Raw genomic sequence first — 115,343 nt, 5'->3', positions numbered from 1 at the left:
TTTCACTCTCCCGGACCATTTTCATTCCCCCGGCCATGAGGGAGGTCAGATATCGTTGATTCAGCGTGACGAATCAAACGTGTCAGCGTTTTGACGAATATCCCAGTCTTTCGATGACCTCGACCACGCGCCCGGGCTGCACGCGCCCTTCCACCTCGAGCCATTCACGGGCGACCTGAACGGTATCCACGCCATCAAGCTCCATCAGCGCCGTGGTCAGCCGATTGACATCATCGGAATCCTTCAGGCCACTGAGGGTAAATGTTAACGCCATGACGTCCTTCTCTCCTGATAGTGATGCAGTGCTTGCACTTGCTGGTAAAGTGATGTTCCTGCCCGGCTATGCACCGTTATATGACAACGCAGTGCAGGCAGGTCAACCCTGCGTCATTGGCACCGTTTGCGCAAATTTTTCTGGAGTCACCATGAGCCACCCGCACCGACAGACCTTTCTGCAGCACCTGTCAGATGAGCAGTCGTTGCCTTCGCAGACCGACATCAATCCTGATCTTCAAAACCAGACGGCCCTTGTTCCGCTGGATGACCGGGTCGTTCTGGAGGTCCGCGGTCCGGACAGCGACCGATTCCTGCAGGGGCAGGCAAGCGCCTCGACCGCGCACGCCACCTCGACCATCGCCCCGCCAGCGGTCTTTTGCACGCCCAAGGGGCGAGTGATCGCCAACGTTCAGATCATTCGAGTAACGTCGGAGTGTTTCTGGATGCTGCTGGATCGCAGCATCGCCGAAGCACTGCATCAGCATCTGAGTAAATACGCCGCGTTCTACAAGGCCGAACTGACCCTGCGCGATGATCTCGGCATTGCCGGTCTGGTCGGACCACAGGTCGGCAAGGTGCTTGACCCTGCCCTTGCAGCGCTGCCACAGGCGATGTGGGGCGTGCGCGTCAGCAGTGATGAGGCGCTGGCCGTGACCCGCCATCCTCACGACACCATGCGCCTGATGGTGATCGCGCCGCACGAAAGACTCGCTACGATCTGCCAGGCAGCATCTTCTGACCTTGTCCTGGCACCCTCCGCCCTGTGGAAACGGCTGGACATTGAAGCCGGTCTTCTATGGCTTGACGAGCAACAGCGCGAGAAGTGGCTGCCGCAGATGTTCAATTGGGAAGCGCTGGCCGGCATCAGCTTCAAGAAGGGCTGCTATACCGGTCAGGAAGTCGTGGCCAGAGCACACTATCGGGGTCAGGTCAAAAAGCGCCTGATGCGATTCACCATCTCCGGCAACGAGGCAGTAACACCCGGCACGGACGTGGTTGATACCGACCGTGACAAGGCGCTGGGAGAAGTGGTCAGCAGTGCGCCGGCTGCGGACGACCATGTCGAGCTTTTGGCCATTGTGACCACTAAAGATGACATACCGTCACTGAGCGTCAACGGCCAGCCGGCGCATCTGATGCCACTGCCCTATGCACTGGAACGACTCGATCCGGAAACCCTGACCGACTGAACCACTCCATGCGGGCAAACAAATGCGCCGGGTCATGACCCGGCGCAACACGTTGCATTGTTACCAGTCCGCCAGCAGCCATCATGTCGTGGAGGCAGTATCCTTCGGGCTGTCCAGCACGGACGTGCAGCTCGGGCAGCGGGTGGCCTGTACCGAGATGGGCGTAATGCAGAAAGGGCAGTTGCGAACGGTAGGCGCTGCTGCCGGTGCGTCCTCTTCCTTGCGCGTGCCCAGTTCGCGAATACGGTGGATATTGCGAATCAGCAGAAAGCAGACCATGGCGACAAGCGTGAACGAAATCATGGCATTGAGAAAAATGCCGTAATTGATGGTCACTGCCCCCGCTGCCTGCGCATCTGCCAGCGTATTGTAGGGCCCTGCCGTCTGCGCCCCGTCCTTGAGCACCACGAACAGATTGGTGAAATTGATGCCGCCGGTGATCAGTCCCAGTACCGGCGTAAAGACATCCTTGACCAGGCTGTTGACGATGGCGGTAAAGGCCGATCCGATAATGATCCCCACCGCCAGATCCACGACGTTGCCCTTGACGGCAAAATCCCGAAACTCTCTGAAAAACCTTGGCATACCACTCTCTCCCGGGCCTGAATACCATTGGGGATGGTCGAGCAGGCGACCACCGCAGCGCTGTTGAAAAGCCTTACCGCTTACCAGCCTTACTATAGCGAACCATCAGGCCCCGAGAGTCCAGGAGGCCTGCTGCCTCCGGCTCCCTTACTGATCAGTGCTCGCGCGTGGCGTCAAAGGAGAGATCGGGCCAGCGCTCTTCCATCAGCTGCAGATTGACCCGGGTTGGCGCCAGATAGGTCAGATGCCCACCGCCATCGATGGCAAGATTGGTACTGACCTTGTTGCGCAGCTCGTCGAGCTTGCGTTCATCACCGTGAATCCAGCGCGCGGTCTGTACGTTGACCGGCTCATAGATGCAGTCCACCTTGTATTCATCCTTGAGACGGTGGGCCACCACATCAAACTGCAGCAGGCCGACCGCGCCCACGATCAGATCGTTGTTGTCCAGCGGCATGAAGACCTGCGTTGCGCCTTCTTCGGAGAGCTGCTGAAGCCCTTTCTGGAGCTGTTTGGTCTTGAGCGGGTCCTTCAGACGTACGCGGCGAAAGAGCTCGGGGGCAAAATGCGGGATGCCGGTAAAGCGCATCTGCTCGCCGCTGGAGAAGGTATCGCCGATCTGGATAGTGCCGTGGTTGTGCAACCCGATGATATCGCCCGGCCAGGCTTCCTCGACATGGGCGCGGTCAGCGGCCATGAAGGTCAGGGCATCGGCAATCTTGACGTCCTTTTTGATGCGCACATGGTGGATTTTCATGTTGCGCTCATACTTGCCCGAGCAGACGCGCAGAAAGGCGATCCGGTCACGGTGACGCGGGTCCATGTTGGCCTGTATCTTGAAGACAAAGCCCGTAAAACTGCCGTCCTCGGACGCGACTTCCCGCACGTTGGTCTCACGCGGACGAGGCGACGGGGCATACTCGACGAAGCCATCGAGCATTTCACGCACGCCGAAGTTGCCCATGGCCGTGCCGAAAAACACCGGTGTCAGCTCGCCGCGGCGATAGGCGTCCAGGTCAAACTCGTGCGAGGCCCCCTGTACCAGCTCAATCTCATCGCGCAGCTCGGCGGCCTGCGCGGCGCCCAGAGCCTCATCCACCTCGGGATTGTTCAGCCCCTCGATCCGGACATCTTCCGGAATACGGTTGCCCTGCCCCTGACGATAGAGATGCACCGTGTCATTGATCAGGTGATAGACCCCACGGAAATGGCGACCCATACCGATCGGCCAGGTCACCGGCGCGCACGCGATATTGAGCACGGTCTCGATTTCGTCCATCACCTCGATCGGATCGCGCGTGTCACGGTCCATCTTGTTGATGAAGGTCAGTATCGGCGTGGTGCGCAGCCGGCAGACTTCCATCAGCTTGATGGTACGGTCCTCGACACCCTTGGAGCCATCTACCACCATCAGCGCCGAGTCCACCGCGGTCAGCGTGCGATAGGTGTCCTCGGAGAAATCCTCGTGGCCCGGCGTGTCGAGCAGATTGACGATGCGCCCCTTGTAGGGGAACTGCATGACCGAGGTGGTAACGGAGATGCCACGCTCCTGCTCCATTTTCATCCAGTCCGAGGTAGTGCTGCGGTCCTGGCGCTTGCTCTTGACAGCACCGGCTACCTGAATGGCGTTGCCAAACAGCAGCAGTTTTTCGGTAATGGTGGTCTTGCCCGCATCAGGGTGGGAAATGATCGCGAAGGTTCGGCGAAGGCTGGCTTCCTGGGCGATCCGGGTATCGGTCATGGGTGCTTCAGTAGTCATTATGTACACAGTCGGGCGTGAACGGATTTGCGCGTATTCTACAGGCACTCCCGAGTGCGGGAATAGAAGACCCGATGGATCGGCCACAACCTCGGTCAAACGGGCCGCAGAAAGCCGACCCCGCGGGATCGGCTGTCGAGTAAACAAAGCGTTCGTGCCCCGATATCAATATCAGGACTGATAGGGGGGTGTCTGTTCCGGCGGTACTTCAGGCGGAGGCTGGGACGGCGGCGGATCCTGCAATGGCGGTTCTTCCAGCGGTGGCTCCTCTACCGGCGGCTCCTGCGGCCGTGGTGGCTCTTCGGGCGGCGAATGCGGCTCCGGATCCGGTGGCTGGACCGGCGGTTCGCTCATGACCATCGGGGGGATACGACAGGCATCAACACGGGATTGCATCATCATGATCATCTCCTCCTTCGAGGCGCAGGGCCGAGCGGGCATGTCAGGATCGTTCCGGGTGCCCGCCCGGCTCTTCTCACGTTAGGCGCGATCGTACCGCAGCGCCAGTGTTTGAATAACCGCCACACGCCTGACCGATTCTTTACTCCACGCCCCCATGGTGATTGCGATATCATGGACACATACGGCTACATTCTTCGCTCTGGACGCTCATGACGCAGCCGCTACTGCTGACCACTCCGGCTCGTAACCTGGTACGACTGACCATCGCCCGCGGTATTACCTGGACCTGCTTTCTGGTCGTGATCCTCTTTGGCATCGAGGTCATGAACTTCAAGCTCCGGATCGTACCGATCATCGCCATTATCGTTGCCATGGGACTTTTCAACGTGGCAACCTGGTGGCGGCTCGGTCAGACGCGTCAGGTCACCGATATCGAGTATCTGATTCATCTGCTTATCGATGTGACGGGCCTGACACTGATCTTTTATTACACCGGCGGCGCGACCAACCCGGCCATTACCTATTATCTGATTCCCGTGGCCATGGCGGCGGCGACCCAGCCATGGCGCCATGCCTGCATTACGGCGGCCTCGGCCTTTCTGGCCTACTCGATGCTCATGGTCTTTTTCGAGCCGGTGCCGGAACTTCGCCATACGATCGGCGACAGCCTTCTGACGCTCAATGTTCTGGGCATGTGGCTCAATTTTGCCCTGTGCGCCGGGCTCATCACCTTCGTGATCTTTCGCATGGCCGATACCCTGCGCCAACGCGATCGCATGCTGTCCCACACGCGCGAAGCTGCCCTGCGCAACGAGCAGATTCTGGCCGTGGCCAGTCAGGCAGCCGGTACCGCGCATGAGCTGGGAACACCGCTGTCCACCATGATCATGCTGATCGAGGAGATGAAATCCGAGCCCGTCACCGACACGCAGCGCGCCGATCTTGATCTGTTGCGCAGCCAGGTCGATACCTGCAAGCGTCACCTGCGCGAGCTAGTGGCCAGCGCCGAACGCCGCCAGAGCGACCCGCCCGCCCGCGTCAATGCCGCCGACTGGCTCGAAACGCTGATTCAGCGCTGGCTGGTGATGCGCCCCGATGTCACTCATACGATCGACATCGAGCATCGCGCGATACCGCTGATGGCCGACCCGACACTGGATCAGGCCATCATGAACCTGCTCAACAACGCCGCCGATGCCAATCCGCAGGATATCGCCATATCCCTGAGTGAAAGTTCCTTCAAGGAAGACACGCGCCGGATCGTCATTTCGATTGTCGATCATGGCCCGGGCATTTCGATGGAAATTGCCCGTCGCATGGGAGAAGGCTTTATCTCCGGCCAGTCCAGAGGACTGGGCATCGGGCTGTTTCTGACTCACTCGACGCTGGACCGTTTCGGTGGCAGCGTCAGTCTCTACAACCAGACCGAAGGGGGCACGCTGACCGAGGTCAGGCTGCCGCATCCGGACGCCAATCCGGCCGTGCCCGCTTCCATGTCACAGGAATGAACGTCATGCACGAAAAGGCCTCCTTTCTGGTCGTTGACGACGACCCCGTCTTTCGCCAAATCATGGAGCGCGCTCTGACGCGCCAGGAATTCGATGTCATGCTGGCGGCCACCATTGAAGAAGCCCGCCAGCTCGCCCAGCACCGGCCGCCCGAGTACGCAACGCTGGATCTGAAGCTCGAGGAAGGCTCGGGACTGCAGTTCTTGCCGACGCTGCTCTCGATCAGCCCGGCCTGTCGAATCGTGATCCTGACCGGCTATTCAAGCATTACCACGGCCGTCGAGGCGATCAAGCTTGGTGCCGTGAACTATCTCTGCAAGCCGGTCGAGGTCAGCGAGGTGTTGCAGGCTCTCGATGCTCAGGAAGGCAATCCGGATGCCGAGATTGCCGAAAATCCGCCCTCGGTCAATCGACTGACCTGGGAGCATATCCAGCGCGTCCTGCAGGAAAACGACGGCAATATCTCTGCCACCGCCCGCAGCCTGGGCATGCACCGGCGCACCCTGCAGCGCAAGCTGCAAAAACGCCCGGTCAAGCGCTGAGTCATGCCCTGCAAGCAACCCATCTTTAACGACAACATCTGACAGGAGTTTGCATGACCCTTGAAGAGCGCCTCGAGCAGGCCACCCGTATCGCCCATGAGGCTGGACGACGTATCAGGGAAGCGCGTGAGGGAGGTAGCCTTCAGCGCAACATCAAGCATGGCAATGAACTGGTGACCGACATCGATGTTGCCGTTGATCGCTATATCAACGAGCAGCTTGAGTCGCTGTTCCCGGGGGAAGCTCGCCTGACGGAAGAGCTCTCGCCCGGGCGTCACAATCTCGGGGAGGACAGGCCGCTATGGGTCGTGGACCCCATTGATGGCACCGTCAACTTTGCCCATGGCCATCATCATGTTGCAGTGTCCATCGCCTGGGCCGATCGAGGACGTGTACAGATGGGTGTCGTTCATGCCCCCTTTCTGAACGAAACCTTCAGCGCGCTTCGTGGTGGCGGTGCCTGGTGCAACGACGATCCAATCTCGGTCAGCGGGACGCGCAAGCTTGATGATTCCCTGATCGGTACCGGCTTCCCCTATGACCGCGACGCCCGCTTCCCGCTGCTCAGACGCCTGCATGCGGTGCTTGAAAACTGCCGCGACATCCGTCGCAACGGCGCCGCTGCACTGGACCTTTGCGCCGTGGCCTGTGGCCGACTGGATGGCTATTATGAAAGCAGCTCCCCCTGGGACTTTGCCGCCGGTGCCATGATTGCACGAGAAGCCGGCGCGCGTATCGGTCATGTCTATGACTGCCCGGAAGGCATCTCTTCAGAGCTCTACGGCGAGAATCTGCTGGCCTGCACTCCGGACATCTATTCGCCGCTGAAGGCGTTGATCGAAAAGGCCGACAGCGGGCAGTATCGCTGACGTTTGATCGTCTTTGACGCGACCGGCCGGCACGGTCAATCCCATGACAGTCCCGGCTGTTTTCGCCCCCCGCCCCGAATCGCCTGGAGAGCCCACCATGCATTTTCTGTTTGAAGCGACGGTCATGCTGGGCGTTGCCGTGCTGGCCGTTCCCCTGTTTGCACGCTTTGGTCTGGGATCGATACTGGGCTATCTGTGTGCGGGGCTGATTCTGGGGCCTTCCATCAGCGGCTTTATTGCCGACCCCGAGTCGGTCCTTCATGTTTCCGAAATCGGCGTGGTCATGCTGCTGTTCGTGATCGGGCTGGAGCTGGAGCCATCCAGGCTCTGGCGCCTGCGCGGGCGTCTTTTCGGGCTGGGGAGCCTTCAGCTTTTGCTGACCGGCCTGCTGCTGACCCCGCTGGGGTTCATGCTGGGTCTGGGGCAGGCCGCCTCGATACTGCTGGGGCTGACGCTGGCGCTCTCCTCCACGGCCTTTGCCCTGCAGCTTCTGACCGAGCATCAGCATCTTGCCAGCCCTCATGGCCAGAGCGCCTTCGCCATCCTGCTGTTTCAGGACCTGGCGGTCATTCCACTGCTGGCGGTCATCCCCATTCTTGCCGGCAACGGCGGCGCTGAAGACGCCAATCTGTGGCTGACGATTGCCAGAACCACCGCGATCGTGGTGGCCACACTGCTGGTCGGTCGCTTTGTCTTTCCGCGCGTGCTGCGCGTCGTCGCCCGCAGCGAGGTGCACGAAGTCTTTACCGCCGCCGCCCTTTTCATGGTGCTGGGCACGGCCTGGGTCATGGAACAGGCCGGTCTTTCCATGGCGCTGGGTGCCTTTCTGGCGGGGGTTCTGCTGGCGGATACGCCCTATCGACATGAGCTTGAAGCCAACATCGAGCCCTTCAAGGGCATTCTGCTGGGGCTTTTTTTCCTATCGGTCGGCATGTCGGTCGACCTGGTGCTGGTGCTGCACAATCTGCTGACAGTGATCGGCATCACGCTGGCCATTCTGGTCGTCAAGATACTGGTGCTTTGCGTGGTCGGCGTCATTGCGCGCCTGCCGCGTCAGAACATTCCAAGGCTGGCAGCCGTGATTGCCCAGGGGGGCGAGTTTGATTTCGTCCTGCTGACCACGGCCGTGGCCGCCGGCGTCTTCGAACAGCGCATCGCCAGTCTCTGTATTGCGGCCGTAACGATCTCGATGGCGTGCACGCCCTTTCTGTATACGCTGGGCACGCGCCTGGGGAATCGACTCAAGCCCACGACCGGCTGGGACAATCAGTTCCCCGATGATGAGCCTCCCGTCATCATCGCCGGGCTGGGACGTTTCGGGCAGATGGTGGCGCGCGTGCTCAAGATGCAGAACGTGCGCTTTACAGCGCTGGACCCCAACATTCGCCAGGTCGAGTTCATTCGCCAGTTTGGCTCGCGCATCTATTATGCCGACGCCACCCGACTGGAGCTGCTGCGCTCGGCGGGTATCGACCGCGCCCGTATGCTGATCATCTGTGTGGATGACGAACAGGCCTCGCTGACCATCGCAAGGCTGGTGCGAGAAAATTATCCCGACCTGAGCATTCATGCCCGTGCCCGTAACCGCCACCATGCCTGGCGCCTGCAGGAGCTGGGTGTGGAAGTCGTCGTACGGGAAACCTTTGCGGCCAGTCTCGAGCTTTCCCAGGAAGTGCTGGTCGGTCTGGGCTATCCCAGCGCCAGTGCCAGCCAGGCGGTCAGAACCTTCCGCGACTTTGACGTTCGTCTGTTCGAAGAGTCCTATCAATACCGCAACGACAACGCCCAGCTGCTGGAAAGCGATCGTGCCGCCATCGAGGAGTTCTACAAGCTGTTTCAGAGCGAGGAGAGAGACCACCATCACCGGGATGCGCCAGGACGCCGGGGGCATGACGATGACGCGCCGGATCAGAGCTGATCGAGCGCCGGCTTAATCCGCTTTTATGTCATTGCTACGCTGGAAAGACATTTCTCATGTCGATACGGGAGCAGCGCGTCATGACGTCATCAACACCACAGGCCACGCTTGAGGCGCTTGGCATTCACGCCACAAACGTCCCAGAGCCACTCGGTGGCGGCGATATCGGACAGGTCTGGCGGGTCACCACGGCCAGTGGCGATGTAGTGGTCAAACACGCCGAGTCCGAGGGTCTTGAAGCAGAGGCCGACGGCCTGAAAGCACTGCGGCAAGCGGACACCGGTCTGATCATTCCGGATATCGTGGGCGAGCTGCCCGGTGCTCTGGTCATGACCTGGTTGCCACCGGCCCGGCCCGATCGGCAGGCGCACGAGGCCTTTGGTCGCGGGCTTCGCGCCCTGCACGCCCATACCAGCGCTGAACATGGCTGGCACCGCGATAATTTTGCCGGCACCACACCACAGCTCAACACCGGTTACAACGACGGGCGCGTTTTTCAGCGCGAGTGTCGCCTGCTACCGATGGCGGAGAAGTGTCTGCAGAAAAAACGCATGGATCGTGCACTGTTTGATCAGATTTCAAGCGTTGCCAACGCGCTGGAAAGCTGGCTGCCGGATGCCCCGGCCAGCCTGGTGCATGGCGATCTCTGGTCCGGTAACGTGCATTTCAGCACACAGGGCCCGACGCTGATCGATCCGGCGATTTATCGCCATTACCCTGACGCAGATCTTGCTCTGCTGGAACTCTTTGGCAGCCCGGCCGATGCCTTTTATGAGGCCTACTGGGACGGGGACGCCCCCGGGGACTGGCCACGCCGACGCGCGCTGTTCCAGCTTTATCCGCTGCTCAACCACCTGTACATGTTTGGCGGCAGCTACCGCCAGGGCGTGCAATCGGCGATCGCTCATCTGCCACAGAGCTGAAACTGCCACCGGCCGCTATTGTTGACCGTGTTCCACGCCAAACTCGAGCTCGAACTGATGCGGTTCATAGCGCGGATCCAGCTCTACGTAGTGAGAGGTCTCCATCGGCGCGGTCGGCACCCAGGGCTCCTGAGCCACTTCAGGGGCCCAGCTGCGGCGGCCTCGCAGGCGCGTGAGAATAAATCCCGCCAGCAACAGCGACACACACCCCAGAAACATCCAGAGCCCATCAGGGCCGAAAAACTGCATGGCCAGTGATGCGCTGAACGGCCCGACGATCGAGCCAATCCCGTACCAGATCAGAAGTTTGGCATTGGCCTGAATGACCTCCTCCGGCTCCAGCCAGTCATTGGTATGGGCAAGACTCAGAGAGTAAAGGGTATGCAGCATGGCCGTGTGCAGACAGGCCACGAGCAGCAGAAACAGATAGTCGACGCGCGCCACCATGGAAATGACGCCTCCTGATATGGCCATGACCAGCGCCATGAACAGGATCACCTTGCGCCGATCAAGCCGGTCGGAAATGCGCCCCAGCGTCCACTGCGCCACCAGCGCTACCAGAGTCGTAATGGACATGAACCGAGCGGTCTGACCGGTCGACAGCCCGATTTCCTGGCCGTAGTACGGCGTCATCGCAAAAAAGGCCTGTACCATCATGCCGGCCGCAAAGGCCCCTGCCAGCCCCACGGGGGCGCGCTTGTAAAGCGTTTTGAGCGGCAGCTTGAGCGCGGTTTCGTGTCCGGAGCGCACCGGCCCGTGAATGCGATCAATGGATAACGGTATAAGAGAGAGTGCAAACAGGATGCCCGTCACGCTGAACAGGACCATCGTTGCCGGATCCGCGACGTTGAGCAGCCATTGTCCGCCCGCCAGCGAAGTGGTGGAGATGACCAGATAGATCGCCAGCACCCGTCCCCGATTGTCGTTGCTGGATTCTCCCGAAACCCATGACTCCATGACCATCAGCAGCCCGGCCGTCGCGGCACCGCCAAACAGACGCCAGAAAAGCCATGCCCACGGATTGACCCACAGCCCGTGCAGCATGGCAGTGACGGCAAGTACTGCGGCGCAGGCGGAAAACACGCGAATATGGCCCACCGAGCGAATCCGTTTTTCAAGCAGATAGCTGCCCACCACAAAGCCGAGAGAAAAGCTCGACATCAATAGCCCGGCCATCTGCGAGGGAAACCCTTCCAGCGACATGCGCACGCCCAGCAGGGTCATGATCAGACCATGGCCCAGCAAAAAGAAGATTTCACAGATGAACAGGACTGGTAATGTCGATGGCAGATTCCGCACTCAATACTCCCGTGGTAATGGATAGGTCGCTACGTTTCAGGCGGGTCGGCATTGTAGTGCCCCCGACAGCGCAGTGTCATACCGACTGGGCCCGACAGGGACGATCCATTAGGATACGGGCACTGCAACAAGGATCGGCATACCATGGCATGGCTCAAGGGCATCATCAGTATCACGCTGCTGGTCAGCAATACGCTGTTCTGGGGCATACCGCTGATTCTTTTCAGTCTTTTAAAGGTGATCCTTCCCTTCCCCTCGATGCAGCGGCGTCTGCTTGGCGGCCTGAACAGGATCGCCAGCCTCTGGATCACCGGCAACAATGTCTGGATACGGCACTGGCTCAAGCCAGAGTGGCGCATCTCGATCCCCGATACGCTGTCGCGACAGCGTCACTGGCTGGTCATTGCCAACCATCGCAGCTGGACGGACGTGTTTGTCATGCTGTACGCCCTGCATGATCACCTGCCGATGCCGCGCTTTTTCATCAAGCGTGAGCTGATCTGGGTGCCCGTGCTCGGGCTGGCCTGGTGGGCGCTCGAGTTTCCCATGATGCGACGCTACAGTGCCGCGCAGTTGAAGCGTCGACCGCATCTGGCCCGTCACGATCTACAAGCCACCCGAAAACTGCTGACCCAAATCGATCGTACGCCTGTTACCATCTACAACTTTGCCGAAGGCACGCGCTTTACCCGCACTAAACATGAACAGCAACAGAGCCCCTATCGCCATCTACTCAAACCGCGGGCCGGCGGCTGCGCCCTGGTCATGACGGCGATGGGGCACGAGCTCTCGGGCATCATCGACGTCACTCTTGATTATCGCCATGGCCGAACCCGCTTTCGGGATCTGCTATGTGGCAAAAGCGCGGTCATCGACCTGAGGGCAGGACGACGGGATATCCCTGACTGGATGCCCGGCGGTGACTACCTCAACGACACGCATTACAGGGAACGCTTTCAGGCATGGATCAACGCACTATGGCAGGAAAAGGATCAGCAGCTTTCATGTACCACCGACTCCTGATCCTGGTAGTGCTTCTTTTGCTGGCCGGCTGCGCGGGGCGTAACGCCGGCGGTGGCGGCGAGGCCGGCTACATCACCGTCCAGCGTGGCGACACCATGAGTGCCATTGCCCGACAGGCCGGCATTCCACTGCTGCGTCTTCAGCGCTTCAATCCGGCGGTCAGGTCCAACGACATGCGCATCGGCCAGCAACTGATGCTTCCCGGTCGTAACGAGCGTGCTCCGGGGGACGGCCAGTATCGCTACGCAGTCAGAAGCGGCGACACACTGGGCCGCATTGCCAGCCATTTCGGCACTTCCAGCAGCCGCATCAGCGCTGCCAACCGTAGTATCGACCCCAACCGTCTACGCATCGGCCAGATGCTGACCGTTCCTGTTGGCAATGCCTCGGCCTCCCGGCCCAGCGGGACTGCCGGCGCCCGGACCACCCCGGCACCTGTCAGCGCCCTGCCGAAGGGGGCCGGCCCCTGGTCATGGCCCCTGCGCGGCGGTCAGGTTCAGCGCGAATTCGGCAAAGACGGCCGCGATGCCCTGCAGCCCATGCTCATTTCTGCCGGCAGCGATCGAACCGCCCGCGCCGTTGCCTCCGGCACTGTTCGCTTCGCCGGCACCATGCGCCAGCTCGGGGGCGTCGTGATCATCCATCACGACCAGAATCTGCAAAGTGTGTATGCCCAGTGTGACCGCCTTGAGGTCAGCAATGGACAGCGGATCAATGCAGGAACGCCTGTGTGCGAAATACGTCGCGACGCCGGCACCGGTCGCCATGACCTGCTGTTTGATACCCGCAACGCCGGACGCCCCTTCAACCCCAGGCAGATTGTGCGATGACACACGATACAAAAACGTCACCGGATCGCCCTGCGACTGTCATGAACGATGACGACACTGGACAACGTCACCCTGATCACCGTTCATCCTTGAAGGTCGCTTTTGTGAGCGAAACCTGGGCACCCGAAATCAACGGCGTCACGCATACGCTGGGCCATCTGTCGCGCCATCTGCATGCGCGTGGCATAGCACTGCAGCTGATTCGCCCGAGACCGCGGACCGCTCATCATGACGATCTCATGAGCGAGGAGCTGCAGGTCGGTGCCATCCCCATTCCGGATTACGACGGCGTCAGCATGGGGCTGCCGGCCCGGCGCAGGGTGGCAGGACTCTGGCGGACCCATCGACCCGATGTCATCTACATCGCCACCGAAGGCCCGCTCGGGTTGACGGCGCTGAATCAGGCGCGCCGCATGTGCATCCCCGTCATCAGCGGTTTTCATACCAACTTTGACCAGTACAGCCGTCACTACATCATGCTGAAGGTGCTGGCACCGCTGGTGAGGCCCTTTCTACGCCGTTTCCATAATCGTTCGACCATGACACTGGTGCCGACCAAAGCCCAGGCGGACAATCTCACCCAATACGGTTATGACAATGTTAAGGTGCTCAGTAGAGGGCTGGACTGCGAGCGTTTCTCGCCCTCTCACCGTGACACGTCGCTGCGAGCGCAATGGGACGCGGATGACCATACCCCCGTTGCACTCTACGTGGGACGGCTGGCAGCTGAAAAAAATGTGCTGCTGTTGATCGATACGCTTGAGGCCATGCGCAGGCACCAGCCTGATCTCAGGGCGGTACTGGTCGGTGATGGTCCGCAGCGTTCTCTACTGGAAGAACGGCTGCCATGGGCACAGTTTGCCGGGTTTCAGCGCGACGAAGCGCTGGCAAGACACTACGCCAGCGCGGATATCTTTCTGTTTCCGTCGCTGTCGGAAACGTTTGGCAATGTGGTCACCGAGGCGATGGCCAGCGGACTGGCCGTCGTGGCCTTTGACTATGCCGCCGCAGGCGAGCTGATTTGTGAGGACAGACACGGTAAGCTTGCCGCCCCCGATCAACCGGCGCAGTTTATCGAGGCGGCAGTGACCCTTTGCCACGATATGGACTCTGCGCGGGAGATGGGGCGTACTGCCTGCGAGCGGGTACATACACTGGGCTGGCCAAAGATTGGCGATGCCTTTATTGACTATCTGCTTCAGGCACAGGAGGTGAACGATGGCAGGTGAACGACTTATTCCAGTGTTCAAAAGGCTCGACACGCTCGAGTGGAAGGCGTGTAACCGGTTGGCTCGCCTCGGTGCCTATCGTCCCCTTCTTTTTGTCCTGCGCTGGGCCAGCCGACTGGGCGATGCACCGGCCTGGATTGCAATGTGCCTGTGCATTCCGCTACTGACACAGTGGTGGTACGGCTGGTTTCTGGGCGTTTGTTTCGGTCTTTCAGCCGCAGTAGGCGGCATTCTCTACCGTCTGCTCAAGAACAGGCTGTGTCGTGAAAGGCCCTACATCTCCTTTGAAATCCCCTGCACCATGCCGCCACTGGATCGCTACAGTTTCCCAAGCGGCCATACACTGCATGCGGTGATGTTTACCACCCTGGCAGCACTTTTTGTGCCTCAGATGCTGATTGTGGTGGCCCCCTTCGCCGTACTGGTCATGCTGTCGCGCATCATTCTTGGGCTGCACTACATCACCGATGTCATCGCCGGCGCCCTGATCGGCTTTGTGCTGGCACACGGCATGGCACTAATCATTGTTGCCCTGCGCGGCATGTTGTTTGGCATGTAACCAATGACACCGCACTGAGAAATGATCTGTAAGCCGGCGCTCGCAAGAGCGCCGGCTTTTTTACAAGTAGAAATTGTCACGGATCCGCACTCAGTGGCGTGATTCATGTCATGACGACCCAGCTCCCCCCTTACTGCCGGAACGGATTCTTCCGCCAGCTCTGCCTTCTTTAACTTTGGTAACGCTCCGGACTAACGTCTTACAGCCAGCTACGCCGTATTACTGAATGCTGTGTCCGACATGATTATAAAAACCGGACGGGGACTATGGCGCACCACATTGCCGAGCATGCAAGGCTTGAAGGCCCGTCGTTTTTCCTGCCCGCCTAGTTCAACGGAGCACGCCCATGAAGAATCCCCCCTGGCTGAAAGCTGGTGCCTTTCTCGTGCTGGGTACTTTATCGCTCAACGCCTATAGCGCCGAATACGAATGGAAGTTTCAGGCTTCTGAAACCTCTGGTGAGCCCAGCTTCAAGATCAAACAGGAGTGGGCCGACAGGATCGAAACCATGACCGATGGTCGCATCGCCATTGAAGTAATGCCGATCAATGCCGTGGTGGGTCCAACCGAAACCCTTCAGGCGGTAAGCGCGGGGATCCTGCAGGGACACATGACAGATCCCAGCTATTTTTCGGGTCAGAACCCGGCTTTTGGCATGCTGGGCAATCTGGTCGGCGCATGGCAAAACCCCTATGACTTTCTTGAATACATGAAATATGCCGGCGGCGAAGAGCTCTATAACGAGCTGGTCGAGCCCTACGGCGTGCATCTGATCTCAGCGGCCACCTTCCCGCTGGAGTCCGTGCCTTCCACGGTAGAGATCAAGACCATCGAGGATTTCAAGGGTCTGAAGATTCGTGCCCCACAAGGGATGGTCTACAACATTTTCGAGCGGATCGGGGCAACACCGGTCAATCTGCCTGGCTCCGAAGTCTATACCGGTCTGGAAAAGGGCGTGATTGATGCGGCCGACTCTACCGTGCTTTCCAACAACGATGCTCAGGGGCTTCATCAGTTCGCTCCTTACCCGCTCTACCCCGGTTTTCACTCCATGCCCATGATCGCCGTGTCGATCAACAAGCAGATCTGGGACGGTCTGCCGGAAGATCTGCAGGTCACGCTCAAGACGGCCTTCGATCGCATGGCCTATGACCTGATCGCACGCCTCAAGGAGCAGGATCTGGAGACGCTGGCGAAACTCGAGCAGGACCCCAACGTACACCCCTTGGATCTGCCGCCGGAAGAGCGCAAAAAGTTTCGTCAGGCCGCCGAGAAGGAGTGGCAGGAATGGGCCGGTCGCAATGAAATGACACAGAAAATCCATGATTCGGCCACCGAATTTCTGCGTTCACGCGATCTGCTTTGATAGCGGCCCGGCGCTACCGGGAATACATCAATAACAACGGTAAAGGGAACCCATCATGTCTATACGTTTTCCATTAAAAGCCTGCCTCCTTGTGGCACTTGGCAGTGCCGCATTTAACGCCCAGGCCGCCGAGTATGAATGGACCTTCCAGACATCGGAGACGTCTGGTGAGCCCCAGTTCGAAATGAAAAAGGCGTGGGCAGACAACGTATCGAAAATGTCGGATGGCCGCATCGCCATCGAGATATTACCGGTTGGCGCCGTGGTACAGGCCAATCAAACGCTGCAGGCAGTGCGTTCCGGCATCCTGCAGGGGCATCTGACCGACCCCAGCTACTTCACCGGCCAGAATCCTGCTTTCGGGATGATGGGTAATCTGGTCGGAGCCTGGAGCGATCCTTACGACTTTCTCGATTACATGAATAATGCTGGTGGCGAGGTACTCTATAACAAGCTGGTCGAACCCTACGGCCTTCACCTGATCGGTGCCGCGGCGACCGGCCTTGAGTCTCTGCCTTCCAGCAAGCCGGTACATTCCATTGCCGACATGAAGGGGCTCAAGCTGAGAGCACCGGAGGGCATGGTCTACAACATTTTTGAAAAGGCAGGTGCCACACCGGTCAACCTGCCGGGCTCGGAGGTCTATACAGGCCTTGAAAAAGGCGTCATCGATGCCGCCGATTACACTGTTTTTGCTACCAATCAGGCTCAGGGCCTGCATGACTTTGCGCCCTATCCGCTTTATCCCGGTTTCCACTCCCTGCCCATGGTCGCGGTCTCGATCAACAATGATATCTGGCAGAGCCTGCCGGCCGATCTGCAGACCATACTGACCACATCAGTGGATGCACTGGCGTATGAAATGGTCGCCGAGCTCAAGACACGCGATCTGGAAGCCGTACGACAGGCCCGCGAGAATCCAGACATCGAGATCATTGATCTGTCTCAAAAAGAGCGGGCGAAATTCCGCGATATCGCCCGCAAGGAGTGGGCCGAGTGGGCTGAACGCAACGACATCACCCGTGAATACTATGACTCGGTCGTGGCCTATCTTCAGGCGCACAATCTGCTGCCCGCCGAAGACAGCAATGCAGCAACAGACACGTCATCCTGATTGAACAGTCCTTGCGCAGGCACGGCCGGATGCACGACATGGCCGTGCCATCCTCCGATCAATTTTCTCTGATGCAGAGGCTGTCTCATGTCTACAGGCCCTCAACGACAGCATGGCGTTGTCGAGGCTGGCGAGGAGGAACTCGCTCGCTCCAACCCTGATCATATTGATCATGCTCCAGACCCGGTGCGCAGCGTTCTCGATCGCGGCGTCGTGTGGTGTGCCCGCGGTGCGGCCTGGCTGGTTTTTGCGGCCATGGCCATCAGTGTGTATGAAGTTCTCATGCGCTATGGCTTCAACTCCCCGACCTCCTGGGTGCATGAAAGCGTGGTGATGCTGGTGGCCGTCAGCTTTGCTCTTGGCGGCCCGGCAGCCCTGGCCAGCAATCGTCATATCCGGGTGCGCGTGCTCTATGACAGTGCCGGGCCACGGCTGCGTTCATGGCTGGATCGTTTCAACGATCTGGTCACTTTCGGGTTCTGTCTCGCAATGAGTTACGCCGCCTTCACCATGTTCTGGGATGCCTCGCACAACCCCATGGGGGACTGGCAGCTGGAGCGCTCGGGTACTTCATGGAATCCGCCATTTCCGGCACTGGTGAAAGGCATCATCATGGTCGCGCTGATGGTCATGTGCGTGCAGTCGCTGGTCCATTTCATTCAGTCTCTTCGGGGCAAATCTGCCGAGGCACGACACAATGACGGGGAGAACGCGTCATGACCATTGCCGACGGTACGATTTTAATGGTCGGGGCAATCTTCGCCCTTTTGATTACCGGCCTGCCGCTGGCCTTCATTACCGGTCTGGTCGCACTGGCCTTTACCTTTGGCTGGTTCGGGCCAATGGCCATGCCGCTGGTCACCAGCCGCATCTATGGCTTTGTAACCGAGTATTCACTGGTGGCAGTGCCGATGTTCGTGTTGATGGCGTCGCTGTTGGACCGCTCCGGTATTGCAAAGGACTTGTTCAATGCCATGCGTGTATTTGCAGGGCGCCTGCCCGGCGGCGTTGCAGTACAGACCGTGATCGTGGCGTTTTTTCTGGCGGCACTTTCGGGAATTATCGGTGGGGAAATTGTCCTGCTGGGCATTCTTGCTCTGCCACAGATGCTACGACTGGGATACGACAAGCATCTGTCCATCGGCGTTGTCTGTGCCGGCGGCTCACTGGGCACCATGATGCCGCCTTCGATCGTACTGATCATCTACGGGCTGATTGCCAGCGTTTCCATTGCCGATCTGTTTACCGCCGCCATTACCCCGGCCGTGATCCTGATGCTGTCCTACATCGGCTATGTACTGGCGCGCTGCCTGAAAAACCCCAGCCTTGGTCCTCCGTTGTCCGAAAAAGACCGCCGCGAGACCTTCGCCACCAGGGGCAAGGCACTACAGGCCATCATCGTACCGGCACTGATTGCGGTGCTTGTTCTGGGCTCGATCTATGACGGTGTTGCCTCGGTCACTGAAGCAGCAGCCATGGGCGTGTTCGGCGTGTTGCTGGCGATCGTGCTGCGCGGTGAGTTCTCGTTCAAGACCATGCACGAAAGTCTTGGTCAGACGCTCATGACCTGCGGCATGATCATCTGGATCGGTATCGGCGCAGCAGCGCTGGTCGGGGTTTATAACCTGATGGGCGGTAACCGCTTCATATCAGGCATGATCATGGGACTCGACGTCTCCCCGATCGTCATCATCCTGGTGATGATGGGCATTTTGCTGGTGCTGGGGATGTTCCTCGACTGGATCGGGGTCGCAATGCTGACCCTGCCAATCTTTGTCCCCATCATTGTTCAGCTGGGTTATAGCCCGATATGGTTCGGCATCCTGTTTGCCGTCAATATGCAGGTGTCGTTCCTTTCCCCACCCTTCGGCCCCGCTGCGTTCTATCTCAAGGGGGTTGCCCCCCCGGAAATCAGCCTCAAGGACATTTTTGTATCGCTGCTGCCCTTTATCGCCCTGCAACTGCTGGTGCTGTTTGCCCTGCTATTCTGGCCCAACCCTGCCATGTGGCTGGTTTAAGACCCTCACATCTCGCTTCTCATCGAAAAGGCCCTGTTAAACAGGGCCTTTCAGGTTTTTGGCTAACCACGATAATAATGGGTGGTGACAAAAGGCATCGACGTGACGCTCATGTCCAGGCGCCGGCCGCGAACCTCGGCCTGCAGGGTCTGACCGGGCTCGCTGAATTCGCGTCGAACATAGCCCATGGCGACCGGAACGCCAATGGACGGCGCAAAGGTGCCGGAGGTGACCCTGCCGATGGGGTCACCACTGGCATTGAAAAGCTCGACGCCTTCGCGCACCGGCGCCCTGCCGTCGGCTTTCAGCCCGACCCTGACGTAATCGGTATCCTGATTGCCCTGCTGAGTCAGGATGACATCAGCCCCCGGGAAGCCGCCTTCACGCGCACCGCCCTGTCGCCGTGCCTTGCCGATCGCCCAGCCAAGAGAGGCTTCAATGGGCGTCGTATCTCCATCCATGTCGTGGCCATACAGGCAAAGACCTGCTTCAAGACGCAGCGAGTCACGTGCGCCCAGACCAATGGGGGCCACCGCCTCCTGCTCCAGCAGCCACTCGGCGATCTCGATGGCACCGTCATCGGGCACCGACAGCTCAAAACCATCTTCCCCGGTATATCCTGAACAGCTGACCCAGAGCTCATGTCCCATAATCTCGAATCGGGCGTGCTGCATGAAGGTCAGTGCTGCCGCCTGTGGACACAGCCTGCGCATGACCTCACGCGCCATGGGCCCCTGAAGCGCCAGTAGCGCCCGATCCTCGAGCACTTCAAGCGCCCCTTCATCCCCCAGCCCGCTTCTCAGCAGTGCTGCATCCGAGGCGCGACACGCCGCGTTGACCACCAGATAAAGATGGTCACCGGCATTGACCGCCATGAAGTCATCATGAATACCGCCCACGTTGCTGGTAAAAAGGCCGTAACGCTGACGTCCGGGCGCAATGCCAACGGCATCGATCGGAGACACGCGCTCCAACGCTTGTGCGGGATGACTTCCCCGGATCAGCATCTGACCCATGTGCGAGACATCGAATAGACCACACTGGTGCCGGGTATGCTCATGCTCGCGCTTGATCCCCATGTCGAACTGCACTGGCATCTCGTAGCCGGCAAAAGGAACGAACTTTGCTCCACGCTGTTGCCAGAGCCTGTAAAGCGGCGTTCGATGCAGGGTTGACATAACTCCTCCAGACCCGATTCATGAATGTAAATTGCTCCACGGGCGTGCCCTCTTGAACAGGACACGCCTGTGGCATCCGCCTATTTCTGACGTTGACCACCACTCTGCTCGGCAAAATGCTCCCGTGTCAGCCTGAACACAACCGGTGACAACAGCGCCAGCGCAATCAGGTTGGGGATCGCCATCAGGGCATTGAAGGTATCCGCCAGCAGCCAGATGAAATCAAGGTGTGCCATTGCCCCGACAGGAATTGCCAGCACAAAAACGATGCGATAAAAGCGCGCGGCGCCGCTGCCAAAGAGATACTGAAAGCACCGTTCACCGTAGTAAGACCAGCCCAGGATGGTGGTAAAGGCAAAAATCGCCAGCGCGATGGCCACGATATAGTCGCCCGGTCCGGGCAGGGCCGTACGAAAGGCGAGCGACGTCAGCGAAGCACCGGAATCCCCCTCGAGCCACTGCCCGGAAGTCACAATGGCCAGCGCCGTGATCGAGCAGACCACGATGGTATCGATAAAGGTCCCCAGCATCGCCACCATGCCCTGCCTGACGGGGCTATTGGTCTGCGCTGCGGCGTGGGCGATCGGTGCACTACCAAGACCGGCTTCATTGGAGAAAACGCCTCGCGCCACGCCGAAACGAATGGCCGCAGCGACGGCGGCACCGGCAAAGCCGCCAGCGGCCGAAATGGGCGTGAAGGCATGACGAACGATCAACCAGAGGGCATCGGGTACAGCGGCATAATTGATGGCCAATACGACCAGACCCGCCAGCAGATAGGCCACGGCCATGAACGGCACCAGACGACCGGCAACGCTTGAGATACGCTGGATGCCGCCAAGAATCACCGCACCTGCCAGTACCATGATGACCAGACCGGTGACCCACGTGGGAATATTGAACGAGGTCGACAGCGCATCGGCGACCGAGTTGGCCTGAACGGTATTGCCGATCCCGAAGGACGCCAGCGTACCGAACAAAGCGAACAGTACCCCCAGCCAGGCAAAGCGCTTGCCGAGGCCGTTCTTGATGTAATACATCGGCCCGCCCACGAAATTGCCGTGGTCATCGCGCTCGCGATACTTTACGGCGCAGACCGCTTCGGCGTATTTGGTGGCCATGCCTACCAGTGCCGTCATCCACATCCAGAATACGGCTCCTGGGCCACCCAGCGCGATGGCGGTGGCCACGCCGGCAATATTGCCCGTACCGATGGTGGCCGACAGCGACGTCATCAGCGCGTTGAACGATGAAATCTCGCCGCTGCTCTTTTCGCCCGGCGTACGCCCCTGCCAGAGCAGGGCAAAGGCGCGGCCGATATTGCGCACCGGCATGCCCTTGAGTCCTATCTGCAGATAAAGCCCGACACCCAGCAGCAGCACCAGCATCAGTGGTCCCCAGACCACGCCGTTAATACCTTCCACCAGTCCCTGTAAAACATCCATGACCGATATCCCCGTATTTGTTATTGACGTCATTATCCAATGAACACCATTCGTTACTGGCGCTTCATGAGAATCTACAGGCTGACTCTCCTGATGTCATGGCAAGGCATATCAGAGGCCGACGTTTTTCACGTCTGCCCCTTTCGGTCAGTAATTGGCAACGTTACGATAAGCAAAAAGTTTCCGATCGGAAACACGCTGACGTGACAAAATTGCCGATCCGCAATCAGCAGTGGACGAGCAGGCCGCCTGAAGCCACCCTATAGGCAGGTCAGCCTCGTTATCCCGGGATGTTTCGCCATCCGTCATCTTGGCATTGAACAGGACATACAACATGAGCCAGATCCCCTCTAACCTTCGCTATTCGGACAGCCACGAATGGGTTCAGGACAATGGCGATGGCACCGTTACCATCGGCATTACCGATCATGCCCAGCAGGCACTGGGCGATGTGGTGTTTGTGGAGCTACCCGAAGTGGGCAGCACCATCACAACCGGTGAGGAGTTCGGTGTGGTCGAATCGGTCAAGGCCGCTTCCGACCTTTATGCGCCGCTGAGCGGCGAGGTGCTCGGCGTCAATACGCTGCTCGAAGACGCTCCTGAAAGCCTCAACGAAAGTCCCTATGACGATGCCTGGCTGATCAAGATTCGCCTGGCCGAACCCGATGAACTCGAATCGCTGATGGATGCCGATGGCTATACCGAGCTTGTCGCCAATGAAGAAAACGACTGATCGCGACGACCGATAGCGTTTACGACTGACACCACGAGGCTGACCTCCTCCCGGCTGTCACAAGCTTTTGATGCATCGTTTGTTCATCCGTCTGCTGCACCCTGCAGAACCCTTCTGATACGTCACCTTACGGATATGCCATGGCCGCTGACTCCCGCTCGCTGAATGAACTCTTCACCCATGATGCGTTTATTGACCGTCACATCGGGGTCGACGCCACGGCACGTCATCACATGCTGGAGGCACTGGGTGCCGACTCGATGGCGGAACTTCTCGATCACGCCATCCCGCCCGATATTCGTTTGAAAAACGAGCTCGAGCTGGCCGAGCCCGTCTCGGAACTCGAGGCGCTGACCCGGCTAAAAGGGATGATGGGCCGGAATCGAGTGATGAGAAACCACATCGGCGCCGGCTATTACGGCACCATCATGCCCGCGGTCATCGCACGCAACGTGCTGGAAAATCCGGGCTGGTATACGGCCTATACGCCTTATCAGCCTGAAATTGCCCAGGGGCGCCTTGAAGGGCTGCTCAACTTTCAACAGATGGTCATGGACATGACCGGCATGGCGCTGGCCAACGCCTCCCTGCTGGATGAAGCCACCGCAGCGGCCGAAGCCATGGCGCTATGCAAACGTGCCAATCGAAAAAACAAGAGCTCGGCCTTTTTCGTCGCGGATCACATTTTCCCTCAGACTCTGGACGTCGTGCAGACCAGAGCAAAATGGCTGGGCCTTGAGGTCATCGTTGACCGCCTCGAGACGCTCGAGCAGTACGATGTCTTCGGCGCGCTGGTGCAGTATCCGGCCGAGGATGGCCGTGTCGCGGATCTCGGCGACCTCATTGAACGTGCCCATGACCGCAACATCATGGTGGCCGTCGCCACGGACCTGCTGGCGCTGGCGCTTTTGAAGCCACCCGGCGAAATGGGTGCCGATATTGCGCTGGGATCGGCTCAGCGCTTTGGCGTCCCCATGGGCTTTGGCGGCCCGCATGCGGCTTTTTTTGCCGTCAACGATGATCTCAAGCGATCCATGCCGGGGCGCGTGATCGGCGTTTCCCGCGATCGTCACGGCAAACCGGCGCTGCGCATGGCCATGCAGACCCGTGAACAGCACATCCGCCGCGAGAAGGCGACCTCCAATATCTGTACGGCTCAGGCATTGCTGGCCAACATCGCCGGATTCTACGCGGTCTATCACGGGCCCGAGGGCATTCGCACCATTGCCACACGCGTGCACCGGATGGCCCGGATTCTGGCCCATGGCCTGAAAGTCGGTCAGATCAACGTCGAAAACGAGCACTTCTTTGATACGCTGACGCTGCGCGTTGATGATGCCGACACCCTGCAACAGCGCGCCGAAGCCGCCGGTCATAATCTGCGCTATCGCGAAGATGGCCGCGTGGGCATCAGCCTGGATGAAACCACCACCCTGCAGGATCTCGAATCGCTTTTCACCGTGATACTGGGCGACCAGCACGGCCATGATATCGCCGCGATCGATGCCGAGCTGCAAAAGACTGACGCGCAACTGCCGCCATCCTGTCAGCGGCAGTCGAGCTTTTTGACGCATCCAACCTTTTCGCGCTATCACAGTGAAACGGAGATGCTGCGTTATCTTAAGCGTCTCGAAAATCGGGACCTGTCGCTTACCCATGCCATGATCCCGTTGGGCTCATGCACCATGAAGCTTAACGCCACCACCGAGATGGTGCCGCTCTCCTGGACGGAGTGCGCCGATATTCATCCCTTTGCCCCCGAATCGCAGGTGCCCGGCTATCTGAAAATGATTGAAGAGCTGGGAGACTATCTCGTTGAGGTGACCGGCTACGACGCCATTTCCATGCAACCCAACTCGGGCGCGCAGGGAGAATATGCCGGCCTTCTGGCCATTCGGCGCTATCAGCAGTCCATCGATGAGGGGCACCGCCACATCTGCCTGATCCCGTCCTCGGCGCATGGCACCAATCCGGCCTCGGCGGCCATGGCCAGCATGAAGGTCGTGGTGGTGGAGTGTGATGCCAACGGCAATATCGATCTCGATGATCTACAGGCAAAGGCCGAAAAGCACAGCGCCGATCTATCGGCCATCATGCTGACCTACCCCTCGACCCACGGCGTTTTCGAGGAAGGCGTCCGCCGGGCCTGTGAGATCGTGCATCAGCATGGTGGTCAGGTCTATATCGACGGTGCCAACATGAACGCTCAGGTCGGGCTGTGTCGACCGGGCGATTACGGTGGCGATGTCTCGCATCTCAATCTGCACAAGACATTCTGCATTCCGCATGGCGGCGGTGGCCCCGGCATGGGGCCGATCGGCGTCAAGGCGCATCTGACAGCGCATCTGCCAAGCCATGTGCACTGTCAGGGAAAGACCCGCTTCGAACCCGGCACCGCCGTGGCCTCGGCCGCCTTTGGCAGCGCGTTGATTCTGCCGATCTCCTGGGCCTACATTGTCATGATGGGCGCCAGAGGTCTGCGTGAAGCCAGCGAAGCGGCTATCCTGAATGCCAACTATGTGGCCCACCGCCTGAGCGAGCACTACAGCGTTCTTTATCGCGGCCGGAAGGGCCATGTGGCGCACGAGTGCATTATTGACATTCGTCCGCTCAAGGCCGCCAGCGGCATCGATGAAGAAGACATCGCCAAGCGTCTGATGGATTACGGCTTTCATGCCCCGACCATGTCCTTTCCGGTGGCAGGCACCCTCATGATCGAGCCAACGGAATCCGAATCTCGTCATGAGCTGGACCGATTCTGCGAAGCCATGATAGCCATACGCCAAGAGATTCGTGCCATCGAACAGGGCGATGTCGCCCGCGATAACAATGTGCTGGTCAACGCACCCCATACTCAGTTTGATCTGTACAGCGACGACTGGCCCTGGCCCTACTCACGCGAGCAGGCCGCTTTCCCAACACAGGACACGAAAACGGCCAAGTTCTGGCCCAGCGTCAACCGGGTCGACAACGTCTATGGCGATCGCAACCTGATCTGCAGCTGCCCAAGCATCGATGACTATCGTGAAGATTAATGGCTCGTGACGATTCAGGCCGACAGAGTAGATGCTCTGTCGGCCTGATCATGTGCGCTGTCGGATTGTTGCCTGCAAGCCCCGTGTCCCGGCAGGTCAGACAGGAGAAAGCTTCAGGTGTTGTGCTCGTCAGACACCATATCAGCGGGCGCTTCATAGCCATAAAGAGCGTTACGGCGCTGCTCACGGAATTCATCCAGCAGCTGGCGATAACGACGAGGCAGTTCAACGCCCCGGCGGGTCAGCACATACAGTGGTTCATAGGCGGGTACCGATAGCGGTACCTCCTGTACCTGACGCTGCCAGGGCGAGGTTTCCAGCACTGGCCGTGGTACGACGGTAAACCCCAGCCCTCTTGCGACGGCATCAAGGACGACCGCCACATCGTTGGTATACCCCTTCTGCGGGAAATGACTGATCGAGCGAAACTCGTCGGGGTAGTTTTCACGCAGCACCTGGCTTGCATTGTGAATACCGTCAAAGTAGTTCAAGAACCCCAGCGCCAGCAGCTCCTGAATGCCGTTGCCGCGAAAATCGGCAGGCACGACCAGGCACAGCGGTTCGTGATGCCAGAGTTCATATTCAAGATCAGGATGGCGCGTGATGTCTGTCACGATCCCCAGATCGTAGCGATCAGCCATGACGTCCTGAACGATTTCGGCATTGAAGGCAAAATTATAGCTGACCGTCAGACCGGTATGGATCTGCTGATATCCCAGTGAAAAGGGATAAAACATCAGCCCGATGCTGGAAGGGCTGGCGATACGGCAGTCACCGCTGCTGAGTGACTCATCATCCAGCGCATGACGAAACTGCTCGTGCTCGGCAAACAGTCGAATGGCGTAGTCATAGGCGCGTCTGCCCGACTCCGTCAGGGTAAAACGGCGGCCGTGACGGCGCAGCAGGGTCTTGTCGAGATAGTGTTCAAGTTTTCGAATATGCTGGCTGACCCCGGGCTGGGTCATTTCCAGCTTGTGCGCCGTATGGGTAAAGCTGCCTGTTTCCACCAGCGTGATAAAGGTCTTGAAATATTGGGCATTGAACATGAGGCGTTGTCAGCTCACTAACGGCCCTGACCGCAGTGTGTGGCCGGGGCAGATAAAATCTTCATTTCTGATCAGACAGATACGGCGTGACCGGCTACCTTATCAGAAAATGCCGTGGCTCGCATGAGCTCCCCGTGCTCTCGTGTTAGCATCCACAAACATGCTTTCTGACACCCCTGGTCACTGGAATACCCCTCATGTCCGATCCCTTTTTGGAACGCGCCGAAAACATCAAGAAAACACTGCTTTTAATGGAGTCCGAGGCCCCCGATGATGATCTTTTTGCGCTGGGCTACATGATTCCACAGATCGAGCTTGTACAGGAGATGGCGCATTACGATCCTGAGGATGTGACAGCCGAGGATTTTGATGCCACCTATCGACAGTGGCTGGAAAGCACCTTCATGGAAGATGCCATGGAAGCAGATGATCGCCGACGCATCGAGGAGCTGTGGCAGAACGCTCTGAGCCGGACGACCTGATGACATTGCCGTCAGGGTTCGCTCTGGCATTAGTTGATCGCAGGAAAAGGATATCGAAGAGGATGACAGAAGCCACTCGCATTTCGACTACCATCTCTCCGGAAGGCAGTCTTGAAGTACTCTCACAGCAGGAAGTCAATCGCCTGCGGGATACGTCTTCCAACGGGATGCACGATGTACTGCGCCGCTGCGCACTGGCCATTCTGAATTACGGCACCATGGTCGATGACAGCTGCAGCGTTCTGGAGACCTATCACGACTTTGATATCGAGGTCATTCAGCAGGATCGGGGGATCCGGTTGAAACTTACCAACGCGCCGGCGCATGCCTTCGTTGATGGCGGCATGATCCGCGGTATCCGCGAGCTGCTCTCTTCGGTACTGCGCGACGTGGTCTACGTCTCCAACGAGATCGAAAAGCACGGCCGTTTTGATCTCGACTCTGCTGAAGGCATTACCAACGCCGTCTTTCATATCCTGCGTAACGCAGGCGTCATGAAACCCTCGCGCGATCCCAATCTGGTGGTCTGCTGGGGCGGGCATTCGATTTCGCGTGAAGAGTACGACTATAGCAAGTCGGTCGGCTATCACCTGGGCCTGCGCGACATGGACATCTGTACCGGCTGCGGCCCGGGCGCCATGAAAGGACCGATGAAAGGCGCCAATGTGGCCCACGCCAAACAGCGTCGTCGCAACAGCCGCTATCTCGGGATCTCGGAACCCGGCATCATTGCTGCCGAATCGCCCAACCCGATCGTCAATGAACTGGTGATCATGCCGGATATTGAAAAGCGGCTCGAGGCCTTTATTCGAGTCGGGCACGGCATCATCATCTTCCCGGGCGGCGTCGGCACCGCAGAGGAGATACTCTACCTGCTGGGCGTACTGCTGCACCCGCGCAATGCTGACATCCCCTTCCCGATCATCTTTACCGGCCCTGCCAGCAGTGCCGACTATTTCCGGCGCATCGATGAGTTCATCGCCTTTACGCTGGGCGCCGAGGCACAAAAGCACTATCGCATCATGATCGACGATCCTGTCGGCGTGGCGCGCGCCATGCGCGATGGCATCGAGGAAGTGACCGCGTTTCGTCGCGAACACCAGGACGCCTTTTATTTCAACTGGCGTCTTGAAATCCCCCGCGACTTTCAGCAGCCCTTTATCCCTGACCACGACTCGATGGCCGGCCTGGCGCTTCACCGCCGCCAGAACGTACATGAGCTGGCGGCCAATCTGCGTCGCGCCTTCTCGGGAATTGTGGCAGGTAACGTCAAGGAGCAGGGCGTACGTGCGATCGAACGCCACGGCCCCTTCCGGCTGAACGCCGAAAGCGAGCTGATGCAGCCCCTTGATGAACTGCTGACCTCTTTCGTGGCTCAGGGGCGCATGAAGCTGCCGGGCAGTGAATACGTACCCTGCTATACCCTCAACGCCTGATACGCGATCAGCGTGCTGGTGGCGTCATTACCGTGCAGGACGCCACCAGCCGTAAACAACGTGCAGCAAAAGTCCGAGAACCATGGCTCTTGGCAGCCACTGATACCAGAACTGCTCCTGACCTGTGAGCAGATGCCACAGGGCCGTGGCCGTTATGCCTGCCGCCAGCCACAGCAGCAGCCTTTTCAGTGACCGGAGGACATCCGCTCTAACGCTGTTTGAGGCGCGCTGCCAGAGAATGGCAGACACGACCACCAGCGCTGCCGCGCCGCCACAGATCAGCACCAGACGCTCGTTATCACGAACGATATAGTAGCCCGGCACCGCCATCAGCATGGTCAGGGCCAGTCCCAGAAGCACCGAGATACGCTCGCCGCTGGCCAGCAATCCCTGCCGGCTCATGACTGATCTGCCAGCCACTGCTCGACCCACGGCAGCGCCGCATCATCGGCCATCGGCGTCTCGGAAGCGTCCACTTCAAGACGTTCTACCACACGATGTGCATCAAGCTCGGTCAAAAGTGCATCCAGTTTTCGACCGGCACCGCAGAAGGTCTCCTCATACTCGCTGTCGCCCATGGCAATCAGCGCATAGAGAAGCCCCTCAAGCGATGGACGCTGCTGCTCCAGCGCGTTGCTCAACCCGGTGAAGTTGCCCGGATAATCGCCACGCCCTGTGGTGGAAATGCAAAAAAGCGCCAAATCAGGCTTTGGCTCGATCAGCCGATCAAGCATCGGCGTTTCATGAATATCGACATCGTATCCCGCCGACTCAAACAGAGGTGCGACCTGCTCGGCCACATCCAGCGCGCCGCCATAAACCGTTGCAACATAGATTCCTACACTGGGCATAAGCTGTAATGACTCTCTTCAAGTTTGGGAAATAATATCATGGTGCCGTTCCTGCACGGCCATATAGAAAAGCCCCGCCATGAGCGGGGCTTTGAGGAGCAGGACAGCAATTATCATGGTCATTTTTTGACCGAAACGGATTACGCCTTGTCGTGCTCTTCCACCAGAGCCTTGAGCTTCTGGCCCGGGCGGAACGTGACCACACGACGCGCCGAGATAGGGATCTCCTCTCCTGTCTTGGGATTGCGACCAGGTCTTTCACGCTTGTCGCGCAGATCAAAATTGCCAAAGCCCGAAAGCTTTACCTGCTCGTTTTCCCTGAGACAGCCACGGATTTCGTCAAAAAACTGCTCGACAAGCATTTTGGCTTCACGCTTTGAGAATCCAAGCGACGTGTGCAGATGCTCTGCCAGTTCAGCCTTGGTCAACGCACTCATTATCCGACATCCTGTAGGAGATCATATCCCGTCACCGCATTCAGTTGCGCAGCAACGCGCCAAAACGTTCCGAGGAAACCGCTACAATATTGTCAATTGCCTGATGGATTTCAAGATCTGTCAGCGTGCGCGAATGATGCTGCCAGGTCAAGCCCAGCGCCACGCTCTTGCGCCCCTCTTCAACACCGGCGCCCTGATACACATCAAAAAGACGCAGATCCGTCAATGCCTCACCTGCCTGCTCATGAACCGCATCCAGCAGCGACTGCACCGGCAACTGCTCATCCACCAGCAGCGCCAGATCGCGACGGACTTCAGGATAGCGTGACAGCGGAGTAAAGGCGGCAAGTCTGCCCTGCTGCAGGGCGGAAAGCTCAAGCTCAAAGACATAGACGTCGGGCTTGATACCGAAACGCTCCCTGACCGCTGGATGCAGTGCACCCACCCAGCCGACACCACGATCTCCCCGCAGAATACGGGCGCACTGCCCCGGATGAAGTGCGACATGTTCACCGGGCTCAAAGCGCCATTCATTTTCAGCGCCTCCCAGTGCCAGAAGGTGTTCGACATCCCCCTTGATATCGAAGAAATCGACACTCTCCCGACGGCTCGCCCAGCCTTCCGGATCACGGGTACCACAGATCATGCCGCCCAGCATGGGCACCTGCGTCAGCGTATCGATATCACCGCTGAATACCAGACCCGTTTCAAACAGGCGAACACGCTGCTGCTGACGATTAAGATTGTGCAACAACGCACGACTCAGCCCCGCCCAAAGACTGGAGCGCATGACGGACATGTCGCTGGAAATGGGGTTGGCAAGCGTGGGCGTTACAGCATCAGGGGCAAATGCCTTCTGGATTTCATCGGAGACGAAGCTATAGGTAATGGCTTCCTGATAGCCGCCGGCCACCAGATGCTCGCGAATGACATCCAGAGAGACCTTCGTGTCATCCTCGCGCTGCGGGGACAGTTCTGCCTGCGGATAGCGTACGGGCAAACGGTTGTACCCGTGAATGCGGGCCAGCTCTTCGACAAGATCCTCTTCCAGACGGATATCAAAGCGCCATGCAGGAACGCTGACATCCCAGTGCCCTTGCCCCTGTGGCGTCAGAGTCATGCCAAGGCGCGAGAGAATATCGCTGATCTCGCCATCCTCCAGCGTCATACCGAGAATTCGGCTCACGCGCTCGGCGCTCAGCGTGATCTGACAGACCTCCGGCAGCGCCTGCTGATCGGTCTTTTCAATGACAGGCCCCGGACGACCACCGGCCAGCTCTATCAAGAGTCCTGTCGCACGTTCAAGCGCACGCACCTGCAGGGTTGAATCGACGCCGCGTTCGAAACGGTGCGAGGCGTCCGTGTGAAGACCATACTGGCGAGCCTTGCCGGCCACGGCAATCGGTGCAAAAAAGGCGGATTCGAGCAGCACATGACGGGTATCAGCATTGACGCCCGAACGCTCTCCCCCCATGACACCGGCAATGGCCAGCGGGCCATGACCGTCAGCAATCAAGAGCGTGTCCTCCTGAAGCTCGACGTCCTGCCCATCCAGCAGCGTCAGCGTCTCATTGGCCCGGGCGTTTCGAATCTCGATGTGTCCCTGAAGCTGATCCAGATCAAAGGCGTGCATCGGCTGGCCCAGTTCGAGCATCACGTAGTTGGTGATGTCCACCACAATATCGATCGAGCGCAGACCACAGCGACGAAGATACTCGGTCAACCACAGCGGAGAAGGCGTACTGACGTCTACATCGCGCACTACGCGCGCACTATAGCGCGGGCAGGCCTCACCATTGTCGAGACGGACCTCGAAACGGTCATCGATCTGTGCAGTGACCGGCAGGATCTCCGGCGCCTTGACCTCGAGGCGATTAAGCACGCCGAGCTCACGGGCAAGCCCCATGACACTCAGACAGTCGCCGCGATTGGGCGTCAGGTCAACGTCAATGCTGTGATCATCAAGACCCAGCCACTGCCTCAGATCCTCACCCACGATCGCATTGTCCGGCAGCACCCAGATACCGGGCGATTTTTCTTCTGCCAGTCCCAGCTCGGATTCAGCGCAAATCATGCCGTGAGAAGCCACGCCTCTGAGCCTGGCTTCCTTGATGGCAAAGTCACTAGGGAGTATGGCGCCTGGCCGGGCCAGCGCCACTTTCTGACCGGCGGCCACGTTGGGCGCGCCACATACGACCTGTTGAAGATGACCACTGCCATCGTCAAGCTGACAAACGCGCAGACGATCCGCATCAGGGTGCTGGCTGGCCTCTTCTACCCGCGCGATCACAACCCCTGAAAACGAGGCCGAGACGGGTTCAATGGCATCAACTTCCAGCCCTGCCATCGTGATCTGATCGGCAATCGCCTGCACATCCTGCGCTGCGTCAACCCATTGACGCAGCCACTGTTCGGAAACTTTCATCTTGCCTCGCTATACCGAAACGGATTACTGGAACTGGCGGAGAAAGCGCAGATCATTGTCAAAGAAAAGACGCAGGTCGTTCACGCCATATCTCAGCATGGCCAGCCGCTCTGCGCCCATACCGAAGGCAAAGCCGCTATAGCGCTGCGAATCGATCCCGACATGGGCAAAGACATTGGGGTGCACCATGCCGCAGCCCAGGACCTCGAGCCAGCCGGTATGGGAACAGACGCGACACCCCTTCCCACCGCAGTTGACGCACTGGATGTCAACTTCAGCCGAGGGTTCGGTAAAAGGAAAATAAGAAGGCCGGAAACGCACATCGAGCTGATCACGCTCGAAAAAGGCTTTCAAAAAAGCCTCGATAGTGCCCTTGAGATCAGCAAAGCTGACGTTCTCGTCGACAAACAGCCCTTCTACCTGATGGAACATAGGGCTATGCGTGAGATCGGAATCATTACGGTAAACACGGCCCGAACAGACCAGACGCACCGGCGGCTCCTGCTGTTCCATGGTCCTGATCTGCACGGGGGAAGTATGCGTGCGCAGAACGTGACGGGCATCAAAATAGAAGGTGTCATGCATGGCGCGCGCCGGGTGGTGAGCCGGGATGTTGAGCGCCTCGAAGTTATGATAGTCGTCCTCGATCTCGGGACCTTCTGCGATATCATAACCGATATGTGCAAAACACTGCTCGATGCGCCGCAGTGTCTGCGTGATGGGGTGAAGCCCGCCTGACGATTCACGTCGCCCCGGCAGCGTGACATCCACCTTCTGTGCCGCAAGCTTTTCGGCCATGGCACGCTCTTCAAGTACCGTGCGCCTGGCTTCAAGAGCAGCCTCAATCTTTTGCCTTGCCTGGTTGATGACCTCTCCGGCAGCAGGCCGCTCTTCTGCCGGCAGTTTTCCCAACCCTTTCAGCAGGGCTGTGACTTCGCCCTTCTTGCCAAGGTAGTGGACACGAATTTCTTCAAGTGCCCTGATATCTTCGGCAGCGTCAATGGCTTCGACTGCCGTCGCTACTACTGTGGAGAGATGCTCCATCCGTCCTGCTCCATGAAAAACGGCAGATTGCAGATACCAGGAAAGCTCTGCACATTGATCCTGTTATCGGGGATCTGACGATAAATTGTTGCCACACAAAAAAACAAGGGAAGAGCAACGGCTCTTCCCTTGTAGCACTTGCGCAGGTGAGATCGGATCACCTGTACCGTCAGGCAGCCCTGGCCTGCTCGACGATCGCGCCGAAGGCCTGCTTCTCGTGAACGGCCAGATCAGCAAGGATCTTGCGGTCGATCTCGATACCGGCCTTTTTCAGACCGTTGATGAAGCGGCTGTAGGACATGCCATGAGTGCGGGCTGCAGCGTTGATACGCGCAATCCACAGGGCACGGAACTGACGCTTGCGCTGGCGACGGTCACGATAGGCATACTGACCTGCCTTGATCACCGCCTGTTTGGCAACACGGAAAGTACGTGAACGAGCACCGTAGTACCCTTTTGCCTGCTTCAGAATCTTCTTGTGACGGCGACGAGCGACGACACCACGCTTTACACGGGCCATTAAAGCCTCCTGACTTCAGTTGTTAAAATCGACTCAGATATAAGGGAGCATGCGCTCGATCAGCTGACGATCGGCATCATGGATCTGCTTCATACCGCGCAGCTGACGCTTACGCTTGGTCGACTTCTTGGTCAGGATGTGGCTGCGAAAGGACTGCTTGTGCTTGAAGCCCTTTGCAGTGCGCTTGAAGCGCTTGGCCGCGCCACTATTGCTCTTGATTTTCGGCATGAGAATAACTCCGCACGATATTTTTTAGAAAACCCGAGGCCAGCATACCGTGCCACCACAGTCATGCTGCGATGGCATCGGCACGCTCGTTTAACTGCCCGCGGATCACTTTTTCCTGGGGGCCAGCATCATGATCATTTGCCGGCCTTCCATCTTCGGGCGCGATTCTACAACAGCAAGCTCGTCCAAGTCATGTTCTACGCGCTCCATGAGCTTGCGGCCGATTTCCTGGTGTGCCATCTCGCGACCACGAAAGCGCAAGGTCACCTTGCCCTTGTCGCCATCTTCAAGGAAACGCGTCAGGTTCTTGAGTTTGACCTGATAGTCACCTTCGTCGGTGGCAGGCCTGAACTTGACTTCCTTGATCTGAATCTGCTTCTGCTTTTTCTTCTGAGCAGATTTCTGCTTTTTCAGTTCAAACTGATGTTTACCGTAATCCATGATCTTGCAAACGATCGGATCGGCGTTGGATATCTGCACGAGATCAAGCCCAGCTTCTTCTGCCTTGGCAAGCGCCTCGTTCATGGGCACAACACCCAGCTGCTCGCCCTCGCTATCGATAAGCCGAACTTCATCCGCACGAATACGGTCATTTATGGGTGCGCGCTTTTCCTGAGGGCGCCCACGTTGGTTATTTCGCTTGATCGTCAAGTCTCCATTGCTGAAAAGAAATGCTGCTATCTACGCTCTGTATCAAGTCTGGCAAGAAAATCGGCAACGCTCATTGTCCCAATATCTTCACCAGTACGCGTTCTGACGGCAACGCTGTCCGACTCCACTTCCTTATCTCCGACTACCAGCAGATAAGGGATCTTCTGAAGTGTATGCTCACGAATTTTAAAACCGATCTTCTCATTCCTCAAGTCCGACTTGACACGAAGGCCGGCTTGTTGCAAACGCTCGGTCAGTGACGAGACATAGGACGATTGAGCATCGGTAATGTTGAGCACAGCCACCTGCTCTGGAGCAAGCCATAGCGGCAGGGCACCAGCATGATGCTCCAGCAGGATACCGATAAAGCGTTCAAAGGAGCCGATGATGGCACGATGAAGCATGACAGGCGTATGCCGGTTGCCATCTTCGCCCACATACTGCGCACCGAGACGCCCAGGCATCATGAAGTCCACCTGCATGGTGCCTACCTGCCATTCACGGCCCAGACAATCACGCATGTGATACTCGATCTTGGGTCCATAGAAAGCGCCTTCACCCGGCAGCTCCTGCCATTGCACGTCACAGGCCGTGAGTGCAGCGCGCAGTGCGCTTTCAGCCTTGTCCCATTCCTCGTCACTGCCGATGCGTTTTTCCGGGCGCAAAGCGATCTTGACGTCAATATCGTTAAAACCGAAGTCCTCGTAGACCCTGAGCGCCTGACGATGAAAATCGGTCACTTCCGGCTCGATCTGCTGTTCAGTACAGAAGACGTGACCATCATCCTGGGTAAAGGCACGCACTCGCATGATGCCGTGCAATGCACCGGAAGGCTCGTTGCGATGGCAGCCACCGAACTCGCCGTAGCGGATCGGCATTTCACGGTAGCTGTGAAGCCCTGAATTGAATACCTGAACATGTCCGGGGCAGTTCATCGGCTTGAGCGCATACTCGCGCTTCTCCGATTCCGTAAAAAACATGTTTTCGGAATAATTGTCCCAGTGGCCGGACTTTTTCCAGAGACTGACATCCATGACCTGTGGGCAGCGGATTTCCTGATAGCCACCGTCATGATAAACCTTGCGCATATACTGCTCGACAGCCTGCCAGATGGCCCAGCCTCTGGGATGCCAGAACACCATGCCCGGCGACTCTTCCTGCTGATGGAAAAGGTTGAGCTGACGAGCCAGCTTGCGGTGATCACGCTTTTCCGCTTCCTCAAGCCGTTTGAGATAAGCGTTGAGCTGCTTCTTGTCTGCCCATGCCGTGCCATAGATACGCGTCAGCATGGTATTGCTGGCATCACCCCGCCAGTAGGCGCCAGCCAGCTTCAAAAGCTTGAAGGATTTCAGATGTCGGGTATTGGGAACGTGAGGTCCCCGACACATGTCCGTATATTCCTTGTGATGATAAAGGCGAATGGTCTCGCCCTCGGGAATACGGGACACAATATCCTGTTTATAGGGCTCATCCCGATTGACAAAGGCTTCCATGGCCTGATCACGGCCAACGTATTCTCTTGAAACGTCGTATCCTTCATCGATGAGTTCGCGCATGCGCTTTTCGATCTTTTCGAGATCATCACTCGAAATGGACTGACCAAAATCGATGTCGTAGTAAAAGCCTTCGTCAATAACCGGACCGATGGCCATTTTGGCATCAGGATAGAGCTGTTTGACGGCATGCCCGATCAGATGCGCGCAGGAGTGGCGAATGATTTCGAGCCCTTCCTGATCCTTGGCAGTCACGATGGCAACTGCGGCGTCATGATCGACAACATCGGCCGTGTCGACCAAAGCTCCATCAATCCTGCCGGCGACAGCCGCTTTTGCCAGACCGGCGCCGATGGACTCGGCAATGGTCATGATGGATACGGGGGATTCATATTGACGCTGGCTACCGTCAGGAAGCGTGACGACGGGCATAGGAGTTCCTTCCTTGTTTCAGTGGTGACCGCTACCAGGAGTCACTTGAGGTATTGCATTGTCAGCAGGGCACAGGAGATGCGCCGTAAAACTGGCAGGCGTAGGGCAAGCTATCAAAACGGCATGTAAACTAGCAAAGAGTAACAAATGTCGTCCAGTCGATACCTCTGAATTGCAATGACCGTCGATGCTGCTGCAGGGCATCGATATAAAAAAAGAGGGCGCCGAAGCGCCCTCTTTTCTTGAGTGACAGTCAGTAAGGATTACTGATTGCTGCCACCGTTCTGGCCGGTACGATCCATCAGCTTGCCGTCGTCACCCAGCGGATGAACTTCGGTACGACGGTTCTGCGCGCGACCTTCGGCAGTATCATTGCTGGCGACCGGACGCTCTTCACCGAAGCCAAGGGCTTCCATGCGATCAGAGGAAACGCCCTGAGAGGCCAGGTAGTCACGTACAGACTCGGCACGACGCTGAGACAGATCCTTGTTATAGGAAGCGCTGCCGACAGAGTCAGTATGGCCCTCCAGACGAACACGAACCTGCTCATTGCTGTTCAGCTTTTCGGCGACTTCATTCAGCGTCTGCTCGGCATTGGACGTCAGCTTGGCAGAGTCGAACTCGAAGTTGACGTCACGCAGTACCAGTGCTGCGGGGCAGCCCAGAGCGTTGACCTGAGTGCCGGCCGGGGTGTTCGGGCACTGGTCCTGGTAGTCCGGCACGCCGTCACCGTCGGAATCCAGCGGGCAGCCGCGCGAATCGACTTCTACGCCAGCCGGAGTACCCGGGCACTGATCGAGGTAATCCGGTACGCCGTCACCATCGGTATCGATCGGGCAGCCCTTGGCATCAACAGCAACACCAGCCGGAGTACCCGGGCACTCGTCGCGGGAATCCGGAACGCCGTCGTTATCGGAATCCATCTCACGGCTATCGCCACCCGAGCAAAGCAGAGCACCTGCTGTTGCACCGGCAGTTGCGCCGACAGCGGCACCGGTTTCTTCATCGTCATTGCTGCTGACACCGTAACCGAGGCCACCACCGATCAGGCCACCGGCCAGACCGCAGACGAAAGGAGAAGAGTACCAGGAATCACCGCTGGAGGAAGCACCAGAAGATTGAGAACCTGAGCTGGCGCAGCCGGCGAGGCCCATTACGAGAGCGGATCCCAGCAGCAAGCCAGTTGTTGATTTATTCATGCAAGACTCCTTCTTTTTTGCAACGCTAGGGCAACGATGTTGTTACTAAGCGGTTCCGAGTATAGGCAACGCCAACGGCACTAGAAAGTTTTTCTTCTATCAACGAGAAAAGCATATCAGTAGCGCTGGAGCCAGCCTGCAACGACCCTGCCTTGACCTCTGGAAACAACGTTACGTTGCCATGATGAAAAACGCGTCACTGGCAATCCATTGTGACGTATTCGAACACTGTTTTCGCACTGAAAGCGCTGAAAGTCAAACCCTGTTTATAATGTTGATTAAATTTCAGGTTGATGGTCACGAACTTCGAGAAAAAGAATCCTCATGACATTAGCCTTGATCAATGCCTGACTACATGACTCGTGCGATCGATCAGATTACGGGCTGCGACAAGGATATTGTCTTCGTGCTCGTTGATCACCTGCAGCCTGTATCGATCTTCCTGCATCCTCTCTCTGGCTGTCAGGGCCGAACGTGCCTGGTGCGTATGCAGATGGGCTACGCTGTCGCTGACATCCGCGATGATGCCAAGCTCCTTGTCCTGCCACCAGCCGCTATCAAGGATGTCGATAATGACACGAGCGCGCAGACAGCCTTCTACCAGATCCATCTGCCCTTCCTGCATGGCTCGCCCAATAACGTTAAGGTTGGAAAGACACTGATATTCCGCCTGCGCCTGCTCCTGTTCCTGACGCAGCCTGCGGCGTTGCAGCTCGCCATACATACGCCAGACAATCGCAAGCAAAATACCAACAATCGCGATCGCCACACATAAAAGCATTATCGCCCAGACTTGTGACACGGCAGGTATCACTCCTTGAAATAAATGCGGTTAAAAGCCCTGAAAAATTAAACCAGCCTGTTCAGTCGTTATAAATAAGCCCTTGAAGAAGGGCTGTATTGTTCAACGGGCGGGGTATTCATCAACAAGCGCCTTGAAAGCGTTAATCAGTTTTTGCTGCTGCTGTCCATGCGAGTAGTTTTTTGCCAGCGAAGCCAGCTCGTTGCCCAACATTTCGCATCTATCGGGATCTTCAAGAATCGCCCTGGCACACTGCGCCCACTTCTGAACGTTTCCGGCATCAAGCACGAGCTCGGGATAACGATCCTCTATAAGCTCTGCGCAGCCAACACCCATGGAGAGCATGACGGGCGTGCCGCATGCCATGGCTTCAAGTGCGACAAGCCCAAACTCTTCGATGTGTGCAGGCAGCATAAAAATATCCAGCGCACCGTAAAATATTTCAACGTCATTAACGGTGGACTGCCAGCTGAACTGTTCAGCAATTCCAAGATCTGCAGCCTTGTGCTGCCAGGGTGAGGCATCATCCTTGCCTACTACCAGAAAATGGCAGCGACCAGGCATCAATTGATTCAATGCCGCTGCGATCTCAACAAAGCCTTCTACATTGCGCTTTTTGAAATTACCTGAAGTCACCAGCCCGATCAGAAAGCTGTCGGGCTCCACACCCAGTGACTGACGCACCTGAGCACGATCAGCGCGAGCACGTTCAAGACAGAACTGCTCGGGGTCATATCCCGGATAACTGATATCGATCCTGTCCGGATCGATGCCATAGCGAACCGTTAGCTCATTTCCCATCATCCTTGAGTTGACGGCTACGCGTCGAAAGCGTTTTCCTTTGAGCACATGATCGTGGATAGCAGCCACTTCATGACGCAATGGGAGTGCCTGGCCATGTATGGCCTGACTTGCCAGATGTACGCAGTTATGCAGATAAACAACATCGGGGGTTTCCACATCACCATGACTTATCAGCAAATCCGGCAAATGGCGGCGTGTCCACCTCTGCACACGGCGATTGAACCAGAAACGGCGCCGGGCCCCCTTGAAAGGCCAGCGCCAGGTTTTCACCAGCCTGGCGCCAGCGCGAGCCACCAGCTCGGCATTACCTCGTTCGGCAATCACCACAACCTGACACCCCATTCGCGTCAGCACTTCAGCCTGTGCAAGAGCGATTCGACTGGCGCCGGTACTTTTTTCTACCTGCCGAATGGCTATGGCAGCCAGGGGGCTTGCATGTTCTGTCATTCAGGAGTCACTCAGACTTCGGTTTCAGCAGACATGTTGCCACTGGCAGCCGGAAGTTTCCAAAGAGCCGAGTATCTATCTGTAGATCATCGCTTGAAACGCTGTGGCCATCAGCCTTGTTCGAAAAAGCTTATGACGTGACTGACTCATCGTAGCCATTGGGGTTTTTCTGCTGCCACCGCCAGGTATCCATCATCATCTTCTCGATACCGAATCGGGCGCTCCATCCCAGCGCCTTCTCGGCATGGGCCGGGTCCGCAAAACAGCGCGCAATATCACCGGCACGGCGAGGCTTGAACTCATAAACCACCTTGCGTTCACTTGCTTTTTCAAAGGCCTGGACAATATCAAGTACGCTATATCCCTTGCCGGTACCCAGATTGAACGTATTCACACCATCGTGGTCCGCCAGATAATCCAGCGCCTTCAAGTGACCATTGGCCAGGTCCGTGACATGGATGTAGTCGCGAACACCAGTACCATCCTTCGTATCATAGTCATTTCCAAATACCGATAGCCTCTCTCGCCGGCCGATCGCTACCTGACTGACAAAAGGCACAAGATTATTGGGGATGCCATTGGGATCTTCGCCGATCATGCCACTGTCATGCGCGCCCACTGGATTGAAATAGCGCAGCACTGAAATGCGCCATTGAGAATCAGACACGGCAAGATCATGGAGAATTTCTTCCACCATCAGCTTGGACCGACCGTAGGGATTCGTGGCCGAGGTCGGAAAGTCCTCTCGAATAGGAACTGATTCCGGGTCGCCGTAAACGGTTGCCGACGAACTGAAGACGATTTTTTTGACGCCAGCACGCGACATGGCCTCGCAGAGCACCAGTGTCCCGTTGACGTTATTGTCGAAATAAGCCAGCGGTTTCTCGACGCTCTCGCCTACCGCCTTGAGCCCTGCAAAGTGGATGACGGAATCGATATCGTGTTGATTGAAAAGATCATCCAGGAGTTCTACATCACGAATATCTCCTTCTACCCAAGGCACCTGTCTGCCGGCCAGCGTACTGACACGTTTCAAGGACTCTTTACTGGCGTTGCAGAAATTATCCAGCACCAGTACATCGTGACCTGCTTCAAGCAGCGCCAGAACCGTATGAGATCCAATATAACCGGCACCTCCGGTAACAAGAATCATGTGCCTCCCCCTGTATCTGAATGGATAAATGACTGAATCAATACAGCTCTGCAGCGTGCGCCAGCCTTGACGGTCGACGAAAGGTGCAAATACAGCCGTTTTCTGTTTCATTATAAACATGAATAAAGTCGAGGATTTATGCCGATTTATCGGTCCTCGGCGCGTTGACTCACCCCAGGATATCGAGAACAGACCATGCCTGATACGACAACGGATACCGACAAGCCATCTTCAGGCAAAACACCAGTCATCGGCCTCTGGCTTGGGCTGCTGTGGATCCTGATGGTACTGATCGTACCGGCCCCGGAGGGCATGTCAGGAAGTGCCTGGCATTGTATTGGCCTGGCCCTTCTCATGGCGACATGGTGGTCGACAGAAGCCATACCGATACCAGCAACTTCTCTACTGCCCATTATTCTGGCGCCCGCCATGGGTATCGGCACACTCAAGGAAGTCACATCAGCCTACGCCGACCCTATTATTTTTCTCTTTCTGGGAGGGTTTCTACTGGGCCTTGCCATGCAGCGCTGGAATCTGCATCGCCGCATCGCGCTGCGCACGCTGATCATTGTGGGTTCCGACCCCAAAAAGCAGATTGGCGGCTTCATGCTGGCAACCGGTTTTATCAGCATGTGGGTTTCCAATACGGCGACTGCCATCATGATGCTGCCCATCGGCACTTCCGTCATCGCTCTGCTTGCCACAAGCAATGAAAGTGAAGTTCGCCGCTACGCCACCACCCTGCTGCTGGCGATTGCCTACTCTGCCAGTATCGGCGGCGTGGCAACCCTGATCGGCACACCGCCCAATGCACTGCTGGCAGGCTATCTTTCCAACAATCAGAACGTCGATATCGGCTTCGCGCAGTGGATGGTTGTCGGGCTGCCGGTCGCGATCGCCATGATGCTTCTTGCCTGGTGGTGGCTGACGAGACAGGGCTTCAATCTCGAGCAGAGCGACGCCGGCGACAAGCTTTTAAAGGAAGAGCTTGGCAAGCTTGGCGACATGAGCGCCGCAGAAAAACGAGTCGGCCTCGCCTTTCTGCTGGCCGCTCTGGCGTGGATTTTGCGCCCACTGCTCAACAATCTTGGCCTTGACTGGCTCAGCGACACCACCATTGCCATGACAGTCGGTGTCGGACTATTCCTGATGCCTGCCGGCAATGATGACAAAGACAAGCTCATGGACTGGGAGAGCTCGGCATCGCTTCCATGGGGTGTACTTCTTCTGTTTGGCGGCGGTCTGGCCCTTGCCGGCATCATCCAGAGTTCGGGTCTGGCCTCATGGATTGCCGAGCAGCTGTCGTTGTTCTCCATTTTCCCGCTGATCGGGCTTATTGCCATCGTCGTTCTGGTGATTATCTTCCTCACCGAAGTGACGTCCAATACGGCGACCGCGGCCGCTTTTTTGCCTCTACTGGGCGCACTGGCGGTTTCTCTGGGGCTTTCGCCGCTGCTGATCACCGTTCCCGCTGCCATCGCTGCAAGCTGCGCCTTCATGATGCCTGTTGCAACGCCCCCCAACGCCATCGTGTTTGCGACCGGGCAGATGAAGATTCAGTCCATGATTCGTGCCGGACTGTTTCTTAACCTTGCGGGCACCGTCATCATCACACTGCTGGTTTATATGCTGGTGTCACTGCTCTGGTGATCATTGCAGTTTCCAAAAAGAAAGCCGTCTGCAATCGCAGACAGCTTTTTTGATTACCCAAAAATCAGGCGGTGAAAAATCTCTTTCATGTAAAAAACAGAAAGCCCTTGATGATCAGTGCGTTGGCGATATCGATCAAAAATCCACCGACGACCGGTACAATAATAAAGGCCAGACGAGACGGCCCGAAGCGCTCGGTAACCGCCTGCATATTGGCGATGGCGGTGGGGGTTGCGCCCATGGCAAACCCACAGTTGCCCGCGACCAGAACCGCCGCATCATAGCCACCCCCCATGACTCGAAAAGTGACCTGCGTCGTATAGAAAAAGACCAGGGCAACCTGCACTGTCAGGATCACCAGCATCGGCAACGCCAGATTGGCCAGATCCCACAACCTGAGGTTCATCAGCGCCAGTGCCAGAAACACGGAAAGCGCCACATTGCCAACCGTATTGTTGGCATCATCGTTGACGTGATAAAGACGAGTGATACGCAGGACATTACCGATAATGACGCAGGAGAACAGGACCCATACAAACGTTGGCAGGCTCAGCGGTGTCCCTTCGAGCACCCCATGCAAGAAGGTACCGGCAACGAGTCCTGCAAAGAGACAGCACAGAACACGAATCATGCTGCCCACATCGGTTCGTTCCTCCCTGCCGGTCAGATCAGCGACATCTTCCTGATCATCGCTTTTAATACTCAACCCCTTTTTCCGAGCGCGCCGAATCAGTAGCGACGCCGTGGGACCACCGATCAGAGAACCAAACACCAGACCAAAGGTGGCCGCTGCCATCGCCAGTGCCATGGCGCTCTCCACGCCATAATTATTGGTAAAGACTTCAGCCCAGGCCGCACCGGTGCCATGCCCGCCGGACATGGTGATCGAACCGCCCAGCAGTCCCATTACGGGCGTCAGGCCAAACAGTGAGGCAATACCAACCCCTACAATGTTTTGCAGTATCAGCAGCCCTACCACCAGCGCGAAAAAGATCAGTAATCTCGAGCCACCGGCGCGAATCAGCCCGAAGTTGGCAGAAAGCCCGACGGATGCGAAAAAGAGCAACATGAAAGGCTCCTGGAGCCCCCCAAAAAACGTGATCTCGATCCCGAAGCCTCGCAGTATCGTGATAACGATGGTGGCAAGCAGCCCGCCTACTACCGGTACCGGTATGTTGAATTCACGTAGAAAACGTACGTGTTTGACACATTGCTGACCGATGACCAGCACCACAATGGCAATAAATAACGTCGTTATGGGACCGAGCGTCATAATCGTTCCTGTTGGTTATTGGGGGACTACACTGCAGCGCCAGAAAGGCGGACCCGAGTATAAGTCATGAACGACGCCTCACCCCAGCCTTGCCGACCCATTCAGACCTTTCCCGATTTTTACGTCGGCACGGGTAACATCATTTCGTTTAAACGTAACGCCATTTCCTGACGATAGGATCGCTCGCCCCTTTTTCATTCGCCGCATTTACTCGCTACACATAAAAAACTCGCCGCTGGCGCGGCGAGTATCCTGTTCAATCAAAAGCGGATGTTTCGCTTTATTTAAAAGGTTTCCCACTCATCAGTGTCGCTGGTTGCCGCCGGCGCCTTGTAGCTTTTGCTTTTGGGCGATGATTCGGTGCTGACCAGAGCTCTGGGGGCTTCGGTGCGGCTTGAGGAGCTCGTCGCTTTCGATGGTTGGTAATCAGCCGGCGTTTCCATCATACGACTGGCCACCGGGACCGGCGCGTAACCACGCGAGCCGCTGCCGGACACCTTGAAAAACGATACCTGTTCACGGAGGACCCGCGCACTGTGTTCCATCGAGCGGCTGGCCGCCGCGGCTTCTTCCACCAGCGCGGCGTTCTGCTGGGTAACGCTGTCCATCTGCGAGATAGCCTGATTGACCTGCTCGATGCCGGTGGACTGCTCGCGGCTGGCCGCAGCAATTTCCGCCACGATATCGGTCATTCTGTTGATGCTTTCGACAATACCTCCCAGCGTCTGACCCGAACGGGTGACCAGCTCGGCGCCGTTGGCGACCTTGGTCACGCTGTCATCAACCAGCGTCTTGATCTCGCGGGCCGCTTCAGCACTGCGACTGGAGAGCGTACGCACTTCACTCGCCACTACGGCAAATCCACGGCCCTGCTCACCGGCACGCGCAGCCTCTACTGCAGCATTAAGCGCCAGCAGATTGGTCTGGAAGGCGATCGAATCGATCAGTCCAACGATCTCGGCGATCTTCTGGCTGGAGGTGCTGATCTCATTCATGGCCACGGTCGTCTGCTCGACCACCTCGCTACCCTCGCGGGCCTGCTGGCGTACGTTGAGTGCCAACTGATTGGCCTGTGCAGCATTGTCAGCGTTTTGTTTAACGGTTGACGTCATCTCTTCCATGGACGCCGCCGTCTCTTCCAGGCTTGCGGCCTGTTCCTGGGTACGGCGCGACAGATCATCGTTACCGGAAGCGATCTGGCTGGAGGCCGAACCCACCGACTCGGCGTTGACGCGCACGTCGTTGACCACATGCGCCAGCTGCTTTTGCATTGCGCCCAGACTGTGCAGCAAAGCGGCAAACTCGTCACGGCCCTTGACTTCGATAGTATTGTTCAGCTCGCCCTCGGCAATACTGCCGGCAGCATCGCTGGCCTGACGGAGAGGCACCATGATGCCGCGAATCAGAGCCCAGGCAATAACGCTCATGAGACCAAGTGCCACGACAATGGTAGCCACAATGATGGCGAAGGATCTCGAGGCATTCGCCATGCCATCCATATAGGACTGCTCGGACTGGCGTGCGTTGATATCAATCAGACTTTGAAGCGACTCCGAAAGGCTTTCGAAATTGTCACGCGTTTGTTGAATAACGGGCGTGAATTCAAAATTCCCCTGGCTCATGCTGCGAGCCACCTGCTCATAAAGTGACCAGTACGTTGTCAGTATCGGGGTCAGCTTGTCGGCAACAGCCCGTTCTTCTGACGAGTTGATGGTGCCGACATAGTCCTGCCAGAGCTGATCCGTCTGATTCTTGTATTGCTGCTGATACGTACTCAAAAGATTTACCGCGTTCTCGGGGTTGCTATCTGCGCGGGCCTTGAAGGAGTCAATCCGCGACCAGTTGATATTGGTTCGAATACTGCCCAGCATCTGCAAGGGCAATACATTGTTCTTGTAGGTTGACTCAAGATTGTTGTTACTGCGGTTCATGCCAAATACGCCGACAATCCCGATAATGATCATGAAAACGCCCATGACCACCATGGTAGTAACCAGCTTGTATCTCACGCTGCGGTTCAGGCCTAGCATACGAACTCCCCTCGGACGGATAACCTTCGATCATTTCCTGAGCCCCGAAGGGCTACGTGACTCCTATAACGGCATGAAATGAACGATCCTGAAGCCACTACCGTGAGTTCTTTTAATAGCGCTCGCCGGGAGGTATCGACTCTACGAAAAAAGCGCTCGCAAACCCTGCTTTTGAAAGGCATGACCATGCGGGACGGCCTTGAACCAATATGCTGTAATATCAGCAATGGATATGATCGGTGCTCTGCTATCGAAATGAGTCAGGGTTCAGATTCATGGCTTCTTCTGATCATGAATAGTATAAAAACGGGAGAACGATATGAGCCGTCTTCACGCCCTGCGTGGCATGACGCTAAGTTTCAATGACGATCCGGGAACCAGTGATCAGCCTCATGACGGGACCGTAGAATTTCAAAAGGATGGTCTGATCATCATTCAGGAGGGACGCATTCTTCACAGCGGCCCTGCTTCCCTGCTTCTGGAAACATTGCCTGAAGGAACGCCCATCGACCACTGGCCCGATCAGCTGATCATGCCAGGTTTTATCGACCCTCACCTGCATTACAGTCAGCTTGATATTACGGCCTCCTATGGCCGCCAGCTGTTGGACTGGCTCAATACCTACACCTTCCCTGAAGAGAGTCGCTTCAGCGAGCGCGCCTACGCCGACGAGATTGCCAACGCTTTTCTGGAGCAGCTGCTGGCCAACGGGGTCACCACGGCACTGGCCTTTTGCACCACGCATCCGGCGTCGGTCGAAGCTCTGTTTACCGCCGCCAGTGATCGCAACATGCGCATGCTGGGCGGCAAGGTGATGATGGATCGAAACGCGCCCGAGGCACTTTGTGATACGCCCGAAACGGGCATTCGCGACAGTCGGCGGCTGATCGAGAAATGGCATGACCACGGCCGGCTCGAGTATGCCATTACGCCGCGCTTTGCCCCCACGTCGACCCCTGAACAGCTGGCTGCCACCGGTCGCTTGTTGAGTGACTACCCGGGTATGGTGATGCAGACGCATCTGTCTGAAAACCGTCAGGAAGTAGACTGGGTGGCCTCGCTTTTCCCGGAAGCGCGCGACTATCTAGATGTCTATTCGCAGTATCATCTGGTGCGTCCGCGCGCCATTTTTGCCCACGGCATCCATATCGATGACGATGTCCGCCAGCGACTGGCAGATGATGGCGGGGCCATCGCCTTTTGTCCGAGCTCGAACCTGTTTCTGGGCAGCGGGCTTTTTGACTGGCGCAGTGCGCGGGAGCAGGAAGTCCGGGTAGGTATCGCCAGCGACATTGGTGCCGGTACCAGCTTCAGCCCCTTTCAGACTCTGCAGGACGCCTACAAGGTCGGACAGCTGTCGCATCAACCACTAACGCCCTGGCAGGCCTTTTATGCCTATACGCTGGGTAACGCCCGCGTACTTGATATCGATCATCATATCGGCAGTCTCGATGCCGGCAAGGAGGCCGACATTACGGTCATCAATCCACGGGCCACGCCCATGCTGGCACGCAAGGACCGACACGATCCCACGCTCATGGAACAGCTTTTCAATCTGATGATTCTGGGTGACGAGCGCTGCATCAGCGCCACCTATATCATGGGTAGAAAAATATACGACGCTCAAAACAGCTGACCCGCCGGCGGCCGAATCGGTCGCCATCTCCCCCTGGCGTCAGGCACACTTGCGCGCCGATCGTGACTTCCGCGGAACACCCATGCATGACAACGAGCTGATCTTTCGACACGGCGACCGTCCGCCGTTCCATACCGCCTTTCTGGTGGCCTTCCAGCACGTGCTGGCCTGCTTTGTGGCCATCATCGCCCCGACCATTATCGTGACCAGCGCGCTGGGTCTGCAAAATGAAGCCCCCTATCTGATCAGTCTGGCGCTGCTGGTATCCGGCATCAGCACGTTGATTCAGACTCAGCGTATAGGTCCGCTGGGCTCTGGGCTTTTGTGTGTGCAGGGCACCAGCTTTTCCTTTGTGGCGGCCCTGATTTCGGCAGGGCTGATTGCCCGCGAACGCGGCGCTTCCGATCATGAAGTGCTGGGGGTACTGTTCGGTATATGCATCGCCGGCAGCCTGATCGAGATGGCCATGGGCAGCGTTCTGCACCATCTCAAACGCGTGATCACACCAACCGTGACCGGCGTTGTGGTCACGCTGATCGGTCTGAGCCTGATCAGCGTCGGCGTCACCGATATCGCCGGGGGCCACGGCGCCGAATCTCCGGGTGACCCGATCAATCTGCTGCTGGCAGTCATCGTGATCGGGGCCGTGCTGGCTTGTCAGCTCAGTCGCCATCCCATGCTGCGCGTCGGCTCGGTGTTTGTCGGGCTTTTGACAGGCTGCGTGGCCGCTGCCCTGATGGGTCGACTCGACTTCAGCAGTGTGGCAAATGCCCCGCTTTTTCAGTTCCCTCAGCCGCTGCGCTATGGACTGGGCTTCGACCTCGCGGCCTTTATTCCGGTGGCCTTCATTTTTGCCATTACCGCGATCGAGACCGTTGGCGATCTGACCGGTTCGTCGCGAGCGTCACATCTGCCCACCAGCGGCCCTGAATATCAGAAGCGCATTCGTGGTGGCGTACTGGGCGACGCCTTTAACTCCCTGCTGGCCGGCATCTTTAATACCTTCCCCAACACCACATTCAGTCAGAACACGGGCATTATTCACTTGACCGGCGTTGCCAGCCGCCATATCGGCCTTTTTGTAGGCGGTATTCTGATCGTTCTCGGGTCGATTCCGGCCATGGGGGCGATATTACAGTCCATTCCACAGCCCGTGCTGGGCGCCGCCACGACCCTGATGTTTGGCCTGATCGCCGTCTCCGGCATTCGGATGCTGGCCGAGCAGCGCATGACGCGCAAGCGGGTCATGATTATCGCGCTCTCTCTGGGCGGCGGACTGGGCGTTGAGCTGGTGCCCGAAGTGCTTGCCGGGCTCCCCCAGCTCTTGCAGAGCGTGCTGTCCTCTTCCATCACCACGGGCGGCCTGCTGGCCATTTTGATGCATTTGATTCTGCCCGAGCGTCAGGCTACCGAAGAAGACGCGGTAGAATCCGCCTCACAGATCGCCGATACCCGGTAGTCCATCAGGCATTCCGGCGCCTGACAGAAGCGCTATCACGATGCACGCTGTATCCCCAGGGGCTTACCAGCAGCACAATGATCTCATTATCACCGCGTGCCATTGTCAGATCGGCCGGCACCTGATCAAGCAGCAGGCAGTTGACGCCCCGGCTCAGAAAATAATCGCGCACGTGATAAATGAGCCGATAGTGCCCGCCGCTGCCCGCCTGCAGCAGCGCCTCATCGAGCGCTCCAGAAGCGTTGGTATGAAGCGTCATGATGGGCTCTTCATCGCCATGCGCCTCCAGTGATACCACCATGCCCTCGACAGCAATGCCCTCATATTGATCGAGGACTCGAGTGGTCAGCGTTGCCATGACTGTCTCCCGAAAACGAAGCGCCCACTGCCCATGCATGATCGTGGCGGTGTCAATGAGAGACCACGCATCCGATCATGTCACCCAGTATCGATGATCATGATACTGCGCGCGCGTCAAAGCCTGCGCTATCTCTTTCGTTCATGGCGGGCTTCATATCTGAGGCATGGACAAGGCATAAAAAAGGCCGCACCCGGAGGTGCGACCTTTATCAACCAACCACAGCATCTGTCAGCTGTGATCGTCATCGGAAGCGTGCGTTGAGCGCCCTGTGGAGGCATGCGCACTATTCTGCGCTTCTTCCTTTTTCTGACCAAAACCCAGCTTGCGACCAGCCCACTCAGACCCCTGCATGATGAACACATAGGTCGCCGGCACAAACAGGCTGGCAAGGATTGTGATGGTGATCATGCCACCAACCACGGGCGTACCGATATGGTGTCGGCTCGCTTCGCTGGCACCACTGGCCATTGCCAGGGGCAGCGTACCGCCGATGAAGGCCAGTGAGGTCATCACGATCGGGCGGAAACGTTGAAGGGCAGCGTGTTTGGCCGCCTCAATGATCGACAGCCCTTCGTGCTTTCTTTGCTGCTGGGCAAATTCCACGATCAGAATCGCGTTCTTTGCCGCCAGCCCCACGACCACCAATAGCCCTATCTGCAAATAGACACTGGTATCAAACTGGCGCATCCAGACCGCTAGTACCGAACCAAGGAAGGCAAAGGGGACTGCGGCAATAACGGCCAGAGGCAATGTCCAGCTCTCATACTGGGCAGCCAGTATCAGGAACACCATGACGATACCGAACACGATGGCGATCGTAGCGGCATTTCCGGCATTTTGCTGCTGATAGGCCTCACCGGTCCACCCCATCGAATAGTCGTTGCCCAGCTCATCCTGAATAATGCGCTGAACAGCATCGATGGCCTGACCATTACTGTATCCGGGCGCGGCACTGATCTGGAATTGCGCTGCCGGATAGACATTGTATCGATCAAGCGTGGTGGGTGCCTGCTGCCTTGTCATGGTCACCAGAGTCGATAGCGGAATACGCTGCCCATCCCCGCCACGGACATAAACCCGGTTCAGATCATCAGGCGATTTCCGGAACTCGTCCTCTGACTGCAGATAGACCTGAAAGTTACGACTCTGCCGCGTGAAGTAATTCACGAAGCCGCTTCCGAACGTACTCGACAGGGTCGTGTTCAGATCATCAAGATTAACCCCCAGACTCTGAGCCTTGTCCCGATCCACCTCAATATGATAGGTGGGCACTGAAGTATCCAGTGTGGTAAAGGCCTGAGCGATCGCCGGATCCTGATTGGCAGCCTGCATGACCTTGAGCGCTGACTGGTAGAGCTGATCCGCATCGACCCCACTTAACGACTGCAGATACCCGGTCAGCCCTCCTGTGGGAGACAAGCCGATAATCGGTGGCAGATTAAAGGCCATGGCCTGCCCATCCGGAATGGCCGCCCCCTTCTGCATGATGGTGCCGATCAGATCGTCCGCAGTAATATCACGCTCTGACCAGGGCTTCATCGAGAGGAACATGGTGCCCTTGGCCGTATTGGCCGCACCAGACACGATGTCAAACCCCGGGATGGACGTTGCATAATCGACGCCCGGAACCTTTTCAAGCTCGGCAGAGAGCTTTTGCATGTACTCATCGGTACGCCCGACCGAGGAGCCGGTAGGCATGTTAACAGACGCAATGACCACACCCTGATCGGTTGCCGGAATCAACCCTTCAGCAAGCTGCGAGTAAAGCCACCACGACAGCACGCAGCATCCGGCAAACATGGCCATGGTCAGGAAGAAATGCCTGATCAGGAATCCGACACAGGCCATGAAGACACTGGTGACCTTATCAAAGCCGCGGTTGAACCAGACAAAGGGTTTCTTGACGATCTGCAACCAGCGCGGGTCATCTTCTGCCTTGTGACGCTTGATGAAAATCGCACTGATGGCCGGTGTGAAGGACAGCGCGACCAGCGCCGAGATACCTACCGAGATGGCAATGGTAATGGCAAACTGGCGATACATCTGACCGGTCATGCCGGAGATGAAGGCAACCGGCACGAACACTGCCGCCATGATAAAGGAGGTCGCCAATACCGGGCCGGTCACCTCTTTCATGGCCTTGAACGCCGCGTTCAGAGGCGTCGTGTCAGGCTCTTCTTCAAGTATTCTCTCGATGTTTTCAATGACCACGATGGCATCGTCCACCACGATCCCGATGGCCAGGATCATACCGAACAGTGACAGCAGGTTGATCGAGAAGTCCAGTAGATACATACCACCGAAGGTACCTACCACTGAGATGGGCACCACCGACATGGCCACCAGCGTCGAGCGCCAGTTCTGCAGGAACAGGAAGACGATGATCGCTACCAGTAGCAGCGCCTCTATAAAGGTATGCGTCACCGACTCGATCGAGGCATCGATAAAGAGCGTCGTGTCATAAGGAATGACATAGTCAAGCCCGGACGGGAAACGCTGCTTCATGTCCGTCAGGGTCTGCTTGACCTCGGCCGCCACATCCAGCGCGTTGGCACCCGGCTGCTGATAGATGGCGATCGGCGCCATGGGTGAGCCATTGACGCGCGCCACGATACCGTAACTGGTCGAGCCCAGCTCGACACGTGCGACATCGCTAAGCTTGAGAGATGAACCATCCGGGTTGGTACGCAGCAGGATGTTGCGGAACTGATCCGCCGACTCCAGACGGCCCTGGGTGGTGACCGTGTAGGTATAGGCACCCGGCTCGCGCTGCGGCTCGCCATTGAGCTTGCCGGCCGACACCACCGTGTTTTGTGCCTGAATGGCGGAGGCAACTTCAGCAGGCGTCAGATCATACTGGGAGAGCTTGTCCGGATTGAGCCAGATACGCATGGCGAAGTCCTGATTACCCAGTACCTGAGCATCGCCCACGCCCGGCAGACGGCGTATCTCGTCCAGAATATTGATGTTGGCGTAGTTATTCAGGAACAAGCGATCGTATTCGTTATTGGGCGAATACAGTGCCGTAAACATCAGAACACTGCTTGAGCGCTGCGCTACCGTGACCCCCTGATTCTGCACTTCGGTGGGCAATTGCGACAGCGCACGCTGCACCCGGTTATTGACATCGATGGTCGCCTGATCAGGATCAGTGCCAATGTTGAAATAGACCTGCATGCTCAGCTGACCGCTATCAGCGCTCGTGGACGTGATGTAAATCATGTCCTGAACGCCGTTGATCTCTTCGGTCAGAACAGAGGCCACCGTATCCGACAGCACCTGCGCACTGGCACCAGGATAGCTGGCGGTCACCGACACCGTCGGCGGCACCACCTGAGGGTACTGCTCGATGGCCAGACCTCTCACCGACATGAAGCCGATCAACGTAATGATGATCGAGACGACGGTAGCGAAGATCGGCCGATTGATGAAGAAGCTCGATATATTCATCGACTCGAATCGCCCTTAGTTGTCACTGCTGCGTTGATCAGCGCTGTTCTGCTCGGTCTCACCGCTGACACTGGTTCCCTGCCCGGGAGCGTTACTGGCGCCACTGGCATCAATGCCGGAAGGATCCTGTGGTTCATCTTCCGCGCTACCATCGAATGGCTGGGCATCAATCTTGTCGCCGGCAGAAATGCCACCGATGTTGCTGACAATAACCTTGTCGCCAGCCTCGAGCCCCTCGGGCACGATGACCCAGCCACGCGACTGCTCACCCATGGTGATGAAGCGACTCTCTGCCTCACCCTTGTCATTGACCAGCATGACCTGAGGCCCCTTCAACCCTTCCGTGACCGCCACTTCAGGCACCGCCAGGACATGGAAACGCATCAGGTTGGCCAGCTGTACACGAACAAACTGCCCTGGCAGAAACAGACCCTGCGGATTTGCAAAGACAGCACGTGCCTGAACGGTACTGGTGGATTCATCAACGCGAGACCCCAGGAAATTCAGGTCACCCTTGAGGGTCGTATCCGTCGTGGCACTGTCATCACCATAGGGAAAATTCAGCTCAACGCCGATATTCGGCGCATTGTCCATCTGACGCTGCCGTCGCAGTGCAAAAGCATCCGACTGGGGCAGCGAAAAACGCACTTCAAGCGGGTCAACCGGATTCACTTCGGCCAGTTCGGTCTGTGCCGCGACATAGTTGCCGACATTGACCAGATTAAGGCTGACCTGACCGCTGACAGGTGATTTCACATCGGTATAGTTCAAATCGATCTGGGCACTGTCGAGCGCCGCCTTCGCCTGAGCCACGGCAGCGTTGCTGGTCTCACGTTCATTCAGAGCCTGATCACGCTGCTGCTGACTGATGGAACCCTGCTGATAAAGGCGCTGGTAGCGTTGGTAGTCACGCTGCGCTTCACTGTAATTGGCGCGAGCACTCTGGAGATCGGCGCGCGCTTGCTCAACTGCTGCCTGATAGGGGCCCTTTTCAATAGTGAAAAGCGTCTGCCCCTTTTCAACGATGTCGCCGGCCTGATAAAGCTGTTTTTCCAGATAACCATCCACACGAGCCACAATATCGACCGCCTGGTCGCTGCGCACCATCGCAGGGTAGTTCTTGTCCAGCTCGAGATCTCTGGGCTCAAGCGTTTGCACCTGTGCCTGTTTGGGCGGTGGCGCCTGCTGCTCTTCACTCTGCTTATCGTCATTACCGCCACAGGCAACAAGTAGCAGGGAAAAGACGCCAATCAGACTCCACCCCTGCACCTGTCTGGCAAACTTATGATTCATCTGGAGGGTATCCATCGTTATTAGGTGATCAACTGACGCTCTTTGACAAGCGTGCAATGAGGGTCAAACCGGGAATGGCGCCAGTTTAGATGCATTCCTGTATGTATGTAAATTAATGACGCCCAATAGCTGTGATAGCGTGGTTCAGGCTTACCCGGGTACATGCGCCAATCGACCACCGGCAAACGCAAAAACGCCCCGCATGGCGGGGCGTTTTTCAGCCTGTTCTGTCGTCACCGATCAGTCGAGCGGGACACGCAGTTCCAGGCTCTTCATACCGGCATCACGCATGCCTTCATGATAGATGACGCGCGAGTGATCGACACGGATCTGCTCGTTGTGCTCCTGCGCCCAGCGAATCGCCATATGCTTGAAGCACTGCTCACGCTCCTTCTCGCTGGAGATTGTGGCCGTCATGGAGCGACCGGCCGGCACGGTGACCCAGCGCAGCGGCAGCGGCGGGTTCCATGTGGCCCGACGCGTCATGCGATAGCCAACGTCCTTGCGCATGCGGTGCGACGGAGTGATGTTCGGATCGTCATAATAGAAGCAGACAGACTCGACAATGGATTCCTTGGCATGCTGCGGACACATCGCCAGCAGCATCTGGCGAAGGCTCTCTTCACTGTTCTTGTCATCACCAAAGGAGCGCATGACCAGAAAGTACTCTTCATCATGCTCGACAACGTTCACCGGCGTCGCGTCGTCGCGCACCAGACCGTTGGTGGCAATCTCCATACGCATGCTTTCACGATAGCCCCGCGGCGAGCTGCCGAAGTGACGACGGAAAACACGGCTGAAGGCGGCATGGTCCTGATAACCGCATTCAAGCGCGACTTCCATGATGGATTTGCGCGTATAGATCAGCAGCATGGCCGCACGATCAAGGCGAATCGCGGCGTGATAGTCGGTGGGCGTCACACCGAAGGACTGCTTGAACTTGCGACGCAGATGTGAACATGAGAGGCCAACCTGCTGGGCGACCAGCGTCATGGGCATCAGAATGTTGGTGTGTTCGTGAAGAATGACTTCAGTCGCGGCAACGTCGAATTCTCTGCTGTCCATCATCATATCCATTCCCTCGGCAATATCGTGTGGTATACGGCATGGCGCATCTGTGCACCGGATTCATCTGGACTGAAGGGGCGGCCTCGAAAACCATCGGGAGCAGGGTCAGGTCCTTCAGTCGGTAACCGTTTTCAGTGAGCAGCGTCATTATCGACAGCGCAGAAAAGAGCGCATAAACAACTGTCTGCATGACGACAATATTTCAGTGCTGACTCGCTGAAAGTTGTACGCAGAATAAGGGAAGGGATGATCAAGTAAAGTATGAAACTGTCAAAGATTATTAAAATCGCGCTTTGACGCTTTAAATAGACAGTTAAATGCTAAACTTTAAAGGATTACGATATATAGCCTATCCAAATTTTAATTACTAAATTAATAATGCCATTATTTTAATAAAGTACCAGAAAGGTCATACCCATGCGCACTCAGGCCTCGTTTTCCCAGCATTTTTCAGCATGAGGCCATGCTGCGCTCCACTTCTTCACAGTCCTGCGAATGACAATAGTGTGAAACAAAAAAGGCATGTCGATGACATACCCATTCCTTGATCACACGTACTTTTGAAAGCTGCAACTCATTGATGGCAATGAAATGTTTCTAAACGTAAGGCCTTATAGAGCTTTGAGAGGCATTGATTCTTACTAATATCGTCATCAACGCAATGAGTCGTAAAGTTATACTACATGGAGGTGCCATCATGATGACGCTCATGATGCCCCTTCGTTACTCCCGCCTGCCGATGACAGGCCCCCTGGCCACAAAAAAGGCGCCCAATGGGCGCCTGAAACAATATGAGCAACTTGACAACTTCAAAACAGGATCAATCGTCACTGGATACCATCGCCGCCCGAAGCCTTGCAACGGCCTGACCGTGCAACTGGCAAACGCGTGATTCACTTACCCCCATGACCGCCCCGATCTCCTTGAGATTCAGCTCCTCCTGATAGTAAAGCGCCATCATCAGCTTTTCCCGCTCGGGCAGCGCCTCGATCGCGGCGCGCAGCTCATGACGCTCAGCCCCGGCAATCCAGACATCATGCGGATCAAGTGATGATTCGACATCTTCCGACAGGCGGGAAGCTTCCGCCTCATCGGAATTGGCATCCTCATAGGTCATCAGAAAACCGTTATTGGTATCGCTGAGCACCTGCTGATACTCGCGCAGCTCGATGCCCAGCTCGGCAGCCACTTCACGCTCGGTCGGCGCGCGGCCATCACGCTGTTCAAGCTTCCAGATGGTCCGGTCGATATCGCGGGCACTGCGCCTGACGCTGCGTGGCAGCCAGTCACGCGAGCGCAGCTCATCAATCATCGCGCCACGGACGCGCTGCGAGGCATAGGTCGAAAACGTTGCCCCCTGCTCGGCATCAAAACGCTTGAAGGCATCCAGCAGGCCCAGCATGCCTGCCTGTATCAGATCATCCAGTTCCACACTGGCCGGTAGACGAACCTGCATCGACAGCGCCTGTCGTCGAACCAGTGGCATATAGTCGTCCAGCAGTTGCTTCTGATCGATCCTGCCTTGAGCCGTATACATGCCCATATCCTGAAATCCGTTTGGTGAGGGGGCACACGATGCGCCCAACCTGTCTTGTGAGCACATTATTGACAGGCTGATGCCAAAACGAATGGGAAAGGAGCCCCAAAAAGTACGGCTTTCTTCAGGGATTGGCGACAGCGTGACTATTACACGCATCTTCAGCGCCGTTGCGAGTCGGGATGCCCCCTCATTATCGACACCCGGGCCGCGACCTACGATCAGAAATAACGTCAGCGATACCGACCGGCATCAGGATCAACCGGCTGACCGCTCTTTATAGAGAACCTCTTTCACACATAACGCTGCACAACTACGGCCTGCCGACGTCATCCACATAGCTCAAATCAAATCAAGACGACGCCAACTGACAGGTCCTGAAGCATCCCCGGATACAGACGACGCCCCAAGCGCAAATTTCTTCATGAATCGCCGCCTGAAATACCCTTGATATATCAATCACTTGGCAATGGTCACGCGAGGCTGACGGCGGCTTTATCAAAAAAAACGGCATCAGCAACTAAAGCACTTCCCCGCCGCGTCGTTAATGGTATTGCAAGCACGGTGAACCAGAAACACAGCGTGCAGGGACGAGTGGCCCGAAGACGTAACCACTTCATCAGGAAGAGAAAAAAGTTTCCTGAAGTCGCTAAAGAAAGCATTACGAAGTACCGATAAAGAAAGCACGCGGCACACACCGCAGGAAGGACAGGCAGCTCAGGGCTTTAACCCCTTCCAGAGGAAGAAAAAGTTTCCTGAAGCGCCTAAAGAAAGCATCACGCAGTACCGATAATGCAAGCAGGCGGCAGATGCCGCGACATACGACTCACAGAGTCGCTTCCTTTTAGAAACACATATAGGAAATCGCAATCATGGCAATGGTCATCAATACAAACGCTCTGTCGCTCAACGCTCAGAACAACCTGAACAAGTCTCAGCAGTCCCTGAACACCGCCATCGAGCGTCTGTCTTCAGGCTCCCGCATCAACAGTGCCAAGGACGATGCCGCAGGGCTGGCCATCTCCAACCGCATGGGCGCTCAGATTGCTGGCCTGAACCAGGCCAACCGCAACGCCAACGACGGTATTTCCATGGCTCAGACCGCCGAAGGTGCCATGGGTCAGGTGACTGATAACCTGCAGCGCATTCGTGAACTGACTGTTCAGGCCGCCAACGGCACCAACGGTGCAGATGATCTGGCATCCATTCAGGATGAAATCGGTCAGCGCCTGGATGAAATCACTCGACTGTCTGATCAAACTGAATTTAACGGTCAGAAACTGCTGGGTGGGGATAAGTTTAGTGATGCTACAGCTCGTAACGGAGCAGACGCTGCAGTTGCAGGCACAAGGAATGTTTCCATTCAGGTTGGCGCCAACGATAAGCAAACCATCGAACTTGGTTTGACCGCGATGGACCTGACTTCTCTGGGCATGGATGGGTTCTCGGTCTCGGCTGATGGCGTCGATTTTTCGAAAGGCGACGGTAATGATGGGCTTCTTCAGCGAATTGATGATGCGCTGCAAACCGTAGACAGTGCGCGCAGCACTCTGGGCGCACAGCAGAACCGTCTGCAGTCGGTCGTTGAAGGTAACTCGACCACCTCGACCAACCTGTCTGCCGCTCAGTCGCAGATCAAGGACGCCGACTACGCAACCGAAGTGTCGAACATGTCCAAGGCGCAGATCCTGCAGCAGGCCGGTACCTCGGTACTGGCGCAGGCCAACCAGACCACTCAGGGCGTCATGTCGCTGCTGCGTTAATGATCCACGCCATCCAAGCCTGTTGTTAAAGGCCAAAGGGAGAGCAAAAGCTCTCCCTTTTTTTTGAATGGTTTTGTGCTGGCTATAGTAACGTGAGACGAAGGGTCAGTGCCTGAAAAGCGCTTTGACCTCTACCCTCACTACGTCAAAGAGCCTTTTTATGTCGCGCAAATCCACCAAAAAAAAAGCATCGTCCAGACAGTTACCGAACTCGGAGCTTTCAGATATTACACTGCATGCCAACGAGCTGCTTGTCGATATCAAACGTTTGTTTGACAAGGGGATGGATGAAACCGCCGACCCCACACTTGAGCTTCTGTTGGCGCTCGACCCCACCAACGCAGAAGCACTTTATTTCCAAGGCAGAAGACAGGCGAAAAAAGGACAAATCGATTACGCCATCAATTCGTTGACGACAGCCTCCTTTCAACTTCCTGATCGCCCCAGTCTGTACTGGCTGCTGGCCATGCTCTATACCCAGAAACAGCAGGATCGGGGCGCCATTAGCGCACTGCACCGCTTTCTCTCCATGAAGCCCGACGACAAGAACGCTATCTGGCATTTGGCGGCGCTGTATAGCACCAATGGTTACTCAGACCATTCAGAGTTTTGGCTAAAACGCGCAATTCGTGCCAACCCCGTAAACCTGGCTACGGATAGCGAGACCAAAAGACTAAACGTTCTGGTTCTCAAGACCGCTCGCGAGACGACCTGGAGCATCGACCGTAAAGAATTTACTCCTATAATGACGGAGGGACATAACAATCTTCCCTCTGTGCTGGACAACCAAAATATTGCACTTTCTTATATTTATGTGGATGAGATTCAAAAGCACCCCGAGGTTTTACGCCGGCTATCCAAAATAGACCTGATTTACAACAATATTACCGATGCCGAGCGTTGCGAGGCAGCACTGGAAAAAGCGGCATGGATATGTAAGCGCCTGCAACGCCCCGTTGTGAATCCACCCTCGGCTGTGCTGGCCGCATCTAGAGAGCAGAACTATGCCAGATTCAAGGATGAAAGCGGCATCATACAACCGCTGAGTGTTAGGATCGATAACATTCAGGGCAACTGCCGGGACATCATTGAACCCCTCATAGCTGAACATGGTTTAAAACTGCCGCTGATTGTCAGGCTGGCCGGCTTTCAGGGCGGAAGGTTCATGCACAAGGTACACGACTTGGCGCGCCATGATTTTTCCGATATTGACCGAGAGCTTGCCAAAAAGCCGCAAACGCTCTATCTGATTCAATATCATGCGGTGGACTATCAAAGCGAGAAAGCGCCGGGAATTGATTTATATCCCAAGTATCGCGCCTTTATAGTTGGCGGGAGTCTCTACCCTGTCCACCTATTTACAGCAAATAGTTTCAACGTTCATAAAAGCAATGCCGATCCGGTCATGGAAGCCCACCCCTGGCTGATAGAGCAGGAACGCGACTATTGCCAGGATCCAGCCGAACACCTAGGCCGGGCCCAGTGGGAGGGACTGGAAGCGATCATGCAAAAAACCGGCCTGGACTATGCAGGTGTGGACTTTGCACCAGCCACATCACCAGAAGATTCAGGCAGGCTCGTCATATTCGAGATAAACCCCGCCATGCGAAACTGGGTGGATGGATTACCCGAAGGCGATCATGTGCAAGCCGCCTGGCACATCATTACCAGAGCCGCGCATCACCTCTTCGCGACCAAGGCCGATGTTCCAGAGTGGGAATTTATTATTCCTGCGGGGCATGGCGAGTCGCTAAAGATACCTGCTGAGGTGATCTGCAAGGAGAAAATAAGAGCCAACGATTCTCGAGCACAGAATCAAGCTTGGTTAACCCATCATCTGGAAGAACCCAAGGACTTCAGTGCCGCGCCCTTTTTTGATCTCAAGCACTATATCGATGAAGAAATACTGACCCACGAGGCAACCTCTAGGGGCATTGAACTGATACGTCGCCCCTCCCGGATGCTTGAATTCACTAAGGGCCGCCAGCAGGTAGTGTTTCATATCAATGCGCCCAGAGTTCCCATCGACGTACACCTGATGGAGCGAGACAAGCTATTGGTCAAGGAACTGCTGCGTCGCAATGGGCTACCCACCCCGGCAGGGGAAGCCTTTATCGACTTTCAGTCGGGCTATGGCTATTTTGCGCAATGCAAACGCCCGCAGGTGGTTAAACCTTCCGACGGGTTTGCTTCCCGTGGCGTCACGATTGATGTCACCACCCCTGCACAATTCCGGAATGCCTGGCAAAAAGCCAAAAAGGTAGGGCGTACCGTTATTATCGAGGACATGATCCAAGGAGAAGAGATACGCCTCTATTTTCATGAAGGAGAGTTCGTTGAAGCACGACTACGTGCTCCAGCTTTCATCATAGGCAATGGCGCAAATACCGTCGCCGAACTGATCGAGGCAAAAAACACTTACCGTGCAAAGAATCCGGTCACTATCAAGGGACTCATCCAGCAAACGCCGGTTCTTGAGAAAGCTGGTCGCTGTTTAGACGATATACCTGCAAAAGGAGAATGGGTGGAACTGGGCGAAGGTAGGATGGTCGCCATGGGCTCTGACAACCTTCCTTTGAAAGTAGATGAAAGCGTCCTCGAGATGGCAACTCGCGCAGCACATCTGCTTCCTTCACGAGCCTGTGGGGTAGACATGTTCGTAGAGGAGCTAGAGCACTCTGACGGAGTCTGGTTTACCGAGATTAACTCATCGACCCCCAACATTTCCGCTTTCCACTTTCCATCCACAGGTTTGGGAACGGCCCTTGCCAAGCGACTGCTAACGCATGCCTTTGAAACATCTGCCCTGCCGGTCACGCCGCAGAAAGGTGCGCTTTTACCTGCCCGGCGCTGTCAGCCCATATCCAAAACAGCTTCTGATTTTTCAACCAGCTATCTCCATATGATCGCCTGCGCTCACAACCTGTTTTGTGTTCGACTTGAAGCGCATTCCGATGCCCTATTGATTGGCGCGCCGGCTCAACTGGGATGGATCGAAGGTGTCAGTACCCATACAGCCCTCGAAAGCGTGGAGATTCTTAAACATACCGAGTGGCTTCAGGAACGTCTGCAAAAGTTCGATATACCTTCCGACGAGCCCAACGCGGGTATGGATATAAAAGTTCTTATGGCAGGCAGCTACCTGCTGGCAGCACATGCCATGAAAACAGGAGGGTGGGAAGATGTCACCGAGTCACTGCATGAGGATATTGCCGATGTCGCAGCGCGTGCCATGCAGGCCATTTACTCGCCGGGCCACGCGCTATTGACACTGAAGCTGGCCAGCTTGGAAAGACCTATCGAGGCGAATGAATGGGCGCTGAAGTTCGTGGATCTACAGCCCGATTTGTCTGTTTTCTATTCCGGGATCGATCGGCCCCGCGACGTCATCTCGGGTCTGCTATCGGTCTGGTGGCCTGATTACGAACATAATGTGACGCAACCGATAGTCCAGCAGCTAAAAATCATGGATCGTGGACAACATCCAGAATTCGACATGACTGATTGGCTGAATGAACAAATCAATCTGCATGTACTTGAAGGCCATTATCAGATGGTTGAACCCGACATCCTTGACATACATTTAGAGGGTCAGCCCAATGCCATAAAGACCCTGCTCAGCAAATTCGACTCAACGCCTTTTATTGAAAGACTATAGAGTCGCTTTCTATATATTGTATATGCGTTAAATACAACAATTGCATGATTTCGGTGATCATATCGCCGGAATCGTGCAACCCAAAATCGATGACACCGGTATTGACGGCGTTCTCTGCGCTTATCTTTTCTGCTGCACCGGGCACTCTACACCCTCCCCTTTTTCGCCACTCGGCAAACGTACCATGCAACATTGGTCACAAGGTCTCAACCTCAGCAGACTTTGGCCGTTAACACGGCTATCCGGCGTTGTTAATCGCTTGGAAGTATCCGGCAGGTCTTCATGGAGGCCTTTGCCATTTAACCGCCAGCCGGACGGAACAACTTTCATGACATGAGGTTTTCCATGCTCTATCGCGCACACTCTCCCGAACGGTTACCGGCCGATTCGGACATTCTGATTAATGAATTCCTGCACGTGGACAGGCGGCCACGCAATACTCACTATCCGCTCCATCTCATCATGGGGCTCTGGTTTCATCAAAAGTTCGGTCGCAATTTTCGCGGCAGAGCTTATTTCTGTACCGGCAGTATCATGCAGGCGCGAGATTTTGGCTCTTACGTGATCGAACTCGAGCCCGTTGGCGATTATGAGCTGTGTTTCAGCCGTCAGGTTGACGACCTATATTTGTTGATGCAGCAGTATGGAGGTAACACTTCTTGCATCGACAACCTGGACTCGATATTCGACACACTGGAAAGCTTCAATTTTCAATATTTCAAAAACGGTGGACTTGAGGAAGCCGCCGCCAGTGACTGTGAAGTGATGCTGTATGCCAAACAGTACAGGTTCAAATCCATCCAGTAGAATATATTAATATCTTATTTCCTGAAATTTATTGGATATCAGCCGTTAAGATAACTTCATGGTCGCGCAGCCCTTGGCATGATGGCGAAATCTCCAGGGGGTTATTCAAGCCTCCGTTTCATTAATTTGATGGAAATATCGACAATGGCATGTTCCGTTTGCGGCTCAGGACAACACAACGCTGCCACGTGCCCGGTGCCGCAACGGTGCTCGGGATGCGGGCGTACCGGTCATAATATTCAGACCTGCCCTGATGTCAGAAGATGCAGCCTCTGCCACAGCTATCAGCATGACCGCCGGACGTGCCCGCAAAAATAGAAACCCTGCTTGCAAGGAAAATCAAGAATGGCGTTTATGTCAGAAGAAGAACTGGATAACGTACGTAACGAGTGCAAGACACTGGTGACCAAAAGAGCCAGTATTTCCGGGGGCGCGGCCATTATTCCCCTGCCCGGGGTTGATGTTGGCTCGGATGTTGCCATCCTCATGGAGATGATTCCTGCCATCAACCGTAAGTTCGGCCTGACGCCGGAACAGATCGCGCAACTCGATGAAGACACCAAAAGGCTGGTCATGCTGGCCATTTCGAATCTGGGCAGTCAACTGGTGGGTAAAACCATTACCAAAGAACTCATTACCGTGGCGCTCAAGAAAATCGGCGTGCGCGTTGCGACCAAAAGTCTCGTCAAGTATGTGCCACTCATCGGGCAGGCGGCGGCAGCGGGCATCAGTTTTGGGGCAATGAAATACCTTGGCAATTCTCATGTCGATGAATGCCATGCGCTATGCCGCGACCTGTTGAAAAAACAGCAGGAAACCGCCACCGATTAGTGCCAGGGCAACCGCATGGGTATGATATGTACATACTCATGCGGCAATCAAAGCAGGACAGGGGTTTCATTTTGTCGTTGAGCCTGAAAATCAAGAGTTTTTTGCTGTCAAAACGCCTGCATGCCTTGTCGGCGATCACCATAGGCCTGGGGTATGTTCTTGGCTATACGCATATCATCGGCAGGCCCGATCTATTTATCGCCGCGCTCGAAAGCAATACGTTTATTATCTATATCCTCGCGGTATTCGCAGTCGCAAGCTTTTTAGGTTTCTTTTGTCTGGCCGTTCCCTCCTACTTTCTTGTTTTAAGCTGTAGCAATAGTCTGACCGACGCTGACACCTCTAAAAATTTCCATCTCAGGGCATCGGTACTGGCCCTGCTGGGGATACTGATATTTATTGCCCTGTTCTCGGGCGCAGTTGTATTTTCTACCCTTCAGCAGAACACCCTTTCCAGCGGCTGGATCTTTGGGGGCCTGTTTTTTTCCCTGTTGGCACTGTATATGGTCACCCTGCGCAAGGAGGTCTGCGCCTCTGCCAGTCGCGGCGCTGGCAGCAACAATATTCAGTCACCGATATTGAGAGCCTTTGTGGTACACGCTCAGGTATTTATCCCACTGTCCCTGAGCTCGTTTTTCAGTTTTTACGTCGCCACCTTTGTGCTCAAGCTCAATCCCTGGGAAGAGACATGGACCAGCTATCTGCTGGTAGTTGTGTACTGCGCTGTCTGTATGGCGTCCACGCTGCTGCCTGGTATCTTTTTCCTGATCGCCAGAGACAGACAGTCCGGCAATGCCGGCGCCGCTGAACAGGGGACACCGAATGCCGGAAAAGACTTTATAAAAACCGGGGCGGCGCTGGTGGCGGGCCTGCTGATATCCAACGCCGTACTGATCGCCTGTACCGATCGACTGCCCCATATGGTGGCCTTTCGGATCGGTCAGATGATCGGCCTGACCGACAATACGGTCCGCCATTACCATGTCTCGGCCGACTATCGGGGAAGCCTGACACACAAGTTATGGGGAGCGTACGACAATGACAGCGAGGGCTTGAATATCGAGGGACGGCTGTTGTTCAATTTTGGTAACATCAGGCTGCTCTGCCCTGCCGATCTCGATCTCACGTGGTCCAATATGGCTCAGATCCGCAAAACGTCTGATCAATGCATCAGCTTTCATCGCGACGATATTACAAAACTGCATGCCGTTACCGAGAAGCGCGAAGGTGCCCATCAAAAGTAATTCGCCCGGAGCTTTAGTACCGTAGGCGCAAACGATGCTCGACCGGACCTGTCACTCCGCTCCCTTCGCGTGCCTTGCCTGAATGGCAAACGATCCATGCCACGCTCGTTTTCCGGCTAAACCTAATCAGACTTTGGCCGTTAAAACGCTTATTCGATCAACCGGCTTTTCGGGAACGGCATGGTTATGGCTTCATCCATATCATCGCGCATGGCCAACAGCCAACTCGACAGAACCCAGCGTTCGCTTAATCAGGCGATCGAGCGGCTGTCCAGTGGTCTGCGGATCAATTCTGCGCGTGATGATGCTGCCGGCCAAGCGATCGCGAATCGATTTCAGGCCAATTTGAGAGCAGATGCGCAGATCAATCGTGGCATTAATGAGGGCATCAGCCTGATCCAGACGGCTGATGGCAGCCTTGAATACATCAATGCCCTGCTGCAGCGCTCGCGACAGCTGGCCGTGCAAGCCTCAACTGGCACCCTGGCAGACTCGGATCGGGCCGCCCTGCAGGGGGAATTCGTACAGCTGCGGGCGGAAATCGACCGCATCGCCAGCGACACTACTGTTTTTGGCAAGACGCCACTGGCTCCGCCACCGCCTCAGCCACAACCGGTCAAGCGAGGCGACACGCTGCCTGCCAGCGAGGTTCTTGAACCACAGTTCAGGCCTTATGCCTCGGGCGTTAAAAGCGTGGCCTATCTCCCTGCCGGCACGCAGAACTTCCGACTGGAGATGGATTCTCTGGCGTTCGATGATGATATTCAGCTGTTTACAACGGACGGACGCCATCTGATCGGCACACCCATTTCAGGAGAGAGCCCTGACCATGTCTGGCAATATCAGGATATTGGCAGTGAGTCGGATGCCAACCGGCTGCTCATGAAAACCTCCGAAGGCTTCCAGTCTGGCGCTCAATACAACGGCAGCGTTCTAGCGGATGGTACAGGGCAATACAACACAACGAGGTTGCCTGTCGAAGTCGCTTACAACGGCATGCAGATTCGCTGGTCGGGCGATGGTGACCGTCAACATCCCGAGACCGCCGACCAGCCCGATACCGGTTTCAACGATGGACGTGTGGACGACAGGAACCATCTCGAGGTGCTGACCGTTGATCATGTCACCGAGGATCTGCTGATTTTTGTCGTTGGAGAAGGTAGGTTCAACGCGGCCGCAACATGGGATCGTATGCCTATTGAGTACAATCCCCCACCGCCGCCGACCGGACCGGTCAGCACGGATACAGATATTGTTCTGAACGCTGATTTTGGCAGTAACCTGCAAAAGATAACCATCACAGCCACTCCTTCGGACAGCACCACTCTGGGACTCGGGGAGACAGGGCTGGACCCGATCGAAAAGGCAAGGGAAGCACTGGGCGACCTGGACCAGGCACTTGAACGGGTCAGTAACTACAGAACGCACTACGGCGCCCTTCAAAATCGGCTGGAAAGCGCTGCCAATACGGTCCTGGAGAAACAGGCCATCACGGCTGGTGCCGTGTCACGCATCATGGATGCTGATTACGCTGTGGAAGCCTCCAACATGAGTCGCGCACAGATCACTCAGCAGGCAGGTACGGCAATACTGGCCCAGGCCAATCAGAGGCTGGATAGCGTCATGGCGCTGCTACGCCAGTAAAAGCGGACCGCTCTGGTGGCATGACAACATGAACAATACGCTGACCGGCAGCGATCCTGTTCATCGAGTTTGCCATTGCCGAACGGGATTGCCGATCAAGGGTTAAATATTATTAAAAATATCTGCTTGCAGCCGTTATCGAATCTTTATAACAACAGCATTAGCGCAGCGCCAACGTTCAACCCGACAGCTTTTAATTGGCGAGCCATCATTTTGCGCTCCAACAATATTTGCAAGATCGGCCTTTCATTAGCCTGAAAATAAAATCTGACAACAGAAAGTTCAATATTTTAAATATTATTTTACCCGGACAGCCATGTCGTCATTCAGGCAGTCTGCGTTGAGCCGATATAACGAATATGCCGGGTGGACCCGTTATGTCGACAGGAGGCATTCAATTCATGCTTGATCCGGGGACGCTCTATTTCTCGAGTGCAGTCAGTCGTGGGGCCTATCTTGCCATTTTTCTGGTGCTCGCTCTCCGCCAGCGTGAGGCAGGCTATCAGTGGCACTGGATCGGCGCGATTCTCGCCTCGCTTCTGGGATCACTGATTCTGTTTGATTCTCCCGTTGACAAGCAGCTATCCACGCAAACGAGCATACAGATCTTCACGCTATACATGGCAAGTCTTGTGCTGTCCTGGAGTGGATTACGTCGCTTCTACAGGCGTGATATTTCCTGGACAGCAATGATTGTATTGATCATGCTGCCATCTCTCCCCTGCCTGCCAGGATCACGATTAAATATACCAACATCGTTACAGGTATCAGTATTTTTTATATGTGCGGCATTTGCCGCCGCACTGGCAATGTTCCAAATCATCAGGTCCGGAGGTGAAAGACTCTGGTCCCAGCTGATCGTGGCGCTGGCTTTTGCAGGTTATTGCATCAGCTTTTTAATTGCTGCCCTTTTGCTGCAATTCAATACGATGCCGGTCTCTTCGGATACTGCCTATCTCTCCATGCTGTTTGATCAGGTTACCAGCATTCTGGTTTACGTCGGCTATATCGCCATGAGTGGCGAGCGCGCCAACCTGAAACTGAGACACCAGGCTGACACCGATCCTCTGACCGGCCTTTTTAATCGCCGAGGCTTTCAGCGCCTGCTCCACGAATCCGGTCGATCCGGCAATAAACGCAGGACGACCAGCATCGTGATTGGCGATCTCGACCATTTCAAAACGGTTAACGATACCCTTGGGCACGAAGCTGGTGATGCCGTGCTGACAACCTTTGCAGGCTGCTTGACGTCCATTTTGCGAAAGAATGATATGGCGGTGCGCTGGGGTGGCGAAGAGTTTTTGATGGTGCTGGCAGACACCGACCTCGCTGAAGCCGGGGTATTTGCCGAGCGATTAAGAGAAATGACCGAAAGCCATGCTTTTCAGGTCTGCGGTGAGCGCCTTTCCATGACCATCAGCATCGGTATTGCTGAAATGGATTCAGCAGGTGAATCCATCGATGACACCATCCAACGGGCCGACAGGGCACTTTATTGCGCCAAGCACGAGGGACGTAATCGGGTCTGTCATGAACGCAGAGCAGGCCTGTAAGGTGCATTCAACGCGATGCAGGCCGGCTCGCTGTCAATGGCTCAGTACCGATTGCCTTCCATGTCTTCATAACCGAATTCTTTCGTCATCGGACGGTGATCAAACAACTCTCCCCACGCACGATCATGTGCAGACGAGCGGAAATTTTTCATGCCGCCTGTCGGGGTAAAGGTGATCTCACCGAAATAGATCGCATCGCGCATCAGATAAAAATCAACGCGGGCAAATCCGAACCCTTCTGACAGCTTGAGGGCCATTTCCATGGCGCGATCCAGCTGGGCCGGCTTTTCGATCGGGCAGTTGGTATTGAAACGCTCGTTGACGACTTCCACGAGATTCCAGTCCTGATCGTAGTAATCGACGTGGAAATCAGTGAAACGATCGTGCGTCACTTCGATAAAGACCCTGGGTTCTTGCCCCTCTGCGCGGAAGCAATAGAACTTGTAGTCCTTGGGAATCTTGCCGTTTTCATCAAGCAGCAGCTTTTCACACATCAGTCGGGGCGTAATGCTGTGATAGTGCAGCTCGCGACTGTCACGGTAAAAATTGCTGGCCAGCCAGTGATCGCTGAGGCGACGCATCGTCTCATGGCTGTAATCAGCCTTGTTGTGCACCACCAGGTTGTAGCCGGAACCATGATTGGCTTTCAGTACAAAACTGTTGGGAAGCCGGTCGTAATCATCCTGGCTCAAGGACTGAGCGACCGGGTACAGCGGCAACAGAGTCTCGCTGCCAATCTTCTGACGCACGTAATCACGCACCAGCAGCTTGTCACTGAGCGGTGAGAAGATGGGCTCTGGATGCAGACGCCGATAGCATATTTTCTCGTTGAAGGTCTCCGGATTGACCAGATTGGGCCTGAAACCAAAATGCTTCTGGAAGCGGTGAGCAATATAAAGGCGATCCGGTATCCAGCGCGTGACGCTTCGACGCATCATTCGTAGCAGGTTCTGACGCTTTTGAGGAAGAAGCTGTTTGTTATCTGTCTTGTAACCCTGCATCTCTGCTTTGGCGTGCTGGCTTGCGGTTGGAAACACGTGTAATTCCGCCATTGCCTTCCCCTGCGAGGTCATTGGAATATTTCATTAAGTAACCCTGACTGCGCAAAAGGTAAAACGAGTAACCAAAAGAAAGTGTGCTGTAACGAGCATAACCTCCAGCTTTCACTTATCTCGTCAGGCTCTGTTAAGACTTGCCATGACAGGGTATCTCGCATTAGCCGGGGGAGCTTAAAGCTTTCAGGTGAGCATCAAATTAAAATACAACACCCTGTCTTTCGGAAAATTGGCACCTTACAGCACCAAAACGATTCAATATGCCGCAATATTGTAGCGAAAATGATATCTGCTCTGCTGTGCCGATGATTTCAAGAAAGCCCTGATTTCTGCTCTTCAAGCCATGTTTTTTATCATTTTTCACATCAGAAAATTTTTATATAAAAGCGATTCGGCACAGTTTGGTCAACAGTACGTAATGTCTTCGGAAATCCCTGCAAGGAGAATTCGTTACGACCGCCACCAGCAAGACTACCTGTTGCAAGCCACGACCCGTGAGGCTGGCAAGTCATGGCAAAGGTGCCCTGAACGCGAAAAGCGCCCTTGGGGGCGCTTTTTTAATATTTTGATAGACGTTGCGAAGGCTCTGCATTGCCCTCGCGTTCCTTTCAGGAGGTGAGCTAGACCTGCATGCTCATGATTTCACGATAGGCACTGAGTACACGGTTACGCACCTGTATGCCCATTTCGGTGGCCACGCTGGCTTTTTGCATGTCGACCATGACATCGTTCAATGCAACATTGCTGTCACCGCGCGAAAATGCGACAGCCTTGGCTTCAGCGACCTGCTTCATGCCATCGATTCGATCGATCGCCCCTTTGAGTTCCCCAGCAAAACTGACACCACCTGTTTGCTGCGCAGCGTTGTGCTGACCGCCTGCCTGCTGCGCTACACCCTGCATCTGCTGAACAAGAGCCTGAAGGCCCGCTGCTGCCACTGACATGTCGGTAACTCCGGGAGATTAAAAGTAACCAAAGGTAAATTTTGTCAAGGAATGTGACGCAGCTTAAAGACAAAGTGTGCCCATCGATTGTTCTAAATAGTGAAAAAAACTACGGCTATTCGATCCTTCAATCTGGTTACTTACCGTAATAATGACGCCACTCCCGGTACAGGGCGCCACCGTTTACGGTGCCCAGCGCATAAAGAGTCTGCCGATGCCCATCGAGCTGAACCCGCGTAACCCCAATAACACTGAGGCGATGTGATGAGTGCTCAAGCAACACAAGGCACCGATCAGAAGTTGTCCGGACTGATGGATCGCCTCAAGGCCAATCCGCGGCTGCCCCTCATTGTGGCGGGTGCTGCCGTCATCGCGATTCTGGTCGTGCTTTTTCTATGGGCACGCTCACCCGACTATCGTGTGCTTTTTTCCAACCTGAGCGACAGCGATGGTGGTGTCATCATCGCTCGGCTGGATCAGATGCAGGTGCCCTATCGCTTCTCGGAGGGCGGCCAGGCCATTCTGATTCCGGCGGAACGTGTCGAGGCGACTCGTATGGCTCTGGCCAGCGAAGGTCTGCCCAAGGGCGGCGGTGTCGGCTTTGAGTTGATGGACGGTCAGTCCTTCGGCATCAGCCAGTTTGCCGAGCACGTGAACTACCAGCGCGCGCTGGAAGGCGAGCTGGCACGCTCCATTGAGTCCATCGAAGCGGTTCAGACGGCGCGCGTCCATCTGGCCATGCCGCAGGAGTCGGTTTTTGTCAGGGATCGTCGCCAGCCATCGGCCTCCGTCATCCTGACCCTTTATCGCAACCGCGCCGTCGGCGAAGGCCAGGTCAATGCCATTACGCATCTGGTCTCGGCCAGCGTTTCAAATCTGCCGGTCAATCAGGTCACCGTGGTGGACCAGAGCGGCAATCTGTTGTCGCAATCCGGTAATGAAGGCAGCCGTAACCTCAATGATGCCCAGCTCAAATACACGGCGCAGGTCGAGGAAAATTACCGAAAGCGTGTCGAAAGCCTGCTATCGACCATCGTCGGGCACAACAATGTACGCGCCCAGGTCACCGCCGACATCGACTTCTCGGTAGGTGAGCACACCCAGGAAACCTACGACCCCAACCAGGATCCCAACCAGGCCAGCGTTCGCAGTATCCAGTCCAGTGAAAGCGATCAGAGCGGCAGCGGTGGTATCGGCGGCGTTCCCGGTGCACTGAGTAATCAGGCCGCGCCGACCGTGCCCTCGCCGGTCGAGAATGCCGCCAACAACAACGCACAGAACCAGAATGGCCAGGGCCAGAATCAGGGACAGGGGCAAAACCAGAACAACGCACAGGACGCCGGCAATCAGGAAACAACGGCGACTCAGGCACCGGCCGGCCCGCGCTCTTCCACCCGAAGCAGCACGACAAATTACGAAGTGAATCGTCTGATCCGCCACGTGCAGGAAGATACCGGCCAGGTGCAGCGGCTATCGGTGGCTGTCGTGGTGAACTATCAGGAAACCACAGGCGAGGATGGCCAGACACGGATGGTCGCCCTTTCCGAGGAAGAGATGGACCGGATTCAGCGTCTGGCCCGCGAGGGCATGGGCTTTTCCGAGGCACGCGGAGACTCGCTGGAAGTGGTCAATGCCGCCTTCAGTCAGCAGGCAACACCCGAGTCACCGGAGCAGGCCTGGTACGAGAACCCCGAGATCATCTCGCTGGGCAAGACACTGGGACGCTATCTGCTGATCGCCATTGTCGCCTTTATTCTCTGGCGCAAGCTGCTCAAGCCGCTGGTGGAACGTCAAAAGGTCATGCTGGCCCCGGCAGGCTCAGCCGCCAGCGCCGGCAGCGAAACAGGCAGCGGCTCATTGCTGGCGACCGCAGGCGACGACGAGGATGAAACGCCGGAAGCCGATATTGCCGAGCAGATCGCGAAGAAACAGAAGCGCCGTCAGCGTATCGAACATGAAACCCTGTTGAGCACGGTGCGCGAGCAGGCTCAGAAGGACCCCAGAATGGTCGCGATGATTCTCAGAGGCTGGATCAATGGCAAAGAGTGAAGTCAACGAAGAAGGCGTCGAGCGCAGCGCCATTCTCATGATGGCACTGGATGACGACACGGCCGCTGAAGTCTTCAAGCACATGTCGCAGCGTGAGGTGCAAAAGGTGGGTCTGGCCATGGCCGGGCTCACCCAGCTGACCAACGAGCGCTTGATGGAAGTGCTCAAGCAGTTTGACATCGAGATTGAAGAGCTGGGCGGGGTCAACCTGCAGTCCAGCGATCATATCCGCTCGGTGCTGGTCAAGGCGCTGGGCGAAGAGCGGGCCTCGAGCCTGCTTGAGGATATCTTTGAATCTGGTAACGACTCCGGTATTGATGCGCTGAATCTGATGGAACCCAGCGTGGTCTCGGAGATGATCCGTGATGAACATCCACAGATCATTGCCACCATCATGGTCCACCTTGAGCGCCATCAGGCTTCTGATGTACTGGCTCGCTTTGACGAAGGGCTGCGCAACGACGTGATTCTGCGTATTGCTACCTTCAGCGGCGTCCAGCCGGCAGCGCTTCAGGAGCTCACCGAAGTACTCAGCGGCCTGCTGGATGGCCAGAACCTCAAGCGAAGCAAGATGGGGGGTGTCAGAACTGCCGCCGAGATCCTCAACCTGATGAACAGCGCCCAGGAAGAGAGCGTCATCGAAAACGTGCGCCATCATGATGATTTGCTGGCACAGCAGATTCTCGACGAGATGTTTGTCTTTGACAATCTGGCCGATATCGACGATCGCAGCATCAAGCGCATTTTGCAGGATGTCGACAGCAACTCTCTGGTCATTGCGCTGAAAGGGGCGCCGGAGGAGGTTCGCGACCGCTTCCTGACCAACATGTCCTCGCGTGCGGCAGAGCTTTTGCGCGAAGACATGCAGATGCGCGGGCCCATTCGTCTGTCGCAGGTCGAAACCGAGCAGAAAAACATTCTGCAGCTGGTGCGTCGTCTGGCCGACTCGGGCGAAGTCACTCTGGGTGGAGGCGACGACGCCTATGTCTAGGTCGAACGATCAGGATGCCTGGCAGCGCTGGGAGATGGGGCGCCTGGAAAGACGCGAGGCGCGACAGCCGGCGCCTGAGGTACTCGAGAAAAACAATGTGCCTCAGCGTCGCCAGGAAGACGATGTACGCCGCGAAGCCTTTGAAAAGGCACGTCAGGAGGGTTTCGAGCAGGGTCAGATTGAAGGCCACGAAGCGGGGTATACCGCCGGTCTCGAGGCCGGCCGAGAGCAGGCCCATCACGACTATCAGCTCGAGCTTGAATCGCGCCTGCATGAAGCGCTGGCCCCGGTAGTGGATATGGTTAACGCCTTTGAGACGGCCGCCGGCCGTCTCAAGGACGATATCGCCTATTCGCTGGTCGAGCTGGCACTGGAGACCGGTCGGCAGCTGGCAGGGCGATCACTGGAGCTGTCTCCCGAGCATATCCTCGATGACATCGAAAAGCTGATGATGGAACACCCAACGCTTGGCGGCACGCCTCGCATCTGCGTGCATCCCGATGATCTGGCCATGGTCCAGAAGAATCTGAGCACGCTGCTGGGTGACGCCGGATGGCAGCTTAAAAGCGATTCATCACTATCACGCGGGGACTGCCGACTGGAGACCGATCAGCTTGAAATCGATGCCACTCGCGATGATCGGTGGGAGCGATTGCGTCACGCCGTGGGTCATGGCAAGCATTGATGATTCCGACAACAGGAGCGCGCGGCGATGTCCTCGAACAGTGATGCCATGCTCAACCAGTGGAAGCGGACGCTGGACACCGCGACCCGGCGCGTGCAGAAGCTGCCCGCCAACCGCGAACGCGGCCGACTGACCCGTGCCACCGGACTGGTGCTGGAAGCCGTCGGCCTGCGTTTACCGCTGGGCTGCAGCTGTATGGTCGAACTGGCCGATGGCCAGGGAGAAACCGAAGCCGAGGTGGTTGGCTTTACCGGTGACAAGCTCTTTTTGATGCCACTGGTCGAAACCTCCGGCCTGGTACCCGGCGCCCGCGTCTGGCCCGCCAGCCCTCGCCCGGGCGCCAGCCAGTCCCAGAGCAAGCAGCTGCCGGTCGGTGATGCCCTGCTCGGACGCGTGGTGGATGCCCGCGGTCGGGTACTGGATGGTCGTGGGCCGCTGGCTGAGCCGGACAACGTGTCACTCAATGCCCCTACCCTCAACCCGCTGCAGCGTGCCCCCATCGAGGAGGTTCTCGATGTTGGCGTGCGCGCCATCAACGCCCTGTTGACCGTCGGTCGCGGTCAGCGTCTGGGCCTGTTTGCCGGCTCCGGCGTGGGCAAGAGCGTGCTGCTGGGCATGATGGCGCGCTATACCCAGGCCGATGTCATCGTGGTCGGCCTGATCGGTGAACGTGGCCGCGAGGTCAAGGATTTCATCGAGAACATTCTGGGCGCCGAAGGCCAGCGCCGCGCCGTGGTGGTGGCGGCACCTGCCGACATGTCACCGCTGCTGCGCCTTCAGGGCGCTGCTTATGCCACACGTCTGGCCGAAGACTTTCGTGATCGCGGCAAGAATGTGCTGTTGATCATGGACTCCCTGACCCGCTATGCCATGGCCCAGCGTGAAATTGCACTGGCCATCGGCGAGCCACCGGCGACCAAGGGCTATCCGCCTTCGGTGTTTGCCAAGCTGCCCGCGCTGGTTGAGCGTGCCGGCAATGACGCCCCGGGCAAGGGCTCGATTACCGGCTTTTATACCGTCCTGACCGAGGGCGATGACCAGCAGGACCCGATCGCCGATGCCGCGCGCGCCATCCTTGATGGCCATATTGTGCTGTCACGAAAGCTGGCCGAGGCCGGCCATTATCCGGCCATCGATATCGAAGCATCGATAAGCCGTGCAATGACAGCGCTTATCGACGAACCACATTTCGAGTGCATCAAATACTTTAAGCAAATGTTGTCACGCTATCAGCGTAACCGCGATCTGATCAGCGTGGGCGCCTATGCTGCCGGCAGCGATCGACTGCTGGATGAAGCCATCAGGCTCTATCCGGATCTCGAAGCCTTCCTGCAGCAGCGCATGAGCGAACGAGCCGATGTCGAACACTCGATCGAGGGGCTGAAGTCGCTTTTAAACGCCTAGCCTCCGGTGCCGTGCATAGACGACTCACCGGCTGAATGTCACCGATATCCGAGGGGACCATGTCCAATCATTCATCACTTGAAATGTTGATCGAACTGGCTGAAGGCGACCGCGATGCGGCGGCCAAACTGCTGGGCCAGCTGCGCTCGGCACATCAGCAGAGCCATACACAGCTCGAGATGTTGACTGATTATCGCAACGACTACCTTCGTCGCTTCGAGCAGGCCATGCAGCATGGCCTGACCATGGCCTCCATTCAGAACTATCAGCGCTTTCTGTCATCGCTGGATCGTGCCATTGACCATCAGCGCCAGCAGGTCGATCAGCACCAGGGTCGTATCGCGCGAGGCATGACGAACTGGCAGCAGCAGCAAAAGCGGGTGAACTCCTACGACGTTTTGATCAATCGACGCCGTCAGGAAGCCGAACACCGCATGAACAAGCTAGAACAACGCCAGAGTGATGAATATGCCAGCCGAGCAGTCTCTGCACTGGGTGGGTTCTAACCACGTTTTTTCTGTCAGGAAACATGACGCATGCTGACGCCAGTCAATGTTCAGATCAGCGCTCAGGGCACCCCCGGCGCTCCTTCCAGGGGTAGTGAGGAAGACAACGGTTTTGGCGCGCTCTTGAGCGATACCCGAGCACGCCGCCAGAGCGATACGGCAGCTTCGCCAGCCGACGCCGACACTCGTCCATCTTCGGTATCCCGCCAGCAGGCACGAAGCAATGATGCCGGCGACAAGGACCAGCGCTCCAGCCTGCCAACGGGCAGCAGCGGTGCCACAGCCGCAGATGCTCGACAGCCTCTGCTGCCCGGCCATGCGCGGCAAACACTGTCCAGCGCACTCGAGCAGCTTCAGGGCAATCGTCTGGAGGGCCGCGAACCCCGTGACGGATCTTCTCTCACACGCAGCAGCGATCGTGCTGCAACGAAGGCGGCGGCCGGACTTGCCTCGCTGGCAGATGGCCACCAGTCGCTTGAAAAGCGGGGCATCGAGCGTGCCGACAGCAAGCTGTCAGGCATGGACAGGTCCGTCGCTTCCCGTGTCGATGGTCGGACCGAGCCTGCTGGTGACAAGGGCAAACGTCTGGCGGACAGCGAGTCGAAAGACGATGCCAATCCCCTGTATGCCCTGGTGGATACCGGCTTTTTAATGCAGGGCTCGCCGACTCAGAAAGCGCCCGCAGGGCGTGAGGGTGCTCAGCCCGCTCGCGGCGCCATGCTCGAACAGGGCCTGCGAGGCCGTGATGCAACAGTGCTTGATAATGCCTCACAGACACTGAAAGGTGGCCGTCAGGAAGCTGTCAGAGGTGACCGCCTGTTCGGCGAGATTCTCTCACAGCGCGAAGGGCCACTCTCGCAAATGATGGGCTCAGGCGCCGAGACGGTTTTCGACACCCGGCCCACGACGACGCCCACCGTCAACGATAGCCCGCTGAATACACTGTCGGCCCTGACAGGCCAGACAGGCACCAGCCCGATGGCACCGGGCACCGCCCAGGCCGTTGCCACTGCGACCCTGCCCGCCATGGACAGCGATCAGTGGAGCTCGGCTTTCGAGCGGCAGGTCATCAATCTCAGCATGCGCGGTGGCGGTGAAGCGCGCTTGAACATGAACCCGCTCGAACTGGGGCCGCTGTCCATTTCGCTGAAAATGGGCGAACAGAGCGCACAGCTGCATATCGCTTCACACCACGCGCAGGTCCGGGCCGCCATCGAAGCTGCGCTGCCTCAGCTGCGTGATGCCTTCAGCGCCAGCGGTATCGAACTCGGGCAGACTTCGGTCAGCGATCAGGGCAGCTTCCAGCAGGGGGGGTTCCAGCAGCAGCAGCAGGAGCGCACTCCCGGCGCACTCGCCGGTCATGACCCCTCAGGCACGCTCCCGGGCATCAATGGCGATGCTGACAGCGACATCATCTCGATCAGCTCACCGATCGGACGCTCGCTCAACGGTGGTATCGATCTATTCGCCTGATCGTTTGACCACACTGACCGCAATTTATCCAGGGGTCGTGCCGCTTATTGTCGGCGCGACCCTTTTGTTTGATGACGCCTATGGTTGTGATGGCAGTCTGCATTTCAAAACGCCGAGATAACCGTATGAGACCGCGCTATTTGATCCTTCGTTTGGCGCGCCAGTCCGTACCATGGCATCAACCGAACACGCCATGACACATGATGTTACGGACTTACCAACCCTGTGTTCCTACTCCTGACGGATTGATCTGACGCCATGACGACATCTACCGCAACACCTCCGGCCAGGGCCGGCAGCAAGAAACTTCTCTGGGTCATCGTGGCGCTGCTGGTCATTCTGGTGGGCATGGCCTGTGCCGCCGGGGCCTGGTTTTTCCTCAAGGGAGATACATCGGAAAGTACCGCCCAGGAAAGTGCACAGACCGCGCCGGCTGCCGTTCCGGTGTTTGTAGAGCTCAAGCCGTTTACCGTGAACCTCAACGATGGCACCGGCCGGATTCTGTATGTGGGCATTACCCTCAAGGCAGAGGGCGAAGAGGCCGCCAGTACGCTCAGGGCACAGATGCCTGAAGTACGCAATCGCATCCTGATGGTGCTGACCGGTCAGCAGGGGGATCAACTGACCACACCGGCCGGCAAGCAGGCCCTGGCGCAAGCGTTGATCGGTGCCTTCGAGCAGCCATTCAACGGCGAGACAAGCAGCGTCGCCGTCAGCGATGCCCTTTTCACCGACTTTATTGTTCAGTAGGTCCCCATGGCAGATGACATGCTGTCCCAGGAAGAGATCGACGCGCTGCTCAAGGGCGTCAGCGGCGAGGAAGAAGAGACGCGCTCCGGGGACGTCGGCACCAAGCGTATTCGCCCCTTCGATCCGGCCAATCAGCAGCGTGTGGTACGCGGCCGGCTGCAGTCGCTCGACATCATCCACGAGCGCTTTGGCCGTCGCTTTCGCATGGCGCTGTTCAACCTGATCAGACGTACGGCGGACATCACGGTAGGTCCGGTCAAGATTCAGAAATACAGCGACTTCACACGCAATCTGCCGGTACCGGCCAACATCAACATGATTGCGATCAAACCGCTCAAGGGCAATGCGCTGATCGTGTTTCCGCCCAACCTGGTCTTTCTGGTGGTGGACAGTCTCTTTGGCGGTGATGGGCGCTTTCTGACCAAATCGGAAGGTCGGGAGTTCACCCATACCGAGCAGCGCATTATCCAGCGTCTTTTGAATCTGACCCTGGAAAGCTATGCCGAGGGCTGGCAGTCGATCTATCCGGTGGAGCTTGAATATCAGCGCTCGGAAATGCAGGTGAAATTCACCAACATTACCAACAGCGCCAATGAACTGGTGGTCAACACCACCTTTCATGTCGAGGTCGGGGCCTTTGGCAGCGATTTTCACATCTGCATGCCCTACTCGATGATTGAACCCATTCGGGAAACGCTTTCGGGCCCACTGCAGCGCAACGACCCGGAAGAAGATCGCGAAAGGATGCAGCGTCTTGCCGGTGAGGTGAAATCCTCGAGCGTGGAGCTGGTGGCTGACTTCACCACACTTGAAACCACACTGAGCAGGATCGCGAAGCTGTCAGTCGGTGATGTATTGCCCATTGATCTGCCTCAGGAAATCAACGTGCGCGTCGACGGTGTACCGGTCTTGGCCTGCGATTACGGCAGTCTCAATGGCCAGAAGGGTCTGCGCGTCAAAAGACTGATTGACCATCGTCCTATCGATGCCCACAGGAATACGCATCATGACTGATCCCAAAAACCCGGATTCACCCAACGACAAGACTGACGAGTTGCCCGATGACTGGGCCAGTGCCATGCAGGAGCAAGGGGCTACCAGCGATGAAGACGATATCGACTGGGGGGCGGCCTTTGCAGAGACCGGCGAAACACCAGAGCACTCGCTGGAAGACACGCCAGCAGCAGCGGCGACTGCCGCCGAGCCTGCCAGCGATCGGATTTTCCAGCCACTGTCGGGTAGCGGTGCCAACGGTCAGTCGCGTGAGCTGGATGTCATCATGGAAATTCCGGTCACGCTGTCGGTCGAGCTGGGGCGTACCCGCATGACCATTCGTGAACTGCTGGATCTGGCCAAGGGATCGGTGGTCGAGCTGGATGGTCTGGCCGGCGAGCCCATGAACATTCTGATCAATGGCTATCTGATCGCGCAGGGTGAAGTTGTCGTGGTGGAGGACAAATACGGCATTCGTATTACCGATATCATTACGCCTTCCGAGCGCATCCATAAGCTTAACCGTTGAATACGCGCCTCGCTCGTGCTAAGTCGTGTCTCCTGAATGAAACGATATGAGTCATCCCATGACCGACAGCCACACGCGCGAGGCGACCGTCTCCGCCCCATCAGACCCTTCCGGCCTCTTCATTGACGGGCCGCTTGATGCCCGGGCGCTGGAAAGCGCTCGACATCTTGTTACGCCACATGTCGCAGTATCATCCGACACCTCCGCGCCCTCCTTTTCACAGGACAGCAATCTGGGGATGGCGGGGCTTGGCAAGACGGCACTGGGCCTTGCGCTGGTGCTTTTGCTGATCTGGGGTCTTGGCGCCATCATCAAGCGCATGGGTCCGGGGCGACGTCTCCAGGGGCAGTCACTTCGTATCGTGGCCAGCCAGAGTGTTGGCGCTCGCGAACGGGTGGTGGTGGTCGAGGTCGACGACACCTGGCTGGTGCTGGGCGTTACGCCCGGCAGCGTCAACCGTCTCCACGAGATGCCGGCAAAATCGCAGGGGCTTCCGGGTGACGCGGACGCATCTTCCGATCAGAGCATGTCTGCTCGTCTCTCCTTTTCCGAAAGCTTCAAGCGTGCGCTGGCTCAGCGCTTTGATAGGCGCCCATGACTTATTCTGCCCTCTTCCACCCGCCTCGGTGGACCCGACGCTATCTGCCGGTTCTGCTGCCGATGCTGGCCATGCTGGTGTCATTGTCGGCTCAAGCGTCAGCCGAGTTCCCGGCCATGACCAGCCAGCCCATGGACGGTGGGGGCCAGTCCTGGAGTCTCTCCATCGAGACGCTGGTACTTTTGAGCTCGATGGCCTTTCTGCCGGCCGCGCTTTTGATGATGACCGGCTTTACCCGCATCATCATTGTACTGGGGCTTTTGCGCAGCGCACTGGGAACGCAGTCCTCACCGCCCAATCAGGTACTGGTCGGGCTGGCACTGTTTCTGACCTTTTTTGTCATGTCGCCGGTCTTTGAGCAGATCTACGAAACGGCATGGCAGCCGCTGTCGGAAGGTAATATCGGCATGCCGCGGGCCATTGAGGTCGGCAGCCAGCCGCTGCGCGAATTCATGCTGCACCAGACGCGCGAAAGCGATATCGCCATGTTTGCCAGCATTGCCAATATGCCGGCCATGGAAGGCCCGGACGATGTGCCCATGCGACTGCTGCTGCCCTCTTTTGTGACCAGTGAGCTGAAAACCGCCTTCCAGATCGGCTTTACGATCTTCATTCCCTTCCTGGTTGTCGACCTGGTGGTGGCAAGCGTTTTGATGGCACTGGGGATGATGATGGTGCCACCTGCCATCGTCTCGCTGCCCTTCAAGCTGATGCTGTTTGTACTGGTCGATGGCTGGGGGCTTTTGATGGGCTCGCTGGCGCAAAGCTTTTATACATAGCCGCACCAGCAAGCGGCTTTATCAACGGCTGCCGGGATAGCCCCCGGCATTGTGACAACTTCCGAGGGAGTGGCGCCATGACACCGGAAATGGTAATGAGTCTGGCCTATCGCGGCATGATGCTGACGCTTTTGATTGCCGCACCGCTGCTGTTGGTCGCATTGACGGTCGGCCTGCTGGTCAGCCTTTTCCAGGCGGCCACCCAGATCAACGAAATGACGCTGTCCTTCATTCCCAAGATTCTGGCGGTCTTTACCACACTGATCGTTGGCGGCTCCTGGATGCTGGGGACGCTGTCGGACTTCACCCGGGAGCTTTTCAATAACATCCCCGGCATGATCGGTTAGAGGGCCCTCGCTTGCTGGAGATCACATCCGCCCAGCTTGATGCCTGGTTGACGGCCTTTCTGTGGCCGTTTGTCAGAATTCTGGCCTTTATTGGCACCGCCCCCATTTTTGGCGAAAACTCGATTCCGCGGACCGCCAAGGTCGGACTTGCCTTTGCCCTGACCGTTGTCGTTTCACCCGTCCTGCCTCCCATGCCGGATATTCCGCCCGCTTCATGGGCGGGCATCATGGTGATCATTCAGCAGTTCATCATTGGCGTGGCGCTGGGTCTGGTCATGCGGCTGGTGTTTGCCGCCATTCAGGCCGCCGGTGACTATATCGCCCTGCAGATGGGTCTCTCATTTGCATCGTTCTACTCTCCCGAAGCTCAGGGAACGACCACGGTGCTGGCACGCTTTCTCAACATGATCGCCATTCTCATGTTCATGGCCCTCAACGGTCATACCATCATGCTCCGTATTCTGATCGAAACCTTCACCCGCCTGCCGATCGGCCAGTCCGGACTTGAACCGGCCGGATTCGAAGCGATCGCACGCTGGGGCAGTTTCATTTTCTCGGCAGGCTTTTTGATGGCCCTGCCGATACTCACGGCCCTTTTGATCATCAACATTTCCATGGGCATCCTTAATCGCGCGTCACCGCAGTTTTCAATCTTCTCGGTCGGCTTTCCCATCACCCTGACAACCGGTGTCACACTGCTGACCTTCATGACGCCCGAGTTTGGTACGGTGTTTCAGCGCATGTTTGAAAGTGCGCTCAATCAGATGGTCAGCATCACGGAACTGCTGTCCTGAGTGATCGCCATATCCATCTTTTGAAATGCCATCACAAAATGTGCTCACAACCCAATCCATGGGCGCACGAGATAACAGGATACAAGCCATGAAAAAACCCCATGCCGGTTGCCGGCATGGGGCTCTTGACGATGCGCAATACAAGGCGTTAGCGGATCAGGCTGAACAGGGAAGTCTGCTGTGTCTGCATGAACATCTTCTGTGACGCTTCCAGCCCGATCTGACCCAGCGTGTAGCGGGAGATGGCTTCGGCGTAATCCAGATCTTCCAGATCGGAAAGTGCGACCTTATTGCTGATGGTGCGCGTATCGCCAATATCACTCAGCACATCCAGCTCGTTGAGTTTGCTGCCGATCCCGGAACGTACGCTCAGGACATTGTCGCTGCCGCTGTCGATCTTTCGGTTGGCCTGATCCAGCGTGGCGCGCAGCTCGTCCTGATTTTCCGCGGTCTGCGGCGTTCTCAATGTCGCAATGGCTGTCTCGAACACCTTGAAGAGATCGCTTTCATCATCTCCTGCCTTGGTAGCAGGCACCCTGAAGACATTCGAACCCGCAGCATTGACATCCATGCTGCGCGACGCATCCACCTGCACGTTCAGTGGCCTGGCATCTCCGGCATAAGGCTCAACCAATCCGTTGTCAGCCGTTTCAAAGGGCTTTACGTCCCCTTGTGAACCCGCAAACATGTACTGACCGTTGCTGTCTCTGGTATTGGCAAGACCCAGCATCTGGTTGTAAAGCCCTTCAAGCTCGGTGGCCACCGAGGCGCGGTCACTGTCGGTATAGGTACCATTCCCCCCCTTGACGATCAGACCCTTGGCACTGACGAGCAGATCCGACACGCTGTTCAGCGTATTTTCCTGCAGAGACAGCGTGTTGGTCGCCGTGATCCGACTGTCCTTGTACTGCTCCTGAACGGCCTGGTCCTGCTTGACGATCAAGGCCTGCGAAGCGGCGCGCGGGTCATCCGAGGGTGAAACAATACGCTTGCCCGAGGCGACCTGCTCACCCACCTTCGACAGATCGCTCTGGCGACTCTGCATCGCGTTCTGGCTGCGCTCGAACATCATTGAAGTACTGATACGCATTGGTTTTATCCTCTTAGCGCATGATGCCGATCAGTGAGTCAAACATCTCCGAGGAAGCCCGGATCATCTGCGCACTGGCACTGTAAAGCTGCTGGTACTTGAGCATGTTGGCCGCTTCTTCATCGATATTGACGCCTGATACCGACTGCTGAGCGCTCTTGAGCTCCTGGGAAATCTGGGTCTGGGCGGCGTTGCTGCTCTTGAGCGTGGCCGTTTTGTTGCCGACATCGCTGACCATCGAGGCATAGGCCGTATTCAGGCTGGTGCTGCCGTTGATCAGCTTTTCGTTCTGGATATTGGCCATGGCCAGCGCGTTGCTGTTACCACGTACACCCTCATTCTGACTGCCACGCGCTGCAATGCCTTCTGGCGTCATGTCGCCGCTGACACTCAACCGGCTCGCGGCGTTATCCAGCGGTTTGATCACAAAACTATCGCCGTTGGTCAGACCTGCGGGGAAATCGATCTCGAGACCAACATCTGCCGCATTGACCGACTGACCGTTATCCAGACGCGTCAAGGAGTAGCCGGTGGTTTCGTTGCTGTTCGCCGTCAGCTTGTAGTTGCTGGCAGCCACCTTCGAAACGTCATCTGTAAACGATACGGATGGCATGCCGGCGCTACTGTTGGCGCTGCTGGCCACAACCGTGGGCGTACTGGCAGTGAACAGTGCCTTGCCGGCATCACCGTCCAGATCAAAACCGCTGGTCTGAATATCGTTGACGCTGGTCGCCAGTGCATGGGCGATCTGATCCACACGCAGCTGGGTAGGCTCAAGCGACTGGCTGCGAAACTGCACCAGTCCGCCCAGGGTGCCGCCCGTCAGTCTGCTTTCATCCAGTTCGAAGAGATTGCCGTCACTCCCCTTGAGAGCCACGACCTGACGGGTTGGATCATCTTCCGAGGCCACCATCTGCAGCGACTGTACCTGCTTGCCCGAGACCAGCGGCTGACCGGTCGACAGCGACACCGTGTACTGGCCGTCCTGATTGACCACCGAGACCCCGGTGAGCTTGCTAAGCTTTGCCACCGCCAGATCACGCTGATCCAGCATGTCGTTGGGCGGCGTACCGGTTTTGGCCTGGGTCTGGGTGATCTGGACGTTGAGCGTGGCAATCTGCTTTGAATAGCTGTTGATCTCGTCAACCACACCACCCATCTGCGCCACGGTGTTGTCCGACATGTTTTTCAGATAGCTGTCGGTCGCGCGGAACTGCGCTGTCATGCTCTCGGCATTGCCCAGCATGGCCTGACGCGCCGACGTATCGGCCGGATTATTGGCCATGGTCTGCACGCCCTTGAAAAAGGACTGCATCTGCTTGTTGAGACCGGCATCGCCATCGCCCAGCAGATTGTCGATCTGGGAGATCTGGGACAGATGCGACGTGCTGGCCCCCAGCTCACTGTTGGCATCATTGAGCTGGGTGCTGAGATACTGTTCATACTGGCGCTGCACGCCGGTAACACTGACGCCACTACCGGCAAAAAGGCCACCGGCACTGGTCCCTTTGGATTCGGCAAGCCCGGTGATCTGGCGGTTATAGCCTTCGGTATTAACGTTGGCAATGTTGTTGCTTGTCGTATTCAGGCCAATCTGGGCGGCTCGCAGCCCGCTCAGCGCTGACCCCATCAGTGAACCGGACATGATATTTCCTCGCACGCGCCCTTAAGGGTGTTATCTGTCATGTACTATCGGCCGATGGCCGGAAAATTTTAGACAACGCGCTGCAGTTCCAGCGCATCAAAAAATTCTGCTGGCCTCGTTTTCGGTGGCATAAGCCATGGCGGCACGCTGCTGCGCCACTGGCGATATGTCGCTTTCCTGACGACTCTGGGTGCGCGCCGCATACAGAGAACGAGAGGCCCCGGCATTGTCATCAGGCATTTGCGCCATGATGGCCACCAGCTTGTCGCCATAGCGGGGGTCGGTGGCATAGCCACAGTCCTGCAGCGCATGCGCAGCGGCTTCAGGCGTACGTGCATCAAGCACCGGCTGATAGCGTGGGTTGTCGGTCAAAAGCCGTGCATAGTCGGAGAAGGCAGCTTCATAGGAGTCATAGACGCGAAAGGCCGCACGTTCCTTGCGTGCCGTGCCCGCCTCGAACTCGGTGGTCGTGACGCTGGCTCGATCACCCTGCCAGCTACCGGTCGCCTTGATATTGAAAAGGTTATGGCTGGCCTGGCCGTCGCTGGTGCGAATTTCCTTCGCCCCCCAGCCGGTCTCAAGGGCAGCCTGTGCCAGAATCAGCTGGTGCGGGATGCCGGTACGCTCGCTGACGGCACGCGCCGCAGAGCCCATTTTTGTGACAAACGAAGACACGTGGGGAGCAACGTCCGCCATCATGGTCTGATGGTCGTGACGTGCCTGCAGACCACTGCCCAGCGAGGCATAGCCCTCGATCAGAGGCCCCTGCCGCGGCTGCTCGGCGGGCCCGGCCACACTGCTGCTCGCTTCAAGATCGGCGTTGCGCTTGAGCTGCTCGTCACTGAGCGGCACGGCCAGCGCCGAGGGAATATTGCGTGACTGTGCCCGCAGCGTTTCCAGGGAAGCATTGGGTGACGGGTCAGGATCCTGGGCTTCATCCTTTTTCGACAGCTTTTTGACCATCATGTCGGACAGCCCGATACCCTGCTCGGAAAGATTCTGCGCCCATTGCTGATCCAGCATTTTGGTATAGGTATCCATGCTGTCGCTCTGAAGCAGATCGCTTTTGGGCATGGCATCGCGCATGCTTTTCAGCATCTTTTGCAGAAACAGCGCCTCAAACTGCTTTGAGGTCTCCTTGAGACTCTCCTCGGGATTGTCCCGAGCACTGTATTTGAGCTTCGAAAGCCCCTGCACATCGAGTGCGAAACTGCCCCGGCTGTCCACTGCCATCAGATGATCTCCAGATCCGCGTTGAGCGCCCCGGCCGACTTCAGCGCCTGCAGGATGGCCATCAGATCGTTGGGCGTCGCGCCCAGACGATTGAGGGCATCCACCACCTGACTCAGATCGGCTTCACCGCTGACGATATTCAGCGCGCCCGACTCTTCCTGCACGTTGATATCGGCGTTGGGTACCACTGCAGTCTGCCCGCCCGACAGCGCATTCGGTTGGCTGATTATGGGGTTGGAATCGATCGTAATCGACAGATTGCCATGGGCGATTGCGGCCCGATCAAGCGTCACGCGCGTGTTCATGGCAATCGAGCCGGTACGCGCGTTGATCACCACCCTGGGTGTGACCACCCCCGGGGCAATATCAATGTTCTGCACTCGCGCGAGGAAGGAGACCTTCGAAGCGCTGTCCAGCGGCGCCGCCAGCGAGATCACCCGTGAATTCTGCGCCACCGCAACGCCCTCGCCCATGGCGGTGTTGATGGCATTCATGGTGCGCAGCGCAGTATTGAAGTCGGCATCCTTGAGCTCGAGGTTGATACGCCCCTGCTCTGCCAGCTGCGCGGGAACAGTACGCTCGATGATCGCGCCGGCCGGGATACGACCGGAAGCCGTCTGGTTGACCTGAACGCTGCTGCCGGCCGCCTGGGCGCTGATACCGGGAATGACCATGTTGCCCTGCGCCAGAGCGTAGATCTGACCATCGGCACCCTTGAGCGGCGTCATCAGCAGTGTGCCGCCTCGCAGGCTGCGTGCGTTGCCCACGGAGGCAACCGTGATATCCAGCTTCTGTCCCGGACTTGAAAACGGCGGCAGCTCGGCCGTGACCATGACGGCAGCCACGTTCTTGAGCTGCATGTTGGTGCCGGCCGGAACCGTCACGCCCAGCTCGGAGAGCATGTTGGTCACTGACTGTCCGGTAAACGGCGCCTGCATGGTCTGGTCACCGGTATTGTCCAGACCGACCACCAGGCCATAGCCCACCAACGGGTTGGAGCGTACGCCTTCAAACGTAGCGATATCGCCCAGACGTGCGGCCTGAGCCTGACAGGCCATACCGATCAGCGCCCAGCAGCCCAGCAACAGCATGGCCCAGCGCCGGGAAGCAGATTTTATCATCGACATCGTCAGGTGCTCCTGTCCGAATCAGAACGGTGAGATGTTGAGGAAAAAGCGTTGCAGCCAGCCCATGGTCTGCGCCTCGTTGATATAACCATCGCCGTAGTATTCAAGGCGAGCGTCTGCCACCTGGGTGGAAGGCACGGTATTGAGACCGGTAATCGTGCGCGGATTGACGGTACCCGAAAAACGGATGTACTCGGTGCCCTGATTGATCCCGATGCGCTTTTCACCGGCGACCTGGAAGTTGCCGTTGGGCAGCACGTTCATGACCGTGGTCGTGATCGTGCCGGTAAAGGTGTTGGACGCGTTGGCGCCCCCCTGCCCCTGAAAGGTCGTGGCACCGGAGAGACTGGTCGTCTGTCCATCCAGCAACCCACCAATGACCCGAGGCGTAGCTTCAAGGCCCAGGGCGGTGTTGCCATTACGCGAGGCATTGGCCGCGGAGCTTTTCGTGGCACTGACGTTTTCATTGAGCACAATGGTCAGAATGTCGCCTACACCGCGTGGGCGACGATCCTCGAACAGGGGTCGCGTGTAGTTACTCTGATAGATCGAGCCATTGGCGACCGGCATGGGCGGAAGCTGAGGCGGTGCCGTTGTCGGGCCTTCTACCACGTTTTGCCGCGGGATCTGGGCGCAGGCCACCATGGTCATGGCCATGCAGATCACCAGCAACAGCTTCCAGACGGGCATGTTTCGCATCATTGATCCCCGGTTACCCCTGCGCGAGTGCATTGATATTTCCTGTCAGAGCTGGGTCAGACGGCCCAGCATCTGATCGACGGTCGACACGGCCTTGGAGTTGATTTCATAGGAGCGCTGTGTCTCGATCATGTTGACCATTTCCTCCACCACGTTGACGTTGGAGGTTTCCACAAAGCCCTGATAAAGCGTGCCGGCACCGTTGTTGCCGGGGATACTGTCGTTGCGCGGTCCCGATGCGTCCGTCTCGCGGTAGAGATTGTCGCCGATGCTTTCCAGACCGGTCGGATTGATAAAGGTCGTCAGCTGCAGCTGGCCAACCGGCTGGCTGGCGGCCGCCCCGGGCACGGTGACAGACACCATGCCGTCATTGGCGATCGATACCGACAGTGCGTTGGGTGGAATCACGATACCCGGATCGATCGGGAAACCGTTGGCCGTGACCAGCTGACCATCCTGATTGACCTGAAAGGCGCCATCCCGGGTAAAGGAGTTGGTACCATCAGGCATCTGAACGGCGAAAAAGCCATCACCACGAATCGCGACATCCTTGGTATTGCCGGTCTGCTCCAGATTGCCCTGGGTATGCAGACGCTCGGTGGCAACGGCGCGCACACCGGTACCGATCTGAAGGCCGGAAGGCAGATTGGTCTGAACCGATGACATTGACCCCGGCTGACGCAGGTTCTGATACAGCAGATCCTCGAATACCGCGCGCGAACGCTTGAAGCCATTGGTCGAGACGTTGGCCAGGTTATTGGAAATGACGTCCATGTTGGTCTGCTGGGCATCAAGACCGGTCTTGGCAATCCAGAGGGCGTTGATCATCGTTTTCTCCACGCATCGGGCGGTGCCCGGTGACATCAAATATCGGTGCAGGGCCGAAATGGCCCGGCGCTATCAATTCATCGACAGCAGCGAGTTGGCGCGTTGATCGTTCTCATCGGCCGTCGTCAGCACTTTCATGTTCATCTCGAAACGGCGCGCCGTGTCGATCATGGCCACCATGGCTTCGGTCGGGTTGACGTTGCTGCCTTCGAGCGTGCCGCTGACCACCTGAACATTTTCGTCACGCGGCAGGCCGGCCATCGGGCCACCCTGCGCATTCCAGGCACCAAACAGACCATCATCGCGTCGCGCCATACGCCCGTCAGCGTTGCTGGCCAGCATCAGCCGGCCGACTTCGGCCTGCACCTGAGTGCCGACCTCACGGGCAGAGATGGTGCCATCACCGGCAATCGACACCTCGGCATTGAGCGGCACGACAATGGGGCCGTCCTCCCCCATGACCGGCCGACCCTGCGACATCAGAAGCCCGGTCGCATCGACCTGCAACGCGCCGTTACGGGTATAGGCCGTGTCACCATTGCCGGCCTGTACCGCCAGCCAGCCATCACCGTTGATGGCCACGTCCAGTGCACGGCCCGTGGTGGTGAAAGAGCCCGGCGTAAAATCAGAGCCCGGCGTTGAGTCCGACGTAATGGCGCGAGTAGCATGGCCTGCCCCATTGACCGGCACCGCACGAGCGGCGCTGAGTTCGGCGCGAAAGCCGCTGGTCGAGACATTGGCCATGTTGTTGGCAACGGCGGACTGCCGCTCCAGACTCTGTTTGGCGCCCGACATGGCGGTATAGATGATTCTGTCCATGACCCGCTCCGGAAAGCTTGAGAAGTATCCCGACCGGTCTTTTCAGGTGTAACTGAAGGCCGGCTCTTTGTGACACCTAGTAAACACGCAAAGTCACTTTCTTAAAGTCACAAGAAAGGCACGAGAAAGGTCGTATTTCTTTGCCTGCTGGCAGCGCCCAATAAAAAACCGGCCAGAGGCCGGTCTTTTTTGATGCAGGCTGAAGGTTTAACGCAGACTGACCATGGTCTGCAGGATCTGATCCTGCGTCTTGATGGTCTGCGAGTTGGCCTGATAGTTGCGCTGCGCCACGATCATGGTGACCAGCTCCGAGGCCAGATCGACGTTGGAGTTTTCAAGCGTACCCGACAGCAGCGAGCCCAGCTGACCGGTGCCGGCGCTGCCCAGAAGCTCCTGACCGGAATTGGTTGTGGCCACCCAGGCATTGTTGCCATCCGGTCGCAGCCCCTGCTCATTGGTGAAGCTGGCCAGTGCCACTCGGCCCAGCGCACGACTCTGGTTGTTGGAGTAGTTGCCCAGTACGTCGCCGTTATCGGCAATCGAGATGCCGGTCAGGCTGCCCGCGGCGTAACCATTCTGACCCGCTGCCTTGACCACGAAGCTGCCGCTGTTCTGGGTAACGCTGGACAGGTCGATGTTGGCATTGATCTGAGCCGCACCGTTACCCGGATTGATGGCCAGATTCAGCGTATCTCCCCCGGTAATCTTGCCGTTTTCATTGAACGCCAGATTGGAAGTCCCCACCTCATTGCCCTTGTTAAGAGCATGAACAGTCCAGGAATTGCTATCAGTCGCCGATTTCACGAAGTACATGTTGACCTGCTGGGCATTACCCTGCGAGTCATAAGTTGTCAGTGACGTCTGCCAGTTATAGCTTTTCGGATTATCTGCATCGAAAGCGATCGCATCACCATTGGCATTGACCCTGGCCGTATCGGTCGAATCCAGGTTAAAGGTCATGTTGCCACTGGTCGTGGCGCTGGCGTCCAGATCGCCCTGAGCCACTTGCAGCGCGACCGGCTGCGCCCCGGCCAGAACCACCGGATTGGCAGATGCAGGATCGTCAACCGGGTAACCCGTCAGCCTGCCGCCGGTATTGTTGACCAGAAAGCCGTTGGCATCCATCTGGAACTGGCCGTTGCGTGAATAGGTGGTCTGCTGACCGTCGGTCAGACGGAAGAAGCCGCCGCCATCAATGGCCAGGTCAAGATTACGGTCGGTCGTTTCCAACGCCCCCTGGGAAAAGCCCTGTGTAATGCCGGAGACCTGCACACCAAGACCGGCCTTGGCGCCCGCGTAGAGATCCGCAAACTCGGTACGGCTTTTCTTGAAGCCGACGGTCTGTGAGTTGGCAATGTTGTGGCCGATGGTATCCAGCTGACTGGAAGCTGCGTTAAGGCCACTGACGCCCTGTGTAAAAGCCATGGTTCATCCTCTGATTGAAAGTCGTCTCACCGGCGCCTGCCGGATGGATCATCAGGACGCGCACACCGCGCCCGGTGGTGCGTTACAGGATCTGTTTGACGTCGTTGAAGGCGACACTGCCCATATTGGGGCCCAGATCCAGCTTCGTGGTGTTATCACTGGTCATCACCCCACTCACGTAGCCATATTGAAGCGGACGTGAGGCAACGGCTCGACCACTGGCATCGGTCGCCGCAATGGTGACCTGATAGGTACCATCTTCAACGCGCGCCTTGCTGTCATCGTTACCGTCCCAGTTGAAGGACTGAACACCGGCTTTGAGTGCACCAAGATCGTACTGATTGATGGTACGACCCGAGCCATCGGTAATGGTGGCCGTCACTTTGGCCGCATCATCGTCAAGCTCGATACCAAAGGGCAGTACGGTGTCCTTGCCCACCTGAACCTTGTTGCCTTCCACCAGCACGCCACGGCCGACCATGGCGCCAGCCTGCAGTTTCTGCGAGGCATCAATCTGTCCCGTAATGCTGGACAGCGTGTTGTTAAGCTTGTCGATCCCGCTGACCGTATTGATCTGCGCAATCTGCGCGGTGAATTCGGAGTTATCTGTAGGATTAAGTGGATCCTGATTCTTGAGCTGTGCCACCAGCAGGCTCATGAACTCATCACCCAGATCACTGGCGCTGGTTGACCCCACGCCCTTGCCACCGCTGGTGCCTGCTGCCGCTGCAGTGCCGTTAACCCTGCTCACCAGAGAGCTGTCAATTGCCATGATTTACTCCTTGATGATCCGATTTACTGACCCAGCGTCAGCGTCTTGAGCATCAGTGATTTATTGGTGTTGAGGACTTCGACGTTGGCCTGATACGAGCGCGCGGCCGAAATCATGTTGACCATTTCAGACGTGGTATCCACGTTGGGCATGCTGACGTATCCCTGATCATCGGCCGCCGGGTTTTTCGGATCATAAAGACGCCGGAACTCACTCTGGTCTTCACTGATGCCGGCCACGCGCACACCGCCGACCTGCTGACCGGGCTCGCTGGCCATTTCAAAGGTCAGTTGCCTGGCACGATAGGGCTGACCATCCGGCCCGGCCACGCTATCGGCGTTGGCAAGGTTGCTGGCGGTCACGTTCATACGCTGCGACTGCGCAGAAAGTGCCGATCCTGAAATGTTGAAAACGCTGAAAAGACTCATCGACTTCTCTCCTGTCGGTTATCAGGACTCGCGCTGCATGGCGTTTTTCAGGCCCTGCAATCGACTGGTCAGAAACTGGACGTCGGCCTGGTAGTGCACGGCGTTATCTGCAAAGTTGACGCGCTCCATATCCATGTCGACCGTATTGCCATCCAGACTCGGCTGAGTCGGATTGCGATACATCAAATCGATCCCGCCTGCACCGCCGCTGGTCTGCGCCGGAATGTGGCGACTGGAAGTCATGCTCAGTGACAGCCCGTTCTGCCCTTCTGCACGTCCCTGATTGACGACGCGATCCAGCTCGGTCCGGAAGTCAAAATCGCGTGCCTTGTAGCCGGGGGTGTCAGCGTTGGCGATGTTGGCTGACAGTACTTCCTGACGCTGGGCACGCAGATTGAGGGACTGCTGCATAACGTTGAGTGAGGCATTGAGCCGATCGATCATGGGGGTCGCTCCATTGCGCCATGAATCAAAAAGACAACAAAGGTTACTTTCTTTTACCTTTTGGAATGAGCGCAGCATAGAGAGCCCGCAACCTTCACCATTGAATGAAAAGGCCGCTTTTTAGGGGTTATTTCGAGCCCTATTTTTTTGGCCGCTTCTCTAGAATGCCCAGCATCCGGGTAACCGTTTGATGACAGCAGGCCTTTCAATGTTACTGCCATTTACATTTCTACCGCGCAGGCATTACCACCGTGTTGCGACCCTTGTCATGGTCGTGGTAGGGCTTTCCTGTGCGTCGGCGCAGGCAAACGAACAGGTCATTCATGACGTCATTGAGGGTTTTTTACTGGAACAGACTGCAGGTGAAAGCGGTGAGGTCACCATAGAGATTACGCCATCCCCTGCTGCCTCCATGGCCTGTCAGGCACCCTCTGCCTTTCTGCCCGGGCGCGGCGGCAAGATCTCGGGCCGTACATCGGTGGGTGTACGTTGCCCGGGGGATGCCCCGGAGACCCGCTACTTCCAGGCCTATGTACACATCAATGGTCAGTACCCGGTGCTCAATCGAGACATCATGCCGGGCGATGTGATTCAGGAAAGCGACCTTGACTGGCAGGAAGGAGATCTGACCCGGCTTTCCAGTCGCCTGATTACCGATGCCTCGCAGCTGGTGGGTCAGGTATCACAGCGTCGCATTGCGGCGGGACAGCCGCTTCAGGCAGGCATGGTCAGGGCACCATTGCTCATCAAGCGCGGTGCCGAGGTCGCCCTGCAGGTTCGGGGCAACGGTTTCATGATCAGCAGTAGTGGCCAGGCATTGAATGATGCAGGCCTTGGTGAAAGTGTTCGGGTTAGAATGCCCTCTGGCAGCGTGATCAACGGTGAGGCAAGTCGCGAAGGACTGGTGGAGGTTCACTAGTTCAACAAGGCAGCAAAATTACGCTTCGATATCCATTCGACACCTTTCGTTACGCAGACAGGTTAAAGAACAGGCCTGCCGTGTCGATAATGGGTACAACAGCGCTTGCCTGCGCCCCTTTACCAGCTCATTCGAGTGAGCGCTTCGGAGAGCATGACGATGAAAATTGACAGTAATAATTCGATCAACCGCATTGCCAGCCCGGTGTCGGTACCGCGCGCCAGCACGCCGGAAACCGCAAAAAATGAGCAAAGCGCCGCGACGCGCTGGGTACCCTCCAGCGCTCATGATGGCTCAAAGGACATTGATACGGTTCGTGTCAATGAACTGCGTCAGGCCATTCGCGACGGCAGCTTTGAGGTTGATACCGGAAAAATCGCCGATGGCCTGATCGCAAGCGCGCAGGAGCTGCTTTCGAACAAGGGCTAGGGCACTCCCTTTGCTTGAATGCCTTTGGAGAACACGTGGATGAACGATTACGCCAATATCCTGACCCAGATCGATGAAGCGCTTGGTCGCTTCATCGATCTGCTGGATCACGAGGCCGAACTTCTGGACAGCCATCCGGTTAATATCGAAGCCCTGCTTCAGACCTGTGAACATAAAGGGTCTGCAATGGTCAGGCTCGATCAGCTAGAGCGGGCAAGAAGCACCCTGCTGGAAAGCCGCGGCCTCAGCGCGGATCGTGCCACGAGTGATCGCGCCGCCATCAGGCTCGAGCTCAACGAGCTGTGGCAGCGCGTCATCGAACGCACCGAAGCGGCCGCACAGCGTAATCGCCTCAACGGGTTTGTCATTGGAAGGCGGCTGGATTTTCACAGTCGTGCGCTCAACTTCCTGCAGACTGCCGCCGGCATGACCATGTATGGCCCCAACGGGCGTCAGCACAGGATTGGGCGCTCCAGTACGCATCTGGTCGGCTGAGCCGCTTGACCGTTTTAGAGCATTCAATATGAGAGGGCCGCACCATGAATATGGCGCGGCCCTTTTAATTTATGGCTTGTAGTCACACCGGATTTTCCGACTTTCCCTTCCTCTGTCCCTTGAATACGTCAGCCTTTGAACCCTGTTGAGCAGAGTCGCTCCTCGTGGGGTATATGATAAAGCGCTGACGGCTGTCCTGTCCGATCGCCTCATGTCTGGCGCCATCCGCTATGGATCGAGCCTTCGATAATGAACAAACACCTGCGCCTGACCACCGCGTACGGGGCGCTGCAACATGCCCTCTCCCGGCAGAACGAATCGCAGCATCAACGGCGTACTGACCGGCACACCCGCCAGTGCATCAGTACTGCCGCGCGCCATGTCCAGGGTCATGCAGCGCCTTGAGGCGCACAGCCAGACGCCCGGCACAGGGCCATTTGAAGAGATATCGTAATCCCACGACAGCTCGGTGATCAGGGCATCGATCGGGGCGCTATCGATTGGCGGCAACGCTACCCGATATTCCCACCCCTTTTGCGCCATGTCGGGAAGGTTGACCTGAATGGGGACCGCCCCACCGGCATCGGCCCACACTATCGGGGATACCAGCATCGTCAGCATCATGGACCAGTGCCACCAAAATTTTTTGTTCATGACTGGGATCCGATAATGGCCGTGACACGAATCTGGCGCTCCTCGGGAATTTCTGCCTGTGACAGCACTACCAGACGAGGCAGGCGTCGACGTAAAAAGCGCGAGAGCAGCGCGCGTACGCCGTGCTGTACCACCAGCACCGCCGGCAGACCGCGCTCTTCCTGGCGTTGAACGGCGCTTTCTGCCTGTTGAATCAGCGTATCGGCAAGTCCCGGCTCCAGCGCGCCGCCGTTGTTGAGTGCCTGCATCAACATCTTTTCCAGATCGACGTCGAGGCTGATGACTTCGGCAGGCTCCTGCCCCGGGAAATACTGCTGCGTAATGGCACGACCCAGTGCCAATCGAGCGACCGCCGTCAGCTCCATGGCATCGGTAGTATGTGTGGCGTGATCGGCCAGCGCATCGACAATGGTGCGCATATCGCGAATCGAAACGTCTTCCGACAACAGCTGTTGGAGGATACGGGTCAGCGTGGTCAGCGAAATCAGCTTGGGCACGACCTCCTCGACCAGACTCGGCGACTCCTTCGCCAGTCGATCCAGCAGTTTTTGCGCCTCGCTACGCCCCATCATTTCACTGGCATGCTCACCCAGCAGATGGTTCAGGTGCGTGGCCACGACCGTGCTGGCATCTACCACGGTAAAGCCCTGCATCTGAGCCTGATCGCGCTGGCTGGCATCAATCCATGTGGCCGGCAATCCGAATGCCGGGTCCCTGGTCGCCCGACCTTCAAGATTGCCCATCGCCTGGCCGGGATCGATGGCCAGATACTGGCCCGGCCATGACTCGCCTTCACCGATCTGGACGCCATTGAGCGCGATACGATACTGCTGGGGCTGCAGGGATAGATTGTCGCGAATATGCACCACCGGCGGCAGGAACCCTACCTCCTGGGCAAACTTCTTGCGCAGGCTCTTGATGCGCTTTAAAAGCTCGCCATCCTGATTCTGATCCACCAGCGGAATCAGGCGATGACCGACCTCGAGTCCGAGCGGGTCCACCAGCTGAACGTCGTCCCAGCTGGCCTCATGACTGTCGGCCGTGGCCGCCGGGGCCGGCTGCGTCTCTTCGACAAGGGCAGCTTCCCTCTTTTTCTTGCTCAAATACCAGGCCAGACCGCCCAGCATCGAGGTGAAAAGCAGAAACACCAGATTGGGCATGCCGGGAATGATGCCCAGCAGACCGATCACCCCGGCAGCCAGATAGAGCACACGAGGATTGTTGAAAAGCTGACCCAGCAGCTGCTGGCCCACATCCTGCTCGGTATTGACGCGCGAAACCGTGACGCCCGCCGCGGTCGAAATGATCAGGGCCGGGATCTGGCCAACCAGACCATCCCCGATGGTCAGCAGCGTATAGGTATGAGCGGCGTCTCCGACAGAAAGTCCATGCTGGGCCACGCCGACTACAAGGCCGCCGACGATGTTGATCACCATGATCAGGATGCCGGCGATGGCATCACCGCGTACAAACTTGCTGGCGCCATCCATGGAGCCGAAAAACTCGGCTTCCTGAGCAATCTCGCTGCGCCGTTCACGCGCGTGCTTTTCGTCAATAAGGCCGGCATTGAGATCGGCATCAATGGCCATCTGCTTTCCGGGCATGGCATCCAGGGTAAATCGGGCCCCGACTTCCGCGATACGGCCGGCCCCCTTGGTAATGACCATGAAGTTGATGACAACCAGAATCACGAACACCACCAGACCGACGGCGAAGTTACCACCGACCAGAAATTCGGCAAACGCCTCGATGACCTTGCCTGCCGCATCACCGCCATTGTGTCCTTCCAGCAGCACCACCCGGGTCGAGGCAACGTTCAGTGACAGGCGCAGCAGGGTTGAAAACAGCAATACCGCCGGGAAGGCGGCAAATTCCAGCGGCTTGGTCGTGAACATGCTGACCAGCAGTACCATGATCGACAGCGCAATATTGAAGGTGAACAGCATGTCGAGCAGAAATGGTGGCAGCGGCAGCACCATCATCGACAGGATCATGAGGATCAGGACAGGGCCGGCCAGAAACAGCAGCTGGTTGCCCTGATTCTGGCCATTACGAGAAAACAGCGCACTCAATGCATTCATGTCAGCAATGACCTGTCATGGTAGATAGGTGTTTCAACGGCCGGGACGAGCGACCTGGCGCCCGGGCATCACTGTTCATTATCATCGTCGTCATCCGATGCCTGCGGGGTATAGGCCATCTCTTCGGGCACTTCGATATGACCGGGCCGCTGTGGTGCCTTGCCGCCCTCACTGCGGTAGCGCCGGATCTGATACACCCAGGCCAGCACTTCGGCCACAGCGGTATAAAGAGCTGCGGGAATTTCCCTGCCCAGCTCACCATGACGGTAGAGCGAGCGGGCCAGTGCCGGTGCTTCCAGAAAGGGAATGCGGTTTTCCTGACCCAGCTCGCGAATTTTGGCCGCAACGGCGTCGGCCCCCTTCGCCACTACCCGGGGTGCCCCCATTTCATTGTCCTTGTAGGCCAGGGCTACGGCGAAGTGGGTCGGGTTAGTGATGATGACATCGGCCTTGGGCACCTCGCTCATCATGCGCCGACGCGCAGCTGCCTGTTGCTGCTGGCGAATCCGCCCCTTGACCTGTGGGTCGCCTTCGGACTCCTTGTGCTCCTGACGAATGTCCTCTCGGCTCATGCGCAGCTTTTTGGTATGGCTCCACAGTTGGTAGGGCACATCGATCACGATGACAAAAATAAAGGCCAGTAGAATCAGAGCGCAGCAGAACACCACCATCAGCAGCATGTGGCGCATGCCGGATTGAAGGCTCTCACCGGCCAGCCCGAGCAGTTGACCCTGATGGCTGTAGATGAAACCGGCCGCCACCAGTGCGATCAGCAGCGACTTGGCGATGGTCTTGACCAGCTCCGCCAGCACCTGGCTGGAAAACATCCGCTTGAGACCCGACAGAGGGTTGAGCTTTTTGACATCGAACTTGAGGGATTTGGTCGAAAACAGCCATCCTCCGAGCGCCATGGGCGCCAGAAGTGCCACAGCCCCCATGATGCCCATGATCGGTGCGATGGCCAGCAGTGCTCGGCCGCCCAGTGCCGTGACATTGATCATCATTCGAGTCGGATCACGGGCCACGTCGGCATCGAAGGTCAACCCATCACTCATGACCTCGGAGAGCACCTCGCCCATCCAGCTCATGCAAAGGGCCAGGCCGCCGGCACCGACGGCCAGCATCAAAAAGGTGGTCAACTCACGTGATCGGGCAACCTGTCCCTCTTCGCGGGCTTTTTCAAGGCGCCGCGCCGTGGGTTCTTCGGTTTTTTCTGCGTCACTGTCGCCGGACATGTCGACCCCATGAAATCATGTAGAGCATCATGCTCATTGGGCGACATTGTGCGAGGAAGGAGGGACAAACAATCGCTCGAATAGCCCGCCCGTGGGAGAGCTATTCGACATATAAGCAGGCAATAACCCTAGAAGCCGAGGCTGTCGAGCAGATCATCGACCTGTGACTGATCGGTGACGATATCGGTGCGCCCATCCGTCTTGATCTGCGGACCGTTGAGAAGACCATCCGGTGACTTGCTGCTATTTTCCTGAGCACGCTCGCGCATGGTATCCGACGGAATGCTATCGATCAGCACCTGTACCAGTTCGCGCTCGATTTCATGAATGACTTCCATCATTTTCTTGATGACCTGACCAGTCAGATCCTGAAAATCCTGGGCCATCATGACTTCCATCAGCTGACTCTGGGTCGCACGTGTCTGTGCCGGCACCCACTCGAGATAGGCACGGGTGTCACCGACCAGATCGCGGGCCTCAGCCTGCTCGAGCGGCTTGTCAAACCACTGGTCCCACCGGGCCGCCAGCTCTGATGACTGCTTTTCGATATTGTCCTGAATGGGCTGGGCAATCTCGATGGCATTGAGCGAGCGCTCGGCCGCCTGCTCGGTCATGGAGGCGATATAGCCCAGCCGATCCCTGGAGTCCGGGATGGCCTGGGCGGCCTTTTCGACCTCCTTGTCCAGGCCAAGCTCTCGCATGTTGTCACGCAGGGCGCGCGTGAGCTGGCCGATTCTGGCGATAAGATCCTGCGGGATCGCATCATCTGCGCTGTGTGGGTTCGCATTGGCTGTCATGTCGTTCACTCCCGATGTCAATCCGCAGACTTATTTATCGAGCTTTTCGAAGATCTTGTTCAGCTTCTCTTCGAGCGTCGCCGCGGTAAAGGGTTTGACCACGTAACCGTTGGCACCGGCCTGCGCGGCGGCAATGATGTTTTCCTTCTTGGCCTCGGCCGTCACCATCAGTACCGGCAGATGCTTGAGGTTGTCATCAGCGCGGATCTGCTTGAGCATCTCCAGGCCGTCCAGATTGGGCATGTTCCAGTCCGAGACCACAAAGCCGAAGCTGTCGCTGCGCAGCTTGGCCAGACCATCAACGCCGTCTTCTGCTTCATCGACGTTGTTGAAGCCCAGCTCCTTGAGGAGGTTGCGCACGATACGTCGCATGGTGGGAAAGTCATCGACCACCAGGATGTGAATGTTCTTGTCAGCCATGTCGGTTATTTCCTTTTCAAATAAGTGCGCTTGCGCGCGAGTCAACGATTCAGTAATGCAGCACTAGACGCGCAGTGCCTGACGATTGCTGCCACCCAGCTGCGCCAGCGCCCGCTCGCACATGCTGGTGATAGGAACGACTTCGCATGCCGCGCCCAGCGCGATCGCCTCGCGCGGCATGCCAAAGACCACACAGCTGGCCTCATCCTGAGCCAGGGTCCAGGCGCCGGCCTCACGCATTTTCAAAAGCCCCTGCGCTCCATCCTTGCCCATGCCGGTCAGCAAAACCCCGATGGCGTTCTTGCCAGCGTTGATGGCGGCGGATTCAAACAGGGCGTCAACGGAGGGGCGATGACGATTGATGGGTGCTTCGTGATCCAGCGAGATCACGTAATTGGCGCCGCTGCGTACCAGGCGAAGGTGTGCTTCGCCACCAGGCGCCAGATAGGCATGACCGGGCAGCACTCGCTCGCCATGTACGGCTTCGCGCACGCTGATACGACAGAGGCTGTCCAGACGCGCGGCAAAGGATTTGGTAAAGCCGGCCGGCATATGCTGGGTGATCAGGATGGCCGGGCTGTCCGAGGGCAGCGGCATCAGAAACTCCCGAATGGCCTCCGTCCCTCCGGTCGAGGCACCGATAATCAGCAGCTTCTCGCTGGAATACAGCGGCGCGCGCAGGGCCGCCGGCGCAGGGCTTGACGATGGCTGCGCCGCCTTGAGTCTTGCTCTGGATGCGGCGCGAATCTTGTCGGTGATGGCATGTGCGTATTCGGCCATGCCTTCACGAATGCCCAGCTGTGGCTTGGTCACAAAATCCACGGCCCCCAGCTCGAGCGCCCGCATGGTGATTTCCGACCCCCGCTCCGTCAGGGAAGAGACCATGACAACCGGCATGGGACGCAGCCGCATGAGCCTTTCCAGAAAATCCAGGCCATCCATGCGCGGCATTTCGACGTCCAGTGTCAGCACGTCAGGGTTGGTCCGCTTGATCAGGTCCCGGGCCACCAATGGATCGGGGGCCGTGGCGACCACCTCCATGTCAGGCTCCTGATTGATGATTTCGCTGATCAGACTGCGAATCAGTGCCGAGTCGTCAACACACAATACCTTGATCTTGCTCACCGTCCTGCTCCTCTCATGCCTGCTGCTGCCGTGACCAACGGATGGACAGCGTCTTCGACCAGTGCTTCGATCATCGTCTTCTCGCGACTGCAGACCGTGGCACTACCGCTGAGACGTCGGACCCGTACCTGACCGCTTCCGGGCAGATAGTGCACGCGACGCGCATGGCTACCGTTGAGATCCTGCGCGAGCACTCGAATGTTTTCGCGATCAAGCCACGCCATGACAAACTCGGCGTTGGCAAACCCGATGCGCGAGGCCATGCCGGCGATGACCATACCGCCGCCAAACACCTTGGCTTCCAGCCGGTCACGTCGCCCGCCCCGTCGGCAGATCTCTTCCACCAGCGTACTCATGGCATGCTCGCCATAGCGCAGTCGAGGTCCGCTGGTATCGTGGCTGCCATCACCGGGCAGCATGTAGTGGTTCATGCCGCCAACACCGGCAACACTGTCGCGGATACATGCCGAGACACATGACCCCAGCACCGTCGACAGCACCATCGGTGTCGAGGCCACGTAATACTCGCTTGGTAACAGTTTGACGGCGTCGAGATGATCATCGCGATCAAAGTAAAAATGGTTGGCCAAGCCTTCCCGCTCGCGGGGTTTCATGGTCGCGATCCCGGACTGGATGCCAGTCCATAAACGGTATGCCCCTGCAGCCGAAACACATCGGTCAGATAGGTAAAGTTTTCCGAGTGACCTGCAAACAAGAGCCCGTTGGGTTTGAGCAGCGGCGCGAACCTTTCCAGAATCCGCTTCTGGGTGGGCTTGTCGAAATAGATCATGATGTTGCGGCAGAAGATGGCATCAAACGGCCCTTCCATGTTCCATCGCGCCTCCAGCAGATTCAGCTGGCGATATTCCACCATGGCCGAAAGCGCCGGGTTAACGCGCGCCACGCCTGATTTCGCTCCCACTCCGCGCATGAAAAACCGCTTGCGCTGCTCCATCGACAGTTTCTCGATCTGATTGATCGGATAGATGCCGGCAGAAGCTGTGGCAAGCGCCCGGGTATCGATGTCGGTCGCCACGATCCGGGCATTCTGCGCCTTGGGTCCAAGCGCTTCGGTCAGCGTCATGGCCAGTGACCACGGCTCTTCACCGGTCGAGGCCGCGCAGCACCAGACCTTGATATTGCTGCTCTGGGCGCGAACGTGATCGGCCAGAATCGGGAAGTGATGCGCCTCGCGAAAAAACGATGTCAGATTGGTCGTCAGTGCATTGACGAAATGCTCCCACTCGGGAGATTCAGCATGCCCATCCAGAATGTCGAGATAGGCCCTGAACTGGTTGAGCCCGAGCGTGCGCAGACGACGCGCCAGACGGCTATACACCATTTCCTTTTTGTGTAGTGCCAGTGCGATACCTGCACGCTCGTGGATCAAGCGTCTGACACGCTCGAAGTCCTCGTGTGTCAGTTTCAGATCGCGGCTTTCAGCGACTTCTGTCACGTCTTTTTCTCCGCATCACCCGGGGTGATCAAAAGGTGGTCCAGTCCTCGTCTGCCTTGTCAGAAATCGACTCGTCACGCTGACGAGTGGCTGACATCCTGACAGCAGAGGCACCGGTCTGGCCGGACTCGATAGACACTGGTGCACGCCGTTTCGACTCCAGGCCACCGGACTGCTTCTCGCACCCTGTTGCTGGCGCAGTCCTGTGTGAAGCTATTATCGGCGTCCGCGAGCTTTCCTTGATCCTGAAAAGACTGACAATTTCATTGAGGTGATCGGCGTTTTGACGCATCGATTCGGACGCAGCCGAGGACTGCTCGACCATGGCGGCGTTCTGCTGCGTCATTTCATCCATGCGGTTGATGGCCTGACCGATCTGCTCGATGCCGTTTTTCTGCTCGCGACTGGCCGAGGAGATCTCTTCCATCAGACTGCTGACGCGATGTACGCCGCTGACAATATCAGTCATGGTGGATTGCGCTCGGGTGACCAGTTCACCGCCAGCGCTGACTTCAACCGAGGATTGGTCGATCAGTTCGCGAATTTCTCGGGCGGCCTGAGCACTGCGACCGGCCAGACTGCGTACTTCATTGGCGACCACGGCAAACCCCTTGCCCTGCTCGCCGGCACGAGCGGCTTCCACCGAAGCGTTGAGCGCCAGAATGTTGGTTTGAAAAGCGATACCGTCGATAACACCCACGATGTCGGAGATACGGGTCGAGGCCTGCGCGATGCTCTGCATACGCGCCACGACATCATCCATTTCGGTATGCCCTCGCTCTGCGACACTTGAAGCCTGGTGGGCCAGCTGCGAAGCATTGCCGGCATGTTCGGCGTTGTGGCCGACGGTGGCGGTCAACTCCTCCATGCTGCTGGCGGTCTGCTCAAGCGATGCTGCCTGCTCTTCGGTACGCCGGGAGAGATCCTGATTGCCACTGGCCAGCTCATTGCTGGCCGGCGCCATGACGCCGGCGCTTCTCTTGACGTCACGCACAACACACAGCACGCACTTTCGCATGGTATCCAGCGCGATCATCAACTGGTCCTGACTGTGATGGCTCATCTCGAGATCGCCGCTGGCGATCTGGCGACAGCACAGCAGTGCCTGATCAAGCGATCGCTGTACGCGTCGCGCCAGCAGGGCACTGGCAACGCCACTCACGCTTGAAAGGAAGGCTGCTCCGAGGGTCAGTACGCTCATGGTGACGGGCAGGGACTGCTGTGTAGAAAATATTTCATAATCTGCCAGCAGCAGTCCCAATAGCGCGGTGGAAGACAGAGCACAGGTCATGCCTGCCCAGCCGGCCCGACGCGCATTGGTCATTCGTTTGAAACGACTCGGCCAGCCCCGTGGACCAGCCGGCGTGATTACCCCCTGCACCAGGGTCCAGCGTCCACCCTGACCGCTGTTGATCTGTCGGTATACATGGTCAGCGTGGGCAATGGCAGCATCGTCGGCCTTGACCCGAACCGAGGCATACCCCTTGAGGCGGCCTTCCTCGATCATCGGCATGACGGTCGCCCGGACCCAGTAATAACCACCATCCTTGCGCCGGTTTTTCACCATGCCAACCCAGGTCTCGCCGTCACGCAGGGTCTGCCAGAGATTGGCAAAGGCCACCTTTGGCATGTCGGGGTGTCGCACCAGATTGTGAGGCGCACCAATCAGCTCGTGACGTTCAAATCCGCTGACGTCGATGAAGGCCGGGTTGGCATAAATGATATTGCCGTCAGTATCCGTCTGGGAGATCAGAAACTGCTGGTCGCCCAGAACATAGTGCTGGTCATTGACCGGTTGGTTGTTGCGCACTCTCGAAACTCCTGCAATAGCCCCATTGACCGGCAGATGCCAGCGTGTCTACGCACATCAAACTACAGCCCGGCCAAAACAAAGATTGGATTAGCGCGTCTTAAACTACGCTATTTGTGTCGATGCCCGACCTGTGCGCATACAAAAAAGCGCCGGCATCTGCCGGCGCTTTTGAAAAAAGAAAGCAATGAATCAGGCAGCCTTGTCGATCAGAGCCATCTCTTCGCTGGTCATCAGCTTTTCGATATCGACCAGGATCAGCATGCGATCGTCCAGACTGCCCAGCCCCATCAGATAGTGCGTGGAAAGTGTCGATCCGAACTCCGGCGCCGGCTTGATCTGTTCGCCGGTCAGGGCCAGCACGTCAGAAACGCCATCCACGACCACACCGACCACACGATGACCGATGTTGAGTACGATCACGACCGTCTGTGCCGTGTAGTCGGCGTTACCCAGCGCAAACTTGAGCCGCAGATCAACGATCGGCACGATCACGCCACGAAGATTGGTCACACCCTTGATAAAGGAAGGGGCATTGGCGATGCGTGTTACCCCCTCGTAGCCACGAATCTCCTGAACGCTCAGAATATCAATGCCGTACTCTTCCGAGCCCAGTCTGAAAACCAGAAATTCATGACTTTCACCGTCCAGATGCGCTTTTTCGATAGCAGAAGTTTCCATTGTCTCAACTCCCTGATGCCCGACCCGTCGGACAGTATTAAAAGTGGTGGTTCTTTTTGAATTCGTTTTAGTGCAATGCGGCGGCGCTACGAGACTGCCCCGCATGACCGCCCTCTCGGTCCTGTGGTGTCCGTGACAGCGCAGGAATATCCAGAATCAGTGCCACGCTGCCATCCCCCAGGATGGTGGCAGCAGAGATACCGGCGACGCGTCGATAATTGGTTTCCAGATTCTTGACCACCACCTGGTGCTGCCCGATCAGCTGATCCACCTGAAGCGCAAAGCTGCGCCCTTCGCTCTGTACGATCATGACAATCCCTTTGGTGACATCCTGCTGCGCATCGGGGATATCAAAAACGCGATAGAGTTCGACCAGCGGCAGGTATTCGCCGCGCACATGCAGGACGCGATCGTTGCCCGTCACGGTACTGATATCTTCCGGCCGAACCTGCATGGATTCCTTGATGGCACCCAGCGGCAGGATATAGACCTCCTCTCCCACACGAACCGACATGCCGTCGAGAATGGCAAGCGTCAGCGGCAGCACGATGCGTGTCGTAGTGCCCTGACCGGGCCGGGACAGGATATCCACGTGGCCCCCCATCTGGGCGATATTACGCTTGACCACGTCCATGCCGACGCCACGTCCGGACAGGTCGGTGACCTGCTCCGCCGTTGAGAAGCCCGGTGCAAAGATCAGCTGCCAGACATCGTCATCACTCATGGCATCGGAAACGGGCAGACCGTTTTCACGTGCCTTTTTCAGGATGCGTTCCCGGTTCAGGCCGGCCCCGTCATCGCTGATCTCGATAAGAATGTTGCCCCCCTGATGGCTGGCTGACAGGGTCAGTCTGCCCGCTGTCGGCTTGCCGGCGGCCAGACGACGATCAGGCGTTTCGATGCCGTGATCCAGACTGTTGCGCACCAGGTGTGTCAGCGGATCCACAATGCGCTCGATAAGTCCCTTGTCGAGTTCGGTGGATTTGCCCACCGTTTCAAGCTCGACCTGCTTGCCAAGTTTGCCGGCAAGATCGCGCACCAGCCGCGGGAACCGGTTGAAAACAACATCCATGGGCATCATGCGAATCGACATGACCGCTTCCTGCAGATCACGAGCATTACGCTGAAGCTGCGTCATACCACTGAGCAGATTACCGTGGGTCACCGGATCAAAATCGGCCGTGCCCTGTTCCAGCATGGACTGGGTGATGACCAGCTCGCCGACCAGATTGATGATCTGATCGATTTTTTCAATCGATACTCGCAGTGAGGCATTTTCGCTGCTGGCCGCTGAACGCTCGGGCTTTTTGGCAGCCGTTGCCGCTGCTTTGGCAGGCTCGGCCGGCGCCGCGGCGGTCTCGGCTGCCGGCTGTGATGACGCCACCGCCTCCTCGATCAGGGCCGGCTCGACATCGTCAGATACCGGCACCGACGCGGCACTTTCAGAGGGTGCAGCCGCAGCCCCTTCAAAAGTGATCTGATCTTCATCGACCACAAAGCAGAGCACGGCGCGAATATCGTCTTCTCCCGTGGCGGTTTCAAGCTTGACGGTCAGTACGTCTTCACCGTGCTGCTGCTCGATAACCGTACCAAACAACGCCAGCTCTTCTGCCAGACTAGCGGCACTGTCTGCCGCAACGCCGGCGATTTTGATCACCACCGTGCCGTCGCCGGCCGGGGCAGCTACTGGCGCCTTTTCGATCGCCGCAGGCGCAGCGCTGCTTCCCCGCCCCTTTTCTTCTGCCAGTGTCTTCAGGGTGTTACAGATACGCTCATAGGCAGCGCTGTCCGGCTCGGTCTGTTGACGATAGGCATTGAGCTGATCGCTGAGCATATCCTTGGTTTCCAGAAATATGTCGATGATGGTCGGGTCAAGCGCAAGTTCATGATGACGCGCCTGGTCGAGCAGATTCTCGAAAAGGTGCGTGGTCTCCTGCAAAACGGTAAAGCCAAAGGTACCCGCACCGCCCTTGATGGAGTGCGCCGCCCGGAAGATGGCGTTGAGCTGTTCACTGTCAGGATCGCTGGGATCCAGCTGCAACAGCTGCTGCTCCATGTCACTGAGCAGTTCCTCGGCCTCTTCAAAGAATGTCTGGTAGAACTCGGTGATATCGATGCTCACGACTGATGCCCTGCCCTGCTTCTGGATTCGTCCCAGCGCCCGAGTCGAGCGCACGCGAATGTGTTATCAAAACCTGCCGACCTGCCGTTCATTGTGCAGCCACCTGTCATTGTGCAGCCACCTGTTCGGACCCGGCAGCGTTCGTGGTGCTGCTTCCATCCCGGGTCAGCGCATCAATCGAAGCCGGCGGCTGATCACTGTCGATGACAGCCGGTGTGCCGGGTGCCATGTTTTCCTGCTCCATCATCTTCTGCGCACGACTGTTGAGTACCAGGATGCTGATCCGACGGTTGAGCGCGCTATCTTCCTCACCGGGCATGTTCATCGTGTCTGCCATGCCAATGACTCGAAGCAGTTTCTCGGGCTCCAGTCCGCCTGCCACAAGCTCGCGCCGTGAGGCATTGGCCCGATCCGCCGAGAGCTCCCAGTTACTGTACCCTCTGAGGCCGGCCGCGAACGGCAGGTCATCCGTATGTCCGGACAGGGTCAGCTTGTTGGGAAGCTCATTGAGCAGGGGCGCAATGGCCGTAAGTATGCGGTGCATATAGGGCGCCACGCGGGCACTTCCCACCTCGAACATCGGTCGGCGCTGGCTGTCGACGAGCTGGATTCGAAGCCCTTCGGGCGTCAGGTCCAACCGCATCTGTGAACGCAGATCCCGCAGGGCAGGATCTTCCTGCATCAGCGCCTCAAGCCGGGCCTTGAGCCTGCTGAGCGCTGACATGTCAGCGGCCATGCCACTGTTCTGCTCAATGGTAATGCGAGAGCGCTCGCCATCCGTGTGCATGACATCATCGCCGCCGCCCGGAATGGCACTGTTGCTGGCCGAGTTACGATCACCCCCCGCCAGCGCCACCTTGAGCGGCGTGCGGAAGTATTCGCTGATCTGCTCGAACTCGGCCTTGGAAGTCCCTGCCAGAAGCCACATGACCAGAAAGAAGGCCATCATGGCCGTCATGAAATCGGCATAGGCAATCTTCCAGCTGCCATGTGAGCCGTGATGGCTGGCAGCCTTCTTGCGACGTACGACAATGGGGCGACGATGCTGGCTCATGGTTTAACCCTGTCCGTTACCGCTGGGCTGTGAACGAACGCTGCGAACATGCTCTTCAAGCTCGTTGAAGCTGGGACGCTCGCTTGAATAAAGCGCCTTGCGTCCAAACTCGACCGCGATCGGCGGCGCATAGCCATTAAGATTGGCCAGGAGCGTGACCTTGATGCACTGCAGCATCTTTTCGACTTCACTAATCTGATGGCGAATGTGCGTTGCCAGTGGCGTCACAAAGCCGTAGGCCAGCAGGATGCCGAGAAAGGTGCCCACCAGAGCGTGTGCAATCAGCGGTCCGACCTCTTCAGGCGACAACCCTTCGGCGCCCAGTGCGTGGACAACCCCCATGACCGCAGCCACGATGCCAAATGCCGGCAGACCGTCCCCTACGCCTGCAATGCTGTTGGCGGGAATTTCAGCTTCATGCTGAAAGGTCTCGATTTCATGATCCATCAGGGATTCGATTTCAAAGGCATCCATGTTGCCGCTGATCATCAAGCGCAGATAATCCGTTAGAAACTCCATCAACAACGGGTCCGCCATCAGCTTGGGGTAGCGCGTGAACAGCGGACTTTCCGAGGGAGACTCCACATCGCGCTCAAGTGCCATCATTCCCTCCTGACGGCCCTTGGCCAGCAGAAGGTATAAAAGCGCCATGAGCTCCATGAAAAGCTCCTTGTTGTACTTGACGCTTCCCTTGAGCTTTGGAACAACACGCAACGTGGCCTTGATGGACTTGCCATTGTTACTGGCAATAAAAGCTCCCAGGGCAGCACCACAGATGATGACAACCTCGGCTGGTTGCAGCAGCACAGCCAGGTGCCCGCCCACCATCATGTACCCCCCGATTACCGAGGCAACAACAGCAACATACCCAAATAATATAAGCACGGTAATTCCTCAGTATTCAGAATCTGGAGATAACATCGGCCGAAAGTGGCCCGGCTTGAGCGCCCATACCATCAGATTCATCGGGGAAAAAGCGGCATGCCTTCTTCGATTTTATCGATTCGGGCAGCAGGATAATGTCTGCAACATTAACGACTTTCATGGCAGGTCAAAGGCAGGACTAGCTTTCGAAAAAGGGGTCATTTTTCTTTTTTGAAATCCAGCAGGCCATCGCTGGGCAACACATAAAAAACCCCAAAGGCGAAAGCCTTCGGGGCGAGAGAAAAGTCATGGCAAAAACGGGACTGTCTACAGCAGGGCCGTCGATAACAGTGCTTTCAAAAAAGACTCGCTTTAAAAACAGGCTAGTATTGCGACCCGCCGCTTTCCTTGCGGATACGCTCCCTTTCAGCAGCCCGGCGCGTTTTTCCGGCTCGTGAGGGAGGCTGACAGATGCCGCAGACAAAATCCTGATCAAGGCTGTGTGCGTGGTTAACAAACCTGCCACTACATGAAGTACACGAGGAAAGCTGCATCATGTCACTTTCAAAAAAGCGTACCAGCGTCCATGCCCGGGTCAGACCCAGTACCGCCTCACCATCTTCAAGCATGGAAATCTGCTCAAAATAGAGCCGGTAGGCCTTGATGATGGCCTCCATACGATCACAGCTGCTTTTTTCCCGCAGAGACAGATAAATATTGTAAAAAAGTGACGAATGAATATTGGGAAGCCAGGTAATAAACCAGTCTGTTGAAAACGGCAGCATGCCTTTCGGCGGTGAAACGCCGCGCACTTCCTTGTAAAGACGAATCAGTCGCCCACGAGAGAGATCGGTTTCGGTTTCAAGTACCTGCAATCTGGCTCCGAGCTCGATCAGCTCGATCGCCAGTTGAATATCTCGAACCTCGTTGATGACACTCTTATCGGCCATGGTGATGCCCCTTTTTCAGCACCACCTCCTCCTCTTCATGCATGCTGCCTGCCAGCAGAATGGCGGCATGGGTACGTTTGAGATCGTCTTCACGCTGCTGCGTTGTCAGCGAGGCAAGCTGAGCCGGATCACCCAGTGCAAAATGGCACAGCAGCTGATTGGAATTGGCGAGCTTGGCAAGCTGGGAAATGGGTAACGATGCAAGAGTATCCGCCATCTGCTCGTTCAGTTTCAGTCTGAACATGGCCGATGAGCGGTCTTCGTTCAAAAGACGCTGTACCAGAAGCAGATAAGACAGATTGACGTTGCGAATATCATCCAGCAGATGGCTCGTAGTCATGTTCCCTTCCCCTCGTCTCGAAATTTTGTTCCTGTTCGCGACAGATGCAGCGGCGATTGTTCACGCTCTTGACCCTTTGACGCGACAGGTCATTACAAAGCGGGTCGACATTCGCACCTCAAAATGTAACGCCCCGTTACTTTCTGCAATATTGACACATCATACTTTCATACCACAACCTTTTTTTTAATTAGTTTTAAAACAATGTTTTCTCATACCCTCCACTAAGAAAGTAGCAGATAAATTAACTAATAAAATCAGCATTAGACGAAAAAGGCCCACTATGGGGCCTATTTCGTTGGTTCAGAAAGATTTTATTGTATCCATGGGTTACAAAAAGGTTACGTTGCGCATCAACGCAGGGAGGCGACATCCTGCTCGAGCTCGTGTATCCAGCACAAAAGCTCTGCGAGTGCCAGATAAAGCTCCTGTGGAATGTGATCATCGAGATCGACATGCAACAAAAGATTGACCAGCTCGGCAGACTGATGGACATAAACACCGCTTGCCTGAGCCTTTTCTATAATGGCATCAGCTGTCGTGCCATATCCCTTGGCCACCACACGAGGCGCCTCATTGGCATCATGCGCTATGGCCACCGCGCGTTGGCGATCGAACGACTGGTCGTCAGATGTGGTCATATGGCTTCCTCGCCATGGCCATCCCGATTTTGAGGCGAGAAATGCAGTGCGGCCAATTGAAGCCCGGCCCCGGCCATGCGTTCGTCAAGATGACGCCCCTGGATGGTCATCCATGCGAGATAAGGGCCCTCTACGCTGCCATTGATACTGATGGTTTTGTTCTGCAGGCTGACTTCCAGATCAACAGGTCCCAGCTCCGGCAATGACAGTTTCAACCTTGAACGCCAGACACGCGATGACTCATTGTCATCAATCGCTGTCTCGGGGCCCTGCTCGATTTCCCAATGCACAGGCACCTGAGGCGTTAGAAATCCTTCCCAACGAACCAGCGAGTGGGTCATGAGCTCCAGCTGATGGCGAAGAATGCTCTGAAGATCATCCTGGGCCGGGCTCATGGAAGCTGCATTTCCTGACTGAGTCTGAGGTGATGTACTATCGCCCGAAGGCACTGCAGCCCGTTCGCGCGTGGCCAGCATCAAGGGCTCCTGCCCCCCGGCACCCAGAGGCAACCGAGCTCCGGTCGCGGATGGCGCGACAGGCCTGTTTTGCGGCTCCTTCATCAACGCTTGCTGATCATGCTGGCCTACAAGCCATTGACGCAGATGTGACTCATAAAAAAGACCGCTATACCTGATTTGACCTGCCAGTGTGGCTGCAAGTACAGCAACCTCGGGCGCACGCCCGGCCGGTAACATGACGGTGCTGGTACTGATGACCGGGGCAGAAGCTGGAAACTTCTCCAGAATCCGGGATATGGCTCTGGCTTCGGCGCTGAAATGCGTTGTGGAAGATCGGGAAGTCGTTTCTGCCGCCCGACTCTCCAGCATGCTACCGCGGTCGGAATTGACCACCTGAACAGAAGTCTTGTCAGAAGCACTGCTTTTGGCGGTAGTGTCCTGGTGGTGACGCCTGAGGGTTTCATCGGGAGTATCGGAGGTGCCATGCCGCACAGCCGGGGTATAGGTCACGCCACCCAATGGCAAATCGGGCTGCCTTGAAGCCACCCGATCCAGATCTGCCCGACGCCCCAGAACGTTATGGAGCAAGGTATCCAGCAGTGGCGTGATCGTACTCATGATTATTCCCCCAGCGGGGCTGATGTTGCACCATAGGCAAGACTGACCTGCTGCTGCACCCGCCCCTTGCCAATCTGTTGCCCCAGATCGGCAAGCCTTTGCTGCAGCAGAGAGTGTAACCGCTGATCGTTTGTCAGAAGCTGCGACAGAATCTCTTTTTTATGCGCCTGACGATCACTGTCCAGCGTGATCGTATCCTGTGTTCTCAAACGATCAATTTCATGTAGATAGTCATGCTCGAGCGCAATGAGCTGTTCCCATTGACCGGCATCAGCATGCCCAAGCATTTCGCGGCTCAGTTCCAGAGCTCGCTCATAACCATGAATGATCCGAGCACGTCTTTCTTCCATGTCAGCCCCGGGAAGCAGCAGGTTGCTGTACATTCGGGCCAATTTCCTTCCAGGCCCCTGCGATGTCGCCCAAAAGATTTTCGACATGCTCAAGCAGTGCCCTGTCACTCGACACGTTGGCCTTCAACAGGGAGCGTGACATGTATTCATAAAGCGACGACAGACGCTCTGCCAGCTCGCCACCACGCGTCATGTCAAGACTCGCGCGCAGCCCGCCATCAATGATATCGATGGCCTTTGAAATGGCCATGCCCCGACCGGCAACATCGTTGTGATCCATGGCCCATTTGGCTTTGAAGATGGCGGCCATGGCGCCATCGAACAGCATGACGATCAGTTGATGAGGTGATGCGCTCATGACGCCTGTCTCTACACCCACCGACGCGTAGGTGCTTGCCCCTTTTTGTGCATACATGATTGGTATCCGCCGCTATGAAACGGTTAGTTTTTCGAAGCACCGTTAAGAGCTTCAAATTGCTGGGTGAGATAGGACTGCGTGTTGTTAATTTTTGACATTAGCGAATCGAGCTGCTGAAACTGCTTTTTATAGCGCTCAACCGTTGTATCAATAGTATCCTTCATCCGCTCGCTACGGGCTTCCAGGCTTTTGACCGAGCTTTCAAGGCCCGACTTGGCACTAGCAACAGCGCCGTTATTGGTCAGCATCTGGGTAATGCTGGTATCGAGCCTGGACGCTATACCGGTTTTGCCATCTCCTGCCAGCAGCCCTTTCAACCCATCAAGATTGTTGGCCAGTGCATCATCGAGTTTTTTCTCATCGCTGATTTCAAGCTTGCCCTGCTTACTGATATCACTGCTGAAACTGATACCGGCCTCAAAAAGGTAATTCATGCCTTCGCCGTTCACAGCGCTGCTCATGACATTGCGTAGCGTGCTTTGAACGGAGCGTACAGTGCTGTTTCCCGTCAGCGCGGCACCCTTGACACTATCGCCCTCACCACTGACCTTGGTGAGCGAGTTAATCCTGTCAACCAATGAGTTATAAACTTTTACAAAGTCCTGTACGGCCGTTTTGACACTTTCAGTATCCTGACTGACCGTCAGTTTTGTTGAAGCGCCCTCAGCGGTAGTTTCTGCAAGGTTAAGGGTGACCCCCTGAATGGCTTCTTCGACGGTATTGGACGCACTGGTAATGGCAAGACCATTCACCGTCAGGGAGGCATCCGCGGCGGGTACCGTTTCGGTCGTCCCGGAAAAGAGCGCACTGAGTTCACTGTTATCGCTGTCAAAGGACATGGCGGAAGCAGCACCTGTCGTCTCGGAGCTCAATACCAGACGATAGGGTGTCCCACTGCCATCATTGACAATAGAGGCTTTCACGCCAGCATCAGCCTTATTGATCGCATCGCGAATACCGCTTAACGATCCATCCTCTATATCAATGGGTGTCGACTTGTCACCAACACTGATCGTGAGCTGACCTGTCCCAACCGTACTCGTTGTATCAGCACGTCCAGAGGTTGCCAGAGACTGCGCCGTAGCCAGAGAATTGACCTTGATATCATAACTGCCAGCCGCCGCAGTACTGCTTGCACTGGCGGTCAAGGCGGAGCCGCTTACCTTGGTAGCGAACCCTTCGTAAAGCTGGGCGCTGTTCAACTTCTGAGCGGCGGTCTGAAAGCTTTCAAGCGAGCTTTGAAGCTGTCCAAAAGCCGAGAGCTTGGCATTGGTTGAAGAAAGCTTCGAACTAATCGGTGCAAGCTTTTCCTGCTCCGCAGATTTTAGATTTGAAAGCAGTGACGTAAGGTCAAGATTGGAGCCAACACCCAGTGATTCAATGGCCATTTATCACACTCCTGAATGGGAACCCTGGCAGGCAAAAGCGGATTCATTGTTCTCACGGAAACACTATCGGCAGGTACCGCAAAATATTTAAGGTGTTTTGCTGCCAGTCTCTTTCAAAAAGCCGTCATGGTTCCATCTTTTCTCAAGCCCACGACCCAGAGCGACAAAATCCGGATTGACCAGCGTTGAACGCTGGTTGTATTGAAGAGGCTTCTCTACCTGCATGGTGGAGGTGTTCAGCTGAAGGACCGTACCGCCGGCTTCTTCAAGAATGATATGAGCCGCGGCGGTGTCCCATTCGCATGTCGAACCGGGCCTTGGATAGCAGTCGGCCGCGCCCTCTGCGATACGACAGAACTTGAGTGAGCTTCCCACCCCCTCCAGATGATGTGGCGGCAGAATTTCCAATAAGTGCTTGAGCTCATCGCTACTGTGAGAGCGGCTTCCGACCACTCGCAGTTTCTCCCCGATCTGCCATGTAGCAGCCCTTATGGGTTCAACAGCCTCTCCCAGACGCTGACGCCATGCGCCCTCACCTGTTGTGCCATACCACATGGTCTTCAAAACAGGCGCTGCGATCACGCCAAGTATCGGATGGCCCTTGTGCACCAGGGCAATGTTGACCGTAAACTCGCCATTTCGATCAATGAACTCTTTGGTGCCATCCAGAGGGTCGACCAGCCAGAAGGTCGACCACGACAGTCGATGCTGTATTTCTTCGGCACCTGATTCTTCGGAAAGGATCGGCCATGCAGGCGTCAACTCTGAAAGCTGACGTGTGATCAGTTGATGCGCCGCCAGGTCGGCCTGAGTCAAGGGGCTACGATCAGGCTTATCAGTAATCTCTATCGAGCCCTGGTAAATGTCCATGATGGCATCACAGGCCTGCCACGCGATGTTTTTCACAGATTCAAGCAGCGCTGTCATTGATTCAATTCCTGTACGTCATGAAGTGACTACTATACCGCGGCGGTGGATGGCGGCCGAACCTGTAAAGCTCCCATTCATCAATGGATGAACACCGGTTTTAGGTTCTGTCTGAAAAGTCATGACTGCTACGCTGCCCCTGTTCACCGAACAGGAGACTGGCATGGCAGGCCGCTACGAGCTTTCCGATCAGCGC

106 protein-coding genes are annotated in these 115,343 nt (G+C 57.0%); 44 read left to right on the top strand and 62 right to left on the bottom strand.

The window, feature by feature from the left end:
* Positions 1-82: 82 nt before the first annotated feature.
* Positions 83-274 carry a heavy-metal-associated domain-containing protein gene (locus BM079_RS00535; protein WP_086622880.1) on the bottom strand — a complete coding sequence of 64 codons (192 nt, stop codon included), beginning with the start codon at positions 272-274 and terminating at the stop codon, positions 83-85.
* Between the two features lie 151 nt (positions 275-425).
* Between BM079_RS00535 and ygfZ the strand changes: the two genes are divergently transcribed.
* Positions 426-1,466: a CAF17-like 4Fe-4S cluster assembly/insertion protein YgfZ gene (gene ygfZ, locus BM079_RS00530; RefSeq protein WP_175489546.1), complete on the top strand. Its 1,041-nt coding sequence runs from the start codon at positions 426-428 to the stop codon at positions 1,464-1,466.
* Between the two features lie 81 nt (positions 1,467-1,547).
* Here the strand turns inward: ygfZ and mscL are convergent, their stop codons facing one another.
* The 3 genes from mscL to BM079_RS00515 all read right to left on the bottom strand — a co-directional run bounded on the left by mscL (position 1,548) and on the right by BM079_RS00515 (position 4,212).
* Positions 1,548-2,051: a large conductance mechanosensitive channel protein MscL gene (gene mscL, locus BM079_RS00525; protein ID WP_090129769.1), complete on the bottom strand. Its 504-nt coding sequence runs from the start codon at positions 2,049-2,051 to the stop codon at positions 1,548-1,550.
* Between the two features lie 154 nt (positions 2,052-2,205).
* Entirely contained in the window at positions 2,206-3,792 is a 1,587-nt protein-coding gene (locus BM079_RS00520; RefSeq protein ID WP_090129767.1) for a peptide chain release factor 3, read from the bottom strand.
* A 189-nt stretch (positions 3,793-3,981) separates the two neighbouring features.
* A complete protein-coding gene (locus BM079_RS00515) occupies positions 3,982-4,212 on the bottom strand; it encodes a hypothetical protein (protein WP_139215227.1) in 231 nt (76 codons plus the stop codon).
* Positions 4,213-4,421: 209 nt separating this feature from the next.
* On the opposite strand from BM079_RS00515, the gene BM079_RS00510 reads away from it, so the two are divergent.
* From BM079_RS00510 to BM079_RS00490, 5 genes are all read left to right on the top strand, one after another.
* Positions 4,422-5,720: an ATP-binding protein gene (locus tag BM079_RS00510; protein WP_090129764.1), complete on the top strand. Its 1,299-nt coding sequence runs from the start codon at positions 4,422-4,424 to the stop codon at positions 5,718-5,720.
* Between the two features lie 5 nt (positions 5,721-5,725).
* Complete coding sequence (locus tag BM079_RS00505; RefSeq protein ID WP_090129762.1) at positions 5,726-6,262, top strand: response regulator transcription factor; 537 nt, start codon at positions 5,726-5,728, stop codon at positions 6,260-6,262.
* A 53-nt stretch (positions 6,263-6,315) separates the two neighbouring features.
* The gene (locus tag BM079_RS00500) at positions 6,316-7,131 is read left to right on the top strand and encodes an inositol monophosphatase family protein (protein ID WP_090129760.1); all 816 of its coding nucleotides are present in this window, start codon (positions 6,316-6,318) and stop codon (positions 7,129-7,131) included.
* A gap of 97 nt (positions 7,132-7,228) precedes the next feature.
* Complete coding sequence (locus BM079_RS00495) at positions 7,229-9,049, top strand: monovalent cation:proton antiporter-2 (CPA2) family protein (RefSeq protein ID WP_090129758.1); 1,821 nt, start codon at positions 7,229-7,231, stop codon at positions 9,047-9,049.
* Positions 9,050-9,129: 80 nt separating this feature from the next.
* Positions 9,130-9,972, top strand: coding sequence for a fructosamine kinase family protein (locus BM079_RS00490; RefSeq protein WP_090130735.1), 843 nt, complete (start codon positions 9,130-9,132; stop codon positions 9,970-9,972).
* Between the two features lie 15 nt (positions 9,973-9,987).
* On the opposite strand, the gene BM079_RS00485 is transcribed toward BM079_RS00490, so the two are convergent.
* The gene (locus BM079_RS00485; protein WP_090129756.1) at positions 9,988-11,271 is read right to left on the bottom strand and encodes an MFS transporter; all 1,284 of its coding nucleotides are present in this window, start codon (positions 11,269-11,271) and stop codon (positions 9,988-9,990) included.
* Positions 11,272-11,415: 144 nt separating this feature from the next.
* On the opposite strand from BM079_RS00485, the gene BM079_RS00480 reads away from it, so the two are divergent.
* From BM079_RS00480 to BM079_RS00445, 8 genes are all read left to right on the top strand, one after another.
* Positions 11,416-12,294: an acyltransferase gene (locus BM079_RS00480; RefSeq protein WP_090129754.1), complete on the top strand. Its 879-nt coding sequence runs from the start codon at positions 11,416-11,418 to the stop codon at positions 12,292-12,294.
* Positions 12,276-13,124: a M23 family metallopeptidase gene (locus tag BM079_RS00475; RefSeq protein WP_175489545.1), complete on the top strand. Its 849-nt coding sequence runs from the start codon at positions 12,276-12,278 to the stop codon at positions 13,122-13,124. The genes BM079_RS00480 and BM079_RS00475 overlap by 19 nt, the downstream gene beginning before the upstream one ends.
* Before the next feature lie 104 nt (positions 13,125-13,228).
* The gene (locus BM079_RS00470; protein ID WP_322787928.1) at positions 13,229-14,353 is read left to right on the top strand and encodes a glycosyltransferase family 4 protein; all 1,125 of its coding nucleotides are present in this window, start codon (positions 13,229-13,231) and stop codon (positions 14,351-14,353) included.
* On the top strand, positions 14,343-14,912 hold the full coding sequence (locus tag BM079_RS00465) for a phosphatase PAP2 family protein (RefSeq protein ID WP_090129749.1): 570 nt from the start codon (positions 14,343-14,345) through the stop codon (positions 14,910-14,912). The genes BM079_RS00470 and BM079_RS00465 overlap by 11 nt, the downstream gene beginning before the upstream one ends.
* Before the next feature lie 346 nt (positions 14,913-15,258).
* A complete protein-coding gene (locus BM079_RS00460) occupies positions 15,259-16,278 on the top strand; it encodes a TRAP transporter substrate-binding protein (protein ID WP_090129747.1) in 1,020 nt (339 codons plus the stop codon).
* A 55-nt stretch (positions 16,279-16,333) separates the two neighbouring features.
* Positions 16,334-17,392 carry a TRAP transporter substrate-binding protein gene (locus BM079_RS00455; protein WP_090129746.1) on the top strand — a complete coding sequence of 353 codons (1,059 nt, stop codon included), beginning with the start codon at positions 16,334-16,336 and terminating at the stop codon, positions 17,390-17,392.
* Positions 17,393-17,479: 87 nt separating this feature from the next.
* Positions 17,480-18,112, top strand: coding sequence for a TRAP transporter small permease subunit (locus BM079_RS00450; protein ID WP_090129744.1), 633 nt, complete (start codon positions 17,480-17,482; stop codon positions 18,110-18,112).
* Positions 18,109-19,410: a TRAP transporter large permease gene (locus BM079_RS00445; protein WP_090129742.1), complete on the top strand. Its 1,302-nt coding sequence runs from the start codon at positions 18,109-18,111 to the stop codon at positions 19,408-19,410. The genes BM079_RS00450 and BM079_RS00445 overlap by 4 nt, the downstream gene beginning before the upstream one ends.
* A gap of 62 nt (positions 19,411-19,472) precedes the next feature.
* Here the strand turns inward: BM079_RS00445 and gcvT are convergent, their stop codons facing one another.
* Together gcvT and BM079_RS00435 are read right to left on the bottom strand one after the other, a co-directional pair.
* Positions 19,473-20,588 carry a glycine cleavage system aminomethyltransferase GcvT gene (gene gcvT, locus BM079_RS00440; RefSeq protein WP_090129739.1) on the bottom strand — a complete coding sequence of 372 codons (1,116 nt, stop codon included), beginning with the start codon at positions 20,586-20,588 and terminating at the stop codon, positions 19,473-19,475.
* An 80-nt stretch (positions 20,589-20,668) separates the two neighbouring features.
* Positions 20,669-22,033, bottom strand: a complete 1,365-nt coding sequence (locus tag BM079_RS00435; RefSeq protein WP_090129737.1) for an alanine/glycine:cation symporter family protein — start codon at positions 22,031-22,033, stop codon at positions 20,669-20,671.
* Between the two features lie 334 nt (positions 22,034-22,367).
* Here BM079_RS00435 and gcvH point away from each other — a divergent pair, with 334 nt between their 5' ends.
* Both gcvH and gcvP read left to right on the top strand, forming a co-directional pair.
* Positions 22,368-22,766: a glycine cleavage system protein GcvH gene (gcvH, locus tag BM079_RS00430; RefSeq protein ID WP_090129734.1), complete on the top strand. Its 399-nt coding sequence runs from the start codon at positions 22,368-22,370 to the stop codon at positions 22,764-22,766.
* 140 nt (positions 22,767-22,906) lie between these two features.
* A complete protein-coding gene (gene gcvP, locus BM079_RS00425) occupies positions 22,907-25,801 on the top strand; it encodes an aminomethyl-transferring glycine dehydrogenase (protein WP_090129732.1) in 2,895 nt (964 codons plus the stop codon).
* A gap of 113 nt (positions 25,802-25,914) precedes the next feature.
* On the opposite strand, the gene BM079_RS00420 is transcribed toward gcvP, so the two are convergent.
* Positions 25,915-26,847: a LysR family transcriptional regulator gene (locus BM079_RS00420; RefSeq protein ID WP_090129730.1), complete on the bottom strand. Its 933-nt coding sequence runs from the start codon at positions 26,845-26,847 to the stop codon at positions 25,915-25,917.
* A 197-nt stretch (positions 26,848-27,044) separates the two neighbouring features.
* On the opposite strand from BM079_RS00420, the gene BM079_RS00415 reads away from it, so the two are divergent.
* Both BM079_RS00415 and ppnN read left to right on the top strand, forming a co-directional pair.
* Positions 27,045-27,329 carry a YfcL family protein gene (locus tag BM079_RS00415; RefSeq protein ID WP_090129728.1) on the top strand — a complete coding sequence of 95 codons (285 nt, stop codon included), beginning with the start codon at positions 27,045-27,047 and terminating at the stop codon, positions 27,327-27,329.
* A gap of 62 nt (positions 27,330-27,391) precedes the next feature.
* Positions 27,392-28,765, top strand: a complete 1,374-nt coding sequence (gene ppnN / locus BM079_RS00410) for a nucleotide 5'-monophosphate nucleosidase PpnN (RefSeq protein ID WP_090129726.1) — start codon at positions 27,392-27,394, stop codon at positions 28,763-28,765.
* Positions 28,766-28,792: 27 nt separating this feature from the next.
* Here ppnN and BM079_RS00405 read toward each other — a convergent pair whose 3' ends face one another.
* From BM079_RS00405 to galE, 13 genes are all read right to left on the bottom strand, one after another.
* The gene (locus BM079_RS00405; RefSeq protein WP_139215226.1) at positions 28,793-29,167 is read right to left on the bottom strand and encodes a hypothetical protein; all 375 of its coding nucleotides are present in this window, start codon (positions 29,165-29,167) and stop codon (positions 28,793-28,795) included.
* Complete coding sequence (locus BM079_RS00400; RefSeq protein WP_090129723.1) at positions 29,164-29,616, bottom strand: flavodoxin domain-containing protein; 453 nt, start codon at positions 29,614-29,616, stop codon at positions 29,164-29,166. The genes BM079_RS00405 and BM079_RS00400 overlap by 4 nt, the downstream gene beginning before the upstream one ends.
* A gap of 140 nt (positions 29,617-29,756) precedes the next feature.
* On the bottom strand, positions 29,757-30,053 hold the full coding sequence (locus BM079_RS00395) for an integration host factor subunit alpha (RefSeq protein ID WP_090129721.1): 297 nt from the start codon (positions 30,051-30,053) through the stop codon (positions 29,757-29,759).
* A gap of 40 nt (positions 30,054-30,093) precedes the next feature.
* Positions 30,094-32,478 carry a phenylalanine--tRNA ligase subunit beta gene (pheT, locus tag BM079_RS00390; protein ID WP_090129719.1) on the bottom strand — a complete coding sequence of 795 codons (2,385 nt, stop codon included), beginning with the start codon at positions 32,476-32,478 and terminating at the stop codon, positions 30,094-30,096.
* Positions 32,479-32,502: 24 nt separating this feature from the next.
* Complete coding sequence (gene pheS, locus BM079_RS00385; RefSeq protein WP_090129717.1) at positions 32,503-33,522, bottom strand: phenylalanine--tRNA ligase subunit alpha; 1,020 nt, start codon at positions 33,520-33,522, stop codon at positions 32,503-32,505.
* 169 nt (positions 33,523-33,691) lie between these two features.
* Positions 33,692-34,042 (bottom strand): 50S ribosomal protein L20, encoded by a 351-nt coding sequence (rplT, locus tag BM079_RS00380; RefSeq protein ID WP_090129715.1) that lies wholly within the window; start codon positions 34,040-34,042, stop codon positions 33,692-33,694.
* A 33-nt stretch (positions 34,043-34,075) separates the two neighbouring features.
* Entirely contained in the window at positions 34,076-34,270 is a 195-nt protein-coding gene (gene rpmI / locus BM079_RS00375) for a 50S ribosomal protein L35 (RefSeq protein ID WP_090129713.1), read from the bottom strand.
* A 105-nt stretch (positions 34,271-34,375) separates the two neighbouring features.
* Positions 34,376-34,921 (bottom strand): translation initiation factor IF-3, encoded by a 546-nt coding sequence (gene infC, locus BM079_RS00370; RefSeq protein WP_090129711.1) that lies wholly within the window; start codon positions 34,919-34,921, stop codon positions 34,376-34,378.
* Positions 34,922-34,947: 26 nt separating this feature from the next.
* Positions 34,948-36,846, bottom strand: a complete 1,899-nt coding sequence (gene thrS / locus BM079_RS00365; RefSeq protein ID WP_090129709.1) for a threonine--tRNA ligase — start codon at positions 36,844-36,846, stop codon at positions 34,948-34,950.
* Positions 36,847-37,109: 263 nt separating this feature from the next.
* Positions 37,110-38,045: an OmpA family protein gene (locus BM079_RS00360; RefSeq protein ID WP_090129706.1), complete on the bottom strand. Its 936-nt coding sequence runs from the start codon at positions 38,043-38,045 to the stop codon at positions 37,110-37,112.
* A gap of 340 nt (positions 38,046-38,385) precedes the next feature.
* The gene (locus BM079_RS00355) at positions 38,386-38,847 is read right to left on the bottom strand and encodes a DUF2489 domain-containing protein (protein ID WP_139215225.1); all 462 of its coding nucleotides are present in this window, start codon (positions 38,845-38,847) and stop codon (positions 38,386-38,388) included.
* Positions 38,848-38,949: 102 nt separating this feature from the next.
* Entirely contained in the window at positions 38,950-40,098 is a 1,149-nt protein-coding gene (locus tag BM079_RS00350; RefSeq protein WP_090129702.1) for a glycosyltransferase family 4 protein, read from the bottom strand.
* Positions 40,099-40,228: 130 nt separating this feature from the next.
* Positions 40,229-41,251, bottom strand: a complete 1,023-nt coding sequence (gene galE / locus BM079_RS00345; protein ID WP_090129700.1) for a UDP-glucose 4-epimerase GalE — start codon at positions 41,249-41,251, stop codon at positions 40,229-40,231.
* Between the two features lie 195 nt (positions 41,252-41,446).
* Here galE and BM079_RS00340 point away from each other — a divergent pair, with 195 nt between their 5' ends.
* The gene (locus tag BM079_RS00340; protein WP_090129698.1) at positions 41,447-42,901 is read left to right on the top strand and encodes an SLC13 family permease; all 1,455 of its coding nucleotides are present in this window, start codon (positions 41,447-41,449) and stop codon (positions 42,899-42,901) included.
* 85 nt (positions 42,902-42,986) lie between these two features.
* On the opposite strand, the gene gltS is transcribed toward BM079_RS00340, so the two are convergent.
* Together gltS and BM079_RS16920 are read right to left on the bottom strand one after the other, a co-directional pair.
* Entirely contained in the window at positions 42,987-44,174 is a 1,188-nt protein-coding gene (gene gltS / locus BM079_RS00335; protein WP_090129696.1) for a sodium/glutamate symporter, read from the bottom strand.
* Positions 44,175-44,458: 284 nt separating this feature from the next.
* Positions 44,459-46,204 carry a methyl-accepting chemotaxis protein gene (locus BM079_RS16920; protein ID WP_090129694.1) on the bottom strand — a complete coding sequence of 582 codons (1,746 nt, stop codon included), beginning with the start codon at positions 46,202-46,204 and terminating at the stop codon, positions 44,459-44,461.
* A 319-nt stretch (positions 46,205-46,523) separates the two neighbouring features.
* On the opposite strand from BM079_RS16920, the gene guaD reads away from it, so the two are divergent.
* Together guaD and BM079_RS00320 are read left to right on the top strand one after the other, a co-directional pair.
* Positions 46,524-47,840: a guanine deaminase gene (gene guaD, locus BM079_RS00325; protein WP_090129692.1), complete on the top strand. Its 1,317-nt coding sequence runs from the start codon at positions 46,524-46,526 to the stop codon at positions 47,838-47,840.
* Positions 47,841-47,922: 82 nt separating this feature from the next.
* Complete coding sequence (locus BM079_RS00320; protein ID WP_090129688.1) at positions 47,923-49,299, top strand: uracil-xanthine permease family protein; 1,377 nt, start codon at positions 47,923-47,925, stop codon at positions 49,297-49,299.
* A gap of 4 nt (positions 49,300-49,303) precedes the next feature.
* On the opposite strand, the gene BM079_RS00315 is transcribed toward BM079_RS00320, so the two are convergent.
* From BM079_RS00315 to BM079_RS00295, 5 genes are all read right to left on the bottom strand, one after another.
* On the bottom strand, positions 49,304-49,657 hold the full coding sequence (locus BM079_RS00315) for a hydroxyisourate hydrolase (RefSeq protein ID WP_175489544.1): 354 nt from the start codon (positions 49,655-49,657) through the stop codon (positions 49,304-49,306).
* Between the two features lie 231 nt (positions 49,658-49,888).
* Positions 49,889-53,110 carry an efflux RND transporter permease subunit gene (locus BM079_RS00310; protein WP_090129683.1) on the bottom strand — a complete coding sequence of 1,074 codons (3,222 nt, stop codon included), beginning with the start codon at positions 53,108-53,110 and terminating at the stop codon, positions 49,889-49,891.
* A gap of 15 nt (positions 53,111-53,125) precedes the next feature.
* On the bottom strand, positions 53,126-54,403 hold the full coding sequence (locus BM079_RS00305; RefSeq protein ID WP_090130732.1) for an efflux RND transporter periplasmic adaptor subunit: 1,278 nt from the start codon (positions 54,401-54,403) through the stop codon (positions 53,126-53,128).
* A gap of 240 nt (positions 54,404-54,643) precedes the next feature.
* A complete protein-coding gene (locus BM079_RS00300) occupies positions 54,644-55,474 on the bottom strand; it encodes an AraC family transcriptional regulator (RefSeq protein ID WP_175489543.1) in 831 nt (276 codons plus the stop codon).
* An 817-nt stretch (positions 55,475-56,291) separates the two neighbouring features.
* Positions 56,292-57,008 carry an RNA polymerase sigma factor FliA gene (locus BM079_RS00295; protein WP_090129679.1) on the bottom strand — a complete coding sequence of 239 codons (717 nt, stop codon included), beginning with the start codon at positions 57,006-57,008 and terminating at the stop codon, positions 56,292-56,294.
* An 872-nt stretch (positions 57,009-57,880) separates the two neighbouring features.
* On the opposite strand from BM079_RS00295, the gene BM079_RS00290 reads away from it, so the two are divergent.
* From BM079_RS00290 to BM079_RS00260, 7 genes are all read left to right on the top strand, one after another.
* Complete coding sequence (locus BM079_RS00290; protein ID WP_090129677.1) at positions 57,881-58,771, top strand: flagellin N-terminal helical domain-containing protein; 891 nt, start codon at positions 57,881-57,883, stop codon at positions 58,769-58,771.
* Between the two features lie 160 nt (positions 58,772-58,931).
* On the top strand, positions 58,932-62,429 hold the full coding sequence (locus tag BM079_RS00285; RefSeq protein WP_090129676.1) for a hypothetical protein: 3,498 nt from the start codon (positions 58,932-58,934) through the stop codon (positions 62,427-62,429).
* A gap of 345 nt (positions 62,430-62,774) precedes the next feature.
* The gene (locus BM079_RS00280; protein ID WP_090129674.1) at positions 62,775-63,236 is read left to right on the top strand and encodes a hypothetical protein; all 462 of its coding nucleotides are present in this window, start codon (positions 62,775-62,777) and stop codon (positions 63,234-63,236) included.
* Positions 63,237-63,581: 345 nt separating this feature from the next.
* Positions 63,582-64,067, top strand: coding sequence for a hypothetical protein (locus tag BM079_RS00275; protein WP_090129672.1), 486 nt, complete (start codon positions 63,582-63,584; stop codon positions 64,065-64,067).
* 26 nt (positions 64,068-64,093) lie between these two features.
* Positions 64,094-65,311, top strand: a complete 1,218-nt coding sequence (locus BM079_RS00270) for a hypothetical protein (RefSeq protein ID WP_139215224.1) — start codon at positions 64,094-64,096, stop codon at positions 65,309-65,311.
* A gap of 186 nt (positions 65,312-65,497) precedes the next feature.
* The gene (locus BM079_RS00265) at positions 65,498-66,955 is read left to right on the top strand and encodes a flagellin N-terminal helical domain-containing protein (RefSeq protein WP_090129668.1); all 1,458 of its coding nucleotides are present in this window, start codon (positions 65,498-65,500) and stop codon (positions 66,953-66,955) included.
* 401 nt (positions 66,956-67,356) lie between these two features.
* A complete protein-coding gene (locus tag BM079_RS00260; RefSeq protein ID WP_175489542.1) occupies positions 67,357-68,508 on the top strand; it encodes a sensor domain-containing diguanylate cyclase in 1,152 nt (383 codons plus the stop codon).
* A 41-nt stretch (positions 68,509-68,549) separates the two neighbouring features.
* Here BM079_RS00260 and BM079_RS00255 read toward each other — a convergent pair whose 3' ends face one another.
* Positions 68,550-69,545, bottom strand: a complete 996-nt coding sequence (locus BM079_RS00255; RefSeq protein ID WP_175489541.1) for an ATP-grasp fold amidoligase family protein — start codon at positions 69,543-69,545, stop codon at positions 68,550-68,552.
* Positions 69,546-70,183: 638 nt separating this feature from the next.
* A complete protein-coding gene (gene fliE / locus BM079_RS00245) occupies positions 70,184-70,507 on the bottom strand; it encodes a flagellar hook-basal body complex protein FliE (protein ID WP_217639616.1) in 324 nt (107 codons plus the stop codon).
* A 264-nt stretch (positions 70,508-70,771) separates the two neighbouring features.
* On the opposite strand from fliE, the gene fliF reads away from it, so the two are divergent.
* The 13 genes from fliF to fliR all read left to right on the top strand — a co-directional run bounded on the left by fliF (position 70,772) and on the right by fliR (position 82,405).
* Positions 70,772-72,556 (top strand): flagellar basal-body MS-ring/collar protein FliF, encoded by a 1,785-nt coding sequence (fliF, locus tag BM079_RS00240; RefSeq protein ID WP_090129658.1) that lies wholly within the window; start codon positions 70,772-70,774, stop codon positions 72,554-72,556.
* The gene (gene fliG, locus BM079_RS00235) at positions 72,543-73,547 is read left to right on the top strand and encodes a flagellar motor switch protein FliG (protein ID WP_090129656.1); all 1,005 of its coding nucleotides are present in this window, start codon (positions 72,543-72,545) and stop codon (positions 73,545-73,547) included. Before fliF ends, fliG begins: the two co-directional genes overlap by 14 nt.
* Positions 73,540-74,232 (top strand): flagellar assembly protein FliH, encoded by a 693-nt coding sequence (locus tag BM079_RS00230; protein WP_090129654.1) that lies wholly within the window; start codon positions 73,540-73,542, stop codon positions 74,230-74,232. Before fliG ends, BM079_RS00230 begins: the two co-directional genes overlap by 8 nt.
* A 27-nt stretch (positions 74,233-74,259) precedes the next feature.
* A complete protein-coding gene (gene fliI, locus BM079_RS00225; RefSeq protein WP_090129652.1) occupies positions 74,260-75,636 on the top strand; it encodes a flagellar protein export ATPase FliI in 1,377 nt (458 codons plus the stop codon).
* Between the two features lie 59 nt (positions 75,637-75,695).
* A complete protein-coding gene (fliJ, locus tag BM079_RS00220; protein WP_090129650.1) occupies positions 75,696-76,142 on the top strand; it encodes a flagellar export protein FliJ in 447 nt (148 codons plus the stop codon).
* A gap of 30 nt (positions 76,143-76,172) precedes the next feature.
* Entirely contained in the window at positions 76,173-77,615 is a 1,443-nt protein-coding gene (locus BM079_RS00215; protein ID WP_090129648.1) for a flagellar hook-length control protein FliK, read from the top strand.
* A gap of 258 nt (positions 77,616-77,873) precedes the next feature.
* Positions 77,874-78,365, top strand: a complete 492-nt coding sequence (gene fliL / locus BM079_RS00210; protein WP_090129646.1) for a flagellar basal body-associated protein FliL — start codon at positions 77,874-77,876, stop codon at positions 78,363-78,365.
* A 6-nt stretch (positions 78,366-78,371) separates the two neighbouring features.
* Entirely contained in the window at positions 78,372-79,379 is a 1,008-nt protein-coding gene (fliM, locus tag BM079_RS00205) for a flagellar motor switch protein FliM (RefSeq protein ID WP_090129644.1), read from the top strand.
* Positions 79,372-79,887, top strand: coding sequence for a flagellar motor switch protein FliN (fliN, locus tag BM079_RS00200; RefSeq protein ID WP_090129642.1), 516 nt, complete (start codon positions 79,372-79,374; stop codon positions 79,885-79,887). Before fliM ends, fliN begins: the two co-directional genes overlap by 8 nt.
* 46 nt (positions 79,888-79,933) lie before the next feature.
* Entirely contained in the window at positions 79,934-80,485 is a 552-nt protein-coding gene (gene fliO / locus BM079_RS00195; protein WP_245742775.1) for a flagellar biosynthetic protein FliO, read from the top strand.
* A 71-nt stretch (positions 80,486-80,556) separates the two neighbouring features.
* Positions 80,557-81,264 carry a flagellar type III secretion system pore protein FliP gene (gene fliP / locus BM079_RS00190; RefSeq protein ID WP_407656156.1) on the top strand — a complete coding sequence of 236 codons (708 nt, stop codon included), beginning with the start codon at positions 80,557-80,559 and terminating at the stop codon, positions 81,262-81,264.
* 77 nt (positions 81,265-81,341) lie between these two features.
* Positions 81,342-81,611: a flagellar biosynthesis protein FliQ gene (fliQ, locus tag BM079_RS00185; protein ID WP_090129641.1), complete on the top strand. Its 270-nt coding sequence runs from the start codon at positions 81,342-81,344 to the stop codon at positions 81,609-81,611.
* Positions 81,612-81,622: 11 nt separating this feature from the next.
* Positions 81,623-82,405, top strand: coding sequence for a flagellar biosynthetic protein FliR (gene fliR, locus BM079_RS00180; protein WP_090129639.1), 783 nt, complete (start codon positions 81,623-81,625; stop codon positions 82,403-82,405).
* Between the two features lie 148 nt (positions 82,406-82,553).
* Here the strand turns inward: fliR and flgL are convergent, their stop codons facing one another.
* From flgL to flgB, 11 genes are all read right to left on the bottom strand, one after another.
* The gene (flgL, locus tag BM079_RS00175) at positions 82,554-83,495 is read right to left on the bottom strand and encodes a flagellar hook-associated protein FlgL (protein ID WP_090129637.1); all 942 of its coding nucleotides are present in this window, start codon (positions 83,493-83,495) and stop codon (positions 82,554-82,556) included.
* Positions 83,496-83,508: 13 nt separating this feature from the next.
* Positions 83,509-85,140, bottom strand: a complete 1,632-nt coding sequence (gene flgK, locus BM079_RS00170) for a flagellar hook-associated protein FlgK (RefSeq protein ID WP_090129635.1) — start codon at positions 85,138-85,140, stop codon at positions 83,509-83,511.
* A gap of 96 nt (positions 85,141-85,236) precedes the next feature.
* On the bottom strand, positions 85,237-86,373 hold the full coding sequence (gene flgJ, locus BM079_RS00165) for a flagellar assembly peptidoglycan hydrolase FlgJ (protein WP_090129633.1): 1,137 nt from the start codon (positions 86,371-86,373) through the stop codon (positions 85,237-85,239).
* Positions 86,373-87,500: a flagellar basal body P-ring protein FlgI gene (locus BM079_RS00160; protein WP_380059473.1), complete on the bottom strand. Its 1,128-nt coding sequence runs from the start codon at positions 87,498-87,500 to the stop codon at positions 86,373-86,375. The genes flgJ and BM079_RS00160 overlap by 1 nt, the downstream gene beginning before the upstream one ends.
* Before the next feature lie 21 nt (positions 87,501-87,521).
* On the bottom strand, positions 87,522-88,190 hold the full coding sequence (locus BM079_RS00155) for a flagellar basal body L-ring protein FlgH (RefSeq protein WP_245742774.1): 669 nt from the start codon (positions 88,188-88,190) through the stop codon (positions 87,522-87,524).
* Between the two features lie 54 nt (positions 88,191-88,244).
* Positions 88,245-89,027, bottom strand: coding sequence for a flagellar basal-body rod protein FlgG (gene flgG, locus BM079_RS00150; protein ID WP_090129629.1), 783 nt, complete (start codon positions 89,025-89,027; stop codon positions 88,245-88,247).
* Between the two features lie 72 nt (positions 89,028-89,099).
* Positions 89,100-89,846: a flagellar basal-body rod protein FlgF gene (gene flgF, locus BM079_RS00145; RefSeq protein ID WP_090129627.1), complete on the bottom strand. Its 747-nt coding sequence runs from the start codon at positions 89,844-89,846 to the stop codon at positions 89,100-89,102.
* A gap of 207 nt (positions 89,847-90,053) precedes the next feature.
* A complete protein-coding gene (gene flgE / locus BM079_RS00140) occupies positions 90,054-91,271 on the bottom strand; it encodes a flagellar hook protein FlgE (RefSeq protein WP_090129625.1) in 1,218 nt (405 codons plus the stop codon).
* 82 nt (positions 91,272-91,353) lie between these two features.
* Positions 91,354-92,043, bottom strand: coding sequence for a flagellar hook assembly protein FlgD (locus tag BM079_RS00135; RefSeq protein WP_175489540.1), 690 nt, complete (start codon positions 92,041-92,043; stop codon positions 91,354-91,356).
* 23 nt (positions 92,044-92,066) lie between these two features.
* A complete protein-coding gene (gene flgC, locus BM079_RS00130) occupies positions 92,067-92,471 on the bottom strand; it encodes a flagellar basal body rod protein FlgC (protein WP_090129621.1) in 405 nt (134 codons plus the stop codon).
* Positions 92,472-92,492: 21 nt separating this feature from the next.
* On the bottom strand, positions 92,493-92,915 hold the full coding sequence (flgB, locus tag BM079_RS00125) for a flagellar basal body rod protein FlgB (RefSeq protein WP_090129618.1): 423 nt from the start codon (positions 92,913-92,915) through the stop codon (positions 92,493-92,495).
* Positions 92,916-93,123: 208 nt separating this feature from the next.
* Between flgB and flgA the strand changes: the two genes are divergently transcribed.
* The 3 genes from flgA to BM079_RS00110 all read left to right on the top strand — a co-directional run bounded on the left by flgA (position 93,124) and on the right by BM079_RS00110 (position 94,758).
* Positions 93,124-93,834, top strand: coding sequence for a flagellar basal body P-ring formation chaperone FlgA (flgA, locus tag BM079_RS00120; protein ID WP_175489539.1), 711 nt, complete (start codon positions 93,124-93,126; stop codon positions 93,832-93,834).
* A gap of 159 nt (positions 93,835-93,993) precedes the next feature.
* Positions 93,994-94,263 (top strand): flagellar biosynthesis anti-sigma factor FlgM, encoded by a 270-nt coding sequence (gene flgM / locus BM079_RS00115; RefSeq protein ID WP_175489538.1) that lies wholly within the window; start codon positions 93,994-93,996, stop codon positions 94,261-94,263.
* Positions 94,264-94,302: 39 nt separating this feature from the next.
* Entirely contained in the window at positions 94,303-94,758 is a 456-nt protein-coding gene (locus BM079_RS00110) for a flagella synthesis protein FlgN (protein WP_175489537.1), read from the top strand.
* Between the two features lie 228 nt (positions 94,759-94,986).
* Here the strand turns inward: BM079_RS00110 and BM079_RS00105 are convergent, their stop codons facing one another.
* From BM079_RS00105 to cysQ, 21 genes are all read right to left on the bottom strand, one after another.
* Entirely contained in the window at positions 94,987-95,412 is a 426-nt protein-coding gene (locus BM079_RS00105) for a flagellar protein FlhE (RefSeq protein WP_090129610.1), read from the bottom strand.
* Complete coding sequence (gene flhA / locus BM079_RS00100) at positions 95,409-97,493, bottom strand: flagellar biosynthesis protein FlhA (RefSeq protein WP_090129608.1); 2,085 nt, start codon at positions 97,491-97,493, stop codon at positions 95,409-95,411. Before flhA ends, BM079_RS00105 begins: the two co-directional genes overlap by 4 nt.
* Before the next feature lie 68 nt (positions 97,494-97,561).
* Positions 97,562-98,728 (bottom strand): flagellar biosynthesis protein FlhB, encoded by a 1,167-nt coding sequence (gene flhB, locus BM079_RS00095; RefSeq protein ID WP_090129606.1) that lies wholly within the window; start codon positions 98,726-98,728, stop codon positions 97,562-97,564.
* A 128-nt stretch (positions 98,729-98,856) separates the two neighbouring features.
* Positions 98,857-99,525, bottom strand: coding sequence for a protein phosphatase CheZ (gene cheZ, locus BM079_RS00090; protein ID WP_090129604.1), 669 nt, complete (start codon positions 99,523-99,525; stop codon positions 98,857-98,859).
* Between the two features lie 30 nt (positions 99,526-99,555).
* Complete coding sequence (gene cheY / locus BM079_RS00085) at positions 99,556-99,945, bottom strand: chemotaxis response regulator CheY (protein ID WP_090129602.1); 390 nt, start codon at positions 99,943-99,945, stop codon at positions 99,556-99,558.
* A gap of 63 nt (positions 99,946-100,008) precedes the next feature.
* On the bottom strand, positions 100,009-101,070 hold the full coding sequence (locus BM079_RS00080; RefSeq protein ID WP_090129599.1) for a protein-glutamate methylesterase/protein-glutamine glutaminase: 1,062 nt from the start codon (positions 101,068-101,070) through the stop codon (positions 100,009-100,011).
* A complete protein-coding gene (locus BM079_RS00075; protein ID WP_090129597.1) occupies positions 101,067-101,684 on the bottom strand; it encodes a chemotaxis protein CheD in 618 nt (205 codons plus the stop codon). The genes BM079_RS00080 and BM079_RS00075 overlap by 4 nt, the downstream gene beginning before the upstream one ends.
* Positions 101,681-102,526: a CheR family methyltransferase gene (locus tag BM079_RS00070; RefSeq protein WP_090129595.1), complete on the bottom strand. Its 846-nt coding sequence runs from the start codon at positions 102,524-102,526 to the stop codon at positions 101,681-101,683. Before BM079_RS00070 ends, BM079_RS00075 begins: the two co-directional genes overlap by 4 nt.
* Before the next feature lie 28 nt (positions 102,527-102,554).
* A complete protein-coding gene (locus BM079_RS00065; protein WP_090129593.1) occupies positions 102,555-104,336 on the bottom strand; it encodes a methyl-accepting chemotaxis protein in 1,782 nt (593 codons plus the stop codon).
* A 192-nt stretch (positions 104,337-104,528) separates the two neighbouring features.
* On the bottom strand, positions 104,529-105,017 hold the full coding sequence (gene cheW / locus BM079_RS00060; protein WP_090129591.1) for a chemotaxis protein CheW: 489 nt from the start codon (positions 105,015-105,017) through the stop codon (positions 104,529-104,531).
* Between the two features lie 67 nt (positions 105,018-105,084).
* Positions 105,085-107,133: a chemotaxis protein CheA gene (gene cheA, locus BM079_RS00055; protein ID WP_090130723.1), complete on the bottom strand. Its 2,049-nt coding sequence runs from the start codon at positions 107,131-107,133 to the stop codon at positions 105,085-105,087.
* A 112-nt stretch (positions 107,134-107,245) separates the two neighbouring features.
* Positions 107,246-108,193, bottom strand: a complete 948-nt coding sequence (gene motB / locus BM079_RS00050) for a flagellar motor protein MotB (RefSeq protein WP_090129589.1) — start codon at positions 108,191-108,193, stop codon at positions 107,246-107,248.
* Positions 108,194-108,196: 3 nt separating this feature from the next.
* On the bottom strand, positions 108,197-109,078 hold the full coding sequence (gene motA / locus BM079_RS00045; protein WP_090129587.1) for a flagellar motor stator protein MotA: 882 nt from the start codon (positions 109,076-109,078) through the stop codon (positions 108,197-108,199).
* Positions 109,079-109,440: 362 nt separating this feature from the next.
* Positions 109,441-110,007: a flagellar transcriptional regulator FlhC gene (flhC, locus tag BM079_RS00040; RefSeq protein ID WP_090129585.1), complete on the bottom strand. Its 567-nt coding sequence runs from the start codon at positions 110,005-110,007 to the stop codon at positions 109,441-109,443.
* A complete protein-coding gene (flhD, locus tag BM079_RS00035; RefSeq protein ID WP_090129583.1) occupies positions 109,997-110,347 on the bottom strand; it encodes a flagellar transcriptional regulator FlhD in 351 nt (116 codons plus the stop codon). Before flhD ends, flhC begins: the two co-directional genes overlap by 11 nt.
* A 353-nt stretch (positions 110,348-110,700) precedes the next feature.
* Positions 110,701-110,988 (bottom strand): EscU/YscU/HrcU family type III secretion system export apparatus switch protein, encoded by a 288-nt coding sequence (locus BM079_RS00030; protein WP_090129582.1) that lies wholly within the window; start codon positions 110,986-110,988, stop codon positions 110,701-110,703.
* Complete coding sequence (fliK, locus tag BM079_RS00025; RefSeq protein ID WP_090129581.1) at positions 110,985-112,064, bottom strand: flagellar hook-length control protein FliK; 1,080 nt, start codon at positions 112,062-112,064, stop codon at positions 110,985-110,987. Before fliK ends, BM079_RS00030 begins: the two co-directional genes overlap by 4 nt.
* A 2-nt stretch (positions 112,065-112,066) precedes the next feature.
* Positions 112,067-112,414: a flagellar protein FliT gene (gene fliT / locus BM079_RS00020; protein WP_175489536.1), complete on the bottom strand. Its 348-nt coding sequence runs from the start codon at positions 112,412-112,414 to the stop codon at positions 112,067-112,069.
* A gap of 1 nt (position 112,415) precedes the next feature.
* On the bottom strand, positions 112,416-112,829 hold the full coding sequence (gene fliS / locus BM079_RS00015; RefSeq protein ID WP_090129577.1) for a flagellar export chaperone FliS: 414 nt from the start codon (positions 112,827-112,829) through the stop codon (positions 112,416-112,418).
* 26 nt (positions 112,830-112,855) lie between these two features.
* Positions 112,856-114,220 carry a flagellar filament capping protein FliD gene (fliD, locus tag BM079_RS00010; protein ID WP_090129575.1) on the bottom strand — a complete coding sequence of 455 codons (1,365 nt, stop codon included), beginning with the start codon at positions 114,218-114,220 and terminating at the stop codon, positions 112,856-112,858.
* An 87-nt stretch (positions 114,221-114,307) separates the two neighbouring features.
* On the bottom strand, positions 114,308-115,147 hold the full coding sequence (cysQ, locus tag BM079_RS00005; protein WP_090129572.1) for a 3'(2'),5'-bisphosphate nucleotidase CysQ: 840 nt from the start codon (positions 115,145-115,147) through the stop codon (positions 114,308-114,310).
* Between the last annotated feature and the right edge of the window lie 196 nt (positions 115,148-115,343).

It is taken from the genome of Kushneria avicenniae (assembly GCF_900112585.1).
In the GTDB taxonomy this organism is placed as follows: domain Bacteria; phylum Pseudomonadota; class Gammaproteobacteria; order Pseudomonadales; family Halomonadaceae; genus Kushneria; species Kushneria avicenniae.
Note: the sequence above shows the minus strand (reverse complement) of the source record. Positions and strands in the feature narration are given on the sequence as shown.

Coding starts and splice junctions, on each gene's coding strand:
- BM079_RS00535 (WP_086622880.1), bottom strand. CDS start 274: ATGGCGTTAACATTTACCCTCAGTGGCCTGAAGGATTCCGATGATGTC.
- ygfZ (WP_175489546.1), top strand. CDS start 426: ATGAGCCACCCGCACCGACAGACCTTTCTGCAGCACCTGTCAGATGAG.
- mscL (WP_090129769.1), bottom strand. CDS start 2,051: ATGCCAAGGTTTTTCAGAGAGTTTCGGGATTTTGCCGTCAAGGGCAAC.
- BM079_RS00520 (WP_090129767.1), bottom strand. CDS start 3,792: ATGACCGATACCCGGATCGCCCAGGAAGCCAGCCTTCGCCGAACCTTC.
- BM079_RS00515 (WP_139215227.1), bottom strand. CDS start 4,212: ATGATGATGCAATCCCGTGTTGATGCCTGTCGTATCCCCCCGATGGTC.
- BM079_RS00510 (WP_090129764.1), top strand. CDS start 4,422: ATGACGCAGCCGCTACTGCTGACCACTCCGGCTCGTAACCTGGTACGA.
- BM079_RS00505 (WP_090129762.1), top strand. CDS start 5,726: ATGCACGAAAAGGCCTCCTTTCTGGTCGTTGACGACGACCCCGTCTTT.
- BM079_RS00500 (WP_090129760.1), top strand. CDS start 6,316: ATGACCCTTGAAGAGCGCCTCGAGCAGGCCACCCGTATCGCCCATGAG.
- BM079_RS00495 (WP_090129758.1), top strand. CDS start 7,229: ATGCATTTTCTGTTTGAAGCGACGGTCATGCTGGGCGTTGCCGTGCTG.
- BM079_RS00490 (WP_090130735.1), top strand. CDS start 9,130: ATGACGTCATCAACACCACAGGCCACGCTTGAGGCGCTTGGCATTCAC.
- BM079_RS00480 (WP_090129754.1), top strand. CDS start 11,416: ATGGCATGGCTCAAGGGCATCATCAGTATCACGCTGCTGGTCAGCAAT.
- BM079_RS00475 (WP_175489545.1), top strand. CDS start 12,276: ATGTACCACCGACTCCTGATCCTGGTAGTGCTTCTTTTGCTGGCCGGC.
- BM079_RS00465 (WP_090129749.1), top strand. CDS start 14,343: ATGGCAGGTGAACGACTTATTCCAGTGTTCAAAAGGCTCGACACGCTC.
- BM079_RS00460 (WP_090129747.1), top strand. CDS start 15,259: ATGAAGAATCCCCCCTGGCTGAAAGCTGGTGCCTTTCTCGTGCTGGGT.
- BM079_RS00455 (WP_090129746.1), top strand. CDS start 16,334: ATGTCTATACGTTTTCCATTAAAAGCCTGCCTCCTTGTGGCACTTGGC.
- BM079_RS00450 (WP_090129744.1), top strand. CDS start 17,480: ATGTCTACAGGCCCTCAACGACAGCATGGCGTTGTCGAGGCTGGCGAG.
- BM079_RS00445 (WP_090129742.1), top strand. CDS start 18,109: ATGACCATTGCCGACGGTACGATTTTAATGGTCGGGGCAATCTTCGCC.
- gcvT (WP_090129739.1), bottom strand. CDS start 20,588: ATGTCAACCCTGCATCGAACGCCGCTTTACAGGCTCTGGCAACAGCGT.
- BM079_RS00435 (WP_090129737.1), bottom strand. CDS start 22,033: ATGGATGTTTTACAGGGACTGGTGGAAGGTATTAACGGCGTGGTCTGG.
- gcvH (WP_090129734.1), top strand. CDS start 22,368: ATGAGCCAGATCCCCTCTAACCTTCGCTATTCGGACAGCCACGAATGG.
- gcvP (WP_090129732.1), top strand. CDS start 22,907: ATGGCCGCTGACTCCCGCTCGCTGAATGAACTCTTCACCCATGATGCG.
- BM079_RS00420 (WP_090129730.1), bottom strand. CDS start 26,847: ATGTTCAATGCCCAATATTTCAAGACCTTTATCACGCTGGTGGAAACA.
- BM079_RS00415 (WP_090129728.1), top strand. CDS start 27,045: ATGTCCGATCCCTTTTTGGAACGCGCCGAAAACATCAAGAAAACACTG.
- ppnN (WP_090129726.1), top strand. CDS start 27,392: ATGACAGAAGCCACTCGCATTTCGACTACCATCTCTCCGGAAGGCAGT.
- BM079_RS00405 (WP_139215226.1), bottom strand. CDS start 29,167: ATGAGCCGGCAGGGATTGCTGGCCAGCGGCGAGCGTATCTCGGTGCTT.
- BM079_RS00400 (WP_090129723.1), bottom strand. CDS start 29,616: ATGCCCAGTGTAGGAATCTATGTTGCAACGGTTTATGGCGGCGCGCTG.
- BM079_RS00395 (WP_090129721.1), bottom strand. CDS start 30,053: ATGAGTGCGTTGACCAAGGCTGAACTGGCAGAGCATCTGCACACGTCG.
- pheT (WP_090129719.1), bottom strand. CDS start 32,478: ATGAAAGTTTCCGAACAGTGGCTGCGTCAATGGGTTGACGCAGCGCAG.
- pheS (WP_090129717.1), bottom strand. CDS start 33,522: ATGGAGCATCTCTCCACAGTAGTAGCGACGGCAGTCGAAGCCATTGAC.
- rplT (WP_090129715.1), bottom strand. CDS start 34,042: ATGGCCCGTGTAAAGCGTGGTGTCGTCGCTCGTCGCCGTCACAAGAAG.
- rpmI (WP_090129713.1), bottom strand. CDS start 34,270: ATGCCGAAAATCAAGAGCAATAGTGGCGCGGCCAAGCGCTTCAAGCGC.
- thrS (WP_090129709.1), bottom strand. CDS start 36,846: ATGCCCGTCGTCACGCTTCCTGACGGTAGCCAGCGTCAATATGAATCC.
- BM079_RS00360 (WP_090129706.1), bottom strand. CDS start 38,045: ATGAATAAATCAACAACTGGCTTGCTGCTGGGATCCGCTCTCGTAATG.
- BM079_RS00350 (WP_090129702.1), bottom strand. CDS start 40,098: ATGACAGAACATGCAAGCCCCCTGGCTGCCATAGCCATTCGGCAGGTA.
- galE (WP_090129700.1), bottom strand. CDS start 41,251: ATGATTCTTGTTACCGGAGGTGCCGGTTATATTGGATCTCATACGGTT.
- BM079_RS00340 (WP_090129698.1), top strand. CDS start 41,447: ATGCCTGATACGACAACGGATACCGACAAGCCATCTTCAGGCAAAACA.
- gltS (WP_090129696.1), bottom strand. CDS start 44,174: ATGACGCTCGGTCCCATAACGACGTTATTTATTGCCATTGTGGTGCTG.
- BM079_RS16920 (WP_090129694.1), bottom strand. CDS start 46,204: ATGCTAGGCCTGAACCGCAGCGTGAGATACAAGCTGGTTACTACCATG.
- guaD (WP_090129692.1), top strand. CDS start 46,524: ATGAGCCGTCTTCACGCCCTGCGTGGCATGACGCTAAGTTTCAATGAC.
- BM079_RS00320 (WP_090129688.1), top strand. CDS start 47,923: ATGCATGACAACGAGCTGATCTTTCGACACGGCGACCGTCCGCCGTTC.
- BM079_RS00315 (WP_175489544.1), bottom strand. CDS start 49,657: ATGGCAACGCTGACCACTCGAGTCCTCGATCAATATGAGGGCATTGCT.
- BM079_RS00310 (WP_090129683.1), bottom strand. CDS start 53,110: ATGAATATATCGAGCTTCTTCATCAATCGGCCGATCTTCGCTACCGTC.
- BM079_RS00305 (WP_090130732.1), bottom strand. CDS start 54,403: ATGAATCATAAGTTTGCCAGACAGGTGCAGGGGTGGAGTCTGATTGGC.
- BM079_RS00300 (WP_175489543.1), bottom strand. CDS start 55,474: ATGATGATGGACAGCAGAGAATTCGACGTTGCCGCGACTGAAGTCATT.
- BM079_RS00295 (WP_090129679.1), bottom strand. CDS start 57,008: ATGTATACGGCTCAAGGCAGGATCGATCAGAAGCAACTGCTGGACGAC.
- BM079_RS00290 (WP_090129677.1), top strand. CDS start 57,881: ATGGCAATGGTCATCAATACAAACGCTCTGTCGCTCAACGCTCAGAAC.
- BM079_RS00285 (WP_090129676.1), top strand. CDS start 58,932: ATGTCGCGCAAATCCACCAAAAAAAAAGCATCGTCCAGACAGTTACCG.
- BM079_RS00280 (WP_090129674.1), top strand. CDS start 62,775: ATGCTCTATCGCGCACACTCTCCCGAACGGTTACCGGCCGATTCGGAC.
- BM079_RS00275 (WP_090129672.1), top strand. CDS start 63,582: ATGGCGTTTATGTCAGAAGAAGAACTGGATAACGTACGTAACGAGTGC.
- BM079_RS00270 (WP_139215224.1), top strand. CDS start 64,094: ATGTACATACTCATGCGGCAATCAAAGCAGGACAGGGGTTTCATTTTG.
- BM079_RS00265 (WP_090129668.1), top strand. CDS start 65,498: ATGGCTTCATCCATATCATCGCGCATGGCCAACAGCCAACTCGACAGA.
- BM079_RS00260 (WP_175489542.1), top strand. CDS start 67,357: ATGCTTGATCCGGGGACGCTCTATTTCTCGAGTGCAGTCAGTCGTGGG.
- fliE (WP_217639616.1), bottom strand. CDS start 70,507: ATGTCAGTGGCAGCAGCGGGCCTTCAGGCTCTTGTTCAGCAGATGCAG.
- fliF (WP_090129658.1), top strand. CDS start 70,772: ATGAGTGCTCAAGCAACACAAGGCACCGATCAGAAGTTGTCCGGACTG.
- fliG (WP_090129656.1), top strand. CDS start 72,543: ATGGCAAAGAGTGAAGTCAACGAAGAAGGCGTCGAGCGCAGCGCCATT.
- BM079_RS00230 (WP_090129654.1), top strand. CDS start 73,540: ATGTCTAGGTCGAACGATCAGGATGCCTGGCAGCGCTGGGAGATGGGG.
- fliI (WP_090129652.1), top strand. CDS start 74,260: ATGTCCTCGAACAGTGATGCCATGCTCAACCAGTGGAAGCGGACGCTG.
- fliJ (WP_090129650.1), top strand. CDS start 75,696: ATGTCCAATCATTCATCACTTGAAATGTTGATCGAACTGGCTGAAGGC.
- BM079_RS00215 (WP_090129648.1), top strand. CDS start 76,173: ATGCTGACGCCAGTCAATGTTCAGATCAGCGCTCAGGGCACCCCCGGC.
- fliL (WP_090129646.1), top strand. CDS start 77,874: ATGACGACATCTACCGCAACACCTCCGGCCAGGGCCGGCAGCAAGAAA.
- fliM (WP_090129644.1), top strand. CDS start 78,372: ATGGCAGATGACATGCTGTCCCAGGAAGAGATCGACGCGCTGCTCAAG.
- fliN (WP_090129642.1), top strand. CDS start 79,372: ATGACTGATCCCAAAAACCCGGATTCACCCAACGACAAGACTGACGAG.
- fliO (WP_245742775.1), top strand. CDS start 79,934: ATGAGTCATCCCATGACCGACAGCCACACGCGCGAGGCGACCGTCTCC.
- fliP (WP_407656156.1), top strand. CDS start 80,557: ATGCTGGTGTCATTGTCGGCTCAAGCGTCAGCCGAGTTCCCGGCCATG.
- fliQ (WP_090129641.1), top strand. CDS start 81,342: ATGACACCGGAAATGGTAATGAGTCTGGCCTATCGCGGCATGATGCTG.
- flgL (WP_090129637.1), bottom strand. CDS start 83,495: ATGCGTATCAGTACTTCAATGATGTTCGAGCGCAGCCAGAACGCGATG.
- flgK (WP_090129635.1), bottom strand. CDS start 85,140: ATGTCCGGTTCACTGATGGGGTCAGCGCTGAGCGGGCTGCGAGCCGCC.
- flgJ (WP_090129633.1), bottom strand. CDS start 86,373: ATGGCAGTGGACAGCCGGGGCAGTTTCGCACTCGATGTGCAGGGGCTT.
- BM079_RS00160 (WP_380059473.1), bottom strand. CDS start 87,500: ATGTCGATGATAAAATCTGCTTCCCGGCGCTGGGCCATGCTGTTGCTG.
- BM079_RS00155 (WP_245742774.1), bottom strand. CDS start 88,190: ATGCCCGTCTGGAAGCTGTTGCTGGTGATCTGCATGGCCATGACCATG.
- flgG (WP_090129629.1), bottom strand. CDS start 89,027: ATGATCAACGCCCTCTGGATTGCCAAGACCGGTCTTGATGCCCAGCAG.
- flgF (WP_090129627.1), bottom strand. CDS start 89,846: ATGGACAGAATCATCTATACCGCCATGTCGGGCGCCAAACAGAGTCTG.
- flgE (WP_090129625.1), bottom strand. CDS start 91,271: ATGGCTTTTACACAGGGCGTCAGTGGCCTTAACGCAGCTTCCAGTCAG.
- BM079_RS00135 (WP_175489540.1), bottom strand. CDS start 92,043: ATGGCAATTGACAGCTCTCTGGTGAGCAGGGTTAACGGCACTGCAGCG.
- flgC (WP_090129621.1), bottom strand. CDS start 92,471: ATGAGTCTTTTCAGCGTTTTCAACATTTCAGGATCGGCACTTTCTGCG.
- flgB (WP_090129618.1), bottom strand. CDS start 92,915: ATGATCGATCGGCTCAATGCCTCACTCAACGTTATGCAGCAGTCCCTC.
- flgA (WP_175489539.1), top strand. CDS start 93,124: ATGTTACTGCCATTTACATTTCTACCGCGCAGGCATTACCACCGTGTT.
- flgM (WP_175489538.1), top strand. CDS start 93,994: ATGAAAATTGACAGTAATAATTCGATCAACCGCATTGCCAGCCCGGTG.
- BM079_RS00110 (WP_175489537.1), top strand. CDS start 94,303: ATGAACGATTACGCCAATATCCTGACCCAGATCGATGAAGCGCTTGGT.
- BM079_RS00105 (WP_090129610.1), bottom strand. CDS start 95,412: ATGAACAAAAAATTTTGGTGGCACTGGTCCATGATGCTGACGATGCTG.
- flhA (WP_090129608.1), bottom strand. CDS start 97,493: ATGAATGCATTGAGTGCGCTGTTTTCTCGTAATGGCCAGAATCAGGGC.
- flhB (WP_090129606.1), bottom strand. CDS start 98,728: ATGTCCGGCGACAGTGACGCAGAAAAAACCGAAGAACCCACGGCGCGG.
- cheZ (WP_090129604.1), bottom strand. CDS start 99,525: ATGACAGCCAATGCGAACCCACACAGCGCAGATGATGCGATCCCGCAG.
- cheY (WP_090129602.1), bottom strand. CDS start 99,945: ATGGCTGACAAGAACATTCACATCCTGGTGGTCGATGACTTTCCCACC.
- BM079_RS00075 (WP_090129597.1), bottom strand. CDS start 101,684: ATGAAACCCCGCGAGCGGGAAGGCTTGGCCAACCATTTTTACTTTGAT.
- cheW (WP_090129591.1), bottom strand. CDS start 105,017: ATGGAAACTTCTGCTATCGAAAAAGCGCATCTGGACGGTGAAAGTCAT.
- motB (WP_090129589.1), bottom strand. CDS start 108,193: ATGAGCCAGCATCGTCGCCCCATTGTCGTACGTCGCAAGAAGGCTGCC.
- flhC (WP_090129585.1), bottom strand. CDS start 110,007: ATGGCCGATAAGAGTGTCATCAACGAGGTTCGAGATATTCAACTGGCG.
- flhD (WP_090129583.1), bottom strand. CDS start 110,347: ATGACTACGAGCCATCTGCTGGATGATATTCGCAACGTCAATCTGTCT.
- BM079_RS00030 (WP_090129582.1), bottom strand. CDS start 110,988: ATGACCACATCTGACGACCAGTCGTTCGATCGCCAACGCGCGGTGGCC.
- fliK (WP_090129581.1), bottom strand. CDS start 112,064: ATGAGTACGATCACGCCACTGCTGGATACCTTGCTCCATAACGTTCTG.
- fliT (WP_175489536.1), bottom strand. CDS start 112,414: ATGGAAGAAAGACGTGCTCGGATCATTCATGGTTATGAGCGAGCTCTG.
- fliS (WP_090129577.1), bottom strand. CDS start 112,829: ATGTATGCACAAAAAGGGGCAAGCACCTACGCGTCGGTGGGTGTAGAG.
- fliD (WP_090129575.1), bottom strand. CDS start 114,220: ATGGCCATTGAATCACTGGGTGTTGGCTCCAATCTTGACCTTACGTCA.
- cysQ (WP_090129572.1), bottom strand. CDS start 115,147: ATGACAGCGCTGCTTGAATCTGTGAAAAACATCGCGTGGCAGGCCTGT.